Annotated in this window: 100 protein-coding genes and 5 pseudogenes (1 of these 105 only partly in view); 52 read left to right on the top strand and 53 right to left on the bottom strand. The window is 62.7% G+C overall.

The window, feature by feature from the left end:
* Window positions 1-37 precede the first annotated feature (37 nt).
* The 4 genes from NKI24_RS00825 to denD all read left to right on the top strand — a co-directional run bounded on the left by NKI24_RS00825 (window position 38) and on the right by denD (window position 3,069).
* Entirely contained in the window at window positions 38-724 is a 687-nt protein-coding gene (locus tag NKI24_RS00825) for a GNAT family N-acetyltransferase (protein WP_352742826.1), read from the top strand.
* Between the two features lie 113 nt (window positions 725-837).
* Window positions 838-1,821: a cation diffusion facilitator family transporter gene (locus tag NKI24_RS00820; RefSeq protein ID WP_352742824.1), complete on the top strand. Its 984-nt coding sequence runs from the start codon at window positions 838-840 to the stop codon at window positions 1,819-1,821.
* Window positions 1,822-1,883: 62 nt separating this feature from the next.
* Entirely contained in the window at window positions 1,884-2,090 is a 207-nt protein-coding gene (locus tag NKI24_RS00815; RefSeq protein WP_352448198.1) for a hypothetical protein, read from the top strand.
* 1 nt (window position 2,091) lies between these two features.
* A complete protein-coding gene (gene denD, locus NKI24_RS00810) occupies window positions 2,092-3,069 on the top strand; it encodes a D-erythronate dehydrogenase (RefSeq protein WP_352448197.1) in 978 nt (325 codons plus the stop codon).
* Between the two features lie 25 nt (window positions 3,070-3,094).
* Here the strand turns inward: denD and NKI24_RS00805 are convergent, their stop codons facing one another.
* The 4 genes from NKI24_RS00805 to NKI24_RS00790 form a co-directional block, all read right to left on the bottom strand.
* Window positions 3,095-4,249 carry a nickel/cobalt transporter gene (locus NKI24_RS00805; RefSeq protein ID WP_352743086.1) on the bottom strand — a complete coding sequence of 385 codons (1,155 nt, stop codon included), beginning with the start codon at window positions 4,247-4,249 and terminating at the stop codon, window positions 3,095-3,097.
* Window positions 4,246-4,914 (bottom strand): DUF1007 family protein, encoded by a 669-nt coding sequence (locus NKI24_RS00800; protein ID WP_352742033.1) that lies wholly within the window; start codon window positions 4,912-4,914, stop codon window positions 4,246-4,248. Before NKI24_RS00800 ends, NKI24_RS00805 begins: the two co-directional genes overlap by 4 nt.
* An 86-nt stretch (window positions 4,915-5,000) precedes the next feature.
* Entirely contained in the window at window positions 5,001-5,900 is a 900-nt protein-coding gene (locus NKI24_RS00795) for a LysR family transcriptional regulator (protein WP_023675422.1), read from the bottom strand.
* A 1-nt stretch (window position 5,901) separates the two neighbouring features.
* A complete protein-coding gene (locus NKI24_RS00790; protein ID WP_352742821.1) occupies window positions 5,902-7,101 on the bottom strand; it encodes an amidase in 1,200 nt (399 codons plus the stop codon).
* A 562-nt stretch (window positions 7,102-7,663) separates the two neighbouring features.
* On the opposite strand from NKI24_RS00790, the gene odc2 reads away from it, so the two are divergent.
* Both odc2 and NKI24_RS00780 read left to right on the top strand, forming a co-directional pair.
* Complete coding sequence (gene odc2, locus NKI24_RS00785) at window positions 7,664-8,797, top strand: ornithine/lysine decarboxylase (RefSeq protein WP_352448194.1); 1,134 nt, start codon at window positions 7,664-7,666, stop codon at window positions 8,795-8,797.
* A gap of 208 nt (window positions 8,798-9,005) precedes the next feature.
* Window positions 9,006-9,608, top strand: coding sequence for a GNAT family N-acetyltransferase (locus NKI24_RS00780; protein WP_352742240.1), 603 nt, complete (start codon window positions 9,006-9,008; stop codon window positions 9,606-9,608).
* A gap of 54 nt (window positions 9,609-9,662) precedes the next feature.
* On the opposite strand, the gene NKI24_RS00775 is transcribed toward NKI24_RS00780, so the two are convergent.
* Window positions 9,663-9,947 (bottom strand): SCP2 sterol-binding domain-containing protein, encoded by a 285-nt coding sequence (locus NKI24_RS00775; protein ID WP_352742818.1) that lies wholly within the window; start codon window positions 9,945-9,947, stop codon window positions 9,663-9,665.
* A gap of 201 nt (window positions 9,948-10,148) precedes the next feature.
* Between NKI24_RS00775 and NKI24_RS00770 the strand changes: the two are divergent.
* Window positions 10,149-10,349 (top strand): annotated as a pseudogene (locus NKI24_RS00770) (chloride channel protein); the annotation flags it as partial.
* 57 nt (window positions 10,350-10,406) lie between these two features.
* On the opposite strand, the gene NKI24_RS00765 reads toward NKI24_RS00770, so the two are convergent.
* The gene (locus NKI24_RS00765; RefSeq protein ID WP_352743084.1) at window positions 10,407-11,417 is read right to left on the bottom strand and encodes a nucleoside recognition domain-containing protein; all 1,011 of its coding nucleotides are present in this window, start codon (window positions 11,415-11,417) and stop codon (window positions 10,407-10,409) included.
* Between the two features lie 118 nt (window positions 11,418-11,535).
* On the opposite strand from NKI24_RS00765, the gene NKI24_RS00760 reads away from it, so the two are divergent.
* Together NKI24_RS00760 and NKI24_RS00755 are read left to right on the top strand one after the other, a co-directional pair.
* On the top strand, window positions 11,536-11,988 hold the full coding sequence (locus NKI24_RS00760; protein ID WP_023675430.1) for an Lrp/AsnC family transcriptional regulator: 453 nt from the start codon (window positions 11,536-11,538) through the stop codon (window positions 11,986-11,988).
* 236 nt (window positions 11,989-12,224) lie between these two features.
* Window positions 12,225-12,623 carry a GFA family protein gene (locus tag NKI24_RS00755; protein WP_352448190.1) on the top strand — a complete coding sequence of 133 codons (399 nt, stop codon included), beginning with the start codon at window positions 12,225-12,227 and terminating at the stop codon, window positions 12,621-12,623.
* Between the two features lie 83 nt (window positions 12,624-12,706).
* On the opposite strand, the gene NKI24_RS00750 is transcribed toward NKI24_RS00755, so the two are convergent.
* The 8 genes and pseudogenes from NKI24_RS00750 to NKI24_RS00715 all read right to left on the bottom strand — a co-directional run bounded on the left by NKI24_RS00750 (window position 12,707) and on the right by NKI24_RS00715 (window position 18,674).
* A complete protein-coding gene (locus NKI24_RS00750; protein WP_352742816.1) occupies window positions 12,707-13,126 on the bottom strand; it encodes a GNAT family N-acetyltransferase in 420 nt (139 codons plus the stop codon).
* 345 nt (window positions 13,127-13,471) lie between these two features.
* On the bottom strand, window positions 13,472-13,750 hold the full coding sequence (locus tag NKI24_RS00745; RefSeq protein ID WP_352742814.1) for a GNAT family N-acetyltransferase: 279 nt from the start codon (window positions 13,748-13,750) through the stop codon (window positions 13,472-13,474).
* An 87-nt stretch (window positions 13,751-13,837) separates the two neighbouring features.
* A complete protein-coding gene (locus tag NKI24_RS00740; RefSeq protein ID WP_352742812.1) occupies window positions 13,838-15,019 on the bottom strand; it encodes an arabinose transporter in 1,182 nt (393 codons plus the stop codon).
* A gap of 40 nt (window positions 15,020-15,059) precedes the next feature.
* Window positions 15,060-15,494, bottom strand: a complete 435-nt coding sequence (locus NKI24_RS00735; RefSeq protein ID WP_352742810.1) for a lipocalin-like domain-containing protein — start codon at window positions 15,492-15,494, stop codon at window positions 15,060-15,062.
* 58 nt (window positions 15,495-15,552) lie between these two features.
* Entirely contained in the window at window positions 15,553-16,569 is a 1,017-nt protein-coding gene (locus tag NKI24_RS00730; protein WP_352448186.1) for a zinc-dependent alcohol dehydrogenase family protein, read from the bottom strand.
* 26 nt (window positions 16,570-16,595) lie between these two features.
* Window positions 16,596-16,991 carry a (R)-mandelonitrile lyase gene (locus tag NKI24_RS00725; RefSeq protein ID WP_352448185.1) on the bottom strand — a complete coding sequence of 132 codons (396 nt, stop codon included), beginning with the start codon at window positions 16,989-16,991 and terminating at the stop codon, window positions 16,596-16,598.
* 12 nt (window positions 16,992-17,003) lie between these two features.
* The gene (locus NKI24_RS00720) at window positions 17,004-17,336 is read right to left on the bottom strand and encodes a cyclophilin-like fold protein (protein ID WP_352743082.1); all 333 of its coding nucleotides are present in this window, start codon (window positions 17,334-17,336) and stop codon (window positions 17,004-17,006) included.
* Window positions 17,337-17,482: 146 nt separating this feature from the next.
* Window positions 17,483-18,674: pseudogene (locus tag NKI24_RS00715) on the bottom strand (MFS transporter).
* Window positions 18,675-18,824: 150 nt separating this feature from the next.
* Between NKI24_RS00715 and NKI24_RS00710 the strand changes: the two are divergent.
* A complete protein-coding gene (locus NKI24_RS00710) occupies window positions 18,825-19,718 on the top strand; it encodes a LysR family transcriptional regulator (protein WP_352742015.1) in 894 nt (297 codons plus the stop codon).
* 278 nt (window positions 19,719-19,996) lie between these two features.
* Here the strand turns inward: NKI24_RS00710 and NKI24_RS00705 are convergent, their stop codons facing one another.
* The 6 genes from NKI24_RS00705 to NKI24_RS00680 form a co-directional block, all read right to left on the bottom strand.
* Complete coding sequence (locus tag NKI24_RS00705; protein WP_023675441.1) at window positions 19,997-20,242, bottom strand: MoaD/ThiS family protein; 246 nt, start codon at window positions 20,240-20,242, stop codon at window positions 19,997-19,999.
* A complete protein-coding gene (locus tag NKI24_RS00700) occupies window positions 20,242-22,506 on the bottom strand; it encodes a xanthine dehydrogenase family protein molybdopterin-binding subunit (RefSeq protein ID WP_352743081.1) in 2,265 nt (754 codons plus the stop codon). The genes NKI24_RS00705 and NKI24_RS00700 overlap by 1 nt, the downstream gene beginning before the upstream one ends.
* A gap of 2 nt (window positions 22,507-22,508) precedes the next feature.
* A complete protein-coding gene (locus NKI24_RS00695) occupies window positions 22,509-22,985 on the bottom strand; it encodes a (2Fe-2S)-binding protein (RefSeq protein WP_352539334.1) in 477 nt (158 codons plus the stop codon).
* Window positions 22,985-23,845, bottom strand: coding sequence for an FAD binding domain-containing protein (locus NKI24_RS00690; RefSeq protein ID WP_352742808.1), 861 nt, complete (start codon window positions 23,843-23,845; stop codon window positions 22,985-22,987). Before NKI24_RS00690 ends, NKI24_RS00695 begins: the two co-directional genes overlap by 1 nt.
* A 136-nt stretch (window positions 23,846-23,981) precedes the next feature.
* Entirely contained in the window at window positions 23,982-25,625 is a 1,644-nt protein-coding gene (locus tag NKI24_RS00685; RefSeq protein ID WP_352742807.1) for an MFS transporter, read from the bottom strand.
* A gap of 206 nt (window positions 25,626-25,831) precedes the next feature.
* The gene (locus NKI24_RS00680; protein WP_352742806.1) at window positions 25,832-26,863 is read right to left on the bottom strand and encodes a histone deacetylase family protein; all 1,032 of its coding nucleotides are present in this window, start codon (window positions 26,861-26,863) and stop codon (window positions 25,832-25,834) included.
* Window positions 26,864-27,004: 141 nt separating this feature from the next.
* Here NKI24_RS00680 and NKI24_RS00675 point away from each other — a divergent pair, with 141 nt between their 5' ends.
* From NKI24_RS00675 to amaB, 16 genes and pseudogenes are all read left to right on the top strand, one after another.
* Window positions 27,005-28,672 (top strand): amidohydrolase, encoded by a 1,668-nt coding sequence (locus NKI24_RS00675; protein WP_352742804.1) that lies wholly within the window; start codon window positions 27,005-27,007, stop codon window positions 28,670-28,672.
* A 139-nt stretch (window positions 28,673-28,811) separates the two neighbouring features.
* Window positions 28,812-29,906 (top strand): ABC transporter ATP-binding protein, encoded by a 1,095-nt coding sequence (locus tag NKI24_RS00670; RefSeq protein ID WP_352742802.1) that lies wholly within the window; start codon window positions 28,812-28,814, stop codon window positions 29,904-29,906.
* Window positions 29,906-30,826, top strand: coding sequence for an ABC transporter permease (locus NKI24_RS00665; RefSeq protein ID WP_352742800.1), 921 nt, complete (start codon window positions 29,906-29,908; stop codon window positions 30,824-30,826). Before NKI24_RS00670 ends, NKI24_RS00665 begins: the two co-directional genes overlap by 1 nt.
* Window positions 30,819-31,619 carry an ABC transporter permease gene (locus tag NKI24_RS00660; protein ID WP_352469567.1) on the top strand — a complete coding sequence of 267 codons (801 nt, stop codon included), beginning with the start codon at window positions 30,819-30,821 and terminating at the stop codon, window positions 31,617-31,619. Before NKI24_RS00665 ends, NKI24_RS00660 begins: the two co-directional genes overlap by 8 nt.
* A 23-nt stretch (window positions 31,620-31,642) precedes the next feature.
* A complete protein-coding gene (locus tag NKI24_RS00655) occupies window positions 31,643-32,677 on the top strand; it encodes an ABC transporter substrate-binding protein (RefSeq protein WP_352539328.1) in 1,035 nt (344 codons plus the stop codon).
* A gap of 64 nt (window positions 32,678-32,741) precedes the next feature.
* Window positions 32,742-33,937 (top strand): annotated as a pseudogene (locus NKI24_RS00650) (serine hydrolase domain-containing protein).
* A gap of 28 nt (window positions 33,938-33,965) precedes the next feature.
* Window positions 33,966-35,147, top strand: coding sequence for a serine hydrolase domain-containing protein (locus NKI24_RS00645; protein WP_352742797.1), 1,182 nt, complete (start codon window positions 33,966-33,968; stop codon window positions 35,145-35,147).
* Between the two features lie 119 nt (window positions 35,148-35,266).
* A complete protein-coding gene (locus NKI24_RS00640; RefSeq protein ID WP_352742795.1) occupies window positions 35,267-37,579 on the top strand; it encodes a Tex family protein in 2,313 nt (770 codons plus the stop codon).
* A 242-nt stretch (window positions 37,580-37,821) separates the two neighbouring features.
* Window positions 37,822-39,027: an acyl-CoA dehydrogenase gene (locus tag NKI24_RS00635; RefSeq protein WP_352448169.1), complete on the top strand. Its 1,206-nt coding sequence runs from the start codon at window positions 37,822-37,824 to the stop codon at window positions 39,025-39,027.
* Window positions 39,028-39,473: 446 nt separating this feature from the next.
* The gene (locus tag NKI24_RS00630) at window positions 39,474-42,845 is read left to right on the top strand and encodes a transglutaminase family protein (RefSeq protein ID WP_352742793.1); all 3,372 of its coding nucleotides are present in this window, start codon (window positions 39,474-39,476) and stop codon (window positions 42,843-42,845) included.
* A gap of 6 nt (window positions 42,846-42,851) precedes the next feature.
* Window positions 42,852-45,263, top strand: coding sequence for a circularly permuted type 2 ATP-grasp protein (locus NKI24_RS00625; protein ID WP_352742791.1), 2,412 nt, complete (start codon window positions 42,852-42,854; stop codon window positions 45,261-45,263).
* A 7-nt stretch (window positions 45,264-45,270) separates the two neighbouring features.
* Window positions 45,271-46,155 (top strand): transglutaminase family protein, encoded by an 885-nt coding sequence (locus tag NKI24_RS00620; protein WP_352448166.1) that lies wholly within the window; start codon window positions 45,271-45,273, stop codon window positions 46,153-46,155.
* 109 nt (window positions 46,156-46,264) lie between these two features.
* Window positions 46,265-47,383: a DNA topoisomerase IB gene (locus tag NKI24_RS00615; protein ID WP_352742789.1), complete on the top strand. Its 1,119-nt coding sequence runs from the start codon at window positions 46,265-46,267 to the stop codon at window positions 47,381-47,383.
* An 87-nt stretch (window positions 47,384-47,470) separates the two neighbouring features.
* The gene (locus NKI24_RS00610; RefSeq protein ID WP_292663532.1) at window positions 47,471-47,845 is read left to right on the top strand and encodes a YciI family protein; all 375 of its coding nucleotides are present in this window, start codon (window positions 47,471-47,473) and stop codon (window positions 47,843-47,845) included.
* Window positions 47,842-49,116 (top strand): RNA polymerase sigma factor, encoded by a 1,275-nt coding sequence (locus NKI24_RS00605; protein ID WP_352742787.1) that lies wholly within the window; start codon window positions 47,842-47,844, stop codon window positions 49,114-49,116. The genes NKI24_RS00610 and NKI24_RS00605 overlap by 4 nt, the downstream gene beginning before the upstream one ends.
* 186 nt (window positions 49,117-49,302) lie before the next feature.
* The gene (gene amaB, locus NKI24_RS00600) at window positions 49,303-50,817 is read left to right on the top strand and encodes an L-piperidine-6-carboxylate dehydrogenase (RefSeq protein ID WP_352702798.1); all 1,515 of its coding nucleotides are present in this window, start codon (window positions 49,303-49,305) and stop codon (window positions 50,815-50,817) included.
* 59 nt (window positions 50,818-50,876) lie between these two features.
* Here the strand turns inward: amaB and NKI24_RS00595 are convergent, their stop codons facing one another.
* Window positions 50,877-51,740, bottom strand: coding sequence for a hypothetical protein (locus tag NKI24_RS00595; RefSeq protein ID WP_352448417.1), 864 nt, complete (start codon window positions 51,738-51,740; stop codon window positions 50,877-50,879).
* A 708-nt stretch (window positions 51,741-52,448) separates the two neighbouring features.
* Between NKI24_RS00595 and NKI24_RS00590 the strand changes: the two genes are divergently transcribed.
* On the top strand, window positions 52,449-53,261 hold the full coding sequence (locus NKI24_RS00590) for a nucleotidyltransferase family protein (RefSeq protein ID WP_352448162.1): 813 nt from the start codon (window positions 52,449-52,451) through the stop codon (window positions 53,259-53,261).
* Complete coding sequence (locus tag NKI24_RS00585; RefSeq protein ID WP_352448161.1) at window positions 53,254-54,006, top strand: metallophosphoesterase family protein; 753 nt, start codon at window positions 53,254-53,256, stop codon at window positions 54,004-54,006. Before NKI24_RS00590 ends, NKI24_RS00585 begins: the two co-directional genes overlap by 8 nt.
* A 4-nt stretch (window positions 54,007-54,010) precedes the next feature.
* Here NKI24_RS00585 and NKI24_RS00580 read toward each other — a convergent pair whose 3' ends face one another.
* Genes NKI24_RS00580 through NKI24_RS00570 form a run of 3 tightly spaced genes read right to left on the bottom strand, consistent with a single transcriptional unit; the run spans window position 54,011 to window position 56,817 of the window.
* Window positions 54,011-54,178, bottom strand: a complete 168-nt coding sequence (locus NKI24_RS00580; protein ID WP_352448160.1) for a hypothetical protein — start codon at window positions 54,176-54,178, stop codon at window positions 54,011-54,013.
* Between the two features lie 60 nt (window positions 54,179-54,238).
* Entirely contained in the window at window positions 54,239-55,852 is a 1,614-nt protein-coding gene (locus NKI24_RS00575) for a DHA2 family efflux MFS transporter permease subunit (RefSeq protein WP_352448159.1), read from the bottom strand.
* Window positions 55,849-56,817 carry an HlyD family secretion protein gene (locus tag NKI24_RS00570; protein ID WP_352742783.1) on the bottom strand — a complete coding sequence of 323 codons (969 nt, stop codon included), beginning with the start codon at window positions 56,815-56,817 and terminating at the stop codon, window positions 55,849-55,851. The genes NKI24_RS00575 and NKI24_RS00570 overlap by 4 nt, the downstream gene beginning before the upstream one ends.
* A gap of 476 nt (window positions 56,818-57,293) precedes the next feature.
* On the opposite strand from NKI24_RS00570, the gene NKI24_RS00565 reads away from it, so the two are divergent.
* Window positions 57,294-57,725 (top strand): hypothetical protein, encoded by a 432-nt coding sequence (locus NKI24_RS00565; protein WP_023675469.1) that lies wholly within the window; start codon window positions 57,294-57,296, stop codon window positions 57,723-57,725.
* Between the two features lie 288 nt (window positions 57,726-58,013).
* On the opposite strand, the gene NKI24_RS00560 is transcribed toward NKI24_RS00565, so the two are convergent.
* From NKI24_RS00560 to NKI24_RS00550, 3 genes are all read right to left on the bottom strand, one after another.
* A complete protein-coding gene (locus NKI24_RS00560; protein ID WP_352448157.1) occupies window positions 58,014-59,204 on the bottom strand; it encodes an NADH-quinone oxidoreductase subunit D in 1,191 nt (396 codons plus the stop codon).
* A gap of 66 nt (window positions 59,205-59,270) precedes the next feature.
* Complete coding sequence (locus tag NKI24_RS00555) at window positions 59,271-59,696, bottom strand: hypothetical protein (protein WP_352448156.1); 426 nt, start codon at window positions 59,694-59,696, stop codon at window positions 59,271-59,273.
* Between the two features lie 147 nt (window positions 59,697-59,843).
* A complete protein-coding gene (locus NKI24_RS00550) occupies window positions 59,844-60,518 on the bottom strand; it encodes a DUF2161 domain-containing phosphodiesterase (protein WP_352448155.1) in 675 nt (224 codons plus the stop codon).
* Window positions 60,519-60,859: 341 nt separating this feature from the next.
* On the opposite strand from NKI24_RS00550, the gene NKI24_RS00545 reads away from it, so the two are divergent.
* The 7 genes and pseudogenes from NKI24_RS00545 to apnL all read left to right on the top strand — a co-directional run bounded on the left by NKI24_RS00545 (window position 60,860) and on the right by apnL (window position 69,198).
* Window positions 60,860-61,687 carry a phosphogluconate dehydrogenase C-terminal domain-containing protein gene (locus tag NKI24_RS00545; protein ID WP_352448154.1) on the top strand — a complete coding sequence of 276 codons (828 nt, stop codon included), beginning with the start codon at window positions 60,860-60,862 and terminating at the stop codon, window positions 61,685-61,687.
* A 260-nt stretch (window positions 61,688-61,947) separates the two neighbouring features.
* Window positions 61,948-62,889: a D-ribose ABC transporter substrate-binding protein gene (locus NKI24_RS00540; RefSeq protein ID WP_023675475.1), complete on the top strand. Its 942-nt coding sequence runs from the start codon at window positions 61,948-61,950 to the stop codon at window positions 62,887-62,889.
* Between the two features lie 112 nt (window positions 62,890-63,001).
* Window positions 63,002-63,655, top strand: coding sequence for a DUF2291 family protein (locus tag NKI24_RS00535; RefSeq protein ID WP_352448153.1), 654 nt, complete (start codon window positions 63,002-63,004; stop codon window positions 63,653-63,655).
* Window positions 63,652-65,196, top strand: a complete 1,545-nt coding sequence (locus NKI24_RS00530; RefSeq protein ID WP_352741977.1) for a sugar ABC transporter ATP-binding protein — start codon at window positions 63,652-63,654, stop codon at window positions 65,194-65,196. The genes NKI24_RS00535 and NKI24_RS00530 overlap by 4 nt, the downstream gene beginning before the upstream one ends.
* The gene (locus NKI24_RS00525; RefSeq protein WP_352448151.1) at window positions 65,193-66,257 is read left to right on the top strand and encodes an ABC transporter permease; all 1,065 of its coding nucleotides are present in this window, start codon (window positions 65,193-65,195) and stop codon (window positions 66,255-66,257) included. Before NKI24_RS00530 ends, NKI24_RS00525 begins: the two co-directional genes overlap by 4 nt.
* A gap of 1 nt (window position 66,258) precedes the next feature.
* Window positions 66,259-67,292 (top strand): annotated as a pseudogene (locus NKI24_RS00520) (Gfo/Idh/MocA family protein).
* Window positions 67,289-69,198: pseudogene (gene apnL / locus NKI24_RS00515) on the top strand (D-apionate lactonase). Before NKI24_RS00520 ends, apnL begins: the two co-directional pseudogenes overlap by 4 nt.
* 76 nt (window positions 69,199-69,274) lie before the next feature.
* Here apnL and NKI24_RS00510 read toward each other — a convergent pair.
* Window positions 69,275-70,243, bottom strand: a complete 969-nt coding sequence (locus NKI24_RS00510) for a GlxA family transcriptional regulator (RefSeq protein WP_352448148.1) — start codon at window positions 70,241-70,243, stop codon at window positions 69,275-69,277.
* A 312-nt stretch (window positions 70,244-70,555) separates the two neighbouring features.
* A complete protein-coding gene (locus tag NKI24_RS00505) occupies window positions 70,556-71,269 on the bottom strand; it encodes a transcriptional regulator NanR (protein WP_352448147.1) in 714 nt (237 codons plus the stop codon).
* 183 nt (window positions 71,270-71,452) lie between these two features.
* Between NKI24_RS00505 and oiaX the strand changes: the two genes are divergently transcribed.
* Both oiaX and NKI24_RS00495 read left to right on the top strand, forming a co-directional pair.
* Window positions 71,453-72,727 (top strand): 3-oxo-isoapionate-4-phosphate decarboxylase OiaX, encoded by a 1,275-nt coding sequence (gene oiaX / locus NKI24_RS00500; RefSeq protein ID WP_352742776.1) that lies wholly within the window; start codon window positions 71,453-71,455, stop codon window positions 72,725-72,727.
* 4 nt (window positions 72,728-72,731) lie between these two features.
* On the top strand, window positions 72,732-74,066 hold the full coding sequence (locus tag NKI24_RS00495; RefSeq protein ID WP_352742774.1) for a four-carbon acid sugar kinase family protein: 1,335 nt from the start codon (window positions 72,732-72,734) through the stop codon (window positions 74,064-74,066).
* Between the two features lie 113 nt (window positions 74,067-74,179).
* Here the strand turns inward: NKI24_RS00495 and NKI24_RS00490 are convergent, their stop codons facing one another.
* Complete coding sequence (locus NKI24_RS00490) at window positions 74,180-74,677, bottom strand: hypothetical protein (RefSeq protein ID WP_352448144.1); 498 nt, start codon at window positions 74,675-74,677, stop codon at window positions 74,180-74,182.
* 283 nt (window positions 74,678-74,960) lie between these two features.
* On the opposite strand from NKI24_RS00490, the gene NKI24_RS00485 reads away from it, so the two are divergent.
* The 3 genes from NKI24_RS00485 to NKI24_RS00475 all read left to right on the top strand — a co-directional run bounded on the left by NKI24_RS00485 (window position 74,961) and on the right by NKI24_RS00475 (window position 78,740).
* Window positions 74,961-76,478 carry a S10 family peptidase gene (locus NKI24_RS00485; protein ID WP_352448143.1) on the top strand — a complete coding sequence of 506 codons (1,518 nt, stop codon included), beginning with the start codon at window positions 74,961-74,963 and terminating at the stop codon, window positions 76,476-76,478.
* Window positions 76,479-76,626: 148 nt separating this feature from the next.
* Window positions 76,627-78,069, top strand: a complete 1,443-nt coding sequence (locus NKI24_RS00480; RefSeq protein ID WP_352742771.1) for a sensor histidine kinase — start codon at window positions 76,627-76,629, stop codon at window positions 78,067-78,069.
* On the top strand, window positions 78,066-78,740 hold the full coding sequence (locus tag NKI24_RS00475; RefSeq protein WP_352448141.1) for a LuxR C-terminal-related transcriptional regulator: 675 nt from the start codon (window positions 78,066-78,068) through the stop codon (window positions 78,738-78,740). The genes NKI24_RS00480 and NKI24_RS00475 overlap by 4 nt, the downstream gene beginning before the upstream one ends.
* A gap of 39 nt (window positions 78,741-78,779) precedes the next feature.
* Here NKI24_RS00475 and NKI24_RS00470 read toward each other — a convergent pair whose 3' ends face one another.
* Window positions 78,780-79,391 (bottom strand): hypothetical protein, encoded by a 612-nt coding sequence (locus NKI24_RS00470; RefSeq protein WP_352742769.1) that lies wholly within the window; start codon window positions 79,389-79,391, stop codon window positions 78,780-78,782.
* Window positions 79,392-80,128: 737 nt separating this feature from the next.
* Here NKI24_RS00470 and NKI24_RS00465 point away from each other — a divergent pair.
* The 5 genes from NKI24_RS00465 to NKI24_RS00445 all read left to right on the top strand — a co-directional run bounded on the left by NKI24_RS00465 (window position 80,129) and on the right by NKI24_RS00445 (window position 85,566).
* Window positions 80,129-81,133: a LacI family DNA-binding transcriptional regulator gene (locus tag NKI24_RS00465; RefSeq protein WP_352448139.1), complete on the top strand. Its 1,005-nt coding sequence runs from the start codon at window positions 80,129-80,131 to the stop codon at window positions 81,131-81,133.
* Window positions 81,134-81,206: 73 nt separating this feature from the next.
* Window positions 81,207-82,562: an ABC transporter substrate-binding protein gene (locus NKI24_RS00460; protein ID WP_352448138.1), complete on the top strand. Its 1,356-nt coding sequence runs from the start codon at window positions 81,207-81,209 to the stop codon at window positions 82,560-82,562.
* Between the two features lie 21 nt (window positions 82,563-82,583).
* Window positions 82,584-83,510, top strand: a complete 927-nt coding sequence (locus NKI24_RS00455; protein WP_352448137.1) for a carbohydrate ABC transporter permease — start codon at window positions 82,584-82,586, stop codon at window positions 83,508-83,510.
* Window positions 83,503-84,345, top strand: a complete 843-nt coding sequence (locus tag NKI24_RS00450) for a carbohydrate ABC transporter permease (protein ID WP_352448136.1) — start codon at window positions 83,503-83,505, stop codon at window positions 84,343-84,345. The genes NKI24_RS00455 and NKI24_RS00450 overlap by 8 nt, the downstream gene beginning before the upstream one ends.
* Window positions 84,346-84,369: 24 nt before the next feature.
* On the top strand, window positions 84,370-85,566 hold the full coding sequence (locus NKI24_RS00445) for a glycoside hydrolase family 172 protein (protein WP_352448135.1): 1,197 nt from the start codon (window positions 84,370-84,372) through the stop codon (window positions 85,564-85,566).
* 76 nt (window positions 85,567-85,642) lie between these two features.
* Here NKI24_RS00445 and NKI24_RS00440 read toward each other — a convergent pair whose 3' ends face one another.
* A complete protein-coding gene (locus NKI24_RS00440; RefSeq protein WP_352448416.1) occupies window positions 85,643-85,861 on the bottom strand; it encodes a VOC family protein in 219 nt (72 codons plus the stop codon).
* An 898-nt stretch (window positions 85,862-86,759) separates the two neighbouring features.
* Here NKI24_RS00440 and NKI24_RS00435 point away from each other — a divergent pair.
* Entirely contained in the window at window positions 86,760-87,200 is a 441-nt protein-coding gene (locus tag NKI24_RS00435; RefSeq protein WP_352448133.1) for a DUF2267 domain-containing protein, read from the top strand.
* Between the two features lie 12 nt (window positions 87,201-87,212).
* On the opposite strand, the gene NKI24_RS00430 is transcribed toward NKI24_RS00435, so the two are convergent.
* From NKI24_RS00430 to NKI24_RS00375, 12 genes are all read right to left on the bottom strand, one after another.
* The gene (locus NKI24_RS00430; RefSeq protein WP_352742764.1) at window positions 87,213-88,208 is read right to left on the bottom strand and encodes a LacI family DNA-binding transcriptional regulator; all 996 of its coding nucleotides are present in this window, start codon (window positions 88,206-88,208) and stop codon (window positions 87,213-87,215) included.
* Window positions 88,209-88,276: 68 nt separating this feature from the next.
* Window positions 88,277-89,611, bottom strand: a complete 1,335-nt coding sequence (locus NKI24_RS00425) for a sulfatase family protein (RefSeq protein ID WP_352448131.1) — start codon at window positions 89,609-89,611, stop codon at window positions 88,277-88,279.
* Window positions 89,612-89,633: 22 nt separating this feature from the next.
* Window positions 89,634-90,449, bottom strand: a complete 816-nt coding sequence (locus NKI24_RS00420; protein ID WP_023675500.1) for a carbohydrate ABC transporter permease — start codon at window positions 90,447-90,449, stop codon at window positions 89,634-89,636.
* A gap of 7 nt (window positions 90,450-90,456) precedes the next feature.
* Window positions 90,457-91,410, bottom strand: a complete 954-nt coding sequence (locus tag NKI24_RS00415; RefSeq protein ID WP_352448130.1) for a carbohydrate ABC transporter permease — start codon at window positions 91,408-91,410, stop codon at window positions 90,457-90,459.
* A 4-nt stretch (window positions 91,411-91,414) separates the two neighbouring features.
* Entirely contained in the window at window positions 91,415-92,662 is a 1,248-nt protein-coding gene (locus tag NKI24_RS00410) for an ABC transporter substrate-binding protein (protein WP_352454143.1), read from the bottom strand.
* A 200-nt stretch (window positions 92,663-92,862) separates the two neighbouring features.
* Complete coding sequence (locus NKI24_RS00405; RefSeq protein WP_352742761.1) at window positions 92,863-93,675, bottom strand: SDR family NAD(P)-dependent oxidoreductase; 813 nt, start codon at window positions 93,673-93,675, stop codon at window positions 92,863-92,865.
* Entirely contained in the window at window positions 93,672-94,673 is a 1,002-nt protein-coding gene (locus NKI24_RS00400) for a sugar phosphate isomerase/epimerase family protein (protein WP_352742759.1), read from the bottom strand. Before NKI24_RS00400 ends, NKI24_RS00405 begins: the two co-directional genes overlap by 4 nt.
* A gap of 37 nt (window positions 94,674-94,710) precedes the next feature.
* The gene (locus NKI24_RS00395) at window positions 94,711-95,484 is read right to left on the bottom strand and encodes an SDR family NAD(P)-dependent oxidoreductase (protein WP_352454144.1); all 774 of its coding nucleotides are present in this window, start codon (window positions 95,482-95,484) and stop codon (window positions 94,711-94,713) included.
* 4 nt (window positions 95,485-95,488) lie between these two features.
* Window positions 95,489-96,586 carry an ABC transporter ATP-binding protein gene (locus NKI24_RS00390; RefSeq protein ID WP_352741944.1) on the bottom strand — a complete coding sequence of 366 codons (1,098 nt, stop codon included), beginning with the start codon at window positions 96,584-96,586 and terminating at the stop codon, window positions 95,489-95,491.
* 10 nt (window positions 96,587-96,596) lie between these two features.
* On the bottom strand, window positions 96,597-97,499 hold the full coding sequence (locus NKI24_RS00385) for a carbohydrate ABC transporter permease (protein WP_352741943.1): 903 nt from the start codon (window positions 97,497-97,499) through the stop codon (window positions 96,597-96,599).
* Complete coding sequence (locus NKI24_RS00380) at window positions 97,492-98,430, bottom strand: carbohydrate ABC transporter permease (protein ID WP_352742756.1); 939 nt, start codon at window positions 98,428-98,430, stop codon at window positions 97,492-97,494. Before NKI24_RS00380 ends, NKI24_RS00385 begins: the two co-directional genes overlap by 8 nt.
* A gap of 57 nt (window positions 98,431-98,487) precedes the next feature.
* The gene (locus NKI24_RS00375) at window positions 98,488-99,753 is read right to left on the bottom strand and encodes an ABC transporter substrate-binding protein (RefSeq protein ID WP_352742754.1); all 1,266 of its coding nucleotides are present in this window, start codon (window positions 99,751-99,753) and stop codon (window positions 98,488-98,490) included.
* 143 nt (window positions 99,754-99,896) lie between these two features.
* Between NKI24_RS00375 and NKI24_RS00370 the strand changes: the two genes are divergently transcribed.
* A complete protein-coding gene (locus NKI24_RS00370) occupies window positions 99,897-101,093 on the top strand; it encodes an ROK family transcriptional regulator (protein ID WP_352448122.1) in 1,197 nt (398 codons plus the stop codon).
* A 68-nt stretch (window positions 101,094-101,161) separates the two neighbouring features.
* Here the strand turns inward: NKI24_RS00370 and NKI24_RS00365 are convergent, their stop codons facing one another.
* A complete protein-coding gene (locus NKI24_RS00365) occupies window positions 101,162-102,121 on the bottom strand; it encodes a DMT family transporter (RefSeq protein WP_031211408.1) in 960 nt (319 codons plus the stop codon).
* A gap of 398 nt (window positions 102,122-102,519) precedes the next feature.
* Between NKI24_RS00365 and NKI24_RS00360 the strand changes: the two genes are divergently transcribed.
* Entirely contained in the window at window positions 102,520-103,851 is a 1,332-nt protein-coding gene (locus NKI24_RS00360; protein WP_352742752.1) for a PQQ-dependent sugar dehydrogenase, read from the top strand.
* A gap of 127 nt (window positions 103,852-103,978) precedes the next feature.
* On the opposite strand, the gene NKI24_RS00355 is transcribed toward NKI24_RS00360, so the two are convergent.
* The 8 genes from NKI24_RS00355 to NKI24_RS00320 form a co-directional block, all read right to left on the bottom strand.
* The gene (locus NKI24_RS00355; protein ID WP_352741937.1) at window positions 103,979-105,487 is read right to left on the bottom strand and encodes an aldehyde dehydrogenase family protein; all 1,509 of its coding nucleotides are present in this window, start codon (window positions 105,485-105,487) and stop codon (window positions 103,979-103,981) included.
* Between the two features lie 161 nt (window positions 105,488-105,648).
* Window positions 105,649-105,993, bottom strand: a complete 345-nt coding sequence (locus NKI24_RS00350) for a cupin domain-containing protein (protein WP_352452935.1) — start codon at window positions 105,991-105,993, stop codon at window positions 105,649-105,651.
* A gap of 23 nt (window positions 105,994-106,016) precedes the next feature.
* Window positions 106,017-106,364: a cupin domain-containing protein gene (locus tag NKI24_RS00345; protein ID WP_352539293.1), complete on the bottom strand. Its 348-nt coding sequence runs from the start codon at window positions 106,362-106,364 to the stop codon at window positions 106,017-106,019.
* A complete protein-coding gene (locus NKI24_RS00340) occupies window positions 106,361-107,635 on the bottom strand; it encodes a glycosyltransferase (protein ID WP_352539292.1) in 1,275 nt (424 codons plus the stop codon). Before NKI24_RS00340 ends, NKI24_RS00345 begins: the two co-directional genes overlap by 4 nt.
* A 17-nt stretch (window positions 107,636-107,652) precedes the next feature.
* Entirely contained in the window at window positions 107,653-108,726 is a 1,074-nt protein-coding gene (locus NKI24_RS00335; RefSeq protein WP_352742748.1) for an ABC transporter ATP-binding protein, read from the bottom strand.
* Window positions 108,723-109,517 (bottom strand): ABC transporter permease, encoded by a 795-nt coding sequence (locus tag NKI24_RS00330; protein WP_352454154.1) that lies wholly within the window; start codon window positions 109,515-109,517, stop codon window positions 108,723-108,725. The genes NKI24_RS00335 and NKI24_RS00330 overlap by 4 nt, the downstream gene beginning before the upstream one ends.
* The gene (locus tag NKI24_RS00325; RefSeq protein ID WP_352452940.1) at window positions 109,510-110,352 is read right to left on the bottom strand and encodes an ABC transporter permease; all 843 of its coding nucleotides are present in this window, start codon (window positions 110,350-110,352) and stop codon (window positions 109,510-109,512) included. Before NKI24_RS00325 ends, NKI24_RS00330 begins: the two co-directional genes overlap by 8 nt.
* 106 nt (window positions 110,353-110,458) lie before the next feature.
* Window positions 110,459-111,523, bottom strand: coding sequence for a polyamine ABC transporter substrate-binding protein (locus NKI24_RS00320; RefSeq protein WP_352742745.1), 1,065 nt, complete (start codon window positions 111,521-111,523; stop codon window positions 110,459-110,461).
* 230 nt (window positions 111,524-111,753) lie between these two features.
* Here NKI24_RS00320 and NKI24_RS00315 point away from each other — a divergent pair, with 230 nt between their 5' ends.
* The 3 genes in view from NKI24_RS00315 to NKI24_RS00305 are tightly spaced (at most 5 nt apart) and all read left to right on the top strand, a layout consistent with a single transcriptional unit that may run on beyond the window.
* Window positions 111,754-112,692 carry a GntR family transcriptional regulator gene (locus NKI24_RS00315; RefSeq protein ID WP_352742742.1) on the top strand — a complete coding sequence of 313 codons (939 nt, stop codon included), beginning with the start codon at window positions 111,754-111,756 and terminating at the stop codon, window positions 112,690-112,692.
* 5 nt (window positions 112,693-112,697) lie between these two features.
* Entirely contained in the window at window positions 112,698-113,993 is a 1,296-nt protein-coding gene (locus tag NKI24_RS00310) for a glycosyltransferase (RefSeq protein WP_352743077.1), read from the top strand.
* On the top strand, window positions 113,986-115,343 hold the 5' portion of the coding sequence (locus NKI24_RS00305) for a glutamine synthetase family protein (RefSeq protein WP_502901419.1). It continues 28 nt past the right edge of the window; only the first 1,358 of its 1,386 coding nucleotides appear in the window; its start codon is at window positions 113,986-113,988; its stop codon lies off the right edge, out of view. Before NKI24_RS00310 ends, NKI24_RS00305 begins: the two co-directional genes overlap by 8 nt.

Genomic DNA, 115,343 nt, shown 5'->3' with positions numbered 1-115,343 from the left:
CGTCCTCTCGCAAAAGTCAAACGGATTGGAGCGTTCAGTGTCGGAAAATCTCAAGAATTGGCAAGCGCGCCCACGGCCCGAACGCAAGGTGCTGGAGGGCCGCACTGTCCGGCTTGAACCGCTGAGTGCGAAAAAGCACGGGGACGGCCTGTATGAGGCTTCGTCCGTTCCTGACATCGGTGGCCGCTTCGCCTGGCTGCCCGACTATCCGCCGGAGACCCGCGCCGCCTTCCAGCCGTGGCTGGACAAGGTCGAAGCCAGCGAGGATCCCCTGTTCTTCACCGTCATCGACAAGGCCAGCGGCAAGGTCGCCGGGCGGCAGACGCTGATGCGCATCGACGCCGCCTACGGCGTCATTGAGATCGGCAACATCTATTGGGGCCCGCCGATCTCGCGAAAGCCGGCGGCGACGGAAGCGCAGTTCCTGTTCATGAAGTACGTCTTCGACGAGCTTGGCTACCGCCGCTACGAATGGAAATGCAATAACCGCAACGAGCCGTCGAAGCGCGCGGCGGAACGTTTCGGCTTCAAGTTCGAAGGCATTTTCCGTCAGCATCTTGTGGTCAAGGGCGAAAACCGCGATACCGCGTGGTATTCGATCATCGACAAGGAATGGCCTGATCTGCGCAGAGCCTATGAGGCGTGGCTAGATCCGGCTAATTTCGACAGCGATGGCCAGCAGAGGCGGCGGCTCGAGGATTTTCGCGCTGAGTTCGGCGCCTGACCATGATCCCGAAAAGTGGACGCCGGTTTTCGGATAAGATCATGGTCGAACAAGAAGACAGAGCCTCCATCCCGAGTCTGCCGGGATGGATCAGGCTCTAGCAGGGGCTATAGATGGCGCATACCCACGACCACGCTTCGCAGGGCCACGACCACAGCCATGGCGCAGGTCATGTGCACGGCTCGACCGACAAGAAGCGCGTGCTGATCGCGGCATGCCTGACCGCCGGCTTCATGGTCGTCGAAGCACTTGGCGGTCTCTTGACGGGATCGCTTGCGCTGCTGGCGGATGCCGGCCACATGCTTGCCGATTGCGTTGCGCTCGGGCTTGCCTGGTATGCCTTCCATCTTGCGGGCCGGCCGGCAACCGTGCGCCTCACCTATGGTTTCGGCCGGGTCAAGACACTGGTCGCCTACACCAACGGCATCGCCATCTTCGCCATCGCGCTGTGGATCGTCTATGAGGCCTGGGGGCGTTTGCTGACGCCTGAGCCCGTGCTCGGCGGGCCGATGCTGGTCGTTGCCATCGCCGGCCTTGCGGTCAATATCGGCTCGTTCTACGTGCTGCACGGCGGCGACCGCGGCAGCCTGAACATGCGTGGCGCCATCCTGCACGTTCTCGGGGACCTGCTAGGCTCGGCCGCGGCGATCGTGGCGGCGCTGGTGATCCTGGCGACGGGCTGGACGCCCATCGATCCGATCCTGTCGGTGCTTGTCGCGCTGCTGATCCTGTCCACGGCCTGGTCGCTGATGCGCGAAGCCGCCCACGTCCTGCTCGAAGGCGTGCCGGCAAGCCTCGACCGCGACCTGATCGCCAGGGACATCGAGGCGACAGTCAAGGGCGTGCGCGAGGTGCATCACATGCATGTCTGGTCGCTCGACGGCTCCAGCAACATGGCGACATTGCATGCCTGCCTTAATGACGGCGTCGATGCGCATATGGCGGTCAGCGCGATCAAGAAGCGGCTTGCGCAGGAACATGGCATAGCCCATGCCACGGTCGAACCGGAATTCGGCCGATGTGCCGACAGCCATGAGCATGATGACGAGCACGAGCATGCGCATGACACGGCATCGCACCGCGGCCATTATCACTGACTTCGGGAGTTCCTGGCATTGGCAACGATCGACATGAACTCTCGCCACCCTGGCGCCGCGTGATGGACCGCGACACCCGCAATGCGGCGATCGGCGCCGCCTGGGTTTTGCTGCTGTTCGGCATCGCAGCCTATTATCTTCCAACAGTGATGCTGGCGGTCGGCAAGGTCTCGACGGTTCTTGCCGGCGTCGTCGCGGCGATCTTCATGGTGGCAATCTTCGTCGTGTTCTGGCTGCGTAGCCGCAGCCAGCGCAAAAAGGGAAAGTGACATGCGCATTCTGATTACCGGCGCGGCAGGCATGGTCGGCCGCAAACTCATCGCCAGGTTGGCCAAGGACGGGACGCTCGGCGGCCGCAAGATCGCCGCGCTCGACCTTCACGACATCGTGCCGCCGCAAGCGCCGGTGCTCGAAGGTGTCAGCATTACCCTCCACACCGGCGACCTTGCCGCACCGGGAGCGACGGCAAATCTGGTCGCGCCGCGCCCCGACGTGATCTTCCATCTCGCCGGCGTGGTGTCGGGTGAGGCGGAGGCCAATTTCGATCTCGGCTATCGCGTCAATCTCGACGGCACAAGGGCGCTGTTCGATGCCATCCGCTTGGCCGCCTATACGCCACGCGTCGTCTTCACCTCGTCGATCGCCGTGTTCGGCGCACCGTTTCCCGACATCATTCCGGACGAGTTCCACCCGACGCCGCTGACCTCCTACGGCACGCAGAAGCTGATCGGCGAGGCGCTGCTTGCCGACTATACGCGCCGCGGTTTCTTCGACGGCATCGGCATCAGGCTGCCGACCATCTGCGTCAGGCCGGGAAAGCCGAACAAGGCGGCCTCAGGGTTCTTCTCCGGTATCATCCGCGAGCCGCTGAGCGGCCATGAAGCGATCCTGCCGGTGCCGCGCTCGGTTGTCCACACACACGCCAGCCCGCGTTCGGCGGTGAATTTCCTGATCCATGCGGCTCAGATCGACGGCAGTGCGGTCGGCCCGCGCCGCAACCTGACGATGCCGGGCGTCGCCGTCAGCGTCGGCGAACAGATCGAAGCGCTGGAACGTGTCGCCGGCGCCAAGGCGGCCAAACTGATCCGCGAGGAGCCCGACGAGACGATCTGGGCGATCGTCAAGGGCTGGCCGACGCGCTTCGAGGCGCGGCGCTCGAGGGAGCTTGGCTTTGCCGCCGAAACGAGCTTCGACGAGATCATCCGCGTCCATATCGAAGACGAGTTGGGGGGCAATATCCCTAGTTAAAGCGCCCCGATCGGACGCAACGAGGTCAGGCGCCAGTCAGGCTGGCCGAGAGCAGCAGCAGGCCGAAAAGGAAGACGAAGGCGGCGCCGCCGATCTCGACGAAGGAATGGATGCGGTTGCCCATGCGGCCGTCGCCGGCGAAATACACCGCCCAGTTCTTCGCGGTCACCGCAAGAGTCGCCAGAGCCGAGACGGTGATTGCGGTGCCGAGCGCCATGGCCAGCACCGAAAGGATGCCGCCGAACCACAGCCCATTCAGCAAGGCGAAGCTCAGCACGATCAGCGCGCCTGAACAGGGGCGGATACCGACGGCAGCCACCGCCGACCAGGCCGTGCGCCAATCGAAGCGATCGCCGGAAAGCAGCACCGGGTCGGGCGCATGCGAGTGTCCGCAGGTGTCGCAGACCTCGCCCGCCGCGTGGCTGTGGTGATCGTGCGCAGCATGGGCGTGGTCGTGGGCGCTGTGATCGTGATGGTCATGCGCATGGTCGTGATCGTCATGCGCATCAAGCGCGTGGGAATGTGCCGCATGGGCATGCGCGGAATGCGCATGGCCGGCATGTGAATGGCCGGCATGGGCAGCCGAGAGGCTGTAGCCCGGATTTGCGCCGAACAGGCGAAGGATGGCCGGGCCTGCCTTGCGCCACAGCAGCCAGGCGCCGAACAGAGTGACGAAGACATAGCTCATGATTTCGAGGAACCATGCGGCGTCTGTCATCGAGACAGCAGTGCCGCGCAGCAAGAAATAGGCGACCAGCATCACCACGATCGCGGTCAGCGCCTGCAGCAGGGCCGAGACGAAGGACAGCATGATGCCGCGCCGGAGCGCCACTTCATTGGCCACCATGTAGGACGAGATCACCGCCTTGCCGTGACCGGGGCCGGCGGCGTGGAAAATGCCATAGGCAAAGGACAGGCCGATGAGCAGCCACAACTTGCTACCGTCCTGGCGCATCGCCTTCATTGCGCCGGCAAGCGCATGATAGAATTCCTGCTGGCGCAGATTGATCCACATCAGGATGTGGGCGAACGGGCCGGTGGCGGTTGGAGCCATGCCGTCATTGGTGCCGATGCCGAGCGAGCTCTGGGCGTGGGCGGAGCCGAGGAAGTGCGTCATCACAAAGGCGACGGCCAGAAGGCCGATGGCCAAACGCAGGGACGGTTTCGTCACTGGATCTATCCTTCCGGCTGACAGGTCAGTTCGAGCTTGGTGGCGAAGATCTTGCTCATGTCGGTGCCCGTCGGATCATTGAAGAAGGCATCGGTCAGGGTCTTCTGGTTCTCGGCGATCGCCTCGTCCGGGTTTGGGCGGACAACCTTGCTGGTGCAGGTCGGCGGCAACCCATCGACCTGCAGATTAGCATCCTCGGTGAAATCGATCGCGGTGTAGAAGGTCGGGTCGTAGACGCCGATATCTATCTTGCCGCTCAGTTTGATCGGCACCTTCGGTTCAGATTCAAACAGGATGATCAACTGGTCATTGTCGAAATTGGCCATCAAATGCGGCGGCGGAGTCATTGCCACGTCCTTGCCGTCGACGGTGACGAGCTGGAAATAGTTGAATTCGGCAAGCGAGGCATGGACGGTATCGGCGACATCCTTCAGCTCCTTGTCGTCGAGTTTCAGGTCGGAATTCTTGTCGAACTCCATCATCACCGTGCTCGAAAACAAATCATCGAAGCGCCAGACATGGCGCAATGCCTTCACAGTTTGGTGATCCGGGCCGAGGACCACTTCGAGGCGGGCTTCAGCGAAGACGTGGGGATGCACCTCAGCCGGTCCGACGGCGGCAAACGTCGCGGTCAAGGCCGAAGCCAGCATCATTGCTTGCCGTTTCAGGTGCATTCTCGGTCGCGATTCAATCGGCTTCGGTGAATTGCCGACAGTTACCAGAAAGCGGGCGAAAATGGGACCGCAACGCGGCTGAAAGCTCATGCGTTGTCCAGCGCCTTGAACCACTGCACCAGGAAGTCGACGAAAACGCGAACTTTTGCAGGCAGATAGCGCCGGTGCGGATAGACGGCAAAAATGCCGCCGCCGGGCAGAATGCGGTCATCCAGCGCAGTCACCAGCTTGCCGCTTTCGATGTCGGGCGCGGCGATGAAATCCGGCAGGATGGAAAATCCCAATCCAGCCACGGCGGCCGCCCTCGCCGCCATCGGGCTGTTGACCTCGATCGGGCCAGAGACCGAAACACTCACCGTATCGGCACCGTCGCCCTTGAACGGCCAATTGGTCAGCCAGCGGCCGTTGGTGTCGATGATGCAGGGCACGCGGGCAAGGTCTTGCGCCCTGACCGGCATGCCGTGCTTGGCGATCAGTTCGGGAGACGCGCAAAGCCGTACCGAAAATGGCGCCAGGCGCCTGGCGATCAGCGAGGAATTTTCCAGCCGCGAAATTCGCACCGCCAGATCGAAGCCCTCCTCGACCAGATCGACGAAACGGTCGTCGAGATGGATGTCGAGGACGATGTCGGGATGCTGCTTGGCGAAATCGATCAGCGACTGGCCGATCGGCGCGTCGGCAAACGTGCGCGGCGCCGACAGCTTGATCCTGCCGCGCACGTCGCCGGAGGATTCGCGCACCGCATCGGCAAGGCTGTCGACCTCGCGCACGATCTCCGAGGCGCGCCGGTAGTAGGTGTGGCCGGCCTCGGTCAGGGAGAACTGCCTGGTGGTCCGATTGAGCAGCAGCGCGCCGAGTTCGTCCTCCAGCTCGCGCACATATTTCGACAATAGCGCCTTGGAGCGGCCGATCTTGCGCGCCGCCGCCGAAAAGCCTTCGGCCTCGACGACATCGATGAAGGCACGCATGCGGGTCAGCGTATCCATGTCATGCGCCTCCTTGGTGGGCTGAAAGGATGCGGGCGGCGAGCGCAATCAACTGCCGGTCGCTGTTCTTCGGGCCGAGCAGCGAAAGACCGAACGGCGCCCCGCCGGTCTTGCCGAGCGGCAGCGTGATCTGCGGAAATCCCGACAGGCCGGAAAGGCAGAGCAGTCTCAGCGCCCGCTCGCGATAGGTCTGCAAATCGTCGAATGACGCGGCCTTGAGCGGCGCGGCGCCCGGAGCGGTCGGAAGCACAAGAACGCCGTCGTCGCCAAGCAGGCCGGCAAGCTCGAGGCGAAACGAAACGCGACGTTCCGTTTCGTGTTGCGCCGTTGCCGCGTCGACGGTCGCGCCGTGCTCGAAACGCTCCTTGACACCGGGCCCCAGCATGCGGTCGCCGCCGGCGATCCAGGCGCCGTGACTTTGCCAGGCTTCATAGCCTTGCAGCTTGCGGAAGCACCAATAGAGATCGTCGGTCGAATGCGACAGCGGGCCGACGCTGCGCGGTGCGCCCAGCACCGAAGCGACACTGCGGAGCATGGCGCGATATTCGTCGGCCTCGTGCGGGCCGAGCACGAGGCCGTCCAGCGCAGCGAGAGTGACGGGGCGTCTCAGTTCGTGGGAATGCGGATCGTCGCCGAGCAGCACCGTGCCGACCTTTTCGTAGATGACGATGTCCTTGGCGAACCAGCCGAACGTGTCCAGCGAAGGCGCCAGCGGCATGGTGCCGTCGAGCGGGATGCCGCCATGCGTCGTCCTGAGGCCGACCAGGCCGCAGAAGCTTGCCGGCGCACGGATCGAGCCGCCGGTGTCGGAGCCGGTGGCGATATCGGCGAGCCCGCCGGCAACTGCCGCGGCAGAACCGGAGGACGAGCCGCCGGTGACGCGATCGGGTGCCACCGGATTGACCGGCGACGGGAAATGCGCGTTCAGCCCCAGCAGGGAAAATGCGAGTTCGTCGGTCTGCGTCTTGCCGATGAAGCGGGCGCCCGAATCAAGCAGCGCCTGGACGGCCGGCGCGGTCGCCATGGCCGGTGAAGCGTCCCGGTATTTCTGCGGATTGCCGCAGCCGGTGCGGTAGCCGGCGACGTCGAAGATGTCCTTTACGGCAAGCCGCAAGCCGGCAAGCGGGCCGGATTTCGCATTGGCTACAGGGGTTTGATCAAGGTCGAGAAAAGCGTTCAGCGGGCCGCGAGTGCCTGTCATGCGTTCGATATCCGGATGTGCTTGCCGCAGCATTGTTCTTCTGGTTGCCGCAGCATTGTTCGATGCCACAAATTTTACAACCTGCCATACGATTTTTATTGATTGTGAAATCTTTCGATCTTATATCGCGCTTGCCCAAAGTCGCACGTGCCTGTGGGTGTCCGCCGATCCTCGAATGGTGAGGGTAATCGGTAAGGTAACTGGAGCCAACCCCTCCAGTCGGTTTAGCGGCCAACCGCCAACCGAGGACACCTTGAAGCAACGACGGTGCGGGCCTTTCTGGTGTTCTGCCGGTCGTCCAAAGACCGGGGTTACTGAAGAGGCACACCTTCATTGCCGGCAGTGCGGACGGGTCTCCCATCCAAGCCAAGGCAGACAAAGCGAACCGAGGCCGGGCAAGGCCAAGGTTCACCGCCGCGAGACGGCGCTTCATGGTTCCGGGGTCTCCACCGGCTGGTTCCATGGATTTCCGTCCCGCCTTTGTCCACCGCGTGTTCGCGAGGCCGAGAGCCCGCGTCCGCAAGCCTTTGTGCGCGCCGCAAGGCGCTGATGGAGAGACCCGATGGCTACCCAGCGCATCCTTGACTTTCTCGCCACCCGACGTCCGAACGGTCCGTGCCTCGTCGTCGACCTCGATGTCGTGCGCGACAATTTCCGCGCCTTCGAGAAGGCGCTTCCCGATTCCAAGATCTACTATGCGGTGAAAGCAAATCCGGCGCCGGAAATCCTGCGCCTGCTTGCTGCGATGGGCTCGTCCTTCGACACCGCTTCCGTTGCCGAAGTCGAGATGGCGATGGACGCCGGTGCGCCGGCGGACCGCATCTCCTTCGGCAACACCATCAAGAAGGAGCGCGACATCCAGCGCGCCTACCAGCTCGGCATCAAGCTGTTTGCGGTGGACTGCGTCGAGGAAGTCGAGAAGATCGCCCGCGTCGCTCCCGGCGCCCGCGTGTTCTGCCGCGTCCTGACCGACGGCGAGGGCGCCGAATGGCCGCTGTCGCGCAAGTTCGGCTGTGTGCCGGCGATGGCGGTCGACGTGCTGCGCCATGCCAGGGCGCTCGGCCTCGACGCCCATGGCGTGTCGTTCCATGTCGGCTCGCAGCAGACCGACCTGACCGCCTGGGATCGCGCGCTGGCCGACGCCAAGAAGGTATTCGCGACGCTGGCCGACGAAGGCATCGTGCTGAAGATGGTCAATATGGGCGGCGGCTTCCCGACCCGCTATCTCAGGGATGTGCCGGTGGCGCAGGCCTACGGCCAGGCGATCTTCTCGGCGCTCAGGAAGCATTTCGGCAACGCCATCCCCGAGACGATCATCGAGCCGGGCCGCGGCATGGTCGGCAATGCCGGCGTCATCAAGTCGGAGGTCGTGCTGATCTCGAAGAAGGCCGACAACGACAATGTGCGCTGGGTGTTCCTCGACATCGGCAAGTTCGGCGGTCTCGCCGAGACCATGGACGAGGCGATCCGCTATCCGATCGTCACCGCGCATGACGGCAGCGAGACCGCGCCTTGCGTGCTCGCCGGCCCGACCTGCGATTCGGCCGACGTGATGTATGAAAAGACGCCGTACCCGCTGCCCCTGTCGCTGACCATCGGCGACGAGGTGCTGATCGAGGGCACCGGTGCCTACACGACGACCTACGCCTCGGTCGCCTTCAACGGCTTCGAGCCTCTCCGATCCTACGTGATCTGAGGGCTCGCAAGAGTTGCTCAGATCATCCCCGGTGGGCGCCTGTCGCCCGCCCGGGCTCGCCTGTGGAACAATCCGCTTGTGAAGGATCGCGGAAATGAACATTGCAGATCTCATCGTTGAAGGCGTGGGAATCTCCCCCCTCGAGGGGGAGATGGCCGCGAAGCGGCCAGAGGGGGTCGGTTCGACTGGACTCGGCCTCCTGCCGCAGATGGAGGCCGGCGCTTCACGCGCGACAACCCCCTCTGTCGCCTTCGGCGACATCTCCCCCTCGAGGGGGGAGATTGCGGTCGTCGCCGAAACCGCCGCCGACGTCCCGGCGCGCGAGGCTTTGCTCGATCGCGCCATGGGGCCGAAGCGCCGGAAGAAGTCGTCGGAAAAGCTGCGGCGCGGCCGCCGGCCTTCGGAGGGCCTGGCCTTTGTCGCGCGCGACGCGTCGGGCACTGTTGCCGGCACGGTGCGGCTGTGGGACGTGGTGCTGGGCGAGGGCGGCAAGGCAGCGCTGCTGCTCGGCCCGCTTGCGGTCGACCCGGCGCTGAAAAATGCCGGCATCGGCTCGGCGCTGATGCGCCATGCGGTCACTGAGGCCGAGCGGCTTGGCCATGCGGCGATCCTGCTGGTCGGCGACGCGCCCTATTACGAGCGCTTCGGGTTTTCGGCCGCAAAGACCGGCTCGCTGGCCATGCCGGGGCCTTACGAGCGGCACCGCCTGCTGGCGCGGGAACTGGTTGTCGGCGCGCTCGACGGCGCGCAAGGCACGCTGAAGGCGGCCGGGCGCAAGCTGAAGGCGCAGCGGCTGCCGCTCGCTGCCTGATGGTTCGAAGCAAGCCGCCCGCCATCGTGCGGCGGCTTGTTTCACCTCAAGCGATCAGCCGATCAGCTGGCTGAGCGCCATGGCGACGCTCATGTCGCCTTCGACCTTTATCTTGCCGGACATGAAGGCCATGGTCGGGTTGAGATCGCCTGATATCAGCGAATCCAGATCGTCGAGCGACAGCTTTATGGTGCAGTCGGCCGGCCCGTCGATGGTCGAGACATCAGCGCCGTCGATGACGATGACACCGTCGCCGCCGGTATCGAATTTCACCGAGCGATCGAACCCGGCACTCGCCACGCGCGACCTGATCTTGTCGGCAATCTCCTGAACGCTCATGGCGGTTCTCCTCGTCTGCTTGCGTTTGTCGCGCGCCGGCGCTTCGACCTGGCCGAAGCCGCTTGCCTGGTTTTACAGCCACGGCCGCCGGCGCATATAGCTTCGTGTTGACGTTTACGTCAACGCAGTTCCCGAGATGAAGATGGGCTTTATCGCCGCAGCATCACGCGGGCATGGTTGCCGGTGCTGTCCTTCGCCAAATTCAGGGATGCGGTGCTGGTGCCGAGCATGAACGTGCAATCGGCGGCCGAGACCTTCCAGCGCGCCGGCGCCGAGGAATTGGCGGTGGTCGAGGATTTCACCGATCGCAAGGTGGTCGGTCTGCTGACCGAAGGCCACCTGATGCGGCGCTATGCCGAAGAACTCGACAAGGCGCGGCGCGATCTGTCGAGCGAGGGGTAGCCGCGTCCTGTCCCGATAGCGATGCGACACACATGTCGGCTGCTGAGTAAGGAGGGCTCACGTCAACGGCCCGCTAATCGCCGGCTCCGAAATCCGATTGCGCGGACTGTCTTCTTCCTTGTGGAGGAGTGTCTTGAAGAAGAGAGCGTCGGGAACCGCCTTGATTACTTTTGCGATCACGGCGGTCGCGAGCACGGCAAACGCTAGGCGACCGAGAAGCACGCTCGTAACATCAGCGCCAAGTGTGACAACGACCAACGTATCCTCAATGAGGCTATGGGCAAAACCCATGAACACGCAGGCAAGGAATATCTGACGCGGCTCGGCGCTAGGCGTGCGCGCCTCGCGGATCAGCAGTCCTGCGCCATAGGAAATCCCGAGAAACAGGCCAACAGCGGCGAAAGGTACCGTCTGCTTTTCAATGCCGGCGAGCCGAAAGAGCGGTGCAAGCCCTCTGTTCATCCACTCCAAAATGCCCGACATCTTGAGAAGCTCGATCACCCAGCTCAGCGCAAGCAGAACAACGAGCATGATGCCCAGGGTTTTGAGCGTACCCAGGAGAAAGCCGCCCCAGTCGGTGCTTTCATTCGTCGGCATCCACGCCGGCTTCACCGGTCCTGACAGCCATCCGGTCACGGTGAATATCTGATGCAGAAGGACAGCAAAGACCAAACCCCCGCCAATACGAAGCGCCGCGGTGACCAGGAAGCTCGGCCCGGCCCTCTGAATGATCCGTTGCTCGATCGGAATGGCATGTGCAAACAGCAAGAGAGCCGAAAGAACCGTCATGTCGGCAGTGCTGAGCGCCGAAACCGGAACCAAGGTGAATACGATCACAAGCGCGCCCCAGATCCCGACCAGCAATCCCGTCAGCCAGGCAAAGGCGAGTTCAGGTGGCAACCCCACCTGCAACATGAGCGGGGAGAAGAACGGAGAAATCGCCTGGATGACGCCAAGGTCCTGCAGCAGCCGCGTGGCAATCGCAACCGGAACGATCACGCGAACCAGTTCCCAATAGATTTCAAGCGTCTCCAATGTCTTGCGATAGAAGGCGGCGCAAATTGCCATCATGCTGCTCCATCATTCCTGGAGCCGTCTGAGTAGCGTGAGACGCTTCGCATTTGTGGTCAAAGTTTGCGATTCCGTGCAATAAAATTGCAACGCACCGACGATGAGCGCGACCGACATGGACAAGATCGACAGAAGGCTTCTCAACCTGCTCCAGGATGATGCCTCACGAACTAACGCCAAACTGGCGGGGTTAGTCGGGCTTTCCCCGTCGAGCTGCCTGCGCCGCATACGACGACTTAAGAAGAGCGGTGTCATCAGCCGCGTTGTCGCGCTTCTCGCACCGGCAAAGGCTGGCCGGGGCTTGAAGGCGATCGTCGCCGTCGAACTGGAGCGTCATGGTGAGCAGTATATGAGGGACTTTCTCGAGTTGGCCGCTCAGGAACCGGCAGTCACTCAGGCCTACAGTGTAAGCGGCGAAACCGACGCCGTCCTCATGCTCCGCCTGACGGATATGGAAGAGTTCGATGCGCTGTGCGAGCGACTGTTCCGAGACCGAAGCAACGTCGCGCGATACCACACGATGTTCGTGATCCGAACGGCCAAGGAAGTGACCGCAATTCCACTGTAGTGTTCGGGTTGCGATTGACCTGCCAGGCCGTGAATTCAGCGGCCCGGCGGAGAAACTCTACGAACATTTCTATATGCCGAAGGGGGTAGTGAAGGCAGCTTGGAGGCAACGCCTCGCGCACGCGAGGACAATCGCCAGCGCCGAATGTCGGAATTGGGCGCCAGCTCGACGCATTTCATGGCGCCTCCCTCACGCCCAGGCATGAAGCTGTCCTTGTTGGCTCAAGGAGAATTTGCATGCGTGGTCATTGCTTATGTGGCGCTATTGCCTTTGAAGTCGATGGCCCGGCACAGGCCTGCGTGGTCTGTCATTGTGAAAGTTGTCGGCGGCAATGTTCTGCGCCGATGACCTCCTATATTGGCGTCTTGAACGGCCAATGGCGATGGCTGGGCAAGCTACCGAAGGTATTCAACTCTTCTCCCGGTGTGGAAAGAACATTTTGCGATCACTGTGGCACGCCGCTGTCCTTCCGCTCAAAGAACATGTCTGATGTCATGCATTTTTTTGCGGCAGCGATGGAGGAGCCAGAAAAATTTGCACCTACGCTGCATGTCGCTTTTGAGGAGAAGCTCCCTTGGTTGAAACTCGCCGACAACCTGCCGACTCGTTTTGGGCCTGACTATACGAAAGACTAGGATCTGCTCGCATCGAGGTGGAAGCTGCGGACAGCATCCGGAAGCGAGATGATGCCTCCGTCCGTTCAAACGGCGGTCGAACATTATCGATCGCGGCTGCTCTCGACCTGCTTGAGCGGCAGCAGGTAGGCGATGATCTGCTGATCGCCGAGTGCTGGATCAAAGCCAATAATGTCGGAGGCGAAAAGGTCGTGGGCGGGGCGTCTCTCGAAGCCAAGGCTTTCATACAGCTTGTATGCAGACATCATGGACGAGGCAGTGTGAAGCGCAAGGCCGCCTGAGCCCTGCAGACGCGCTTGCATGACGCACCATTCGCAAAGCGCGCGGCCATATCCGCGGCCCTGTGACGAGGGAACAACCGCGAGAGTCCTGAGGCCTGCCAGCCCGGGCGGCCAGCCCATGCCGTCAAAGGCGGCATCGGCGTAGTAGGTGACCGTCCCGACGAGGCGTCCCTCGACTTCGAGCACCGCGACGCTGGCTTTCGCCCAACTGCTCCGCGACATCCCGCGCATCCTTGACGTAGGGCTCGAAGATGTGCGGTGCCAGAACGGGCCGTAACGATGCGAAAGCCTCTGAGACGAGCAACCCAATTCCATCCAGTTCCTGACGGCTTGCCAGGCGGACGCGTGGCTTGGATGCGATCTGCATGCATGTCCTCACTGCTCCAGTAATTCGACCGTAGGTAGGGCTCCCTCCGGCTGGCTGGACTTCGCCCGGCTTCGGCCGTCGGCCGTATCCCGCAGCGCGATTCACCCGGAGAGGTTCGCCTGCCACAATAATGACCGGCAGCAAGATTCCAATGGACCTGAGCCGTCGAGCCGCGACGACGAGTTAATCGGCGGAGCACCTCAAACTTTCGGTAACAGTTTGCTCATGCTTATGCGCTCCTCGACCTCGTATCCGCACTTTCGGTAGAACCCAAGAACCGTCGAATTGGAAGCGACAATTTGGAGGTTGATCTTTATGCAACCAAGGCCGGCGATGCGCCTTTCGGCCTCATGGATGAGGGCCTCGCCGATCCCTTTTTGGCGATGGGACTGCAAGGTAGCGATGCGCGATATCCACCCTCGATGGCCGTCATACCCGGCCATGATCGATCCGACGACCTGATCGGCCTCTATCGCCACCAAAAGTAGGTTCGGCTGATGCCTCAGCTTCTCGCGAAGCGGGAGCGATCGTAGTTGCGCGACATCTCGAGCCCAGACTATCCGGCTCTATAGTGGAGCGTTACGGCGACCCAGCAGCAGAGCGATGCCCAACGCCGGAAGCGTCGCCGTCGCGACGACGAGGAAGACGAATTGCAGGCCGGCCGACGCGGCGACCAAGCCGAGCGCCGGGCTGCCGAAGCCGAGCGCCACGTCGAGGAAGACGGTGTAGAGTCCCATGGCCAGGCCGCGGCTGCGTTGCGGAAGACGGCCTACGGCCTCGGCACCGAATCCGGGATACACCAGCGAGTAGCCAAGGCCAGTCAGGCCCGCTCCGATGGCGGCGAGAACAGGCCCGGGCGCAAGCCAGATCAGCGTCAGCCCTGCCGCCTCGACCGCCACGAAGATCACAGCGACGCGCGCGCCCCCCAACCTGTCAGGCAGGTGGCCGAAGCACAGCCTTGCCGCGATCAGCGACGCGGCATAAGTGGTGAAGGGAAGCCAGACCGGCTGCCAGCCGCGTTCGGCAAAGAGCAGCGCGCCAAAGGACAGGATCGCGCCGTAGCCAAGGCTGCTGAAAGCAGCTCCGACGCCGGGAAGCCAGACCGCTTGCGCCACGCTCGTCCATGACTGTCGCGCGGCGCTCGCGGCGAGGCTGGTGCCACGCATAGGCAGGATGGCAAGCAGCGTCGCAAGCGGCAGGCCGACCGTCGTGAGTGCGATCGCGGCGAAGCCGCTCGCCGCGTAAAGCGCAGATCCGATCGGCGCGCCTAGCGCGAGCGCCGCGAACATCGCCGTGCCCATCCAGGCTATGACCTTTCCGGAGTTCTGTCCGCCCGCAAGGGAGAGGCCCCAGGCGACGCCGCCTGTGATGATGAAGCTCTCAGACGCGCCCAGTACCGCCCGGCCGGCGAAGAGCGCCGATGCGGACGCTACCGGCCGGTCGAGCAATGCCAGCGAGCCGAGGTAAATGAACCCCGCCAGGACAGCGGCAATGAGGCCGACGACGACGGCCCGCTTGCCGCCGCGCCCATCGGCATAATTTCCGGCTCCAATGCGCGACAGCATCGAGGCGACGAACTGGCTACCCGTCACCAGCCCGACTGCGAAGGGGCCGAAGCCGAGCTGCTGGTGAAGATGCAGCGGCAGGACGGGTAGCGCCAAGCCGATCAGGAGGAAGCCGGCGAAGACAGCCGCCATGATTGGCACCAGTTCCGCCATCGCGCCATTTCGGTCAGAAGTCCGCGCCATTGTGGCCACCGATAACACTTTGACAGCCGGGCTGTTCCGATCAGTAACGTTCGTAGGTCACGCGCCAGCCTTCGGCCGGATTGTCCGGCGTCAGGACCAGTTTGTTGTCCGAGATTTCGAATTTGCGTTTCATGCTCTTCCCGACAAGGTTGCGGACCAAGGAGGACTCGATCGTGATGACGAAGGTCTTGTCCTGGTCGTTGATGGCGACCGGCCCGTAATAGGCTTCGTAGCCATTCGCCGTGTAAGGCGTGTCCGGCGCCTTAGCGTCGGGGTTCTGGGCCTGCACCGAGAGTGTGCCGGCCTCGGTGAAGATGACCTGGCCGGAATATGGCACGGGCTTGAGGTTTCCCTCGGCACCGGCCTCGAGCGACCTCATGCGCCATGCGCCGATGATCGGGGACTCTTGAGAGAAAGCCGGCGTGGCGACCGAAAGCGCAAGCGCAAGGGCAGCGATCTTCAATCTTATCGTCATATGTCGTTGTCCTTTTTCTGATTTGTGGGTGCGGACAGGCCGTCCGCCCAATCTTCGCTTATACCGAAAGCATGACCTTGATGGCGCGCCGCTCGTCCATGGCGCGGTAGCCTTCAGCGACCTCGGCCAACGGCAGCTTGAGGTCGAAGACCTTGCCGGGCTTGATCCTGCCCTTGAGCACACGGTCCATGAGGTCGGGCAGGAAGCGGCGCACCGGCGCGGGGCCGCCCAGCATGCGCTTCTGGCCGAAGAAGAGATTCTGGCCATCGAAGCTCACGCCATGCGGCACGCCGACATAGCCGATGGTGCCGCCGGGGCGAGAGCAGGCCAGCGCCTGGTCGAAGGATTCCGCCGTGCCAACGCATTCCAGCACCGAGTCCGCGCCGACGTCCTTAGTGAGCCCTTTGATCCGGGCCACACCTTCCTCGCCGCGCTCAGCGACGATGTCGGTCGCGCCGAATTCGCGGGCGAGTTTTTGGCGGCTGGCGTGCCGGCTCATGGCGATGATGCGCTCGGCGCCCATCTCCTTGGCCGCGAGGACGCCCATCAGGCCGACCGCACCGTCGCCGACCACCACCACCGTCGATCCTTCTCGGACCTCGGCTGCGTCGGCCGCATACCAGCCGGTGCCGAGCACATCGGACACAGCCAGCAGGTCAGGGATGAGTTCGGCCGGCGGCACCTCGGCGGTGGCGACCAGTGTGCCATCGGCCAACGGCACGCGGGCGTAAGGCGCCTGCGCGCCCGACATGAACTCGCGCTGCACACAAGACGACTGGAAGCCGAAGCGGCAATGCGGGCAGGTATTGTCGGAGAGGCAGAACGAGCCGACGACGAACTGGCCGGGACGGACCGTGCGCACCTCTGCGCCGACCTCGACGACGATGCCACAATATTCGTGGCCCATATGCATCAGGCCGTTGACCGGCTGCAGCCCGCGATAGGGCCACAGGTCCGAGCCGCAGATGCAGCTCGCCGAGAGCTTGATGATAGCATCCGTCGGGCGAAGGATCCTTGGGTCTTCGACTTCCTCGCAGCGGATGTCGCCGGGCTTATGAAGAACGGTTGCGAGCATTTTGCTTTCCTTTCGTTCAATCGATGTCAGGCGCCGTAGTCGGCGTCGCTGACGTGTTCCAGCCAGTCCACCACCTTGCCGTCTTTGACCTCCTGGAGGGCAATGTGGATCATGGCCGTCTCGGGTGAGGCACCGTGCCAATGCTTCTCGCCGGGTGCGAACCAGACAACGTCACCGAGACGGATCTCCTCGACCGGCCCGCCCTCGCTCTGAACGAGGCCGAGGCCGGAGACGACGATCAACGTCTGTCCAAGCGGATGCGTGTGCCAGGCGGTGCGGGCGCCCGGCTCGAACGTCACCTGCGCGCCCTGCACGCGCGCGGCGTCGAACGGGTTGAACAGCGGATCGATCCGGACCGTGCCGGTGAACCAGTCGGAAGGCCCCTTGCCAGACGGCCTGGTGCCTGCGCGAAGAATATCCATGGTGATCTCCTGTCAGATGCGTTCGATGCGAAGCGGGAACTTGCCGCTTACGTGTAGGGCCTCTTCGCCCGCGTCGAAGCGGCCGAGCCTGATCAGCCCGGGATGGCGGTAGTCGGCGTAGAACATGGCCAGATTGCCCCAAGGCATGAAGTAGCAAAGGTCGTATGGCCGCTCGTTGCCGAACGGGCCGCTGCCCTCCTCGGTCAGCTTGCGCGGCAGATAGGCAATCTTCTCGTTATGCGCGTAGTCGTCGATGGTGAGATCGAGCGGCAGCATGGTGAAGAAGTCGCGCGCCGACGGATTGTCGTAGAGCGTGGCGGTCATGGTCCGGCCATTGAAAATCATCTTGATCTTCATGTCGGTGGGCTCCTGGCTGCCTGGGTCGCTGCCCTGCTGGCTGCGGGCGGCCCGCGGCAGGACCGTTGCCGCGAGCGCGCCGCCGAGCAACGCGCGGCGGCTGAGGTCCGGACGGTCGATCGTCATGGCTGCCGTCATGGCTGCGACCTCCGGGCCAAATGCGATGCTGCAAAGGCGGCGAGCGCCGATCCACAGAGCAGCACCGCGCCGAAAGTGAACGCTCCCCACCAGCCGACCGTATCGAAGAGCGTGCCGCCGATCGCGGCGCCGCCTGTAATGGCGAGCTGGATAACTGCCACCTGCAGCCCGCCGCCGGCCTCCGCGTCGTCCGGCAACGTCCGGCTGAGCCACGTGCCCCAGCCAAACGGGCGCGGCCGTGCCGAAAAAGCCCCAGGCAACGAGCAGCGGCGCTGTAGGAATTGGCATCGTACCGAAGGCGATGAGCGCTACGGCCAGCGCGGCCATGACCAGCGGGATGACGACGAGGATGCTGAACAGGCGCGTGCGCAAAAGCGGGCCTATGCAGAGGGTGCCGAGCACCCCGGCCAGCCCCATCGCCAGCAGGATCGCCGAGAGAGCAGCGATGTCGAGCTGAGTGACGCTCTCGAGGAAGGGCCGCAGATAGGTGAAGAGCGCGAACTGGCCCATGAACAGCATCATGATCGACGCCATGCCGGTGGCGACAGGAAGACGGCCGAGGAGCGCCAGCGGATTGCCTGGACGCTTCCTCCGGCGCGGGGGCAGCGCCGGCAGGCTTGTCCACTGCCAGACCAGCGCCAGGAGCCCAAGCGGCACGACGAGGAAGAAAGCGCCGCGCCAGCCGACATAGGCGCCAAGAAAACTGCCCAGCGGCGCGGCGATGGTGGCCGCAATGGCATTGCCAGCGTTTAGCATGGCGAGACCCTTCGGAACCATGTCTTGCGGCACGAGGCGCATGACGATCGCGGTCGACATCGACCAGAACCCGCCGATCGCGATGCCGAGCAGCGCTCGGCCGACCATGAGGAACGCGTAGTTCGGCGCGAAGGTGACAGTGAGCCCGGACACGATGAGGAGAAGGGTGAAGCCGGTCACGACCAGTCGGCGGTCGATCCGGCGCGTGAGGCCGGCGACCAGCAGGCTGGTCACGACGGCGAAAGCGCCCGAAATCGAGATCGCCTGTCCCGTGCGGCCCGCGGTGATGCCGAGATCGGCCGCGAGCGGCGACAGCAAGCTGACCGGCATGAATTCCGACGCGATGAGCACGGAAACACACAGAGCCATCGACAGCACCGCGCCCCATGCGGCGCGGTCTTCGACAAGCCTTGTGTCGTAGGTCGTTTCCATAATTGGCATCCTTGCTAGGCGACCGGGCGGATCAGCCGCCAATCCCCGTCGCGATGCCAGAAGATATTGCAGAGGAACCCATTCTATTAGACTGAGTAATTCGCATGGACTTATCTGCTTATGATATAAATGTCAGACGGGAGGTGCCCTATGCAGCGCGATGGGATGAAGGATCTGCTCTGGTTCGTGGCGGTCGCCCGGGAGCGCAGCTTCACCAAGGCGGCGGCCAAGCTCGGAACCTCGCAGTCGACCCTGAGCTCGACAATCAAGGAGCTTGAAGGTCGTCTTGGCGTCCGCCTGCTGACACGTACGACGCGGAGCGTCGCTCCGACCGAGGCCGGCGAGCGACTTTTCCAATCTCTTGTTCCCCGCTTCGAGGAAATCGAAGCCGACCTTGCAAGCCTGGTGGCCTTTCGCGACAAGCCCTCTGGAACGGTCCGCATCACGCTGTCCGACCATGCGCTCCAGACGACCGTCTGGCCGAAGCTGCAGCCCTTGCTCAGCGACTATCCTGACGTGTGCGTCGAACTCTACAGCGACAACGGCATGAAGAACATTGTGGAGGAGCGCTTCGACGCAGGCGTGCGGCTTGGTGAGAGCATCGACAGGGATATGATCGCAGTGCGCATCGGGCCGGATTGGAGGCTCGTGGCCGTGGCTTCGCCGGAGTACTTTTCCCGCCATCCGGTTCCGACCGCACCGCAGGATCTGGTCGATCATGACTGCATTAATATGCGGCAGGCGACGTTCGGCGGATTATATGCCTGGGAATTCGCCAGGGATGGCCGCGACCTTCGTGTGCGGGTGGAAGGCCAACTCACCTTCAATTCGTCCATTCCCATGATCGAGGCTGCGATAAGCGGTTTCGGGATCGCCTATGTCCCGGAAAACCTCGTCAGCCACCACATCGCCAAGGGATGCCTTAGGCTCGTGCTTGACGACTGGAGTCCGCCATTTGCGGGCTATCACCTCTACTACCCGAGCAGGCGACAGCTCTCGCCTGCGATGGCGGTGATCGTTGAGGCGCTCCGCCATCGCATCTGACCCCAAGACTGCGCCTATGGATCATGAAGCTGACATTGGGAAATGGTAGGTTCTGACCCAAGCCATTTGACTTCTACGGGCGGCTGCTTTCGCCTCAAAGCAGACGTGTAGCTCGCTCGCCTCTATGTCTGTGATTGACACAGAAGCAGTCATCGAAAAGGAGCCAAACTCGCAGGCTGAACTGGCCAAGAATTCTCGTGGATAGCCGAGGTTTTTCTCGAGCCCAGGCCATGTCTTGGTCGTCAATGGGTAGGACAGGGCAGGACAGGGTTGTCCAGTTATCCCCCGGCAAGACGCGGCAGCAGGAAAATCTCCGCCCCTTCCGGCAGTTCCTTCGACCAGGTGTCGCGATAGATCGTCCCGTCGATGGCGACGGCGATGCCGCGATCGATGTAGGGCTCGAGGCCGGGATACTGCTCAGCCAGTTTCCTGAACAGCTCCCGAATATCCTTCGCCTCGATCTCGACCTTGCTCTTGCCTCCGGCGATCGCGCCGAGCGACCCCCAGAGCGTTACTTCGACCATCAGCCTCCCCGTTCCGCCTCGATCGCCGCCAGGATGCGCGGCGGCGACATCGGGATATGGGTCATGCGCACGCCCGCGGCGTTCGACACCGCATTGGCGATCGCCGCCAGCGGCGGCACGATCGAGGTCTCGCCGACGCCGCGCACCCCGTAGGGATGGTTTGGGTTGGGGATCTCGAGGATCTGCGTGTCGATCATCGGCAGGTCCGAGCAGACCGGGATGCGATAATCGAGGAAGCCAGGGTTCTGCAGCCGCCCGTCCTTGCCGTAGATATACTCCTCGTTCAGCGCCCAGCCGATGCCTTGCGCGGCACCGCCCTGGTATTGCCCCTCGACATAGGTCGGATGCACCGCCTTGCCGGCGTCCTGAACGACGGTGTAGCGCAGCACCCTGGTGGAGCCGGTCTCGGGATCGACCTCGATATCGCAGATATGGGTAGCGAAGGAGACGCCGGCGCCGTCGGCGACGAGCTCACTGTGGCCTGCGATCGGTCCCCCCGTCTTCCCTGACGCGGCTGCGATCTCCTTCAGCGACAATGCTGCAAGGTTGCCGTATTTCTCGCCCTTGGCAATCGCGTGACCTTTTTCCCAGACCACGTCGTCGACGGGTATGTCCCACATCTGCGCGGCGCGTTCCCGCAACACCTTGATGGCGTTGCGGGCGGCCGAGATCGTCGCCATGGAGGAGGAGAAGGTGCCGCGGCTGCCGTCCGTCATGTCGTTGTAGCCGAGGCTGGAGGTATCGGCGACCACCGCCTTGACCTGCTCATAGGGGATGCCGAGCTCCTCCGCCGCGACCAGCGAAAGCGACGCGCGGGAACCACCCACATCGACCGTGCCGACGGCAAGCGAGACCGAGCCGTCCATGCCGATGTTGAGGTCGGTGCAGGTCTGGCCACCGAAATTGAACCAGAAGCCGCAGGCCATGCCGCGGCCCTGGTTCTTGCCGAGCGGCGCCTTCATGTGCGGATGGTTCTTCACCGCCTCCAGCGTCGGCCCGATGCCGATCGGGCCATATACCGGTCCATAGGACGATCTGGTGCCTTCCTGCGCCGCGTTCCTGATCCGGAACTCGACCGGGTCCATGCCGATCTCCTTGGCCAGCTCGTCGACCGCACTTTCCACTGCAAACGCCGCCATCGGAGCCGACGGCGCGCGATAGGCCGCGGTCTTGGGCCGGTTGACCAGCACTTCGTAGCCGACCGTCCTGACGTTCTCGAGCTTGTAGCAGGCAAAGGCCGTCATGGCGCCGATCTCGGCCCACGTGCCGGCATAGGGGCCGCAGCTATAGCGCAGCGTCGCCTCGGCCGCCGTGATCGTGCCGTCCTTGCGGGCGCCGATCCGAACGTCGATCGAGGTGGCGCTGGTCGGGCCGGAGGCGCGGAACACCTCGTCGCGCGTCATGACCAGCTTGACCGGCCGCCCGGCCTTGCGTGACAGCGCCAGTGCCACCGGCTCGGCCCAGACATGGGTCTTGCCGCCGAAACCGCCGCCGATCTCCGAGGAGGTGACGCGCAGCTTCGAGGCTTCCATGCCAAGCAGTTGGGCGCAGTGTTGGCGGTAGACAAAATGGCCTTGCGTACAGACCCACAGGTCGGCGGTTCCGTCGGAGCTGACATTGGCCACGCAGGCATGCGGCTCGATATAACCCTGGTGCGTCTGCTCGGTCTTGAAGGAGCGTTCGACAACGAAGTCGGCCTGGCCGAAACCTACGTGGATGTCGCCATGGCCGTACTGGGTGCGTTTGGTGACATTGGAAGGCTTGCGGGGCTTTTGCTCGAGGCCCTCGGTGAAGATGGCGTCGTTGATCAGGGGTGCGGAGTGCTTCATCGCCTCGTCGACGTCGGTGACATGCGGCAGCACCTCGTACTCGACCTCGATCAGCTTCAGTGCCTGCCTCGCCGTGCGGGCATCGACCGCAGCCACCGCGGCCACGGCATGGCCGTCATAGAGCGCTTTCTTGCGCGCCATGCAGTTGTCGAGGATGTCGTACATGGCGGCATCGCCGTCGGTGAGGTCGGGCAGGTCGGCCGCGGTGATCACGGCCTTGACGCCGGCGAGCTTCTCAGCCTTCGACGTGTCGATCTTCCTGATCGTGGCATGCGCATGGGGGCTTCTGAGAACGCGCCCGACCAGTTGCCCGGCCATGTTGAAGTCGGCGCCATAGCATGCGCGGCCCGTCACCTTGTCGACGCCGTCGGGACGGATGGGACGCGTGCCGACAGAGGTGAAATTGCGTCCGGAGTAACGCGGATCGAAATTCATCGTCATGCTCCCTTCATCACGCTGGCGGCGTCCTGAACGGCACGCACGATCTTGTCATAGCCGGTGCAGCGGCAGAGGTTCCCGGCGAGGCCGAAGCGGATCTCCTCCTCGGTCGGATCGGGGTTCTTGGCCAAAAGGTCCTTCGCCGCTATCAAAAAGCCCGGCGTGCAGACGCCGCATTGAAGTGCGGCGTGCTCCAGGAATTTCTGCTGCAGCGGATGCAGCCTGTCGCCGTGCGCCATGCCCTCGATGGTCTCGACGTGCCGGCCCTCGGCCTCCGCGCCGAGCACCAGGCACGAGCACACCAGCCGATCGTCGAGGATGATGCTGCAGGCCCCGCAGTCGCCGGTGCCGCAGCCTTCCTTGGCGCCCGTCAGCCCCAGGCGATCGCGCAGGACATCAAGCAGCGTCTCGTCCGGCTGGCAAAGGAACTCGACATTGTCGCCGTTGATTGTCGTTGATACTGCCACACCAGCCATCATTTGCCTCCTGCGCGTGCATAGGCGGTCGTGGCGGCCCGCTTGGCCAGCACACCCGCGACTTTCCGTCTGAATTCGATGGTGCCGCGCTTGTCGTCGATCGGCCGGCAGGCGCCCGAGCAGACCTTGGCGAGCCTCTCCAGCGTGGCTTCGTCCAGCTTGGAGCCGATGAGAACCTCGGCGGCCTCCTCGACCAGAATCACCGTCGGCGCCACGGCGCCCAACGCCAGACGGGCGGATTTGACGCGACCCTGCTCATCGAGCGTCAAGTTCACGCCGGCGCTTACCACCGCTATGTCCATCTCCGTGCGCGGAATGAAACGCAGATAGGCATCGCCCGAACGCGGCAGACGGCTGTCGAGCAGGATTGCCTCGATGATCTCGCCCTTGGCCAGCGACGTCTTGCCCGGCCCAGTCGGCACCGCTTGCACGGCAATCGTGCGCCTGGTTCCCGGGCCGACGACCACAGCCTTGGCGCCAGCGGCAACCAGCGCCGGCACGCTGTCGGCGGCCGGCGAGGCGTTGCACAGATTGCCGACGATGGTGCAGCGTCCCTGCACCTGCTTCGAGCCGATCAGCTTGGCCGCTTCGACGACGCCAGGCCATGCCTTCTGCAGGGCCGTGTTCTCGCCCAGCAATGCGCAGGAGACCGCCGCGCCGATGCTGAAGCCCTCGGCTGTTTCCCTGATCTCGCCAAGCCCGTCGATCGCCTTGATATCGACGATCAGGTCGGGTTCGATAAACCCGCCTTTCATTCGCACCAAGAGGTCGCTGCCTCCGGCGAGGATGGCGGCCGTGCCGGCTGATCCGGCCAACTGGCCAACGGCATCTTCCATTGAAAGCGGACGTATGTAGCGCATCGTCTCCCCTTAGTGGTCATAGTCACATCAACTGATATAACCGTCTCTTCACAATGGCCATCCTGTTCGTGCATTCGCGGATTAGGCCAGGCGCCGCAATTTCATTTTGCTCGTCCACTGGACGCACCGCCAGCCACTAATGCTCGATCGGTCCCTTCGGCATGACCAGCGCCGTGCCGGCAGTCGTCGGGCGCTCGATCATGCGGCGGACGCGCGGTGGCTCGTTGCCGCTGTGCAGCGCCCTTATGCGCTCGCCGATGACGGCGTCGGCGTAGGTGGCGCGCCGATTGTGGCGGATATATTCGACCCAGGTCGGCGTGTGGTAGTGCTCGATCCATATCGACGGATTTTCGAGATCGCGCGCCAAGGTCCAGTTGCGGGCGCCATCACGGCGGCGGATGCGGCCGCGCTCGGCCATGGTGGCGAGGAATTCCGGTACGTCCTCGTTGCGGATGACATATTCGATCATGATGGCGATGGGACCGCTGCGCGGCTTGAGATCAAGCGCCAGATGCGGCTCCTGAAAACGGTTGAGCGGATCGAGGTTGAGCACGGCCTGCTGCGGCAGCGGCAGCAGCAGGCCGATGGCGCCTCCCGCCAGCATGGCGACGCTGGCCGCCATCAGGGCGACTTCGGCGCCATGCGCGTCGGCAACGACACCCCAGACCCAGCTGCCGAGCGCGATGCCGCCGAAGGTCGCGGTCTGGTAGACCGAAAGCACGCGGCCGACCACCCAGCGCGGCGTCGACATCTGCACGGTGACGTTGAAATGCGACAGCGCCGTCACCCAGCAGGCGCCGCCGAGCAGCAGGCCGAGCGACGTCTGCCAGGCATGATCGCTGACGGCGGCGTTGAAGGCGCAGACGGCGAAGCCGGCGAATGCCATGCGCACCATGGTTTCGCTGGACAGCAGCTGCCGCAGCCTGACGCTGGTCAGCGCGCCGCCGACGGCGCCGATGCCGAAGGCGCCGAGCATGATGCCGTAGCTCAAGGCATCGCCCTTGACGACGTCGCGCGCGACCAGCGGCAGCAGCGCCAGGACCGCGCCGGCGCTGAAGCCGAAAGCCGAGCTCCTGACCAGCACCTTGCCGATATTGGGCGACATGGCGACATAGCGCAGGCCGGCACCCATGGCGGCGCCCAGCGTCTCGCGGGGCAAGGTCGATGCCGGCAGTTCCGGCTTCCAGCGGGCCAGCACGACGATGAGGCCGACATAGCTCAGCGTGTTGACGGCGAAGGCCGCGGCAGCGCCTGCCGCGGCGACGATGATGCCGCCGATCGCCGGGCCGACGCTGCGCGTCAGGTTGAAGCCCATCGAGTTGAGCGCAATCGCCGCCGGCACCTTGGCGCGCGGCACCATATCGCCGACCGAAGCCTGCCAGGACGGGCTGTTGAGCGCGGTGCCGCTGTCGATCAGGAAGGTGAAGGCGAGCAGCGTCCACGGCGTCATCAGGTCGAGATAGGTGAACACGGTCAGAAGAGCCGAGACGACGAGCATGAAGATCTGGGCGATCAGCATGATTTTGCGCCGGTTGAAGCTGTCGGCGATGGCGCCGGCCAGCAGCGCAAACAGCATGATCGGCAAGGTGGTCGAGGCCTGGACCAATGCCACCTGGTAGGACGAGGTGGCGATCGTCGTCATCATCCAGGCGGCGCCAACGCCCTGGATGAGGCCACCGAAATTGGAGACGAGGCTGGCGGACCACACCGCCCGGAAGATGCCGTGCCGGAACGGCGCCAGCGCCGAGGCGCTTTCGCTTTCCGGTGTGTCGTCGTTCATAAATGCTTTCCCGGGCTCAAACGCGTTTTGTTCTTCCGATGAATCGGCCCCTCAAGCCATGGATTCAAAAAATAGAACATCATGTCGCAAAGGGCGAACGCATTCTCGACAAAGATCATGGTCCAACAACGAGATAGCGCGCCTGCCCGCCATAGCGCTTGCCGCGCCGAGCGCTGCCATATGATTTGTGGGCACCGGCGGCACTTCTAGCGGTCCTCGAAGCCGGTCAGCACGCCGACGGCGTTGATGCCGATCTCCTCTACGGCGTAGCCGCCTTCCATGACGAACAGCGTCGGCAGGCCGAGCCTGGCGATGCGGCGGCCGATCCTGGGATAGTCGCCCGTTTTCAGCTTGAACTGGCTGATCGGATCCTTCTCGAACGTGTCGACGCCGAGTGAAACCACGACGACGTCAGGAGCATAAGCCGAAAGCCTCGTGCAAGCGTCCTCGAGCGAGGCGTTCCACACGTCCCAGCCGGTGCCGAAGGGCATCGGATAATTGTCGTTGAAGCCTTCGCCGTCGCCCTCGCCGCGCTCGTCGGCATGGCCGAGGAAGAAGGGATATTCGGTCATCGGATCGCCATGCAGGTTCAGCACCTGAACGTCACCGCGGCGATAGAATATCTCCTGGGTGCCGTTGCCGTGGTGATAATCGACGTCGAGGATCGAAACGCGCCCGGCGCCATGGTCGCGGAACCATTGCGCGGCGACGGCGGCGTTGTTGATGAAGCAATAGCCGCCCATGAAGGCCGCCCCCGCATGGTGCCCTGGCGGGCGGCACAGCGCGAAGGCGGAAGGCTCACCGGCCTTGACCAGCGCGGCGGCGGTCAACGCGACGTCATAGGACGACTTGATCGCATCCCATGTGCCTTTGACGAACGTTGCCCCACCGTCGAAGGAGTAGAAGCCGAGCAGCGCATCGATGCCTTTCGGGCGCACGTCGCCGCGCAGGCCGCGCGTCGGCCAGGTGAAGGGAATGGCCGAACCGCTGCGGCCCGACGCTTCCCAGAGCGGCCACACGGTCGGCAGGAAATCGATGTAGTTGCTGGCATGCACCTTCCTGGCGGCGGCGAGGTCGTGGCTTTCCGGCGGCAGGATCGGACCGAGCTTCTCGCTCTCCACCCGCGCCCTGATGAACTCGGCGCGCGACGGCTTTTCAAAGGCCGGCACGATGGCGCCGGCGATCAATTCGACATTGCCGGAATGGCCGGCATGGAAAGGCGAAAAAACAGTCTTCATGAAATTGTTCCGTGGTGAGACGCGGCGACCCTAACCGTCCTGCACTGCCTTTCACAAGGCGCTGGGCCAACCAGCCATGGCTTGCTGGCCCGGCAGCCGGTCGTCTAGCCTGCCGGCAGCGCAACCGACCTGCGGGTAATCATGAGTTCAAATGCCGACCTGATCGTCACCAATGCCCGTGTGCTGACCATGGACGAAGGCAATCCGACAGCCGAAGCGGTGGCGATAAAGGACGGCAACATCCTGGCGGTTGGCGATCGCCGGACGATCGAGGCGCTGAAAGGGCCGGCCACGAAGATCATCGATGCGCAAGGCGGTTCGGTGGTGCCGGGCTTCATCGAAGCGCATATGCACCTTTTCGGCGGCGCCGCCGAACTGGACAATCTACACCTTCAGGGCGTGCATGGCTTCGATGCGCTGAGCGACGCGATCCGCGCCTACGCTGCGGCACGGCCGAACGCCAAATTGCTGCTTGGGGCCGGCGTCGACTATACCATCCTTTCCAAGGAAGAGCCGGTCACCCGCCATCATCTCGATCGCATCATCGCCGACCGGCCGTTCGCGATGTCGGCTTCCGATCACCACACGATGTGGGCCAACACAAAGGCGCTGGAACTGGCTGGCATCCTGCACGGCAAGCAACTCGGTCCCGGCAACGAGATCGTCATGGGAGCGGATGGCCTGGCGGCGGGCGAATTGCGCGAGGGCGAGGCGTTTGGGCCGATCCTCGAGCTTTCCGGGCAGAACCGCGTGCGGCTCGGCCTTGCGACAGGCGGCGAGCCCGAGCCGTACCCTTCCGCCGCCGAAGTCGCGGCCGATCGCGACCTGATGCATCGCGGTCTGGAATGGTGCGCCCGCCACGGCATCACCTCGATCCAGAACATGGACGGCAATCTCTACCAGCTCGAACTGCTTGCCGGTTTGGAGCAGGAAGGGCGGCTGCTCTGCCGCACCAAGATACCTTTTCATTTCAAGAACTTCATGACGCTCGACAAGCTGGAAAAGGCATCGAGCATGGCCAACTCCTATCGATCGGAATGGCTATCGTCCGGCATGGTCAAGATGTTTTACGACGGCGTGCTGGAAGGCTGGACCGCGGTCATGGTCGACGACTATGCCGACCGGCCGGGCTGGCGCGGTGAGCCGCTGTTTACGCCCGAGCATTTCGCCGAGGTGGCAGTGGAGGCCGACCGGCGCGGCCTGCAGATCGCCGTGCATTCGATCGGCGACGGCGCGGTGCGCGCGGTTCTCGACGGTTACGAGGCGGCGCAGCGGAAGAACGGCAGGCGCGACAGCCGGCACCGGGTCGAGCACATCGAGGTCACCACTGCCGCCGACGTGCCGCGCTTCGCCGAACTCGGCGTCATCGCCTCGATGCAGCCGCCGCACCCGCCCGGCGCCATGGACTTCCCGCTGGAGCCGACGCTTTCGCGCATCGGCCGCGAAAGATGGCCGCTGAGCTATGCCTGGCGGACACTGAAACAGGCGGGCGCGCATGTCGTCTTCGCTTCCGACTGGCCGGTGTCGCGGGTCGACCCGATCCTGGGCATTCAGGCGGCGGTGCTGCGCAAGCCTTGGGCAGAGGGCGATCCAGACCAGAGCTTCTCGCTGATCGAGGCGCTTGCCGGTTATACGGTCGAAGGTGCCTATGCCGAATTCATGGAACACCGTAAGGGCCGGCTGAAACCAGGCTATCTGGCCGATCTGGTGGTGCTGTCGGCCGATATCGAGGCAACTGAACCGGCTTCCTTGCACAAGGTGCGTCCGGTCAGCACCATCTGCGGCGGCAAGATCACTTACCGGGGTTGATGATGGCGCTGACTATGGCATGGGGCTTGCGTTCTGAACCGAGATCCAGATGCATGGTTGCCAAGCCGACCGGCATATGCTGACAATCGAATGGGAACTGGATCCGCCATCAAGAGCGGACATGAAAATGGGGTAATGCGTGCCGGATCAACCGGGTAAGAGTGCAATCGAGGTCCGCGGCGTCCGCAAGGTGTTCGGTACCGGGGACGCACAAGTCGCCGCTCTCGACACGGTTTCGGTGTCGATCCGCGAGAACGAGTTCTTCACGCTGCTGGGGCCGTCGGGCTGCGGAAAGACGACGCTGCTCAGGCTGATCGCCGGCTTCGATTTTCCCAGCGAAGGCGAAATCCTGCTGCACGGCCACGACATCGCGCCGCTGCCGCCGTTCAAGCGGCCGGTCAACACCGTCTTCCAGTCCTATGCGCTGTTCCCGCACATGACAGTGGCCGAGAATATCGGCTTCGGCCTGGAGATGCTGGGCAAGCCGAAGACCGAAATCAAGGCACGCGTCGCCGAGATGCTGAAGCTGGTCAAGATGGAGGCGCTGAGCGGCCGCCGCACCAGCCAGATCTCCGGCGGCCAGCAGCAGCGCGTGGCACTGGCCCGCGCGCTGGCGCCGCAGCCGAAAGTGCTGTTGCTCGACGAGCCGCTGTCGGCACTCGACTACAAGCTGCGCAAGGAAATGCAGATCGAATTGAAACGGCTGCAGCACCAGACCGGCATCACCTTCATTTTCGTTACCCACGACCAGGAGGAGGCGCTGACCATGTCCGACCGCATCGCGGTGATGTCGGCCGGCAAGATCCTGCAGGTCGGCACGCCCTGGGACATCTATGACAAGCCGGCCGAGCGCTTCGTCGCCGACTTCATCGGCGAAACCAATTTCCTGACCGCGGCCATCACCGGCATCGGCAACGGCAAGGCGCGCGCGACACTAAAATCCGGCGCGACGATCGACGCGACGGTGGCTGAGGGCTTCCAGCCGAAGGAGAATGCGACGCTGGTGGTCAGGCCGGAACACGCCAAGCTGACCGGCGGCAAGGGCGATCTTTCCGGAACCGTCGAAAACATCGTCTATTTCGGCACCGACACGCATATTCATGTCCAACTGGACAGCGGCGAAGCCTTCACCGTGCGCCAGCAGAACACGCGCAGCGCAGGCTGCGGTTTCGAGCGGGGCGACAAGGTCGGCGTCTCGATCGGCAACGACGCCGCGCAAGTGCTGAGGGATTGATGACGAGCGCGGAAGAAGTCGCCAAGGCGGCCGAACGGCGCGACATCCGCGACCGCTGGCTGCTGTCGGCGCCGGCCCTGCTGATCATCTTCCTGGCAGCGACCGGCCCATTGCTGATCGTGCTGGTCTATTCGCTCCTGACGCCGGGTCCTTATGGCGACGTGAAGTGGCAATTTTCGCCGGAGGCCTGGATTTCGGTGTTCATGGAACGCGACATCTTTGACGACACGCTGTCGGTTGCCGCCGCCCACGTCACCATTTTCTGGCGCTCGATCAAGCTTGCCATCGTGACCACGCTCGCCACCTTGGCGCTTGGTTTTCCCACCGCCTATTTCATGGCGACGCGCAGCGAGAAGACGCGCGATCTCTGGCTGTTCCTGATCACCATACCGTTCTGGACCAACTTGCTGATCCGCACCTTCGCGGTGCTGCAGATCATCCGCAACGAAGGTCTGATCAATACAGTGCTGCTCAAGCTCGGCATCATTTCCGCGCCGATCCAGATACTCTTCACCGACACAGCGATCCTTATCGGGATGGCCTATGTCTATCTGCCGCTGATGGTGCTGCCGATCTACGCCAGCATGGAAAAACTCGATTTCCGGCTGGTCGAAGCCGGCTACGATCTTTATGCGACACGCTTCCAGGTGCTCAGGCGTATCATTTTCCCGCTGGTCAAGCCGGGCGTCATCGCCGGCTCCATCCTGGTGTTCATTCCGGCGCTCGGCGCCTATGTCACACCGGTCCTATTGGGCGGCGGTAAGACCATGATGCTTTCCAACCTGATCGAGCTGCAGTTCGGGCAAGGCCGCAACTGGCCGCTCGGCTCGGCGCTGTCGATCGCCGTCATGGTCATCGTCATGGTGGCGCTGCTCGCCTATGTGCGTAACACCGGCCGGTCGGAGATGCGTCATGGCTAGCAGCTTCGCAATCAAGCATCAGCCGGGATTCACCGCGATCGCCGCGACCTGCTTCGTCGTCCTCTATCTGCCCATCGTCGTGCTGGTCGTCTATGCCTTCAACGCCGCGACCTCGACGTCGGAATGGGGCGGCTTCTCGCTCAAATGGTTCCAGTCGGCGTGGCAGAACACGCAAGTCATCGACGCCACCGTGCGCTCCTTCCAGATCGGCGCCATCGCGGCGATCCTGGCCACGATCTTCGCCACCATGGCGGCGCTCGCCACCACGCGCACGCCGCCCTATCCCGGCCTGACCTTCAAATATGCCGCCATCAACCAACCTCTGATGGTGCCGGAGATCGTCACCGGCGTGGCGCTGCTGATCTTTTTCTCGCGCATCAAGATATTCACCGGCTATTCCGGACTCGGCTACCTGATCGCGGCGCATACGGCCTTTTGCATTCCGTTCGCCTACCTGCCGATCCGGGCGCGGCTGGAGAACATGGACCTGACGCTGGAACGGGCCGCCGCCGATCTCTATGCGACGCCGTGGAAGACGTTCCGCCGCATCACCCTGCCGCTGCTTTGGCCCGGCATCCTGGCCGGATTGATGCTGGCCTTCGTAATCTCGCTCGACGATGTCGTCATCACCGAGTTCGTGAAATCGGGCGGCCAGGACACGCTGCCGACCTACATGCTTGGCCAGATACGTCGAGGGATAACGCCGGAGATCAACGCGATATCGACCGTGTTCCTGCTCTTGTCGGTCGCCATCGTGACGTTGTTTTTCTTCATCAGCAGGAAACGGGACTGAAAATCGAAAATGGGAGCTAAAACATGAACTGGAAGACATCAGCGACCGCCGTCGGGTTGGCGCTGCTCGCCTCGACAAGCGGCGCTTTCGCGGACGGCGTTTTGAACATCTACAATTGGGGCAACTACACCAGCCCCGACGTGATCAAGAAGTTCGAGCAGAAATACAACATCAAGGTGACCATCACCGATTACGATTCGAACGATACGGCGCTGGCCAAGGTTCGCCAGGGCGGCACCGGCTTCGACATCGCGGTGCCTTCGCAAACCTTCGTGCCGATCTGGATCAAGGAAGGCCTCGTTCAGGAGACCGATCCCGGCAAGATGGAGAACTTCAAGAACGTGGCGCCGGAATGGGCCAATCCCGATTTCGATCCGGGCCGCAAATATTCCGTGCCATGGGCCTGGGGCACGGTGGGCATCGTGGTGAACACCGATGTCTACAAGGGGCCGTCGGACAGTTGGGGCATCATCTTCAACACGCCCGACGAACTGAAGGGCAAGGTCAACGTCGTGCCGGAAATGAACGACGTCATGTTCGCGGCGACCAAATATGTCGGCGCCGCGCAATGCGCCAGCGATAAGGAAACGCTGAAGAAGGTGCGTGACACGCTGGTTGCTGCCAAGCCGAACTGGATCGCGATGGAATACAATACCATCGAGAAAATGGGCGCCGGCGATTTCAAGGCGACCAGCGACTGGAACGGCTCAGCCCTGCGCCAGCGGCTGGCGAACCCCAAGATCCACTATTTCTATCCCAAGGAAGGTTTTGGCCTCTGGAGCGACAATGTCATGGTCCTGAAGGAAGCCAAGAATGTCGAGAACGCCAAGCTGTTCCAGAACTTCATCATGGATCCGGAAAACGCCGCCGGCCTATCCGCCTTCCACCGCTACGCCAACGGCATTGCCGGTTCCGACAAGTACATGCCGGCCGATATGAAGGATGCGCCGGAAGTCATCATCCCGGAAGACGTCAAGGCGCATGGCGAGCTGCAAAAATTGTGTTCCGAGGACGTGCAGGCAATCTACAGCAAGATCTGGACCGAACTGCAGAAGTAATCCACATCCGGACGAAACCCGGCGGCAATTGCCGCCGGGCCTTTTCCCGGCGATCGGACTGCCTATGATTTCCTATCGCAACAGCGAACCGGCGCCGCCGATCATGCAGGGTTCGCCGCCGCGGATGGTGCCGCCGAAGCTCGACTGGGACAGGCCGCCATGGAATCGTTGGGCGTTCCAGCACATCCGCGAATTTCTGCCGACCGTCGAAGTCTGGCGCGGCAATGGCCATCGGCATCGCTTCGAGCGCGCCGAGGTCGATCTCGACGCGCTGCCGGTGAGCGACAGCATGGGGCAGCCGACGACGCTCGCCGGGCTGCTCGACGAGACCTATACCGACGGGTTCCTCGTGCTCAAGGACGGCAAGGTCGCCTATGAGCGCTACTTCAACGGCATGACCGAGCGCACGCTGCATTTGTCGCAGTCAATGGCGAAGTCGGTCACGGGCTCGGTGTTCGGCATATTGGTCGGGCGCGGACTGATCGATCCGGCCTTGCCGGCGACGGTCTATCTGCCGGAGCTGGAAGCGACCGGCTGGGCAGGCGCCAGCGTGCAGCATGTGCTCGACATGACGAGCGGCGTGCGCTTTTCCGAGGAATACGCCGATCCCTATTCCGACATCGGCCAGGTCGATGTCGCCACCGGCTGGAAGCCGGTGCCGCCGGGCAGCGATCCGGTCTTCCGCTGGCCATCGCATATGTTCGAACTGATCCTGGGGCTCAAGGAAAAGAGCCGGCCGCACGGCGCTGCCTTCGAATACCGCTCGATCGAGACCGACGTGCTTGCCTTCATCATGGAGCGGGTGAGCGGCAAAAGGCTGGCGCAGCTGATTTCGGAAGAGCTCTGGCAAAAGCTCGGCGCCGATGAAAGCGCCTGCTTCACCGTCGACGGCGCCGGCTACGCCGTCGCCGACGGTGGCTTCAACGCCACGCTGCGCGACTATGGCCGCTTCGGCCAGCTGATCCTCGACAATGGCGGCGGCATCGTGCCGGCCGACTGGATCGAGGCGACGCGCAATGGCAGGCATGGACCGGATTTCAGTCCCAGCCTGCCGGAAGGCAGCTACCGCAAAAGTTCTGGATCGAGGACCCGCGCTCGCGGGCGCTGATGTGCCGGGGCGTGTTCGGGCAGCTGATCCATATCGACTGGGATACGAAAATGGTCGTGGTCAAGCTTTCGAGCTATCCGGATTTTACCAACGTCGCCTATTCTGTGGCGACCTTGAAAGCCGTGCATGCCATTGCCGCCGCGCTTGGCTGAACCTCAAGGAAAATCCGCAAGGACCACCATGACCGGCAAGACCGCGTTCGAAACCAGATACGGCTTTGCCCGCAAGGAGGTGCTGCTCGGCAATTGGCGCGAAAGCCCGTTCAGCCGGTGGTCGTTCCAGAATGTCGGCGAGCTGGTGCCGAGCGCTGCCGTGGCGGCACAGCCGGGCAGCAGCGAGGCGCCGGCGCAGGATTTCGGCGGGCTACTTGGTGAAAAGGTCGCTCTTGCAGGCGGCGCGGAGACTGTCGCGGCTTTTCTCAGGCGCTCCGATACCGACGCGCTGACGATCATGAAACGCGGCAAATTCGTCGGCGACTGGTTCGCGCCGCATATGGAGTTTGGGGCGCGCCACATCGTCTTTTCGATCAGCAAGTCGCTGACCGCCATTGTTGCCGCCATATTGGAAGGCGAGGGGATTTTCGATCCGCAGGCTCCGGTAAGCCGCTATCTGCCCGAAGCCGCCGGCTCGGCCTATGGCGATGCGCGTGTGCGGCACGTGCTCGACATGAGTGTCAGCCTCGATTTCGAAGAGGCCTATCTCGATCCGGAAAGTGCCTTCGCCCGCTATCGCCGCGCCATGCTGTGGAATCCGGGCGGGGGCACCGAGAGCCTGGCCACTTTCCTCATGACGCTGCAGGGCCTGGCCGAGCCGCATGGCCGGACGTTCCGCTACCGTTCGCCCAATTCCGACCTGCTCGGCATCCTGCTCGAACGTGCGTCGGGCCGGCGCTTCGACGATCTGATGCGCGAAAAATTATGGGAGCCGCTCGGCGCCGTCGGCGACGCCTCGGTGACAGTCGACGTGGAAGGCACGGCGCGCACTGCCGGCGGCATTTCGGTGACGCCGCGCGACCTTGCACGCGTCGGCGAGATGATGCGGCAAGGCGGCGTGGCCAATGGCGGCCGCGTCGTGCCGGAAGCCTGGATGCGCGACACGACCGAAACTGGCGGTGACGTCGAGGCCTGGCGGCGCGGCACGATGGCGTTCCTGTTTCCGCGTGGCCGCTATCGCAACAAATGGTACCAGACGGGCGCGGCAAGCGGCGCCTTCTGCGGCATCGGCATCCACGGCCAGTGGCTTTACGTCAATCCGAAGGCCGAAATGGTAATCGCAAAGATGTCGTCGCAGCCGGTACCGGTCGACGATCCGCTCGATCTGGATATGATTTCTTTCTTCGAGGCGCTGAGCCGGATGGTCTGATCCATCCAGACAGCCCGACCTTTCCTGTGGACCTCTCGCCGGGTTGAAAATGGCGCAGTTGGCGCGGCAGTGCTCTGCGCCTATGGTCGCCGCTCGTTTCGACTAGCGACAGGTACGACATGGCATCCGACATCAAGCGCATCGCAACTATCATAGCCGCCGAGATCGCCGCCCGGCCCGAGCAGGCCGCGGCAGCGATCGGCTTGCTCGATGACGGTGCGACCGTGCCGTTCGTGGCGCGCTACCGCAAGGAGGTCACCGGCGGCCTCGACGACACGCAGCTGCGCGACCTCGCCGAGCGGCTGGCCTATCTGCGCGAACTCGACGCGCGCCGCGACACCATCCTTGGTTCGATCCGCGAGCAGGGCAAGCTGACCGAGGAGCTCGAAGCAAAGATCGCTGCGGCCGGCACCAAGGCCGAACTCGAAGACATCTACCTGCCTTACAAGCCGAAGCGCCGGACCAAGGCCGAGATCGCACGCGAGCGCGGGCTCGGGCCTCTGGCGGAAGCTATTCTCGCCGACCGTACGGCTGTACCCGCCGAGCTGGCGCTGGCCTACATCAGCGAAGACGTGGCCGACGCCAAGGCGGCGCTCGAGGGTGCGCGCGACATCCTGTCCGAACAGTTCGCCGAGAATGCCGATCTGGTCGGCAGATTGCGGACCTACATGAAGGAACGCGCCTTTCTGCGCTCGCGCGTCGTCGACGGCAAGCAGGAGGCCGGCGCGAAATTTTCCGACTATTTCGACCATGTCGAGCGCTGGGCCAACGTACCGAGCCATCGCGCGCTGGCCATGTTGCGCGGCCGCAACGAGGAGGTTCTGTCGCTCGACATCGAAGTCGATGCCGATGACGCCTCGCCGGTGAAGCCGGTCGAACGGATGATCGCCGACGCCTACGCCATCGGCCGCCAGTTGCCGGGAGACCGCTGGCTGATGGAGGTCGCCGGCTGGACTTGGCGCATAAAGCTGTCGCTGCACCTGACGCTCGATCTGATGCGCGATCTGCGCGAGCGGGCCGAAGAAGAAGCCATCCATGTCTTCGCCCGCAATCTCAAGGATTTGCTGCTTGCCGCGCCTGCCGGCTCGCGGCCGACGATGGGGCTCGATCCGGGCATTCGCACCGGCGTCAAGGTGGCGGTGGTGGACGGCACCGGCAAGCTGCTGGCGACGACAACGGTCTATCCGTTCCCGCCGAAGAACGATGTGCGCGGCGCGCAGGCCGAACTGGCCAAGCTCATCCGGCTGCACAAGGTCGAGCTGATTTCGATCGGCAACGGCACTGGCAGCCGCGAGACCGAAAGGCTGGTGGCCGACATGCTGGCTGACATGCCTGCCGGGTCCGGGCCGAAGCCGCTCAAGGTGATCGTCAGCGAAGCCGGCGCCTCGGTCTATTCTGCCTCGGCAACGGCGGCGGCGGAATTTCCCGGCCTCGATGTGTCGCTGCGCGGGGCAGTGTCGATCGCGCGGCGCCTGCAGGATCCGCTCGCCGAACTGGTCAAGATCGAGCCCAAGTCGATCGGCGTCGGCCAGTACCAGCACGACGTCGATCAGTACCGCCTCGGCCGCTCGCTGGAAGCGGTGGTCGAGGATGCGGTCAACGCCGTCGGCGTCGATCTCAACACGGCCTCAGCGCCGCTTCTGGGGCGGGTTTCGGGTCTCGGCGCATCGCTGGCCGAGGCGATCGTTGCGCACCGGGACGCGACCGGCCCGTTCGCCAGCCGTCGCGAACTGTTGAAGGTCTCCCGCCTTGGACCCCGCGCGTTCGAGCAATGCGCCGGCTTCCTGCGCATTCCCGACGGCAGCGAGCCGCTCGATGCCTCCGCCGTGCATCCGGAAGCCTATGGCGTGGCCAAGAAGATCGTCGCGGCCTGCGGGCGCGACGTTCGCTCGCTGATGGGCGACAGCGCCGCACTCAAGGCGCTCGATCCGCGCGTCTTCGTCGATGAGCGCTTCGGCCTCCCGACGGTGCGCGATATCCTGGCGGAGCTGGAAAAGCCCGGCCGCGATCCGCGCCCCGGCTTCAAGACCGCGACTTTTGCCGATGGCATCGACGACATCAAGGATCTGAAGCCCGGCATGCAGCTTGAAGGCACTGTCACCAATGTCGCCGCCTTCGGCGCCTTCGTCGATATCGGCGTGCACCAGGACGGACTGGTGCACGTCTCGCAACTGGCCGATCGGTTCATCAAGGACGCGCATGAGGTGGTCAAGGCCGGCGACGTGGTCAAGGTGCGTGTCGTCGACGTCGATATCAAGCGCAAGCGCATCGGTCTGTCGATGCGCAAGGATGGCGACGGTGGCGCACCGAAGCCGCGCGACAATGGTAGCAGGCCGGTGCCGCGCGCGCCCGCGCCCCAACGCCAGCCGGAGCGGCCGGTGCAGCAGGGCGCGTTCGGCGCCGCTTTGGCCGATGCGTTGAAGCGGAAGTAATTTCGCGAGCCGGGCTGCGCCGCCAGGTCAGACGGCGGCGCTCGACATTGATGATCCATCACCAATGCTCATGGATCGGCGAAGCTATTTCGTTTGATTTTTTCAGGACGGGAGCCGATAAGCCGCGCGTTTCAAGATTTCTGTTTCGATGCATGTCGTTATCTCCAAGCTGCCGAACACCCTCGGGTCAGGCCCGCGGGCAAGCTTTGGGCGACATGCATGAGTTTGGGAGACCGAGAGCCATGGCCGCCGACAAGAACGCATTCGTCTGGGATGATCCTTTCCTGATCGAGGACCAGCTTTCGGAGGACGAGCGCATGGTGCGCGATGGCGCCGCCGCGTTTGCCGCCGACAAGCTCGCTCCGAAGATCGAGGAAGCCTATCTCGAGGAGAAGACCGACGCCGGGATCTTTCGCGAAATGGGCGAGGCCGGTCTGCTCGGCATCACCATCCCGGAAGAATATGGCGGGCTCGGCGCCAACTACATCACCTACGGGCTGGTCGCGCGGGAAGTGGAGCGGATCGACTCGGGCTATCGCTCGATGATGAGCGTGCAGTCGTCGCTGGTAATGTATCCGATCCATGCCTATGGCTCGGAAGAACAGCGCAAGAAATACCTGCCGAAGCTGGCGTCGGGCGAATGGATCGGCTGCTTTGGCCTGACCGAGCCTGACGCCGGTTCCGACCCGGGCGGCATGAAGACGCGGGCCGAGAAGACCGCGAGCGGCTACAGGATCTCCGGCTCGAAAATGTGGATTTCCAACGCGCCGATCGCAGACGTGTTCGTCGTCTGGGCAAAGTTGTCCGACGAAAGTGGGGGCGCGCATGACAACCAGATTCGCGGCTTTGTCCTGGAAAAGGGTATGAACGGGCTATCGGCGCCGAAGATCGGCGGCAAGCTGTCGCTGCGAGCCTCGATTACCGGCGAAGTGGTGATGGAAGGCGTCGAGGTCGGCGAGGACGCGTTGCTGCCCAATGTCTCGGGTCTCAAAGGGCCGTTTGGCTGCCTCAACCGGGCGCGCTACGGAATTTCCTGGGGCGCCATGGGCGCGGCTGAGGATTGCTGGCACCGCGCCCGCCAGTATGGCCTCGACCGTAAGCAGTTCGGCAAGCCGCTGGCCGGCACGCAGCTTTTCCAGAAGAAGCTCGCCGACATGCAGACCGAGATCGCGCTCGGCCTGCAGGGCAGCCTGCGCGTCGGGCGGCTGATGGATGAAGGCAAGATGGCGCCGGAGATGATCTCGCTCGTCAAGCGCAACAATTGCGGCAAGGCGCTCGACATCGCCCGCCAGGCCCGCGACATGCATGGCGGCAATGGCATCCAGATCGGTTACCACGTCATGCGCCACGCCCAGAACCTGGAAACCGTCAACACCTATGAGGGCACGCATGACGTGCATGCGCTGATCCTCGGACGGGCGCAGACCGGATTGCAGGCGTTCTTTTAGGTTCAGGTGTTCTCCGCTTCCAGGATGCCCGTGCCTGGTATCTCCGCTCGCAAAGCGGGAGATCGGCAATTTTCGTCGACGATGCCACATTTTGTTCTTGCTTTGTGCCGGCAGCTATGCTACTAATTTCGGTATGGTGCTAATTGGCTCCAACGACCCGTCCGCCGAGGCGGGTTTTTCTTTTCAGCTCTTTTCGACGAAGCATCGCGTGTGCTGCCGATCATCGATATCGGCGGGAAGCGCCCGGTGCTGACCCGCCGGACTTCGGCTCTGCAGCGTTGCAACGTTTTGCCGCCACACTGCGGAATCCCGGGGTCGGCGCTCCGTTTCGTGAGCTATGCAAGCTGCTTGATTTAGGTGCAGCGTAACATCTCTGCTTGGAGAATGGTCAGCATTCGTGTCAGGGTTCAGCGAACTCCTTTTGAAACACCGACTTCAGGGGCACCATGGCAATTCTGGCAGCCGTCTATCACCTGACCCATTACAAATACGACCGGCCGGTCGTATTAGGCCCGCAAGTCATAAGGTTGCAGCCTGCGCCGCATTCCCGCACCAAGGTGCTAAGCCATTCGCTGAAGGTCGGGCCGGCAAATCACTTCGTCAATCTGCAGCAGGACCCCTACGGCAATTTTCTGGCCCGCTTCGTCTTTCCCGAGCCGGTGACGGAACTGAAGATCGAGGTCGATCTCGTTGCCGACATGACGGTCTACAATCCGTTCGATTTCTTCGTCGAACCGTCGGCCGAGACGTTTCCATTCGAATACCCCGAAGAGATCCGGGACGATCTGACCATCTACCGAACGCCGGAACCGGCGGGGCCGCTGTTGGAGGCATTCCTGAAAACCATCGCGCGCCAACCGACCAACACCGTCAATTTTGTCGTCGACCTCAATGCGCGGCTGCAGCGCGAGATCGCCTATATCGTGCGCATGGAAACCGGCGTCTTCTCGCCCGAGGAAACGCTGGCCGCCGGCAAGGGGTCGTGCCGGGATTCGAGCTGGCTCCTGGTGCAGATACTGAGGAACCTCGGCATCGCCGCGCGCTTCGTCTCCGGCTATCTGATCCAGCTGAAGCCCGACCTCGTCGCTCTTGACGGGCCGCCCGGCACGGCGACCGATTTCACTGACCTCCATGCCTGGTGCGAGGTGTATCTGCCGGGCGCCGGCTGGATCGGCTTCGACCCGACCTCCGGCCTGCTCACCGGCGAAAGCCATGTGCCGCTCGCGGCAACGCCGCATTTCCGCAATGCCGCGCCGATCTCCGGCATGGCGAGCTTCGCCAATGTCGAATTCGGCTTCGAAATGCGGGTAGACCGCATCGCCGAGCATCCGCGCATCACCAAGCCGTTCTCCGACGAGAGCTGGCAGGCGCTGGACGCGCTGGGCGCCGAGGTCGATGCAGCACTCCAGGCCGGCGACGTGCGGCTGACCATGGGCGGCGAGCCGACCTTCGTCTCGATCGACGATTTCGAGGCGGCCGAGTGGAACACGGCAGCCGTCGGGCCGACCAAGCGGGAAAAGGCCGATGCGCTGATCCGCCGGCTGCGCGAACGCTTCGCGCCGGGCGGCTTCCTGCATTACGGACAGGGCAAATGGTATCCCGGCGAAAGCCTGCCGCGCTGGACCTTCTCGCTCTACTGGCGCACCGACGGCGAGCCGGTGTGGAGCGACCCGTCGCTGATCGCACATGAAAAGAGCGAGGCGGATGTCGGACCGAAGCAGGCCGAAAGCCTGCTGACGGCGATTGCCGACGAACTCGGCATCGACAAGACGATGGTCAGCGAAGCCTATGAGGATCCCGCCGAATGGCTGCTCAAGGAAGGCAAGCTGCCGGACAACGTCGATCCTTCCAATTCGAAGCTGGAGGACCCCGAGGAGCGCAGCCGCATGGCGCGGGTGTTCGAACGCGGGCTGACCAAGCCGTCGGGCTATGTGCTGCCTGTCCAGCGCTGGAACAGCCAGGCGTCCGGACCGCGCTGGCGCTCAGAGAAGTGGAAGACGCGGCGCGGCCGGCTGTTCCTGGTGCCCGGCGATTCACCGGTTGGCTACCGCCTGCCGCTTGGTACGCTGCCGTATGTGCCGCCGGCACAGTTTCCCTACATCGTGCCCGTCGATCCATCGCTGCCGCGCGGATCGTTGCCGGCGCGTGAGGCGATCTTGCCCGGTTCTGTTTCTTCGCCCGCTCCGGCCGAACTGGAAGGCGCCGACGAAATGGCGCGACGCCAGCAGGCGGTATCCTTTACGGCCGTTACCGGCCAGCAGGACCGCGTCGAACAGGAGATCACCGAGATCGGCGGCGCCGTGCGCACGGCCCTTTCGGTCGAGCCGCGCGACGGACGGCTTTGTGTGTTCATGCCGCCGGTCGAGGCGCTGGAGGACTATCTCGAACTGGTGGCGGCGGCGGAGAACGCGGCAAGGGCGATCGGCCTGCCGGTGCATATAGAGGGCTACGGCCCGCCGCACGATCCGCGCCTCAACGTCATCCGTGTCGCACCCGATCCCGGCGTCATCGAGGTCAATATCCACCCCGCCGCAAATTGGCAGGATTGCGTGGCGACGACCACGGCGATCTACGAAGAGGCGCGGCAGACGCGGCTTGGCGCCGACAAGTTCATGATCGACGGCCGCCACACCGGCACCGGCGGCGGCAACCACGTCGTCGTCGGCGGCGCGACACCCAACGACAGTCCGTTCCTGCGCCGCCCCGACCTGTTGAAGAGCCTGGTGCTGCAATGGCAGCGACATCCGTCGCTGTCCTACCTTTTCTCCGGCCTGTTCATCGGCCCGACCAGCCAGGCGCCGCGCTTCGACGAGGCGCGCCACGATTCGCTTTACGAACTCGAAATCGCGATGGCGCAGGTGCCACATCCGGACAAGGGCGCGGCACCCCTGCCGTGGCTGGTCGACCGGCTGTTCCGCAACCTTCTGACCGACGTGACCGGCAATACGCATCGATCGGAAATCTGCATCGACAAGCTGTTTTCGCCGGACGGGCCGACCGGCCGGCTCGGGCTGGTCGAATTCCGCGGTTTCGAGATGCCGCCCAACGCGCGCATGAGCCTGGCGCAGCAATTGCTGGTGCGCGCCATCATCGCCCGGGCCTGGAAGAACCCGCTCGACGGCCGCTTCGTGCGCTGGGGCACCTCGCTGCACGACCGTTTCATGCTGCCGCATTATGCCTGGGCGGATTTTCTCGACGTGCTGGACGACCTCAAGCTGAACGGCTTTGCGTTCCGTCCGGAATGGTTCGACGCCCAGCTCGAATTCCGCTTCCCGTTCTGCGGCGAGGTCCAGCATGCCGGCGTCAAGCTGGAGCTCAGGCAGGCGCTCGAGCCGTGGCACGTGATGGGCGAGCAAGGCGCGATCGGCGGCACCGTGCGCTTTGTCGATTCCTCCGTCGAAAGGCTGCAGGTGAAGACCGAGGGACTCAACCCGGAGCGTCACGCCGTCGTCTGCAACGGCCGCGTCGTGCCGATGAAGGTGACCGACAACCGCGAGATCGCGGTGGCCGGCGTGCGCTTCAAGGCCTGGCAGCCGGCGTCGGGCCTGCATCCGGCGCTACCGGTCAACACCCCGCTGGTCTTCGACATCTATGACCGCTGGTCGGGCCGCGCGGTTGGCGGCTGCGTCTATCATGTGGCACATCCCGGCGGGCGCAGCTACGACACCTTCCCGGTCAACGGCAACGAAGCGGAGGCGCGGCGGCTCGCCCGCTTCGAGCCACGTGGCCATACGCCGTCCAGCTATGTGCTGCGCAACGAAGAAGCCTCTGAAGATTTCCCGATGACCCTTGACCTTCGGCGGCCGCAAAGACTCTGATCAGCCATGGCGAAGGGGAATCACAAAAGGCTGCGCAGCAAGCCGCAGACCCACAGTCTGCTGGAGCACTATCAGCCGATCGACGGCGTCGTCGATGAGATGGTCGATGCGTCGGGCAATCCGCGGCCGGCGTGGCGGCACTTCATCGAGGCGCTGGAGGACCTGGGTCCGGAAAAGCTTGCCCAGCGCTTCGCCCGCGCCGACCAGTACCTGCGCGATGCCGGCGTCTATTACCGCGTCTACGACAAGGCCGGCGCCAATGAGCGGGAATGGCCGCTAGCGCATGTGCCGCTGCTGATCGAGGAGCAGGAATGGGCTGACATCAGCGCCGGCCTGGTCCAGCGCGCCGATCTGTTCGAGGAGACCATCGGCGACATTTACGGGCCGAACCGGCTGGTCGAGAAAGGCATTCTGCCGGCCGGATTGATCGCGGCCAGCCCGGAATATTTGCGGCCGGTCGTCGGCACCAGGCCGGCCAGCGGCCATTTCCTGCATTTCTGCGCCTTCGAGCTCGGTCGTGGCCCGGACGGCCGCTGGTGGGTGCTTGGCGACCGCACACAGGCGCCGTCAGGCGCCGGCTTTGCGCTGGAAAACCGCGTCGCCACCACAAGGGCGCTGTCCGACATCTACGGCGAAATGCATGTGCACCGCCTGGCCGGCTTCTTCCGTCGCTTCCGCGACGCGCTGATCGGCATGGCCAAGCAAGCCGGCGGCCGTGTCGCCATCCTGACGCCGGGACCGCTGAACGAAACCTATTACGAACATGCCTATATCGCCCGCTATCTCGGCATCATGCTGCTCGAGGGCGAGGACCTGACCGTCTCGGGCGGCAGGCTGATGGTGCGCACGGTTTCGGGGCTGATGCCGGTGAGCGTCTTGTGGCGGCGGCTCGACGCCGCCTTCGCCGATCCGCTTGAATTGCGGCCGGACTCGCAGATCGGCACGCCGGGGCTGGTCGAGGCGGTTCGGCAAGGAGCGGTTTCGGCCGTCAATGCACTGGGCTCCGGCCTGATGGAGACGCGCGCGCTGCTCGCCTTCCTGCCGAAGATTTCGCGCGCCCTGCGCAACGAGGAACTGCTGCTGCCGACGGTCGCGACATGGTGGTGCGGGCAGGAGGCGGAGCGCGAGCATGTGCTCGCCAATATCGATAGCATGGTGATCGGCCCGGCGCTGTCGACGCGGCTTGCCTTCGAGGACGACGGCTCGACCAAGCTCGGGTCAGCGCTGTCGGTCGAGGAACGGGCCGAACTCGTCGCCAGGATCGAACGGGACGGCGGCGACTTCGTCGGCCAGGAAGCGGTGACGCTGTCGACCACGCCTGTCTATGTCGGCGGTTGGCTGGAGCCGCGGCCGGCAAGCCTGCGCGTCTATCTGGCGCGGACGCCGGAAGGCTGGACGGTGATGCCGGGCGGTTTTGCCCGTGTCGGCTTTTCGCTCGACCCGACGGCCATCGCCATGCAGCGCGGCGGCCAGGCGGCGGATGTCTGGGTGGTCAGCGACAGGCCGGTCGAGCGCGAGACGCTGCTGCCGCAGGAGCACGACAGCTTCACCCGAACCTTGCCGGGCAGCCTGCCGAGCCGCGCGGCTGAGAACCTGACATGGCTCGGCCGCTATATCGAGCGATCGGAAGACACGGTGCGCATCCTGCGCGCCTACCATGTGCGGCTGGCCGAGACATCCGATCCCGAGATGCCGCTGCTCGCCGATATCAGCGACTATCTCGCGCCGTTCGGCATCGACGTCGAGACGGCAATCCCATTGGGGCTCATCGGCACGCTGGACAGCGCCGTTTACAGCGCCGGGCAGATCCGCGACCGCTTCTCGCCCGATGGCTGGCTGGCATTGAAGGATCTATCGAAGACCATCCACCAATTTGCCGCGACAGTGGCGCCGGGCGACGACGCGACAAGGGCAATGACGGTCATCCTGCGCAAGCTGGCCGGGTTTTCCGGCCTGCTGCACGAGAATATGTACCGCTTTGCCGGCTGGCGTTTCCTGGAAATCGGCCGCAGGCTCGAACGCGGCATCCAGATAGCCCGCACGCTCGCCCGGCTGACCAGAGCCCAGGCGCCGGAAGGTGCGCTCGACATGATGCTGGAGATCGGCGACAGCGTCATGACCCACCGTCGGCAATATCCGGTGCAGGCGGGACGGCGCACGGTGGTCGACCTTCTGGCGCTCGATCCGCTCAACCCGCGCTCAATCCTTTTCCAGCTCGAACGGCTGAAGGCCGAAATCGCGCTGCTGCCCGCTGTCGGCGCTGAAGGCCATATGTCGCCGGCGGCCAAGGAAATCCTGCAGCTCAACACGTCGATCGCCATCAAGGAGCCCTCGGACATGACGGCCAACGCCCTCGGCGATCTCGCCAATGAAATCGGCGGGCTCTACAACAGCCTCGCCAAAGCCTATTTCGGGTAGAGACAGCATGCTCTACGACATCAGGCTTCACCTGCGTTACGACTATGATGCGGCGGCCGGCGGTGGCCGCCATCAGGTGCGCGTGCTGCCGCCGACCATCCCTGGCGTGCAGCGCGTCATCGCCGCTTCACTGTCTTTTGTGCCGGCGCCCAGCGAACGTTCCGACTTTTCCGACTTTTTCGGCAACAGTGTCACCTCGATCGCCTTTCGTGACGCGCATGATGCGCTCGACATCAGGATGAGCGCGCGTGTTTCAGTGTCGCGGCCCGAACCCGGGCTCGACGTATCGCCGGACATACGCCGGCTGAGGGAAGAACTCGGCGCAGTGCACTCGCTGGCGCCGGCTTCGCCGCATCACTTTCTGGCCGCCAGCGATCATGCCGGCATCGACGCGGCAATCACTGCCTATGCGAAAGGCAGTGCCGGCAGTTCGACAGTCGGCACGGCCATGGCTCTGTGCAACCGCATTCACCGCGATTTCACCTATGACGGCGAGGCGACCACCGTGCAGACGCGGGCCAGCGACGCCTTTGGCCTGAAGCGCGGCGTCTGCCAGGATTTTTCCCACATCATGATCGCCGGCCTGCGCGGCCTCGGTATTCCCGCGGGCTATGTCAGCGGGTTCCTGCGCACCATCCCGCCGCGCGGGAAGCCGCGGCTCGAAGGCGCCGACGCCATGCACGCCTGGGTCAAGGTGTGGTGCGGGCGCGATGCCGGCTGGCAGGAATTCGATCCGACCAATGGCATGCGGGCAAGCAACGACCATATCACGGTCGGCTACGGCCGCGATTACTCCGATGTGGCGCCGATCGTCGGCGTGCTGAAAACCACTGGTGGACAGGTCGGCGAGCAGGCAGTCGACGTCATACCGGTCGTGCTCGAAAAGGCGTGACTGCACCTCCTCGTTGCACGGCGTCGTCGTTAATCTGTCTTGGCAATCAAGAGACGTTGGAACCCGCAGCCGGCAAGCGGCTTATCTACGGAAATTCCGTGGAGAGGACATGCTGGACAAATCCGGGTCGTCGTCTGGCCGATCGGCTGTGAGGAAAGCTGCACCAAAAAACGGGGTGCCGCAGAACGGAGCGCTGGAGAACGGCGCGCAAGCCTCCGCCGTTCGGGCCTCGCTCAACTATGTCACCGACACTGAACCCGGTATTCGCCGGCTGCCTTCGGGCAAGGGGTTCTCGTACAAAGGACCCGACGGGCGGACTGTCGACGGGGAGGCGCTGGCACGCATCAGGGCGCTCGCCATTCCACCGGCCTGGACGGATGTGTGGATCTCGCCGGATGCCGACGGTCACATCCAGGCGACCGGTCGGGACCAGCGCGGCCGCAAACAATACCGCTATCACCCGCACTGGGCGGAGGAGCGTGACGGCGTCAAATATTCGAGCCTGATCGCCTTCGCCGAAAGCCTGCCCGAACTGCGGCGGCAGATCGACGTCGATTTGCGCCGTCACGGCCTGCCGCTGGAACGCGTCGTTGCGGCTATCGTCTGGCTGCTCGACAACACGATGATCCGTGTCGGCAATGCCGCCTATGCCCGCGACAACAAGAGTTTTGGGCTGACCACGCTGCGCGACCGCCATGTCGACATCAAGGGCTCGAGCCTGCGTTTTGCCTTCATCGGTAAATCCGGCAAGGAATGGAGATTGAAGCTTGTCGATCGCCGGATTGCCAAGGTCGTGCGTGGAGCGCAGGACCTGCCGGGCCAAAAACTGTTCCAGTATCTCGACGAGGACGGAAACAGGCATCCGGTGCGCTCAGACGACGTCAACCGCTATATCAGGGAAAATGCCGGAGCGGAGTTCAGCTCCAAGCACTTCAGAACCTGGGGTGGCACCATCCATGCAGCGTCGCTGTTTGCGCAAACCGAACGTCCGGAAAGCCAGGCGCAGCAAAAGAGGGTGATGAACAGTGTCATCGACAAGGTTGCCGATCGGCTTGGCAACACACGCGCGGTTTGTCGCCAATGCTACATCCATCCGGAAGTGTTTCGCGCCTGGTCCGAAGGACGGCTGCTGGACGAAATGGCGGATGCCAACAAAGGCAAGCGCTCGATCGCCGGGCTCGACGACGAGGAGGCCTTGGTCTTGAGATGGCTGAAGGCGAGGGAATGACGCCAGACCGGGGGCGTATTTTTTTTGTCGACGCCATGTCGGCATCGGTCCTAGTGTTTCGTCCTTTGACAGAGAAAAGGACGACCCATGCTCTACGCGATCCTCTGCTATGCCTCTGAAGACGTCGTCTGCTCCTGGAGCAAGGAGCAGGACGACGCAGTCATGGAAAAGCTTATCGGTGTGCAGGAAAAATATGCCCAGGCGGGCCGGCTTGGTCCGGTGGCGCGGCTCTTGCCGACGACCGCGGCGACGACGCTGAGGAAGGTCAAGGGCGAATCGATCGTCATCGACGGCCCGTTTGCCGAAACCAAGGAACAGTTCCTCGGCTTCTACACGCTCGAATGCGCCGATCTCGATGAGGCCGTCGACTTCGCGCGCGAGCTTTCCGAGGTCAATCCGAGCGGCGGCTCCTATGAAATCCGGCCGGTCTCGCTCTTCAATCCCGCCAAGGTTTCCGCATGACCGAACTCGCCTGGATCAGCACGGCAATCAGCACCGCTCGCCCGCAGGCGATGGGGGCATTGCTGCGCTACTTCCGCGACCTCGACGCGGCGGAGGAAGCATTCCAGGACGCCTGCCTGAGGGCACTGAACAACTGGCCGAAAAACGGTCCTCCGCGCGATCCGGCAGCCTGGCTGATTTTCGTCGGCCGCAACAGCGGCATCGATGCGGTGCGCAAGCGCGCCAAGCAGGCGCCGCTGCCGGAGGAGGACCAGATCTCCGATCTGGAGGATGCCGAGAGCGACGTCGCCGAGCGGCTGGACGGCGCGCATTACCGCGACGACATTTTGCGGCTGCTGTTTATCTGCTGCCATCCCGACCTGCCGGCCACACAGCAGATCGCGGTGGCGTTACGCATCGTCTCCGGCCTGACGGTCAAGCAGATCGCCCGCGCCTTCCTCGTCGGTGAAAGCGCCATGGAGCAGCGTATCACGCGCGCCAAGGCGCGTATCGCCGACGCCGGGGTGCCGTTCGAGACGCCGGGAGCGGTCGAGCGCTCCGAACGGCTCGCCGCCGTCGCCGCCATGGTCTACTTGATCTTCAACGAAGGCTATTCCAGCAACAGCGGCGAGGCTTCGGCGCGAGCGCCGCTTTGCGAAGAGGCGATCCGGCTGGCCCGGCTGCTGCTCAGGCTGTTCCAGACCGAGCCGGAGATCATGGGGCTGATGGCGCTGTTGCTGCTGCAGCATGCACGCTCGCCGGCTCGCTTCGACGAGAACGGCGAGATCGTGCTGCTCGAAGACCAGGACCGCAGTCTGTGGAGCCGCAAGATGATCGATGAAGGCCTGGCGCTGGTCGATAAGGCGTTGCGCCATCGCAAGCCCGGTCCCTACCAGGTGCAAGCGGCGATCGCCGCACTGCATGCGCGGGCGGAAAAACCCGAGGATACGGACTGGAACGAGATCGACCTGCTCTACGGGCTGCTCGAGCAGATGCAGCCGTCGCCGGTGGTGACGCTCAACCGCGCCGTCGCGGTCTCCAAGGTGCGTGGACCGGAAGCCGCACTCGCCATGATCGAGCCGCTGGAGGGAAGGCTTTCCGGCTATTTCCATTTCTTCGGCCTCAAGGGCGGACTGCTGATGCAGCTTGGCCGCGGCGAGGAGGCGCGTGTCGCTTTCGACCGCGCCATCGCGCTCGCCAATACGGCCGCCGAGGCAGCGCATATCCGCATGCATATCGACCGGCTGATGAAAGAAAGCGCCGTGCGGGAAACCGCCAAGACGGCACACTGATTCGCTCTATCTGGCTGGTTCAACAGTCGGACGCCGGCTTGGACCATGCCGGGGTGGCGATTTCTCCCTGAAACGCGTAATGCCACGCCATGACAGCGCCTGGTATGCCGACCGGCAGGGAACCGGTATGGCGAAAAGCTTGGACCGACGCCATATGAGCGACGGGATCTGAAAGGGACGAACGAAATGACGATTGCGAAGGAAACGGCCGGGCTTCTGGCGAAACTGGGCGTTGCCGAGGGCGCGCTTACGGGCGGCGACCTCATCGTGCGCAGCCCGGTAACCGGCGAGCAGATCGCCGCGCTGAAGACCATCTCGCCGGCCGATGCGGCAACGACCATCGACAATGCCCACAAAGCTTTCCTGGCGTGGCGGCAGGTGCCAGCTCCCAAGCGTGGCGAACTGGTGCGGCTGCTCGGCGAGGAATTGCGCACACACAAGGCCGAGCTTGGCCGGTTGGTATCGATCGAAGTCGGCAAGATCCCATCCGAAGGTCTTGGCGAAGTGCAGGAGATGATCGACATCTGCGATTTCGCCGTCGGTCTTTCCCGGCAATTGTACGGCCTGACCATCGCCACCGAGCGTCCCGGCCATCGCATGATGGAGACCTGGCATCCGCTGGGCGTCGTCGGCGTCATCTCGGCCTTCAACTTTCCGGTGGCGGTATGGTCGTGGAACGCGGCACTTGCGCTGGTCTGCGGCGACGCGGTGGTGTGGAAACCGTCCGAGAAGACCCCGCTGACGGCGCTCGCCTGCGAAGCGATTTTTGCACGCGCGGTAAAGCGTTTTGGCACGGACGCGCCGCAGGGCCTGGCGCCGGTGCTGATCGGCGACCGTGCCGTCGGCGAGATCCTGGTTGACCATCCGAAGGTGCCGCTGGTCTCGGCCACCGGCTCGACGCGCATGGGCAGGGATGTCGGCCCACGGCTGGCGAAGCGCTTTGCCCGTGCGGTGCTGGAGCTCGGCGGCAACAATGCCGGCATCGTCTGCCCGACGGCCGATCTGGACATGGCGCTCCGCGCTATCGCCTTCGGCGCCATGGGCACGGCCGGCCAGCGCTGCACGACGCTCAGGCGCCTGTTCGTGCATGAGAGCGTCTATGACCAGCTCGTTCCGCGCCTGAAGAAGGCTTATGAGAGCGTCTCGGTCGGTAATCCGCTGGAGACAAGCGCTCTGGTTGGCCCGCTGATCGACAAGGCTGCCTACGAGAATATGCAGAAGGCGCTGGAGGAGGCGGCTTCGCATGGCGGTAAGATAACCGGCGGAATGCGGGTCGAGAACGGTCACCCCGAGGCCCACTATGTGCGTCCGGCGCTGGTCGAAATGCCGCGGCAGGTTTCGCCGGTGACGGAGGAAACCTTCGCGCCCATCCTCTATGTGATGAAATATTCGGACTTCGACATCGTGCTAGAAGAACACAATGCGGTGGGAGCGGGGCTGTCATCCTCGATCTTTACCCGCGACCTGCAGGAATCCGAGCGCTTTCTTAGCGTCGACGGATCGGACTGCGGCATCGCCAACGTCAATATAGGCACGTCAGGGGCCGAGATCGGCGGTGCCTTCGGTGGCGAGAAGGAGACCGGCGGCGGCCGCGAGTCGGGGTCCGATGCCTGGAAGGCCTATATGCGGCGCGCCACCAATACGGTGAATTATTCCAAGGCGCTGCCGCTTGCGCAGGGCGTGTCGTTCGACATCGATTGAAAAGCCAGATCTCCGTCGCGGCGGCGCGAAAGCCGCCACGACGGCGGTCGGCTCGCGGTTCAGCTGGCTTCGGAAGTTACAACACAATTGTCGAAGGCTGCATCGATGATGGCGAGCTTGACCGCCTGGGCGGTCATGTATTCCTGATAGAACTCGCTCGACACCCACATGACCGAGTGACCGCGCTGGCCCAGCCAGCCGATGCTGCCGAGTTCCTCGGCATCGCGCAATTTGCGTGACAGGTGAGTGCGGGAAAGCTTGAGCCAGTTCGCGAAATCCCCGATTGAGACGACACCGGTCGGGATTCGGTCCAGGTCGGCATGATCGGGGTCGACGCCGGACATCAGCCAATCCATGACGATGCCGCCATTGTCGAGCCAGGTGAACAAGGAAAAAGTCTGTCTTGGCTCGCGCACGGCATGCGACGAAAGCAGTCCGTCGGCCACCAGTGGCTGCAGTTTGGCGAGCACATCCGGTTGTGCGACGAATGCAGGCAGTCGAAATCCACCGTCCAGGCTGTCCAGCGTTTTCAGATGAGCCATGACCCAGCCGGCAACCGTCTCCAGAGTGCCCGCGGCCGGCTCAAACGGGCGGACGCGCCCATATTTAATCGGCAGATGCCGGATGAAACCGTAATGCAGCATCTCCTTCAGGAAGGCGTCGGCGGTGTTGCGGCTGGCCACCGAATGCCGGCAGATGTCGTCCATGAACCGTGCGGACGTAAGGCCCTTGCGATGATCGTCCGGCTCTCGATTGAAATACAAGCCAAGGCCGATATGGGCCATCAGCCAACGCTGTTGCGTGGCGAATACGGAAGCCAGCCGCGGGTTCGCTTCATAGGTCTGGAGAAGCGTCCGCGACTGAGCCTGGACATGGCGACGCAGTGCCGGATGGCTGGCAATGTCTTCAGAAACCAGCGCCATCCCCGCCGAGCCCAACCAAATTTGCAACTGGAAAATGCCGATCACAATTTCAGCCTTCGCGGGTCGTGTCCAGAGCCGGCGCATTACGATACGAGCTGAATCCCGCCGGCTAGTGGGCTGAATTCCGCGACTTGATCGCCGAGGCCACTGATTTCGCTGCAGAGGGCTAGCCCGCTCGAACCCACCAACGATGACTTCGCCTGTCCAGCCCGTGCTCCCGCCGATGGCGACGCGGAACCAACACAAGCTTTGCTCGTTGAAGAACGCTGATTGGACTGAGACAGTGAGGGACTACAAAATGGAGAATGGCCTTTTCGCCACGCCGCCTGCAGCTTTCCGGCAAACAGAGTCGGTCTGGCCACGGGCGCTCAAGTGGCTGTTGCGCCGAGTGCGCAGCGCCTCCGACAGTTCGGGAACCATGTTGAAGCCAATCCTCTCCGGACCCGAGGATGATAGCGGGCCCACTCCGCCTCGACGTGCTTGAGGCTGACCGCGCTGCGATCTTGACGTCAAAAATGACCGCTCACATATCATTTTAGGGCCGCGCCGCAGCCGACAACCATGACCGCTTCGAAGGCCTCCCACGGCGGCGTGTCCGCCTGATGCAGCAGGCGAGAGCGGCAGTGCCGCGTAACGGCGGGAACCATCGGGCATGCTTGGCTATTAGATACAGGCGGCTGCTGGTCTGCCGGGCCAGGAGCCATTGCTATGATCATTAATCCCCCACCGGAAAGCGCGATCCCGGCATCCGTTCCGTCGGTCGATCCAAAAGCCGCCCCGACGCTTCGCAATGCCGAAGCGGAGGTCTTTTATATCGAAGCGATCCGCGAACTTGTCGCGACCGGCATCCCCTTTCTCGTCGCCGGCACCTATGCCGTAAGCGCCTATACCGGGATCATCCGCCAGACCAAGGATCTCGACATTTTCTGCAAGGCCGGCGACTGCCCGCGCATCCTCGCCCATTTCAAGCAGATCGGCTACGCCGTCGTGGTCGAGGACGACCGGTGGCTCGGTAAAGTGTTCAAGGGCACCCATTTTTTCGACGTCATTTTCGCCTCGATGAACGGCACCATGCCTGTCGACGACCAGTGGCTGGAGCACGCCCGTCAGGGCGAATTGCTGGGCAGCCAGGTGCGGATCATCGGGCCCACCGAGCTTATCTGGTCCAAAAGTTTCATCCAGGACCGCGGTCGCCACGATGGTGCCGACATCTCGCACACCATCCTCAAGGCCCACGACCAGATCGACTGGCAAAGGCTGCTTTCCTACATGGAAGTTCATTGGGAAGTTCTGCTGATGCATCTCTTGAACTTCCGATGGATCTATCCGACGGAGCGGGGCCGCGTGCCCGCCTGGCTGCTCGACGAGCTGCTTGACCGGCTGGCCAAGCAGCGCGAATTGCCACCTTCCCGGATGAAAATCTGCCGTGGGCGCATGCTTTCACGAACTGACTATGAGATCGACGTCAACGACTGGGGTTTTGCCGACGTCGGCGGTGAAGGAGAACATAGCAATGGCTGACGAGCTCGAAACTGCTTCGCCGAAGGCGGAAAACGGCAGCGCACTCAAAGTCGCCGCCATTGGCGATCTGCATGTCGGCAAGGAGGACCAGGCCTCGTACCGCGATCTTTTCGGCGAGATGTCGCGTGCAGCCCAGGTTCTCGTGCTGACGGGCGACCTTACCAATCTCGGCAAGCCTCGGGAGGCCGAAATCCTTGCCGAGGAACTGCGTGCCTGCACGATCCCGGTCGTCGCCGTACTTGGCAATCACGACTATGAGTCAGGCGCCGTCGAGCAGGTCACCGACATTCTGCGTCAGGCGGGCGTTCACCTGCTCGACGGCGAGGCGACGGAGATTCACGAGGTCGGGTTCGTTGGGGTCAAGGGTTTCGTTGGCGGTTTTGGATCGCGCATGCTCGGCTCCTTCGGCGAACCGGCGATCAAGTCAATGGTGGCGGAAAGCGTGAACGAAGCGATGCGGCTTGAAAACGCAATGCGGCAGGTCCGCGCCAAACGCACGCTTGTCGTTCTGCACTACGCGCCTGTCGTCGAGACGGTCGAAGGCGAGCCGCTGGAGATCTTCCCGTTTCTCGGTTCGTCACGCCTGGCCGAGACAATAGACCGGTTCCAGGTCAGCGCGGTGGTGCATGGCCATGCGCATCGCGGCGCCTACGAGGGCCGCACACCGGGCGGGGCGACGGTCTATAACGTTGCCATGCATGTCGCCAAGCCGACCGGCCGCCCCTACGCTGTGCTCGAAATCTAATAGGCTAGATGTTGAACGCCCGCTTCGGCGGAATGTCGTTTTCATCCGGATTGGGAATGGGGTCCTCGTCGGGGAGCCTGTCGGGGTCCGGCTCACGCACGGGCTTGGGATCGGGGATGGGAGGCGGCGGCACCGGGGTCGGCATTGGCTCGGGTGTGGGAATAGTGGCCATCGTGATCATCTCCTCTTGGCGCAGAACAACGCAATGGGTCAGCTGGTTCCCGCCTTCTGGTCAGCCCATCTCCGGATTCGCCTGTCTGCTGCCCGACTTGCTTGATCGCAGCAGCAGAGCAAGCGGAACGAGCAGGGCGGTTGCCACCGCGCAGTAGCGGAAGACATCGACATAGGCGAGCAGCGTGGCCTGGCGGGCGATCAACTGGCCAAGCCAGCCGATCGCCTGCTGCTTCGCCTCGACCATCGGCGAACCCTGGGCGACGAAATGCTCGGTCGCCTGCCGAAGTGCCTGCTGATAGGCGGGCGACGACTGCACGGTGTGGCCGACCAGATACGATTGATGGATCTGGGAGCTTTGCGCAATGACGGTGTTGGACAGCGAGACGCCGATGCTGCCGCCGATATTGCGTGCAACGTTGATCAGCGCCGATGCCTGGTTGGTCTTCTGCGGGGGCAGGCCGACATAGGCCGCGGTCGAGATGGGAATGAACAGGAACGGCAGCCCGACCATCAGGAAAACACGGGCAAAGGCAAAGAAGCGGAAGCTGGCGTCCGGAGTAAGCGAGGTCATATGCCAGAGGGCCACTGCGACCACCGACATGCCCATCATGATCAGGTATTTGGGCTGCACGATGCTGCCTACAAATCCGGACACCGGCATCAAGATCAGCATGGCGATGCCGCCCGGCATCATCGAAAGGCCCGAGAGCGTCGCGGTGTAGGCAAATGTCGTCTGCTGCAGCTGCGGCACGATCTGGGTGGTGCTGAACAGGATAGCACCGACCGCCATCATGACCAGGAAGGCCGTGCCGAACTGGCGCGTGAACAACAGACGCATGTCGACGACCGGATCGCTGCGACTGAGCTCCCATGGGATAAGCAGCAGGAACGCGATCGCGGAAATCACTGCGAAAGTGGTGATGAAATCCGAGGCGAACCAATCGTAGCGCTGGCCCCGGTCGAGAAAAATCTCCAGGCACCCCAAGGCCGTCGCCACCAGGACGAACCCGATCCCGTCGATCTTCAGGCCGCCCTTCAGCCGTTCCTTGCGTTCGCGTTCGAGTACGTCCGGTTCGACCAACAGCCATTGCACCAGGGCCAGCGACAGGATGCCGAACGGCACGTTGATGAAGAAGATCCAGTGCCAGGAGAAATGGTCGGTCAGCCAGCCGCCGATCGTCGGCCCGACCGTCGGTGCGACGATGACGGCAATGCCGTAAAGCGCGAAGGCCTGCGAGCGCTTTTCAGGCGGAAAGGTGTCGGCAAGGATCGATTGCTCGCTTGGCGCCATGCCGCCGCCGCCGAGGCCCTGAAGGACCCTGAACAGGATGAGCAGTTCCAGGTTGGGTGCCAGTCCGCACAGCAGCGACGCGACGGTGAAGGTCGCAACGCAGAGCATGTAGTAGCGCTTGCGGCCGATGACGCTTGCCAGCCAGCCGCTGACCGGAATGATCACCGAGTTGGCAACGAGATAGGTGGTAATCACCCAGGTGCTTTCGTCCATTCCGGCCGCCAGGCTGCCAGCGATGTTGCGCAGGGCGACATTGGCGATCGAGGTGTCCAGCACCAGCATGAAAGTGGCTATGGAGACGACGACGGCGATGAGCCACGGATTGTGTGTCCCGGCGGCGGATCGGCTTTCGCCCTGATTTCTGGCGGTTTCGCCGTTCATCGCACCTTGACCGTCGGCACCACCGACAGGCCTGGCCCGAGAAGCACATCCGGCGGCTTGTCGAAGACGATCTTGACCGGCACGCGCTGCACCACCTTGACATAATTGCCGGTGGCATTTTCGGCCGGCAGGAGGCTGAAGGCGGTGCCGCTGCCGGCCTGAATACTGTCGACGCGGCCGTGAAAGGACTTGTCCGGGTAGGCGTCGATGTCGATGTCGACCGGCTGTCCCTGCCGCATCAGATCGAGCTGCGTCTCCTTGAAATTGGCCTTCACCCAGACCTCGTCGGGAACGAACATCATCAATACCTGGCCGGGTTGGGCGTAGGTGCCGTTCGCGGCGGAAATGCTCGTTGCCCGCCCGGCTGCGGGTGCTGTGATAGTCGTGCGCGACAGCGTCGTGCGGGCTTGCTCCTGGCTGGCCTTTGCCTGCTCGAGCTGCGCCTCGACGCTCCTGGCCTGTGCCTGCAAGACCGAAACCTGGCTTTTTGCGGAGGCTACATTGGCCTCGGCGCTGTCCAGCGCGGCCTGATCCTGACGCAACGTCGATGCCGCCTGCTGCGCCTGCTGCCGCGTTGCTGTGCCCCTGGCCAGGAGTTCGCGATTGCGTTGATCCTCGGCCTTGGCGAAGTCCAGCGCTGCCTTGGCCTGTGCAACCTGCCTCTGGGCAGCGTTTACCTTTGCGTTTTGAGCCTCGATCTGGGCGGCGACATTGACGATTTCGGCCTCGGCCGCGGCGACGCCGGCATCGGCCTGCTTCAGGTTTGCCTGATAGTCGCTGTCGTCGATACGCAGGAGGACATCGCCCGCCTGTATATGCTGATTGTCGGTAACCGCCAGCTCGGTAATGCGGCCGGCTATTTGCGCACCGATCGTCACTGTGCGCGCATCTATGAAGGCGTCGTCGGTCGATTCGTACTGGCGAGCGTTCAGCCACCAGATCGCGATGCCTGCCGCGACGAGCAACAGCGCAAGCGCGATGGCTGCGGCCGCATAGGGATGGCGCCTGGGAAAGCCGAGCAGACCGGCCTTTCGTTGCGAGGCATTCCCGTCGGGTTTTTCCTGCCGGGGCTCTGCCGATCGCTCATGAGATTCTCGAACCGGGGCCGGTTGCTCCCGGGTTTCATTTACAGGCTCGACGTCTTGCTCGACGCGTTGAGGCTTCGTGTCCAACGGAATTGCTTTCAAGATTGATATTGCAGCCGCCGAAGCGGACGCAAAGCCAAACGGCAAGCTTCCGCAAAAGTTCCTGTCCGGAAACGGGTTCGGTTAACGGGTCGACATCGAACACAGGCGGGGGCGCGTCGGAATTCGAGCGCCGCTTCGACGGGGCAGGTGATCCGTACGCCTCATGTTGCGGCGGTCCGGCCTTGTCAGCGCTCCATGGCGCGATAATTGCTCATGTAGGCGTGGGCGAATTCACCTGTCGACAGGAGCCGACCATGAAACATCAAACACTCGACCAACTGCAGGCCGTCGCGGAAGTTGAGTCCTTCGCGGCGTATCCGGCGATGACTCGAACCCAGCGGATTGAACGTTGGGCGGAACTTCTCGAACAAAACCCGACGCGATGCCTTGGGGCGCTTCCAGGCACCGAATATATGAACAGGGAAGCGCGCGACAGATCGCGTGGCGCTGGCACGCCGCTCACTGTCGCCTTCGAGGATCCGGTTCTGCGTGCCATGGGCCTCAGCGATGATACCTATGGTGAGGCAAAGCGCTTCTTCGAACTTAGCGACCGGCAGTTGCACCAAATCGTCTGCCATTGCCATGTCGGCGCTACGATGCAAGCGAGATGGGCCGCTGCCAGGGTGCGCGGGATAGTTCGCGGCAACAGATTTGTTGCCTGGATGAAGGGCTTGATCGTGCATTGAGGCGGTACGAGGAACGGCGGAACACGCGTTCTTTCCGCGCCGTGGAGAGCGCTTCCGAACTTGGAAGGGCTCGTGCGCCGTCGGGCCGCGCAGATTGTGAAACTCCTCGACGCTTGGCTGCGCCTTGTCGCGGCCATGCGTCCGTCTTTGATGTGAGAATTTGAGCTGGCCCGCCGCAGGTGAGGGCCTTCGTCTGGCCGGCGGCCGAGCGCCGTCCAGGCCTGCCTGCGCGGCTACTAACGACACAAATGATCCTGCGATCGGGGAAGATCCTGCGACCTGGCTAAACTAGCGATCGATTTCTCCGAACACGATGTCGAGCGAGCCGATGATCGCGGCAACATCGGCGATCATATGGCCTCGGGACAGGAAATCCATCGCCTGCAGGTGGGCGAAGGAAGGTGCGCGGATCTTGCATCGGTAGGGAACGTTGCCCCCGTCCGACACGAGGTAGACGCCGAATTCACCCTTCGGCGCCTCGACGGCGGCATAGACTTCACCGCTCGGCACGCGAATGCCTTCGGTATAAAGTTTGAAGTGGTGGATCGTCGCTTCCATCGAGCGCTTCATCGTGGCACGCGGCGGCGGCGTGATCTTGTGGTTCGGAATCGCGACCGGTCCCTGGCCTTCGGGTGAGCGCAACTTTTCCAGGCATTGCCGCATGATCCGGACCGACTGGCGCATTTCCTCCATGCGTACGAGATAGCGGTCGTAGCAGTCGCCATGCTTGCCGACCGGAATATCGAAATCCATCTCCGAATAGCATTCGTATGGCTGCGCCTTGCGCAGGTCCCAGGACGCGCCCGATCCGCGTACCATCACCCCGGAAAAGCCCCAGGCCCAGGCATCATCGAGGCCGATCACCCCGACATCGACATTGCGCTGCTTGAAGATGCGGTTCTCGGTCAACAGCTCTTCGAGATTGTGGCAGACCTTGAGGAACGGATCGCAGAACTTCCAGATGTCGTCGAGGAGTTCCGGCGGCAGATCCTGATGCACGCCGCCGACCCTGAAATAATTCGCGTGCATGCGGGCGCCGGACGCGCGCTCATAAAAGACCATCAGCTTCTCGCGCTCGGCGAAACCCCAGAGCGGCGGCGTCAACGCGCCGATGTCCATGGCTTGCGTGGTGACGTTGAGGAGGTGCGATAACAGCCGGCCTATTTCGCAGAAAAGCACGCGGATGAGCTGTCCGCGTTTCGTAACCGATATTTGGAGGAGCTTCTCGGCGGCGAGACAGAATGCATGCTCCTGGTTCATCGGCGCGACGTAGTCGAGCCGGTCGAAATAGGGCAAGGCCTGCAGGTAGTTCTTGTACTCGATGAGCTTTTCGGTGCCGCGATGCAGCAGGCCGATGTGGGGATCGGCGCGTTCCACGATCTCGCCGTCGAGTTCGAGCACCAGCCGCAGGACGCCGTGAGCGGAGGGATGTTGTGGCCCGAAATTGATGGTGAAGTTGCGAACTGCAGCCTCGGCCATGACAGTCCTCCGCGATCGGGCGGCCTTCGTTTCCGTGCCGGAGCCGGCTTGTCCGCTTTCAGCCGCTCACGTCGTCGTCTGGATGATCAGCGTCAGCGTGCCGTCGCCGTCGATATTGGCCGCCACCACCTGCGTGGAATTAAGCCCGTTCGCCGCCAGCGCCGATGCCGCCTGCGGCGATGCGTCGATCGAACTTTGCAGGATGCGCAAATCCTCGGCGCTGGTCTGCGTGACGACGGCCTCCGCCTGTGCCTTGATGTCAGGAGGCAGATCCTCCATCGCCACGATTGTCACTGCGGTGAAATTCTGGGCGGAGAAGGCTTGGTCAGGTGTAGCCTGGTCGGGAGTGGTCCCTTCGGGGGTGGCTTGCTCCGGCAGGGTTTGCGGGGCCGTCGGCGGGACAGGGGCAAGCTCTGGTCCCACGGATTGCGCATAGACCGGCGAGGCAAGGGCCAGTGCCGAAAGTGTGGCAATTGTCGTCGATAGGCGCATGGCCGTTCCTTCCGTTTGCTCAGCGGACGATCAATTCGGTGACGACAAAACCATCGTGTCGAAATATGGTTCCGTGACCGAGGTGATGTCTTGCCGAAAGCCGTGATTGTCGCGGAAAGCAGGGCGCGAAATCCGGCGTTGCCTGTCTCAGGCAGCGGTGTGGCTGCGATCGGGCTGCGGCCAGCGCTGCAACGCCTCACGGCCCTGAGCGGTCAGTTCGTAGATCCCGCGATCGGTGCGTGCGAACCAGCGATACACATTGTGCAGCAGGATCTTAGGCGCGTTCGGCAGGTTGGGCTTCAAGTCACGCGGCCGCTTTGGGCCGTCGGCGAGGGCTGCGGCGCATGCCAGCGCCTGCTGGCGATAAGCGGTCATGATCGGCGCACGCGAGCCGCCGCCGGCGACAGGATCGCCCTGCCGACGCCGATGTTCGTCAATTAGCTTCGAGCGGCGCCGGGGATCGCGACGCGGAGCCAATGCCGTCGGGCTGAGCAGCACCTGAACCTCGCCGTTCGGTCGCACGCCAAGCAGGCCAAAGCCGAGCCGACGGCAGAGATTGCGGTATCTCACATCGCTCTCACGGCCCTTGCCACGGGCCGACATGCATGCCGCTAGCCAGACCTCGTCGCTCGCCGCCATACGGTCGATGCCCTGGAGGATGAGCTCGAGATTGAACTTCAGCTTCAGCTCGCAGATGACGACGATCGGTGGAGAGTCGGCACTCAGCGCCAGCAGATCGCAGCCGCCGATCTCGCCCTTGACTATAAATCCCAGGCCTTCGAGGAAGGCCTTGACCGGGCTGTAGAGTGACGTTTCGAGCATGGGCCTTTGTCGGCTGCGAATCATCCCGCCGATCGGCGGTTCAGCGCGATGATCGCTCCTTGCCGTTGAACAGGAGGTAAACGACGGCCGAGCAAGTGGTCAGAGCCGTGCCATGGCCGCTTGCCAATTTGGTATGCTGGTATAATGTGTACCTAAGGTAGCATGCTCCGCGTAGCTGCGCTGTGCTGGACATCCGGGCGCCCGAGACATCGTCCATGGCATCGTCATTTGAGCGGCGGCTCCCCTGCGTTCTCTAATCCGCCAACCGGCGGCAATGTGCATACAAGTCAATGGGATGACGATCGGCAGGGCCGTCGTTGGAATTCAGGAGTAACGGACACATGACAACGATTGCGCTGTTTGGTGCGGGCGGCAAAATGGGTTACCGTCTGTCGACCAATTTTCGCGGATCTCCCTATACGATACGCCATGTCGAGGTCAGCGACGCCGGCCGCGAGCGGCTTAAGTCGGGCCTCGGCATCGATGCCGTCAGCGCCGATGTGGCGCTTGATGGCGCCGATGTGGTGATCCTGGCGGTGCCGGACACGCACATCGGCAAGGTCGCGGCGAGTATCGAGAGCAAGCTTGCATCAGGCACGATGATCGTCGTGCTCGACGCTGCGGCACCTTTCGCCGGGCATTTGCCGAAGCGGCCGGACCTGACCTATTTCGTCACCCACCCGTGCCATCCGCCGATCTTCAACGACGAGACCGACATGGCGGCCAAGAAGGATTATTTCGGCGGCGTCAAGGCCAAGCAGCACATGGTCAGCGCCTTGATGCAGGGACCGGAGGAAGATTTCGCCAAGGGTGAGGCGATCGCAAAAATCATCTGGGCGCCGGTCATGCGCTCCCATCGCGTCACTGTCGATCAGATGGCCCTGCTCGAGCCCGGCCTTTCGGAAACGGTATGCGCTTCGCTGCTCGTCATCATGAAAGAGGCGGTCGACGAGGTGGTGGCGCGCGGGGTCGACAAGCAGGCGGCGCTCGACTTCCTGCTTGGTCATATGAACGTGCTTGGCGCCGTCATCTTCGGCGAGACCAAAGGCGTGTTCTCCGACGCCTGCAACAAGGCGATAGAGTTCGGCAAGCCGGTGCTGATGCGCGATGACTGGAAGCGGGTGTTCGAGCCGGAGGAGATTGCCGCGAGCATTCAGCGCATCACTTGAGGGCAGCGACGCGTTCTCCCCGGAACATGTCACCTGAAATTGTCATTGACTCATTATACCAGTTGGCTTAGCTGTTCGATGGATCGGACAGTCAAGCAGGATCAGGCGCTGGATGAATGGAGGATAGGGGGGAGCGATCCGTCGAGGTGAAGCCGGCCAAGGGCTTGTGAATCTGACGCGACCCGCCGCCTACGGCCGGCTAACGAAATCGAATGCATATAGCCTTGGGACAAGGCACGGATTTTCAACGGGAGGAATACATGAAACTGACACGCAGAATGACGCTTGCGGCTTTTGCCGGCATGCTGGCGCTTGGCACCGCCGCACCCGCCTATGCGGCGGATTTGATCGCCATCATCACGCCCTCGCATGACAATCCGTTCTTCAAGGCGGAAGCTGTCGGCGCGGAGGCCAAGGCCAAGGAACTCGGTTACGAGGCGTTGGTGCTCGTCCATGACGACGACGCCAACAAGCAGTCCGAATTGATCGACACGGCGATCGGCCGCGGCGCCAAGGCGATCATCCTCGACAATGCCGGCGCCGACGCCACCGTCGCCGCGGTGCAGAAGGCCAAGGACGCGGGCGTTCCTTCCTTCCTGATCGATCGCGAGATCAATGCCACCGGCGTTGCCGTCGCGCAGATCGTCTCCAACAATTATCAGGGCGCCCAGCTCGGCGCACAGGAATTCGTCAAGCTGATGGGCGAGAAGGGTAATTTCGTCGAGCTCGTCGGCAAGGAATCCGACACCAATGCCGGCATCCGCTCCAAGGGTTACCACGACGTCATCGACGACTATCCGGACCTGAAGATGGTGGCGCAGCAGTCGGCCAATTGGAGCCAGACCGAGGCCTATTCAAAGATGGAATCGATCCTCCAGGCCAATCCCGATATCAAGGGCGTGATCTCCGGCAACGACACAATGGCGATGGGCGCTTACGCGGCACTTGCCGCTGCCGGCCGCAAAGACGTCATCGTCGTCGGCTTCGACGGGTCGAACGACGTGCGCGACTCGATCACCTCCGGCGGCATCAAGGCGACAGTCCTGCAGCCGGCCTTCGCGCAGGCGCAGATGGCGGTCGAGCAGGCCAACGACTTCATCAAAAACAAGAAGTCTCCCGCCGAAGAAAAGCAGCTGATGGACTGCGTCCTGGTCAATGGCGACAATGCCGCCAAGCTGGAGACATTCGCGCTCACCAACTGAGCCGGTGTAACATCAGCAGCAAGGGACGAGCCTCCGGTTCGTCCCTTGCTTCCATTTCGCCCTTTCTTCCATTTCTTTGGGTGCTCCTGACTGCCATGCCGAACGAGCCGACATGTTCAACAAGCTGACCCGGCCGATCCTTGTCGCGTCGTTCCTTGCAGCTATAGTCAGCCTGACCGCCTGCAAGATCCTGCCGACGCCGTCAGCGGAAAACGGCGGCACTGGCTCCGCATTCAATCCCGACAAGATGGTCGAGGACATCTGGGCGGCGAAAGTCATACCCTATCTGCAGCAGAAGGCCGGGCCGTTTGCCGAGGTTCACACCTTGGCCAAGACCGATCCCGCCGCTGCCGGCGCCAAATACGGCAACCCGAAGAAGCAGGCGAATTCGCCATGGACCTTCGCGGTTCGGCTCGAGGGCAAGGTCGTTGCAGCCAATACACAGTCACGCGCGGCGACGATGGACATCGATGCTGACGGCGACGGCAAGGCGGACGCGCGGGTGCAGATCGGACCCGCCATGCGCGGAACCGCGCTGCGCGACAGCCTCGACTTCATCCAGTTCAACGATTTCACCAACCAGATCGACTTCGCCCAGTTCGGCAAGGCTTTCAACGCCTATGCCGACAAGACCGTGCTTTCCAAGCTGCCGCGCGAGGCACTCGAGGGCCGCAGCGTCGAGGTACTTGGCGCCTATACGCCGGGCAGTGGCCAGGACCTGCCGCTGGTGACGCCGGCGGAGGCAAAGATCGGGCCGAAGCCATGACCGGCGATCAAGATGTCATCCTGAAGCTGGAGGACGTCTCGAAAGTCTATTCCGGCACCGTCGCGGTCAAGCGGGCGAATTTCGAGGTGCGCAAAGGCGCGGTCAACGTGCTGGTCGGCGAAAACGGAGCCGGCAAATCGACGCTGATGAAGATCATCGCCGGCGTCGAGCAACCGACGCTCGGGCGCATCCTTCTGGACGGCGAGGAGGTTTCATTCTCGTCTTCCGGTGATGCCGTGAGCCGCGGCATCGGCATGGTTTTCCAGGAGCTGAATCTGTTCGGCAATCTGACTGTCGCCGAAAATATTTTCGCCACCCGCGAGATCACCAACCGCTTCCGCAAGATCGACCGCAAGGAGCAGGAGCGCCGCGCGGCGGAGTTCCTTGAACGCCTGGAAGCCGGCATCCGGCCCGACATGCTGGTCGAGGATCTGCGCATCGGCCAGCAGCAGCTGGTCGAGATCGCCAAGGCGGTTTCGCTCGATGCGCGCATCCTGATCATGGATGAACCGACCTCGGCGCTCAGCGCGGCGGAAGTCGAGATACTGTTCAAGGTGATTGCCGACCTCAAGGCACGCGGCGTGGCAGTCGTCTACATCTCGCACCGGCTCGAGGAGCTGATCCGCATCGGCGACACCATCACGGTGCTGCGCGACGGCCGCATCACCGGCCAGGCGGAGATGAAAGACGTCGACACCCAGTGGATCGTGCGGCAGATGATCGGCTCGGACGCCAAGGACTTCGCCAAGGCCGACGGCCATGTGCCGGGCGAGGAAATATTCCGCGCCGAGGACATCTGCCTGCCGCGCGTCACCGGCGGGCTTGCGGTCGATCACGTCTCGCTGTCGCTGCGCGCCGGCGAAATTCTCGGCATCTATGGCCTGATGGGCGCCGGACGCAGCGAGCTGTTCGACTGCATCATGGGCCGCCACGGCCATTCGACGGGCACGATATTCATTGCCGGCAAAAAAGTGCACGAGCGCGACACGACGCGGCGCATCCGGCGCGGCCTGGCGCTGATTCCCGAAGACCGCCAGCGCGAAGGGCTGGTGTCGATCCTCTCCGTCGCCAGCAATCTGACGCTGGCCAGCCTGTCGCGGTTCGTGCGCCTGTTCCACATTCGTGGTGCCGCCGAACGACAGGCGGTGACCCAGACGGTGCGCGAACTGGCCATCAAGGTCGCCGATCCGGCGCAGGAAGTCTCGTCGCTGTCAGGCGGCAACCAGCAGAAGGTGGTGATCGGCAAGGCGCTGCTCACCGGCCCGAAGGTGCTGTTGATGGACGAGCCCAGCCGCGGCATCGACGTCGGCGCCAAGGCCGACGTGTTCCGCACCATGCGCAAGCTGTCGCGCGACGGCCTGGGGATTCTGTTTGCCACCTCCGATCTCGACGAAGTGATGGCGTTGTCCGACCGTATCGCAGTGATGAGCAATGGAAAATTGACCGGCATGTTCGATCGCGCAGAGGCGACGGAGGCCGCGCTCGTCGCTGCCTCGGCCTTCGGCCACGGACCGGTCCCGCACGGAGAGCAAGGCGCATGACTGACATCCCAGCCAAGGCGGCGGTCGACTCCATGTCGGGCGGCTCGGTCCTGCTGACGCTGATGAAGGCGAGGACGTTCATCGCGCTGATCGCCGTGCTGTTATTCTTCTCGATAGCCGCCCCCAATTTCCTATCGGCCGCCAATCTTATCCTGATGTCGAAGCACGTGGCGCTGAACGCATTCCTCGCAATGGGCATGACCTTCGTCATCATCACCGGCGGCATCGACCTGTCGGTCGGCTCAATCGTCGGCCTGTGCGGCATGGTGGCCGGCTACCTCGTGCTCAACGGCATCGACCTGCAGGTCGGCTACACCATCTATTTCAACGTCTTCGAGATCGCGCTGATCACGCTTGCCGTCGGCATATTGATCGGCGCCGTCAACGGCTTGCTGATCACCAGGCTTAATGTTGCGCCTTTCATTGCCACGCTCGGCGTGCTCTATGTCGCACGCGGCCTGGCGCTGCTGTCGTCGGACGGCCGTACTTTCCCCAATCTCGTCGGCAAGCCGGAGCTCGGCACCACCGGATTCGGCTTTCTCGGCGCCGGCCGGTTGCTCGGCCTGCCGGTCGCGCTCTGGATTCTGCTCGTTGTTGCGGTAGGGGCGGCCTATCTCGCCAAATACACCCCGCTCGGCCGCCACATCTTCGCCGTCGGCGGCAATGAGCGGGCGGCGCGGATTTCAGGCGTCCGCGTCAACATGGTGAAGATGTTCGTCTACATGTTCTCCGGCTTCTGCGCGGCGATCGTCGGGCTGATCATCTCGTCCGAACTGATGGCCTCGCATCCGGCGACCGGAGAGAGCTTCGAGCTCAACGCCATTGCCGCGGCAGTGCTCGGCGGCACCTCGATGTCGGGCGGACGCGGTACCATCGGCGGTACCATTGTCGGCGCCTTCGTAATCGGCATCCTTTCCGACGGGCTGGTGATGATGGGAGTGAGCTCGTTCTGGCAGATGGTGATCAAGGGCCTCGTCATCATCGTCGCCGTCGTCGTCGATCAGGCACAGCGCCGGCTGCAGAGCCGTGTCACGCTGATGCAGATGGCAAAGGCCGGCTGACATGGCGGAGCTGCGGGGAGCGCTGATCGGCTGCGGCTTCTTCGCCGTCAACCAAATGCATGCCTGGCGCGACATAGAGGGCGCCTCGATCGCCGCCATCTGCGACCGCAATCCGGACCGGTTGAGGGTCGTCGGTGACCAGTTCGGGGTCGCGCGGCGCTATACCGATGCGGCCGCGCTGTTTGCCGGCGAAAGGCTGGATTTCGTCGACATCGCCACCACCGCACCAAGCCACAGAATGCTCGTGGAGATGGCAGCGCAGCACGGCGTTCCGGCAATCTGCCAAAAACCGTTTGCGCCGACGCTTGCCGATGCCAAGGCGATGGTAAAGGCCTGTGCTGACGCCGGCGTGCCGCTGATGGTGCATGAGAATTTTCGCTGGCAGTCGCCGATCCAGGCGGTGCGTACCATGCTCGACAGCGGCGAAATCGGCACCCCCTTTTTCGGACGGATCTCGTTCCGCTCTGCCTATGACGTGTTTTCCGGCCAGCCTTATCTGTCGACGGGAAAGCGCTTCATCATCGAGGATCTGGGTATCCACATCCTCGACACCGCCCGCTTCCTGCTGGGCGACGTCTCGACCGTCACTGCGCGAACGGCGCGCATCAATCCCGGCATTGCCGGCGAGGACGTTGCGACGATGCTGTTGGACCACACGAGCGGCGCCACTTCCGTGGTCGACTGCAGCTACGCGAGCAAGCTTGCTACCGAGCCGTTTCCGGAGACGCTGATCGAGATCGACGGCAGCGACGGCACGATCCGGCTGGCGCAGGGCTACCGGCTCACCGTCACCGGCAGGAGCGGGACAGCCGTGAGCAACGTCTCGCCACCGCTGCTGGCCTGGGCATCACGGCCGTGGCACAACATCCAGGAAAGCGTCGTCGCCATTCAAAAGCACTGGGTCGATTGCCTGACCAACGGAGCCGAGCCCGCGACCTCGGGCGCGGACAACCTCAAGACATTAGCGCTGGTCGAGGCAGCCTATGCCGGCGCCGCAAGCCGGGAGCCGTGCAACTCGACGCCTTGCTGAAATGACAGCCGACGCCTTCCTCCTCTACGGTACACGTGCAGTTGAAGCCGAACCGGTCAGGCTGCGCGCCGGCGCGCTGACGGCGGACTTCGTCAACGGCAATCTGCGCAGCATCCGCCACGGCGGCACCGAAGTTCTGCGTGCCATCGCCTACATCGTCAGGGATCGCGACTGGGGCACCTACGAGCCGACACTGGCCGACCTTACCATCGAGCAGGATGCCGAGGCTTTTTCCGTCAGCTATTCGGCAAGTTGCCAAGCACCGGACGGCAGCCGGCTCGACTTCCGTGCGACCATCAAGGGCTCGGCCGATGGCCAGCTGATCTTCGACGTGAGCGCTCTTCCCGACAACGATTTCGAGACCAATCGCTGCGGCTTCTGCATCCTGCATCCGATTGCCGGCCTGGCCGGCAGCCCGGTCACGGTCGAGCATACCGATGGCAGCGTGGTCGCGATGCGGCTTCCAGAGCTGATCGATGCCTGGCAGCCTTTCAAGGATCTGCGGGCGATCACCCATGAGGTCCGGCCGGGCGTCACCGCCGAATGCCGTATGCAAGGCGATACTTTCGAGATGGAGGACCAGCGCAACTGGTCGGATGCCTCCTACAAGACCTATGTTCGGCCGCTGGCGCTGCCGTGGCCCTATGTGCTGCCCGCCGGCAAGACCTTCCGTCAGACCATCAGCTTGCGGATAGAGGGTCGCGGGAAAGTGCCGGCGGCTGCGGCAACCGTCGAACCAATTCGCGTCACGCTCGGCAAGGCCGGACCGGGCTGCCGGATATCGGCGTGATCGTCTATCCGGATGAGGTCGAGGCGGCGCTGGGCAAGCTACCGATGCTGTGCGAGCTTGGTCCGCAGCAATTGATGTTCCACTTCGACCCGACGCGCGGCCATGGGCTCGACGCCTTGCGATCCTACGCCCGGCTGGCCGCCGCCTATCCGGTCCGGACAACGCTCGAATGTGTCATTGCCGGCGACGGCGATCTCGACGCCGAGCTTTCAGGCGTCGCCGACAGGGTGCGCCAGGCCGGGCTCAAGCTTTCGGCGATTGCCGTCTCGCCCTCGGTCGACCGGCAGTCGACGCCGCCGGGCAGCGCATGGCCGCAATGCCCGCCGCTCGAAGACGTCTACGCCGCGACGCGGCGCGCCTTTCCCGACAGCCGCCTCGGCGGCGGCATGTTCAGCTATTTCACCGAACTCAATCGCAAGCGTGTGCCGGCCGACCCGCTCGATTTCGTCACGCATTGCACCTGCCCGATCGTGCACGCCGCCGACGATCTCAGCGTCATGCAATCGCTGGAGGCATTGCCTTTCATCACGGCGTCAGTACGAACGATCTTCGGAACAATACCTTATCGGATCGGGCCGTCGACCATTGCCATGCGCCAGAACCCTTATGGCGGCGCGACCAAGGCCAATCCCGACAATCAGCGCATTGCCATGGCCGACCGCGACCCTCGCCATGCCGGGCTGTTCGGGGCCGCATGGACGATCGGCTATGCCGCGCGCGTTGCGCCGGCCGGGCTCGAAATGCTGACGCTCTGCAGCTTCACCGGACCATTCGGCGTGCTGGCCTCGTCGGGCGAACCTGTCAAAGAAGGTACACCCCGGCCGATTTTCCACGCAGTGAAAGGACTTTGCGATCTGGCCGGCCATGCGCATGTGGTGGCGGCGACAACGACCGATGAGACGCGGGTGCTGGCACTGGCCGGCCGCTCCCAGACAGGCAGGATCATCGTCTGGCTGGCGAACCTTACCCCGGCCGACCTTCCAGTCGATGTTTCCGGGCTCGGTTCCGATCAGGATTTTCTGAATATCTGGGATGGACGAACGTCACGCCAGATTCAGCGCGACGCGTCGGGCCGAGACCGTCTTGTGATGACGCCCTACGCAATCGTCCGGATTGGCTGAAGTCACGCCGGGGTTCATGAATCGCCGCAGTTCCGCAGCGGTTGCCCGTAGCCGCAGTACTTCCGCTGCCGACTTGTCACCGGACTTGCTTTCGAAACTCGCCTGGTGCCATTCCAGTTGTCTTGGAAAAAAGACGGCTGAACGAAGCGACGTCCTGATATCCCACCCGACAGCAAATTTCTGAGACGCTCAGTTTCGTTTCCTCAAGCATGGACCTTGCCAACTCCAGCCGCCTTTCCTGGATCCATTTTCCCGGCGTTGTCTGGAGCTCGTCGAAAAACCTGCGAGACAGGGTTCGCGAAGACATCGCCAATTCGGTTGCAAGAAATTTCAAATCGATTTCTGACATCTTGTCTTTCGAGAGCTCGCGCAGCTTTTTCTCGAATGGGCTGGCGTCGTTCGAAATTTTGTCGAGAGGAAATTCGTAGGGACTCTGGAATTTGCGCGGCGGAGGAAGAACCAAAAGTTTTCGAATGATCCGCTCTTCCTTCTCGAAGCCCAGATCGATCAGCAAAGCCCTGGCGAGTTCGAGTCCGGAAAACCCGCCTCCACATGTGTAAAGGCGGTCCTGGCGAATGAGCAGGCGGGAAGCGTCCCATCGCACTTGCGGAAACCGGCGGCTTGCCTCGGCTTTCAGCCACCAGGATATCGTTGCGCGTTTACCGTCCAATAATCCCGAATTGGCGAGCAGATAACACGCGCCGCAATGTGCTGCGATGATTGCGTCCTGCTGTTGCGCGAGCGCGATCAGCGGTTTTGAATGTTCACACTCCTCGTCGAGCGAGCGCAGAAGCTCCGGAATCTCGACACCCGGCATCGCAATGAGAATCAGGACATCCATTTTCCGGGATGATTGAGCCTTCGTCGGGAAGGAAATTCCTGTGCTTGATGTCGACGGCGCGCCCCTTGAAACGAACTCACAGGAGAGAACCTGTGACCGGCAGACGTCATTCACAAGCTGAAACATTTCCACGAGCGTCGAGACGACGGCCGAATAGAAATTCGACGGCAGCCAGATCACGACGTGGAGGCTCCTGTCAGCCATTGCGGTTCTCCCGGTGTCGTTCTCGCCGAGCGGCAAATCTAGCATAGTCTTTGCAAGAATTGCCAATTCAAGAAGAAGCCAGGCGCCTCCAAGACGGGCCTATGCGGGCCTGCTGACGAAAGCGGGCGGCGGAAATCCACGGCTGGGAAGATGCAAATGCTGAAATCGCTGAATGAAAACAACGCGGCACATACACCGGATTCAGACGGCAACATAAAACTGCGTCGGTCCGGGCTCAGGCTGATCTGTGGTCAGCCAGTAGGCCGAGAACAAGGTTCGACCGCGACGCCGGTCGGGACCTGCACTTGATTTTCAGTTGCCGGAATTCATCACGTAGAGCGCGCGCGAGCGTTCGAGGTGCTTGATCATCGCCTTCTCGGCGCCATCCGCATCCTTGGCTTCGATGTGTCCGACGATCTCTTCGTGCTCGGACAGCGTGAACTTTTCCTTGCCGGTCCAGATCAGCATTTCGGTGTGGTATTCCTTTAGCCAGCCTAGCATTGCCTCGCTGACGGCGACATAGATCGGGTTACCGGATATTGCCGCGATCTGTGTGTGGAATTTCATGTCGGCGGATATGAAGGCTTCCGAATTGCCACGATGGCTGCGCTGCTCGGCGACCGTTTCCCGCAGCCGCTGCACGTCCTCGGCGGTTGCCTTCTCCGCGGCTTCCCTGACCATGCCGCGCTCGAAGAAGATGCGCGCGTTCTTGAGGTGCTCGAGCGTGTCCTTCGATGACGACAGGATGATCTTGGCTGCGCCGTCGACCTGCTTGATGATCGACTTGGCGGTGAGCTGCAGCACCTTGGCACGCTCACCATGCGAGATCGCGACCAGCCCCATATTGCTCAACGCCTGCATCGCCTCGCGGATCGCCGGCCTGCCGACCTCGAAACGCTCCATCAATTCGCGCTCCGACGGCATGTCGTCACCCGGCAGCAATTCGCCGCTGGTGATCAGGCGCTTCAGTCTCAAGAATACTTCGTCGGAAAGCTTGCGCCGGACGATCGGCTCCGAACGGTTCATCGTCGCGAATCACTCCTTTAACCGGCCTATACCTAGCATTTCCGCCGTGAATTCCGGAACGCCAGTTGCGGGCTCGCCCTTACCGCCAAGCCGGATAGGGCTTGCAATGCTTATGTACTCATTATACCAGATTTCGAGGGCCAAGGAACCTTTTTCGAAACCTCCCCGGCAGGCCGCGCGAATATGATTGTTCTTACCTATCGCATCGAAACGCCCGGCAATATCGAGGCGCTGGCGGCCAAGATTGCAAGCGACCAGTCGACCGGAACCTTCGTCGCGCTGGCCGGCGAGACCGAAGAGCTCAAGGCCAGGGTCGCAGCGCGAGTCCTGGCGATACGGCATCTGCCGGACGCGGACCGGCCGTCCCTTCCCGAAACCGGTTCCGGAGCAAGCCCCGAAGCACGCAACGGCCCGGTCAAGCGCGCCGACATCGATATCGCCTTTCCGCTGGACGCCATCGGCACCGACCTGTCGGCGCTGATGACCATCGCCATCGGCGGCACCTTTTCGATCAAGGGCCTGTCCGGCATCCGTGTCGTCGACATGAAGCTACCCGAGGAGTACCGGGGCGCGCATCCGGGCCCGCAATTCGGCGTCACAGGCAGCCGCAGGCTGACCGGTCTCGCGGATCGTCCGATCATCGGGACCATCGTCAAGCCGGCGCTGGGACTCCGCCCGTACGAGACGGCCGCAATGGTGCAAGAGCTGATTGCCGCCGGCGTCGACTTCATCAAGGACGACGAGAAGCTGATGAGCCCGGCCTATTCACCGCTGTCGGAGCGGGTGAGGGCAATCATGCCGCTGATCCTCGACCACGAGCAGAAGACCGGCAAGAAGGTCATGTATGCCTTCGGCATTTCACATGCCGATCCCGACGAGATGATGCGAAACCACGATCTGGTGGCAAAGGCCGGCGGCAATTGCGCGGTGGTCAACATCAATTCGATCGGCTTTGGTGGCATGGCTTACCTCCGAAAGCGCTCCAGCCTGGTGCTCCATGCCCACCGCAATGGCTGGGACATTCTCACCCGCCATCCCGGCCTCGGCATGGATTTCAAGGTCTGGCAGCAGTTCTGGCGGTTGCTCGGCGTCGACCAGTTCCAGATCAACGGCATCGCCTCAAAATACTGGGAACCCGACTGGTCCTTCGTCGAATCCTTCAAGGCGGTGACCACGCCGATCTTTTCGCCGGCCGATTGCGCATTGCCGGTCGCCGGCTCCGGCCAGTGGGGCGGGCAGGCGCCTGAAACCTTCCAGCGAACCGGCCGGACGGTCGATCTTCTCTATCTCTGCGGCGGTGGCATCGTCAGCCACCCGGACGGGCCGGGCGCCGGCGTGCGCGCCGTGCAGCAGGCCTGGCAGGCGGCGGTCCAAGACATTCCGTTGGCGGATTATGCCTTGAGCCATGTCGAGCTGGCGCGGTCGATCGAGAAGTTCGGCGGCGGCGAGGCGGCCTGACGCCATGCAAAACCTGCTTCTGAGTTACTATGGCGACGATCTGACCGGCTCGACCGACGTTATGGAGGCGCTCGAGCTCGGCGGCGTGCCGACCGTCCTGTTCATGCGCCAGCCGGACGAGGCGCTGCTTTCGCAATTTGCGCATTGCCGCGCTCTCGGGCTGGCCGGCACCAGCCGCAGCGAGACGCCGCAGTGGATGGACACGCATCTGCGAGATGCCTTCGCCTGGCTGAAGACCCTCAACGCCGAGATCTGCCACTACAAGGTCTGCTCGACCTTCGATTCCAGCCCGGCAATCGGCAGCATCGGCCGGGCGATCGAAATCGGCCGCTCGGTTTTCCGGCAAGACGGCGTGCCGGTGGTGGTCGGCGCGCCGCAGCTGAAGCGCTACACCGCCTTCGGTCATCTGTTCGCGGCCTATCGCGAAAAATATTTCCGCATCGACCGCCATCCCGTGATGAGCCGCCATCCGACCACGCCGATGGACGAATCCGACCTGCTGATCCATCTGTCGCGCCAGACCAGCCTCGCCTCGGGCCTGGTCGACCTGGCGACGCTGCAGTCCGCGTCGCGGTCGAAAGCATTCGACCGGCTTGTGGAGAATGGCTCAGGTATCGTGCTTGTCGATGTCGATAGCCTGGAAACCCAGGCACTTGCCGGCAAGGAGATTTGGCGCGCTCGCAAGCCGGGCGGTTATTGCGTCGTCGGCTCTTCAGGCATCGAATATGCCTTGCTGGTCGAATGGGCATCGAACCGGATCGTGGATGCCAAATCCGCCTTTTCGCCGCCGGGCGCTGCCGACAGGATCGCCGTGGTCTCGGGGAGCTGCTCGCCGACGACGGAACGACAGATCCGTCATGCTCTGGCCGACGGCTTCGACGGGATCGAGCTCGATCCGGTCGAACTGGTTTCTGAGGCTTCGAACGACGCGATTGCGCGCGCGGTGGCAACCGGCCGCTCCAGGCTACGGGCCGGGCGCAGCGTCATCCTCTACACCGCGCTCGGACCTGCGGCCGACCGCGGTGCAGAAATCGATCTCCGGGAAGGCGCCCGCCATAAGCTCGGCCGCGGCCTTGGCGAGGTTCTCCGCGAACTGACGCTTCAAGAGAAGCTACTGCGCGTGGTCATCGCCGGCGGCGACACGTCGAGCCATGCACTTGGCCAGATGGGCGTCGACGCGCTGACTGTGCGAATGCCGCTGCCGGCATCGCCGGGCTCGCCACTTTGTGTGGCGCATTCAAGCATTAAGGCGATCGATGGGCTGGAAATTGCCCTCAAGGGCGGGCAGGTCGGAACCGACCGCTATTTCTCCACTATTCGCGATGGGGTCGGCGGTTGAGAGCGGGGAATGTCAGGTCAAATCGGTGATGCTCGATCGGGATCGAGGATAGTCACTAGCCGGCAAACCAGAAATCTCAGGCGTTCAGATCAGCGGCAATGCCACTCATCCCGCTATCTGCCCATTGTCCTGCCTGGATGATACTGACGGGCGTAGGCGACACAGGCGTCTACCGTGCTGACACAGAGCGCATCGCGGTTGTTCGGCAGGTTGTTGTCGCCGGCGTAGGCAACCTCGGCAACATGACCGTCAACCATTCGAATTTGCGTGTTGCAATAGCCGCCGGGGGCGACGTTGACGGAACCTCCCAGCGCCGGGACGGGGCCAATGGCCACGGTCGGAACGACAATGTTGAGATTGCCGCGTTGAACGACGCGCTGATAGGTCCAGATCTGGCCGGATTTGCCGACATCGGCAGTGGCGGTCGGAAAGCCGGCGCACATTCGAACGTCCGCCTCGCTAAGGCCGACCATCTCCCTGCGGGCTGCCGCCGCCGTGGCGTCTTCCTTCGCAGTGCTCGACGTGTCGTCGGGCATGACGCAGGAAGACAGGATAGGGGCGCTTGCCGATAGAAGGAGAAAGGCAAGCTTTCGGGTGTGGAAAGATGTCATACCAACTTCGGATTGCACGGGAGCCCCGAATGCCAACCTAGGAAGTGGGCCAATCGAGTCAACCGGCAGAAAATTCACGAAGTCGTTTGGTCCGCCATTCCGCCGCACGCATCTGCTGGAAGAGGTTAAGGCTGCCGCCGTGACCCTCGCGCCCTATCTTCCGCCCTGGGCATCGGATTTCCAAATCCGACCCCTCTTCTTGTCAGATGTACTGGCGCACGGTGCTGTGACTTTGGTTCGGCCGACGGTGTGCTAGTTTCCAGCCAATTGCTCCGGAGACGTCATGCCTATCAAGCTGCAAGAAATCGCCCTCGCTCTTCTGCTGTTGGTTGCCGGAGTTGGGGTGGGTCACGCGGAGACGGCCCAGCGGCCGCCGCCCACAGGCGGGGTTCTCTCGCTCCTGCCACCGCCGCAGACTTCCGATCATTCGATTCTCATAGCCGGACGCACGCTCGATTACGAGGCCAAGGCCGGCACGCTGTCATTGCCGTCCGGCAAAGGCGATATCACCGCCGAGATTTTCTACGTCGCCTATGCACTGCATTCCGGGAAAGAAACGGGACCGGATCCGCGGCGCCCGATCACCTTCGTGTTCAATGGCGGTCCGGGAGCAGCTTCCGCTTATCTTCATCTCGGCGCGCTCGGTCCGCGGGTCCTGGCGACGGCGGCCGATGGAAGTTTCCTGCCGCCGCCGCAGAGGCTGTTCGACAACCCCGACACTTGGCTCGACATGACCGACTTGGTCTTTGTGGACCCTGTCGGAACCGGTTACAGCCGTGAAGCGCCCGGCACGGAAGTACACAGCTTCTGGGGCATCAGCCAGGACGCCGCGTCGATAGGCGCGTTTATCCGACTCTATCTGGCGCAGACGAACCGTACGGCATCGCCTGTCTTCCTGGCTGGCGAAAGCTATGGCGGCTTTCGAGCAGCATTGCTCGCCAGGAAGCTTCAGGAAGACATCGGCATCAGCCCGAGTGGCGTCGTGCTGATTTCGCCGGCGCTCGAATTCACGCTGGTGCGCCCGGACGAGTTCCAGCCGCTCCACTGGGCGCTGGAACTGCCGTCGCTGGCGGCAGTGCGCCTACACAGCGAAGGCGTTTCCGGCCCAGCCCTGCAGGAGCGGCTGGCGGAAGTCGAACGCTATGCGCTCGGCGATTATCTGTCCGCGCTGGCAGGTGGGCTGGAGCAGGGTGGACGCCTGGCGAGCCAGCGTGTCGCCGCAATCACCGGTCTGCCGCTCGATCTCGTCCAGCGGCACTTTGCACGCATTCCCATAGGGCTGTTCGCCAAGGAGTTTGCACGGGCAAAGGGCAATGTTCTCAGCGCCTATGACGGCAACATCGCGACAGCGGACGTGGCGCCAGAGAGCCTGGGAGTCGAGGGTCCCGATCCGGTGCTCGACCGAAGCGTGCCGGCGCTCACCTCCGCTTTCGTCGGCTATGTTCGTGATGAATTGAACTTCCGCACGGATATCAGCTATCGGCTTCTCAACCGTGAAGTCAGCGGCAATTGGGACTATGGGACGAGCGCGACGCGTCAGGGCTATGCGGGTGTCATGGACGACCTTCAACAGGCGCGCGTGCTAAACCCCAGCCTCGGCGTGCTGATCGTCAATGGCTACAGCGACCTGGTGACGCCGTATATGGGCTCGCGCTACCTGCTTGGTCAAATTCCTTCGCTTGCCGGCGCAAAGCCCATTCGCACCGAGGTGCTGGAGGGCGGGCACATGATGTATCTGAGGCCGGATGGACGGGCGGCACTGAAGCAGGCCGCGTCCGAGCTTTACCGAACGACGCAATGAGACGGTTTGCCCAAAAAAGCGCCGGATACGCTGTTCGCCCTCTCATCAGGCCCTAGTTCCATCGCGATTGATCGGTTACACACCTAGGATGGCGTCTTTCAGCGACGTTCGACAACGGATTAGCCGGCTCTCCAGAATCGCGCCACTGGTGCGGCGTGCTGCCGAGCGGGCCATTCGGAACACCAAGCCACACAGGCTGACAAGCCTTGTTGACCGTTGGAATGCGCTGTCGCTGGCAACGCAGTTCCTGCTCGCGGGCGGCCTATTTTCCCTGTCAGCCATGGTGGTGGTGGGGATTTCCGTCACGAACCATATAGAAACCGTGGTCACGCAGAATTCGGCATCCGCAACGGCTCTTTACGTGGACAGCGTTATCGCGCCGCTGCTTCCGGATATGCGCAAGAGCGAAGTGCTCGACGAGAGCGTCGCCCATGCGCTCGATGAAACGCTGGGACAAGGGGCACTCGGCACAAGGCTCGAATCCTTCAAGCTCTGGCGTCGCGACGGAACCATCCTGTATTCGACCGACAAGACATTGATCGGCAAGCGCTTCGAACCCAGCGACAATCTCCGGGCGGCATTCGCAGGCCAAATGGTCTCGGAGTTCGACAAGCTCGACGATCCGGACAGCGAGGCCGAAAGAGCCAGCGGCTTGCATCTCCTCGAGATCTACAATCCGGTGCTGCAGCCATGGTCGGGGGAAGTGGTGGCCGTTTCGGAATTCTACGAGGTCGCCACTGATTTTGAAAGAAACCTGCATCAGGCGCTCATTCGAACCTGGCTGGACGTTGCCGTCGTCACAGCGGCCTTCTTTCTCGGGCTGTCGGCAATCGTGTTCCGTGGCAGCCGCATGATCAGTTCGCAGAGCCGCTCGTTGAAGCAGCGCATTGCCGAGCTTTCCGATCTGCTTGCGCAAAACAGACTGTTGAGGCTGCGGGTGCAGCGTGCCTCGCAGCGTGCCACCGCACTTAACGAACGCTATCTCAGGCGCATCGGTGCGGACTTGCACGATGGCCCCGCGCAATTGGTTGCTCTCGCGGCGCTGGGGATCGACAGCCCCGTCATTGCCGATCCCGCTACGCCGCAATCGAAGCGTGCACAGGAATTGCTGGCCATCAAAGCACATCTGGACGATGCCATGCGCGAGATCAGGAGCATCAGCAAGGGCCTTGTCCTGCCGCATATCGAGCATGCCGAACTGGGTGAAATTCTCCAGCTAGCCGTACGGGCGCACGAAGAACGAACCGGCGTCAAAGTGAGATTATCGATGACCGGCGGCCATGCGCCGTTGTCGCCGGCGGCCAAGATCTGCATCTTCCGCTTCGTCCAGGAGGCGCTGAACAATGGATTCCGTCATGCCGGAGGTGAAGGTCAGTCGGTCGAGAAACATTTCGACGGCGAGCGCGTTTGTATCGAAGTGGCCGACGCCGGCGCTGGCTTTGACCCGCAAATCGTGCGTCCCGAGAGGCTGGGACTCATTGGGCTGCGCGACCGGGTGGAAAGCCTCGGGGGCCAGTTTACCGTGACTTCCTCACAGAGTGGCACAGTCGTAAGAATGGCCCTCAACATCGTTGAAATGGGGCAGACATGACAGTAGCCATCAAGCTCGCCATCGTCGACGACCACCCGCTGTTCAGGGAAGGCGTTGTGCGCACGCTCGATCAGATCGGCGGGTTCGAGATCGTCGGTGAAGGAAGCAGCAGAGACGATGCCCTGCGGATAATCGAAGACCAGCGGCCCGACATTCTGCTGATGGACATCTCGGTTCCTGGAGGTGGCCTTGGCGTGATCGGACCGGCCCTTGAGCGGCATCCGGCACTGAAAATTGTGATGCTGACCGTTTCGGAAGAAAACCAGCACGTGATGACCGCGTTGCAGAGCGGGGCAAGGGGCTATGTTCTGAAGGGGGTCGGGTCGAGGACGTTGGCTGCGATCCTGCGCACGGTAGCGTCGGGCGAACGATATGTCTGTCCACAATTGTCGGCGCGCCTGTTGGCCGATCTCTCGGCTCAATCAAAAGAGCCGGCGAAAGCTGACGGACTTGCCGACCTCACCAGCCGCGAAAGGGAGATCCTGACGCTGGTTGCCGCGGGACTGAGCAACAAGCGGATCGGGCTTCGGCTGAACCTGCATGAAAAGACGATAAAGCACCACATGACGCGAATCCTGGCCAAGCTCAACGTCAGCAACAGGACCGAAGCCGCCATGACCTTGCGCGATGCGACTGAGCGCCGGCATCCGCCTGTTCGCGATCATGCTTGAGCCGAAATTGCCGCACAGCGCGGCCATGTGAACTGGCCCTCAGTTGATCATTCCAAGCAACCTGTCCCGATCGGAACGCGTCGCCAGGCGCCGAATGATGGTGCGGCCCTCGGCATCCCGCATTTCATATTGGTCGCTGTCGATGCGCTCGCTGAGGCCGTTCGAATGCACCACGCCAATGCTCGGGCCGCTCACCTCGACCCGGTCTCCTGTGGATGCGTTGACAAAGAGTTTTGGCTTGCTATCGGGGTTTACCGCAGGGGCGGGATCAGGGAGATTGTCGTCCTGCGACTTTGCTTTGCCCTTGCCGGCACCAGCGTTCGAGTTCGAATTGCCGGAGTTTCCACCCGAATTGCCCGAATTGCCGTTCCCATTCCCGTTCCCGTTCCCGCCATTGCCGTTGCCGTTCCCGCCATCTTTGGCCCAGGCAGCCTGCGGGCCGAGCGGCTGCGATGATCCATCGAACACGACGCGATAGGGGCTTACGACGAGAATGAAGGTCAAGACGACTACAGAAATGCCGACACGACGTCCTCGTGAAGATCCGGTCCTTCGTTTCCGGGTCGTCATCAATGAACTTGCCAGTCGCATGTCGGAACTCCCCTTAATCATACGGCTCTGTCGTACTGCCTCCTGTTCGAATTCGTACAATGGTTTGCGTCCGGAACGTCAAGGCCCACCAGTCCCACGATGGTAACTGGTGGGTCTCGCTAGCGCAGGAAGGGACTATTTACTGCGCAAGCCTTTTGCCTTCCCGTGGTTGCGTCTCTCCGCGATAGCGCCGAGTTCCCACTGTCAGCCAACAATAAATCCAATGGCCGCGATCCCGAAACACAGGCCAAATAACGGAAAAAGCAGCCAACGTGCCTGGTGAATGCTCGGGTCCATGGCGGCCTCCTGTAACAGTCGGCATCGCAACGGGGCTCCTCGGAACTCAGTTCCTGAAACTCTCGCATTTCGGGCTTTTGCGATAGCAGCCTCGGACCAAAGTTTGGCTGTGCGGGTCCTTGGTCGATAGGCCTACAGACTGAAGTCCCTATGCCAGGAGCCACCCTGCATTCGGCGACCTTTGTGTCCAACTGGCAGCTGCGATCCACCGCCCCCTTCGAATGCTTTGCGTTTCTGGCTCTATGGCAGCAACGCCGTTGGTCTACTGCCGCATCGTTGAAACGCCACCAATACAGACCCATATGCGAATTGCGCCGGATGTCTCCTCCCATTGCGTCCGGCGCGTTCCCCTCTGGAGGTTATAGACCTTCACACTTGGCCGGGCTTAACAGTCCGGCCTTTTCTTTTGGCATTTTGCGCAATCCGCCTGACGGCCCTAATTTGCGAGACACCGGTAAAATCGATTTGCAAATGCATTCATGTGCTCATAACCTGTCACCATGAGCACGATTTCCAAAGTTGCTACGCGAGCGGGCGTGTCGCGCACGACCGTGTCGCATGTCATCAACCATGCGGACCGGGTATCGAAATCGCTGCGTGAACGCGTACAAGCGGCGATCGACGAACTCGGCTACACGCCGAACCCGCAGGCGCAAAGCCTGCGCACCGGCCGCACCAACATCATCGCGATGCTGATCCCGGACATCCGCAACCCGTTCTATCCGGAGCTGGTGAAAACGGCGCAGTCGACGCTCGAAATGGTCGGCCTCGACATGCTGATCTTCAACACCGACGTGCCGGGCGGACATTCACAGGATCACGGCCGCGAGTATTTGCGCCAGATAGGGCGCAAGCGGGTCGACGGCGTCATCGTTGCCGACTTCGCGCTGCACGGCATGCACAGCGAACTGCTCAGCCTCGATCTGCCCGCCGTCTTCATCGGCCATCTGCCGAACCATGCTGTCGACAGCGTCCAGCTGGACGATTTCGGCGGCGGCTATCTGATGGGCGAGTATCTGGCGAAGAGGGGCCATCGCCGCGTCGCCCATGTCACCGGGCCAGCCTTTTTCAAGGAGGCGATGGCGCGTGCCGCCGGCTTCGAAAAAGGGCTCGCCGACAATGGCGTGCCAATCTCCGCCGATCTGCGGTTCGAGGGAAGCTATCTTGCCCCGTCAGGGCGGGAAGCGGTCACCTGGCTCAGGGAGAAGCACGGCGGAAACCTGCCGTCGGCGATGTTCTTCGCCAATTATCTGATGGCCTCCGGTGCGCTGACCGAATTCTACGACCATGGGATCAATATCCCTCAGGATATCGCCATCGCAGTCTTCGATGACCTGCCTCAACTGGAATATGTCAGGCCGAAGCTGACCCGTGTCGGCAACAGTCCGACAATGCTTGCCAAGCGCGCCACGCAAATGCTGCTCGAGCGGCTGGGTGGCAAAGTCGAGGGCGCGCCGCGCACCGAAGTGATCCCATGCGTGTTGAGCCCATTCGACAGCGCGTGACGCCAGATGCCGGCAAAGGGAACGGAGGTCCCTTCGCCAACGTTCGACCGAACAACATCCAAGGGAGGAATTGATGACTGACAAAACGACCCGCGACCGGCCATTGGCCAGCCTGAACCGCCGTCGGCTGATCCAGGGCGGCGCCACTTTCGCTGCCGCCGGCCTCACAGGCTTCCCGTTCATCAACAGGATGGCCGTGCGCGCTCAGGAAGCGCCGCTGAAATTCTGGCAGTTCTATGCGCCTGGGGGAGACGTGAAGCCGCAGGTCCAGTGGTTCGAGAAGCTGGTGGCCGACTGGAACGACGGCCACGACCAGAAGGTCGAGCTCGAATATGTCGTCAACAGCGAATACATCTCCGGTTCCAAGCTGGCAACGGCCTTCGCGTCGGGCGAGGGCCCTGACATCTTCCTCATCAGCCCCGGCGATTTCCTGCGTTATTACAATGGCGGCGTACTTGCCGACCTGACGCCGCATATCGAGGATGCCGCCAAAGCCGATTTCCCGGAAAGCGTCATCGCCAACCGCATGGTGGACGGCAAGATCTACGGTGTGCCGATGGAAGTCGAGCCGATGGCCTTCTACTATTCGGTCAAAGCGTTCGAGGATGCAAAGCTCAACGAGAACGACGTGCCGAAGACCTGGGACGAGCTGTTGGCGGTCGCCAAAAAGCTGACGACGCCCAGTCGCTACGGCGTGCTGTTCGAAACGACTCCCGGCTATTACCAGAACTTCACCTGGTATCCGTTCCTGTGGCAGGGCGGCGGCGAATTCCAGGGCAAGGACGGCAAGAGCGCCTTCGATTCGCCGGCCACCGTCCAGGCGCTGAAACTCTGGCAGGATGCCATCAATACCGGCGTGGCGCCGCGTCAGGTGGTCGGCGGCGGCTTCGACATAGTCGCCAATCTCGGGGCAGGGCTGTGCGCCATGCAGAACTGCGGCATCTGGGGCATTTCGGCGATGGACAACAACGCCAAGGACGTGCCCTACGGCATCTTCAAATTGCCGACACCGGCCAATGGCAAATACGTCACCGTCGGCGGTGGCTGGGCCTTTGTCGCCAATGCCGGAGGCAAGAACCCGGATGCTTCCGCCCAGTTCTGCGCCTGGGCGCTGGCCTCAATGGATCCGGCATCGATCGACCGGGTCGTCAACTGGTGCACTGTCGCCAAGAGCGACATGCCGCCGCGCAACAGCGCGCTGAAGGCCGGCGCCGATGTCTTCAGCACCGGCAAGTTCGGCACCTTCGCCAAGGAGATCCATCCGGGGACGCGCGCCGAGCCGCGGGTTCCGCCGGAGGCCTACAAGATCATCTCCGACGCCATCCAGTCGGCACAGCTTGGCGGGGTTGATACCCAGCAGGCGGCGACGACGGCCAGTCAGCAACTCGATGCGTTCCTCGCTTCCTATTCCGGCGCGCCGATCCTTTAGGCCCTTTCCAGCATGGATCAGATGAAACCGCCAGCCGCGGGCGCGAATTCCGCCCGCGGCCTCACCGCCAAGCAAAGGGAGCGCTGCGCCGCATGGCTGTTCGTCCTGCCCGATGCGGTTGGCCTGCTGGTGTTCGTCGGCGTGCCGATGCTGCTGTCGCTCGCCGTCGGGTTCTTCGAGGTCAACGGCTTCGGCGGCTACAGGTTCGTCGGGTTCGGCAATTACAGGCGCATGTGGGGCGACCCGCTGTTCTGGTCGTCCGTGAAGGTGACGGTAGCTTATGCCGTCATGCTGGTGCCGGCGCTCTACGTCGCCGGACTGGGACTGGCGCTTCTGGTGCAGAAGACCAACCGCTTCAACGCGGTCATGCGCTCGATGTTCTTTGCGCCGCAGATGGTCAGCCTGGTCGTGGTGGCGCTCGTGTGGCAGCTCATGCTGGTCGAAAAGGTCGGCATCGTCAGCCGGCTGGCGCCGCTCGTCGGCCTCGGCGGAATTTCGCTGCTCGGCGATCCAAATCTGGCGCTGTTCACGCTGGTGCTGGTCAGCGTCTGGTTCCTGATGGGTTTCTACATGCTGATCTTCCTCGGCGGGCTCCAGGACATCCCGGCAGAGTACTACGAAGCCGCAAAGATCGACGGTGCCGGGCCGGTGACAAGCTTCTGGTACATTACTTTGCCCTTGCTCAAGCCGACCAGCTTCTTCGTCCTCCTGGTCTCGCTCGTCGCGGCTGTCGCCGGCGGCCAGGTCTTCGACCTGATCTATGTGATGACCAAAGGCGGGCCGGTCAATTCGACCTCGGTGCTGATCATCTACATCTACAAGCAGGCGTTCCAGTTCGGCGCCTTCGGCTATGCGTCGGCAATGGCATCGCTGCTGGTGCTGGCGCTGATGCTGGTCACGGTCTTCTTCTTCGTGCTGACGCGCGGCGGACGTTTCGAGCATGACTGACGGCCGAACTCCTTCCGGCCGTTCGCAGATACGAGCGGCGAGACTTGCCTGGATGCTGGCAACCGCCGCACTTGGCCTGATGACGGTATTCCCGCTTGTCTGGATGCTGGTCATCTCGCTCAAGCCGGCGAGCGACGTCTTCACGCCGAGCCTCATTCCGGAACGCCCGACGCTCGGCAATTTCCTCTATGTGCTGACCGAGGTGCCGTTCCTGCGCTATCTCTTCAATTCGTTCTTCGTGTCGGCGACGGTGACGGTTGCTGCGCTGTTCTTCCATTCGATGGCGGGCTATTCGCTCGCACGGCTGCGTTTTCCGGGCCGCGACATTCTGTTCCTCGCCATGTTCTCGACCTTCCTGGTGTCGCTGCCAGTCATCATCGTGCCGCTGTTCATTTTGACGCGGACGCTGCACATGCTGGACAGCTATGCCGGGCTGATCATTCCGGCGATCTTCAACGCGTTCGGCATCTTTCTGCTCAGGCAATATTACCTGTCGCTGCCCAGGGAACTGGAAGAAGCCGCGATCATGGACGGCGCCGGCTACTGGCGCATCTATTGGAGCATCATCCTGCCGCTCAGCCGGCCGATCCTGTCGGCACTGGCGATCCTGTTCTTCCTCGCCAACTGGAACGCTTTCCTGTGGCCGTTGACGATCACATCGGACCTCAACCTCTGGGTGGTGCAGGTAGCCATTGCGAACTTCAAGAGCCAGTACGCCGCCGCCTGGAATTATGTCATGGCCGCCTCGACCATCGTCGCCGTGCCGATGCTGGTCCTCTTCGTGATCTTCCAGCGCCAGATCATGGAATCCATCAAGACAAGCGGCCTGAAATAACCGCTGAAGCAAGAGGAGAAACACATGGATAATGCCGGCCTGTCGCCGCTTCGCGGGCTCGCCAAATTGCGCGACGCCAAAACCCGCCGGTTCTCAAGCTACGACCGCACCGGCGGCAATGACGACCGGCTGCACATTGAACCCGGCCAGACGGTGGTGATTGCCGAGCATGACGGTGCCGGCATCGTCACGCATATCTGGGCGACGCTCGCCTGCGAGAGCGAGGCGTTCCTGCGCAAGATCGTATTGCGCGCCTATTGGGATGGTGAGGCACATCCGAGCATCGAAACGCCGATCGGCGATTTCTTCGGCATGGGCCATGCCCGCACCCGCAATTTTGCCAGCCTGCCGGTGCAGGCAAGTCCAGAGGATGGCAAGGCCTTCAACTGCTACTTTCCGATGCCGTTTGCCAGCCACATGCGCTTCACCGTCACCAATGAGGCTGAGGACGACCTGCTTTTCTATTACTATGTCGATCTCGAACTGCATGAGGAACTCGAGGAAGGCCTGGGCCGCTTCCACGCCCAATACAGGCAGCAGCGACCTGACGGCATAGACGAGACGGGGCTGGCCAACGAGCAGGTCCTGTTTGGCGGGGAAAACACCGACGGGAACGGCAACTACACCATCCTGGAGGCGGAAGGTCACGGCCACTATGTCGGCGTGCTCTATTCCGTCTATTCGCGGCGGCGTTCCGCACTATGGGACTGGTATGGCGAGGGCGACGACATGATCTTCGTCGACGGCGAGCCGGGCATTTCCGTGCCGGATACAGTGCGCAAGCCCGATCCGCGCATCGGACCGAAGGCCGAACTGATCGACGATCGCGGCGAGACCGGCCCCGGCGTCAACGATGCCTGGCCGCCGACGCTGCACGGCACCGGCACGGAAGATTATTTCAATACGGCATGGTGCCCGACACAGGACTACAGCGCGCCCTATCACGGCATCATCGCCGCCGGCGGGCCGAACTGGACCGAGCCGGTTACGCTCTATCGCTGGCACATAGAGGACCCGGTCATCTTCCACAAACGCATCCGGGTGACCATCGAGCACGGTCACGCCAATCGCCGCTCGGACGACATTTCGTCGGTCGCCTTCTGGTATCAGGCCGAACCGCACAAACCGTTCGAAGCGCTTGTCGATGTCGAGGACCGCATCCCCACCTATCGCGCGCCTTATCACAATTGGAATGCCGCCTTCGACGAGAAGAGGCGTTAGGCCGGGATGCGTTCGAATTGAACCGTGCATCCCGCGCTATCTGTGTCGGGGCACGACCCTGCCGCAGCGTGCCGCCTCAGCTGCGAGGTGGAAGTTGCTGGACAGACCAGGTGTTGTCGTCGGGATCCTCAAAGAAGACAAATCTGCCCCAGGGAAAATCCTTGATATCGCTGACCTCGATACCTTGAGCGGCCAGGTACCGGTGAGCCTCATCGATATCGGGCACGACGAGTTGCAGGCCCTTATGGATCCCGGGGGGCTGTCGACGAGGCCCTTGCCCATGGCAATCGAACAGGCCGAACCGGGCGGCGTCAATTGCACGAAACGTATCTCGTCGCTTACGGTGTGGTCGTGATCGAGATGAAAGCCGACCTTCCCAACATAAAAGGCAATTGCTCTATCGACGTCCGATACGGGGACCGGGACCAGCTCCAGCTTCCAATCCATGACAGCCCTTTCGCAGCTTGATCGCCAAGTGGTGCCGAACACCGTGGGCGCCATCCCGCCATCTTCCCAATGCCATTGTCGGCGCGGGCCGCTCAGTCAGTCAAGAGATACCCGGGCTCGGGCAACGTGAGGACTGGTCTCATTGCTGAGACGGCGTTCGGAACCGATGAGCACAAGCTCAGTTAGGCGGAGGACAACCACCTTTCGGATCAGCAAGGCCGACTTTAATGATCGGAACGCAGGCGCCGAATACAACTGTGGGAAGGTTGAACGGGCGTCGTTGACGCGCGAAGGGATTGCTTGGAAGCGACGCTCGCCGAAGCTGGCGAGATCGTCGGACGGCGAAGCCGAAGCGCAATTATGCCGTGAATGCCTACGATTCGGCCTGCCTTCTCCTTGCCGCGATCAAAGACGCCAGCACTGTATCCAAGGGGACATCCGAGCCGGCGCGACGTTCTGGCGGCGGTGCACAATATCCGTTTCAAGGGAATCGCTTATCGCGAGCCCGTTCGGTGGGATGAAAAGGGTGACAATCTGGCCGCTGTGACTGCACTCAACGGGTGGAAAACGGCCGCTTCCGACAGATCGCCGAAATCCAGCAGATGCAGAGTGTCGAGCAGACCTGACGCCGACAGGCTCTCCGACCGAACCGGTTTCCGCCGCTTTGCCAGGACGATTTTCACAGGACCACGAAACAATAATCTCCGGTCGCCGTTTCGCCCGCAGAACCTTTCGAGGAGGCGACGATGAGCGCAACCGGCTTGGATGTTTTCGACAAAACGCTGCAAATAACAAACATCTGGCTTGACGAGATCATGGCGGATCTTGGTCCGGATCGACACGTCGCCTGGCATACATTGGGCGCCGTTCTGCGAACCCTTCGCGACAGGCTGCAGATCGGACTGGCGGCCAAATTGGGAGCGGAACTGCCGCTGCTCGTGCGCGGCGCCTACTATGATCGCTATCGGCCCGCCGACATGCCCGACAAGACACGCTCGCTCGAGAAATTCCTGCAACACATCGCCGATGAATTGAAATCGACCCGTCCTGTCGATCCCGAGGATGCGGCACGCTCTGTGCTGCGTGTGCTTGCACGGCATATCGACCTTGGCCAGTCGGCAAAGGTGCGGGATGCGCTGCCAAAGGAAATCCAGGTCCTCTGGCCTGAAAGCGTGGGCGTCAAATAGCGGCGATCCTGCTCATGCGGACGCGCGACGGACCAACTGCCACGAAACGCTGAAAAGGGTAGGTATTGCGCCCGGTGTTGCCGAGATCAATGAGATCAGATGATCGGCAAGATGGTCGTAGTGGGCAGTTTCGGGGCCGATTGTCGTCAATGCCGGATGACTGAATTCGCCCTCGTCGATATTGCCGCAGCCGATGACTGCAATGTCGCCGGGCACGGAGAGGCCGGCCTCCTCGAATGCGTGCAGGGCGGTCACGGCGGCAAGATCGGATTCGACGAAAAGGGCGGTCGGCCGATCCTTGCGGGCGGCCAGCGCCGTAGCATTGGCAAACGCAGCCTTGCGCGCCTCTGCACCGCCGATCACCAGGTCGTCTCGCAGCGGAAGGCCGCGTGCTTGCAGGAAGCTGCCATAGGCGGCGAGACGGCTCCCGTCCACAGCTTGCTCATGCACCATATAGGCGATGCAGCGATGGCCGGCTCGGTAGAGGTAGTCGAGTGCCTCGAAGACGGCCCTGCCGGTATGCTGGCGCACAACCGAGAAGCCTGCCGGCTCGATGGTCGGATGGAAGATCACCGCTGGCCGGCCCGCGGCCGCCAGGCGCGCGGCCAAGACCATCACCTCGGGCTCGGAGAGATGCTGCCAGTCGGCGATAATGCCGTCTGCCAGCCCGCTCTCGATTTCCCTCACGATCCGGTCGGTTCGCTCGAAGGTGTCTCCCGCGGTGATAATTGTCGAAAATCCCCTCAGCGCCGCTGCAGATTGGATATCCTGCGCGATCCGGTCGCTGAACGGCACGCCGAGACGAGGCAGTACAAGGCAGATTCGCTCGGCCTGCTGGCGGCGCAGCTGCCGCGCGGTGCGGTTTTGCACGTAGTTGAGCTCAGCGACGGCCTCGAGGATGCGCTGCCGCGCCTCCTTGCCGACGAACTTCAGGCGCGTGCTGTCGCCGCTGAGCAGGTACGACACGGCAGCGGTCGATACATTGGCGCGCCGGGCGACATCGGCCATGGTCGGCGCCTTTCTGCGATCGGAACTTCTCTCGTGCATTGTTGGATCCGCTGCGCGACATGACATGATCAGCTGTCGCTCAGCCGGATTTCATTCCAGCTTCCATGCCCGGCGGCAAGGATCTCGGGCCTTGCCTCGCCGGCCTCCTCCATCAGGGCAACGATGCGGCCTCGCAGCCATGCACGCGTCTCTGCGTGATCGGGCGAAGCTATGAGATTGGTTAGTTCGTTTGGATCGGCATCGAGGTCGTAGAGCCTCGCCTCGACATAGAAATCGCTGCCGGAATCCCGCCAGCCGTCTTTTCCCGGCGCCTCGACCTCATATTTCCACCGTCTGGTGCGCAACGCGCGGCCGACATGGTGCTCGCTGATTTGAATGAATATCTCGTCGCACGGCGGCCGTTCGCCCTGCAGCGCGTCGAGCAGCGAGACGCCCTGCATCGAATTGGGCACTTTCAGGCCGGCCGCGGCGAGCAGGGTCGGCGCGAGATCGACGAGGCTGACTAGGCCTTCATATGTGCCGATGCGCTGGAAGCCGGGGCCGTGGAATAGCGTCGGCACGCGGATCGACGCCTCATGACAGGAACGCTTGTATTCGTTGTTGCGGGTCTTGAAGTGACATCCGTGGTCGGAGGTGAAGAGGATGATCGTGTCGTCAAGCCGGCCAAGGCTGTAGAGCGCCTCGATCAGCCGTCCAAACGCCTCGTCGAGGCGCGCGACCATGCCCAGATAGCCGGGGAAATGTTCTGCTGTCGTGCCGCCAAGTGCGGCGAGATCGCCGGGAATGGCGAGCTTCTTGCGGATCCTGTCCTCGTATCCGAGCGGGGCAGGGTAGTTGTCCGTCTGGTTCTGGTGATGCGGCTCGAGGAAGGACAGGAATAGAAAGAACGGCTCGTCTTCCCTCGATGCGACATAGCGGATTGCAGCGTCGGTTAGGGCATCGACGCGGTATCCCGGCAGCTTCACCGCCTTGCCGTCATTGTCGTGGACGACGGTGTCGAAGGGGCCGGACGTGAACTCCAGGATGTTGGAGGCCAGCCAGTAGCGATAGCCGCCGCGTTGTTCCTGGGTGACCGGCTCGGCGGACCCCAGGTGCCACTTGCCGATGTAGGCGGTGTCATAACCTGCCGCGGTGAAATGATGCGCGAGCGTGCGCTCGCTCTTAGGCAGCGGGATGTCGTTGCGGTAGCAGCCGGTGATGGTCGGGTACCGCCCCGTCTGAAAGACGGAGCGGGCGGGGCCGCAAACGGGCTGGCAGGTAAACGAATTCGCCAAGAACGTGCCGGTCCCGGCGAGGCGGTCGAAATTTGGCGTAAGCTCGAGCGGATTGCCATGGACACCAACGGTATCCCAACGCTGCTGGTCGGTGAAGAAGACGATCACGTTCGGTCGGCGGGACGTCATAGGGTGCAATAACTCCGAATGGTCATTTCATGCCTGCCAGCATCACGCTGCGGACGAAGTAGCGCTGCGTGAAGAGGAACAGCAGCAGGCTCGGGATGAAGAGAATGATCCCGCCCGTCGCCGTCAGGTTCCACTGGGTGAAGAATTCCTGGTTGAAAAGCGTCAGTCCCGTCGTGATCGGCCGCATTTCGGTGGTGTTGACGGCGACCAGCGGCCAGAGGAATTCGTTCCACTGGAACACGAAGGTGAGGAGGGCCAGCGTCGCCAGTGCCGGACGGACCTGCGGCAGCACGATGCGCCAGTAAAGGCCGAGTTCCGAGCAGCCGTCCATCCGTGCAGCGTCAAGCAACTCGTCGGGAATCGGACGGATGAACTGCCGCATCAGGAAGATCCCGTAGGCGCTCATGGCGAATGGAAGGATAAGGCCCTGATAGGTGTTGAGCCATCCCATCCGCGCGGTGAGCACATAGAGCGGGATCATGCGGATGAAGAATGGGATCATCAGCGTCGATAGCACCGCGACAAACATGACGCGCTTACCGGCGAATTCCATCTTCGCGAAGACGTAGCCGATCAACGGATCGAAGATCAGATGGAGGAAGGTAATCCCGCCGGCGATGATGAAGCTGTTGAGCGTGAAACGCGCGAACGGCGCCTTCTGCCAGATGTCGATGTAATTCGTGAATTGCCACGTCTCGGGGATCAGAATCGGAATGCCGCTGAAGACGTCGGCATCGCTCTGCAGCGACAGCGAAAGCATGTAGAGGAACGGAAAGATCGACAGCGCCACGCAGAAGAGCAGCAGTAGGTAGGACGGGAGCGTTTTTGCGAATGTCATGCCAACCTCAATAGGTGGTTTCGCGGTTGAGCAGGCGGAACTGAACGAAGGTGATGGCCAGGATCAGCAGGAACATCAGGAAAGACAGCGCCGAGGCGTAGCCGATGTTGAGCTCGAAGAAGGCTGCCTCGAACACGTGTAGGCTGAAGAACCGCGTCGCGTCGGCCGGTCCGCCCTTGGTTATCAGGTAGGCCGGCGCCAGCTCCTGCAGCTGGCTGATCGTGCTGACGACCGCGATGAACAGCGTGGTCGGCGTCAACAACGGCCAGGTCAGATAGCGGAATTGCTGCGTCGGCGTGGCGCCGTCGATGGATGCGGCATCATAGAAGTCGGACGGGATCGACTGCAACGCGGAGAGGTAGATCAGCATGGCATAGCCGACATCCTTCCACACCGTGATGGCGATGAGGGTCGGCAGCGCGGTCGAGGTGTCGCCGAGCCAATTCTGGGTCGGCAGCCCAACCTCGGCAAGGAAGCTGTTCAAGATGCCAGTGTAGGGATCGAGAATTGCCTGCCACATCAACGCGACGATCACGAAGGAGGTGATGTAGGGAAAGAAGATGATTGCGCGGATCAGAGTGCGCCCCGGGATCGGCCGGTTGAGCACGACCGCCAGTCCGAGGCCAATGGCGATGCTGGCCGCGGTGACGCCTATCGCGAAGGCCAGCGTCACGAAGAGCGACTGCCGAACGCGCGCGTCGCCGAGGGCAGCAACGTAGTTGTCCAGTCCGGCGAATCGGCTCTCGCCGATCAGCGGCTGGCCGCTGTACAGGCTCGCCCAAAACTCCAGTCCTATCGGATAGAAGAAATAGACCGAGAAATAGAGGATTGCTGGCGACAGCAGCAGGTAAGCGAGAAGCGTTTGTCTGGTGCGCCGGCTGAGGCGGGCAGCTCGCCGGGTCGGCATCGCGCCGACGCGAATGTCCGTATCGGCCGTATCGGTGCTGCCGCTGACGATCATCGGCCTAGTTGTTGGCCAGGATGACGTTGGCCTCGGCCGCGAATTTCGGCATGATCTCGGCTGCTGGCTTCTGATTGTAGATGATATCCTCGAGCGCACTTTGCAGAAGCTTCTCGATTCGCGCGTGCTTGCCGGTGAGGCGCAGCTCGGCGGTGACGTCTTGCGCGTAAGGCAGGCATTTGCTGAAGCTGCCGATGACCGGATCGGCCTGAACCTCGGCGTTTTCGGCCCAGGATTTGCGCGGCATCGTCATGCCCGCTTCCTTGGTAGCCGCTAGTTCCGTGTCGAGCGCGACGAGCCGCTTCAACAACTCCCAGGCCTCCTTCGGGTGCTTGGCGTCCTTAGGGATCATCACGCTGACGCCGCCCGCGAACGTCGCCTGCACCTTGTGCTTGAGTGATGGCGCAACCGCCCAGTTGAGCTTCGGGTTGCCCGAGCGGATCGGCTTCACGTCCCACGGACCGGTTATGATCATTGCGACCCGGTTGGCCGTGAACAGCTTTTGCGGACCCTCATAGTCAGCACCCGCCGCCGGCTTGGTCGCTGCTTTTTCCTTGTGGATCAGGTCGGCGAGGAACTGGATCGCTTCGATCGCCTCAGGACTGTCGAGATTGACCTTGTTTGTCTTGGGATCGTAATAGCTTACGCCGTTCTGCAGCAGCCACGACGAATAATATCCGATGCTGGGGTTGGGAGCGAAGCCGAAGCGGGCGCCGGTCGTCGTCGCCTTGGCAACCTTCAGGAACTCCTCCCAGGTCGCAGGCGGCGCGTCGAAGCCCGCCTGCTTAAGCATATCGACGTTGTAGACGAGGGTGGCGCAGGTGAGGTGGATCTGGACGCCATAGTACTGGTCGCCGAGTTTGTTGCGCTCGACGGAATAGGCTTGCCAGTCGTCGGGATAGCCGATCGCTTTGCCGTCTTGTTCGATGAAGTCGTTCAGCGGCCGCAGCAGATTCCGCTGGCCGAATTCCTGCACCCAGCCGCCGGGTTCGGCGACGAGATCGGGCGGGCTCTTCGCAGCAAAATCCGCCACCAGCTTGGTGCGCATATCTGGCCACTGGAATTTCTCCCACTGCACCGACCATCCGGGATGATCGGCCTCGAACTTTGCTATTGCATCGGCATAAGCTTGATAGGCGTGGCCGGCGTTCCAATAGAGCGTCAAGGTCTCGGCATGGGCCGCAGTCGCGGTCGTCAGGGCCACGCCCAAAACCATGCCGTGCAGGAATCCGACTGACTTGTAGCGGCTCATCTTGGTCTCCTCCCTGGTTTGCCACCCGCCTTCCTCACAACGGATGGCGTCATATTATTCGATTAATATACCCGCTATACCGCAGTTTTTGTCAAGCTCCGACTGTAATGCAGTGCATAGTTCTGGCCGAACTCGGGCGGAGCTATCTACAGCGCGCGATGGCGAAGTTGCTTCCGGTACCCGGTATGGACGATCGCGGCCTAACCTGGAAAGATCGTGAAACCGCCATCGACGCGGATTACCTGCCCGTTGATGAAGCGCGCGCGCGGACCGGCGAGGAAGGCCACCGCTTCGGCGATCTCTTCAGGCTCCGCATACCGGTTCAGCGATTTCTTGCTCGAATCCATGCGCTGCGGATCGACCACGCGGCTCGCCTGGAACCGTGCCGTCTTGGTGGCGCCGGGGCTCACCGCATTGACGCGTACGCCATCGTCGATCAGTTCCTTGGCGAGGCAGCGCGTATAATGGACGACAGCCGCCTTGAGCGTCGAGTAGACCACCTCGGGCGAACATCCGATATGCGCTGCCGCCGAGGCGATGTTGATCACCGAGCCTGAGCCACGCTTGACCATCGGCGGAACGAATGCCTGGCAGACCAGCATCGTGCCGATGAGGTTGTTCTCGGTTAGAACCTTGATGTCTTCGTAGTCGATGTCCAGTGCGTTGTTGGGATTGGGCTTTACGCCCTTGGCGCCGATGTCGCCGCCGGCGCAGTTTACCAAGACGTGCACGTCGCCGAGCTCCGCCTCGATCTTCCTCTTCATTTCCGCGACAGCTTGCTTGTTTCCGATGTTGCCCGTGACCGCGGTGATGCGCGTCCCGTGCTTCTCCAAGCCCCTGGCAGAGTCGCCGAGGTCCGCGAATTCGCCATATTGGGATGGCCGGGCCCAATCGAGGTCGTGGACCGCGACGTTTGCGCCAAGTTCGGCCAAGCGGTCGGCCATCACGCGGCCGAGGCCGCGTCCCGAGCCGGTGACGAAGGCGGTCAGGCCGCTGAGTTCTCGGGCAGTCATGCTGATTTCTCCATTGCAATGAAATCGAATTTCATCATGTTGGCGGCGCTGCGCCGGATCATGTCGAGCTCGTACGAAACGAGCGCACCGTCATCATCGCGCTCCCATGGCGTGCGGTAGTCGGCGTCGTTCGCAAGGCGGTTCAGGCGCGCAGCACTCAGGCAGGCCGCGAATTCGCGGGCGGTCTTCGGCGCATATCCGTTCCACCAGTCGTCGGTGAGACAGCGAACGTGACGGGCCTCCAGCGCGCCGGGCTCAAGCACCGCCGTCAGCGTGTCGTGGTGCTCGCCAAGGATGGCTGCCAGTTCGGCGAAAGGCACGGCGCCGTCGCCGATCGCGCAGCGGACCAGGCGGTAGCCCTCATCCGTGAACTGGACGCGATAGTCCTTGAGGTGAACGTGGCGGACATGGGGCGCGATCCGGCGCGTGAAGGCAAGCGGCGCCTCGCCGACAGGAAAGGTGTTGCCGGTGTCGTAGGTGATGCCGACACCCGGCCCGCCAAGTTCGCAGAACGCAACCAGTTCGTCGCTGCCGAAGTCCTGATGGTTCTCGATGCCGAGCACGCGTCCCTCGGCCGCCGCACGCGGCCCCCATTCCGTCAAGGCAGCGCGAATCGTTGCGTTGAACTCGCTCCATTTCGGACCCCACGCATTGCGGTCGCCGCACAGGACAGGCGTCAGTGCGATACGGATCGCCGTCGCCTCGAGCAGGCGCGCAGCCCGGAAGGCGGTGTCCAGCGGACCTGCCACCAGCAGTCCGCCGCTCACCACCGGGACGATGTCCAGCGCGGCAAGACGCCTGCGCAGCGCGACGATTTCGGCGTCAGTCAAGTCGGTCAACCAGGGTTCGTAGATCTCGAGCGTGCGTGCGCCCAGTTCCTGCCCCAGCGTGATGAAGCCTTCCAGCCCCGCGCCGTCCGGATTGTGCCGCGGCGTGCCGCGGCCCTGCAGTCCGAGATAATAGGTCAGTCCGTAGGGGTTGAGGCCGAGACGAAGCATCAGCTTGGCGGTTCCAATGGAGAGCGGAGCGGCGTCACTAGCGCAGACCAGCATCGACGGTAATGGACTGTTTGGTGATCATGCGGCTGTCGTCGGCTGCCAGGAAGAGCACCGTGCGTGCAATCTCCTCGCCCAACAGGACGCGGCGGATCAATTGCCGCTGCACCGTCTGGTCGACTGCCTCCTGCGTCTTGAACCACAGCTCGCGCTGCCGCTCGGTCATGACGGCGCCGGGTTCGATCGCATTGACGCGGATGTTATCCGGTCCGAACGACCGCGCCAACGCACGCGTCAGCGCCACCACGGCCCCCTTGGCGGTGGCATAGGCCACCATCTGGTCCGCTCCGAACCGCCAGGCAATGGAGGAGAAGTTTATGATCGAGCCGAAGCCGAGTTCCTTCATATGCGGATGCACTGCCTGCGCGGCGAAGAAGTGATGCCTCAGATTGACATCGAAGCTGCGGTCCCAATAGTCGGCCGTTACCGCGTCGATGGGATGGCGCTGATCATTGGCTGCGTTATTCACCAGGACGGCGACCGGACCAAGCCGCGCGCGCACGCCTGCTACCGACGCCTTTAGCGCATCGACGTCGGTCACATCGCAATGGAGATATAACGGAGCCTGCCCGGCGGCACCAGCGAGCTCGCGCACCAACGCCTCCGCTGGTTCGTCCTGCACATCGAGAAAGGCTATCCGGGCGCCGTTCGCCACGAAGGCGCGGACCATATCGGCGCCAATGCCGGAGGCGCCGCCGGAGATCAGCACGACCCGATCGGTCAAGCTTGGATAAGTCGCGAATTGTACGGACATCAAACTACAGAAGCGCCTTGGTTGTTGGATCGAACAGACAGGCGCGCGACATGTCGATGCCGAGCGTTATCGTCTCGCCCATGACGGGAGCGTCATCCGGCTCGAAACGGCCGGTGATCTCCAGGTCACCCAGCCTGAGCACGGCAAGCGTCTCGGCCCCGGTAGGCTCGACCAATTCGACCGGCGCCTGCATGGACGCCACAGCAGGTTTGCGCGACTTCAGATCGGTCGTGAAACGGTAGATGTGTTCCGGCCGGATACCGAGCACGACGTCCTTTGGCGCACCGGCGGGCATCGGCGCGGCAAGGGCGAGGCTGGCGTCGCTGCCGTCAGCGGCGCGTACCGAGATGCTGGTCGAGCCCGTAAGCCGGGCGGGAATGAAATTCATCGCCGGCGATCCCATGAAACCGGCAACGAACATGTTGGTCGGCCGGTCGTAGATCCGCTTCGGCGTGTCGAACTGCTGTACCGAGCCCTGGTTCATCACCGCAATGCGGGATGCAAGCGTCATCGCCTCGACCTGATCGTGGGTGACATACACCGTGGTCTTGCCGACGCGATGGTGAAGCTTCTTGATTTCGGTACGCATGTCGACGCGCAGCTTGGCGTCGAGGTTGGACAAGGGCTCGTCGAACAGAAACAGCTTCGGGTCGCGCACGAGGGCACGCCCCATCGCAACGCGCTGCCGCTGGCCTCCCGAGAGCTGGCCGGGCTTGCGTTTAAGCAGCTGTTCGATCTGCAGGAGTGCGGTAACCCGCTGGACAGCTTCCGCCTGCGCCGCTTTTGGCACGCCGCGGCTCTCCATGCCGAAGGTGATGTTCTGGCGCACCGTCATGGTGGGATAGAGGGCGTATGACTGGAACACCATCGCAATATCGCGGTCCTTGGGTTGCACCGAGTTCACCAGCCGGTCGCCGATCCATATCTCGCCCGACGTGACGGTTTCCAGTCCGGCGATCATGGCGAGCAAGGTTGATTTGCCGCAACCCGACGGGCCGACAAGGGCGACGAATTCTCCGGTCTTAGCCTCGAGATTGATGCCGGCAAGAATCTCGAGCGAGCCGTAGCTCTTGTGAAGGTTGCGGATCATCAACGCGGACATGGGCGACGCCTCATTTTATGGCGCCCTGGGTGAGGCCGCGCACGAAGTATTTTCCACCAAACAGATAGATCAGCAGCGGAGGCAACGCGCCGATCAGCACGGCTGCGCTCATCACATCGTAAGCGCGTGCGGTCGTGCCGCCGGCCGTGAGCGCGACCAGTGCCGCTGTGATCGGCTGCTGCTGGCCCGATGTGAAGACGACGCCGAACAGATACTCGTTCCAGATGCCGGTGAACTGCCAGATGACGGTGACGATTAGGATGGGCGGCGACAGGGGCAGGATGATCTTGCGGAAGATCCGCCAGAAGCCGGCGCCGTCGATGCGTGCCGCCTTGATCAGGTCGTCCGGTATGCTGACGTAGAAATTGCGGCAGAACAGGGTGGTGAACGAGATGCCCTGGACGATGTGGATCAGCACCAGCCCATATGTGGAATTGGTCAGGCCGAGCTTGCCGAGCAGGAACGCCCACGGCATCAGCGAAATCTGGCCGGGCATGAATACGCCGAGCAGCATCAGATTGAAGATCAGTTCAGAGCCCCTGAAGCGCCATTTGGAGAGGATGTAGCCGTTCATGGCGCCGAGAATGGTCGAGATGATGGTGGCGGGGATCGTCATGGCCAGGGAGTTGAAGAAATTGCGCTTCATTCCCTCGCAGGTACCGCTGACGCAGTAGGATCCCCAGGCCTGCGCCCACGCATCGAACCGGAAGCTGCGCGGTACGGAGATGAGGCCGTTGCGGGCAATCTCCGACTGCTCGCGCAATGAGTTGAAGATCACCACCAGCAACGGCACGAGATAAACGACCGCGAAAAGCGTCAGCACGGCATAGACAAGGAAGCGGCTCCAGAAATGCCGGCGCGTGGCAGCGGCTTCTTCCGGATCAAAACGGGCATTAGGCGCAATTTCAGCCATTGCGGCCCTCCGCTCGCCGGCGCCAGACGATCCACAAGGAATACGGCACCAGCACCACCGCGACCGCAGCGAGCATCATCATCGCCGCGGCGGCACCTTCGCCGATTTGGCCGCGCTGGAACATCAGGTCGTAGACATAGATGGCGGGGAAGGTGGTGGACACACCTGGGCCGCCTCGCGTCAACGCCGCCACCAGGTCGAAGGTCTTGATGGCGAATTGTATCTGAATGACCGCCACCGCCAGGAATATCGGGGCGATGGTTGGCAGGATGACCCTGCGATAGGTCCGGAAAACCGACGCGCCGTCGATTTGCGCGGCCTTGACGAGATCCGGATCGACCGACCGCAGACCGGCCAGGAAAAGTGCCATTGCGAAGCCGGACGACTGCCAGATACCGGTTATGATCACCGCATAGATCGCAGTGTTGCGGTTGGCCGTCAGGGCGAAGCTGAAGTCGGTCCAGCCAAGCCCGCGAACGAAGGCCTGGATACCGTCGACAGGATTATAGAGCCAACTCCACACCGTACCGGTGACGATGAAGGACACCGTCAACGGGTAGAGAAAGATGGTGCGCCAAACCGCCTCGCCGCGGACGCGCTGGTCGATCGCGATCGCGAGCAGCAGGCCAACGGCCATCGAGCCAACGATATAGAAGCCGCTGAACAGGAAGAGATTGGTATAGGCGATGTTCCAGCGCCGGTTTGCCCAGAGCGAAGCGTAATTGTCCAGGCCGACGAACCCATAGGTCGGCAACAGCGACGAATTGGACAGCGAGATGTAGAGCGTCCAGAGCGTGAAGACGAAAACATAGATGAAACTCGCCGCTATCGACGGCGCCAGCACCAGAATGGGCACCATCGTGCCAAGGCGCTCGCGCCACGGACGGGCCGCGGCAGCTGCGGCTGGTACAATCAGATCATGGGTGGACATCGGGCTGCTCCGGCGAGGTCTGGCCGGGAGCTTCGCCCCCGGCCATCATCGGCAGCGTCACTTCTGCGCTTCGGCCGCATCCGCCATCGCATTGGCCGCGTCCTGCGCACTCATATCCGGCGTTGCTACAAACTCCGTGATGCTATCCATTATTGCGCCGCGGACCTTTTGCGGAACCGTCATGTTGTGCGCCATCGAACGGACGAGCGTGCCGGCGGCGATCGAGGCTTGCAGATCCTTTTGCGAGAGTTGCTGGCAGGGATTGAAGCCGTTCGAAAGATCGACGTCGAGGCGGGCCGGAATGGACCCTTTGGTCTGATTGAAAATGGTCTGGAATTCGGGCGACAGGATGATGCTGGCAAGCAGCTTCTGTCCCTCGATATAGTCCGGGTCCTTCTGCTTGAAGAACACGACCGAGTCTGAATTCAAGATGAAACCGGGCTTGCCCCAATCGGTCGGCGCCTGAGCGCAGACATAGTCGGTGCCCTCCTTGAAGCCGCCGGCCGTCAGCAGGCCGATCGTCCAGTCGCCCATGATGTGGAAGGCGGCCTCGCCGCGGCCGACGAGATGCGACATGGTATCCCAGTCACGCCCGTTCATGCCGGGGTCCATGTACTTCGAGGTCATGGTGCGAAACTGCTCGAAGGCCTTGACCATGCCGTCGCTGCGCATGGCATCGACGTCGCCCTCGACGAAAGCTTTCTTGTAGAGATCGAGGTCCTGACCGTACACGACCACTTCGAAGACGGTCGAGTCGGTCCAGTCGGCGGTCGAGTGCGAAATGCAGATCTTGCCGCTGGCCACGATCTTGTCGCAGGCGGCGTTGAATTCCGCCCATGTCTTCGGCATCTCGGTGACGCCCGCGTCCTTCATGACCTTCGGCGATGCCCACAGCCAGTTGATGCGGTGGATGTTCATCGGCGCGGCCACCCAATTCCCGGTTGGCTTCATCACCGGCAGCAATTCGGGAGCGACGACTTTCTCCCAATTTTCCGCCTTCGCCAGGTCGTCGAGATTGGCTGTCATGCCCGTCTCGTTCCATTCGGCGATCTCGGGGCCCTTTAGCTGCACAGCGGGAGGTGCGTTGCCGGCGATCACATCAGCACGCAGTTTGGCCAATGTATTGGCCGTATGGCCTGCGATGGAGGTCTGCTGCCAGGTGCCACCCTTGGAGGTAAACATCTCGCCGAGCTTGGCGATAGCCTGGGCGTCCGATCCGGTGGCCCATTGATGCAAGAGGTTGGTCTTCGGCTCCGCGAGGGCTGTTCCGGTAATCAAGGTGAAGGCGGTAGCGGCCGCAAAGGCCGTCCTCAGGTATTTCATCGTTTCACTCCCATATGTGATGCACGGTTCGTATCGACCGCTTGTGGCCCGCGATTTGAGGTCGTGGCCGGCGAGATGCAGTAATCTCCGTTCTTTCCAAGATGACATATTTGGGCTATCAGTCAACGTGCTTTGTGCTCATCATGAACAAACCTTCGCTTAGAAATTGGCTGATCGACAGGCCGTCGGCGTCGCCGGAGAGCCTGATCGTCCGATGCCTGCGCGAGCGCGGCGTGCTTTCTGCGTCGCAAATTACCCGCATTACCGGTTTGGCGCGGTCGACGGTTTCAACCGCGCTCAACGGCTTGAGAAAGTCAGGGATGGTGATCGAATCCTCGGCCCATCATGACGCGGCCAGGGGTATCGGCAGGCCTGCCACGACATTGACGCTCAATCCCGCTGCGGGCACCTGCGTCGGCATCCATCTGGGCCTCGACGAGATGCGGTGTGTCGTCGCTGACGTCTCGCATTCTTTCGTTGCCGAACAAACTATCCCCATGGGTCTGGACTACCAGCCGCAACAGGCGGCCCAGCTCGCCAAGTCAGTAATTGCCCGATGCTACGAAGAGAACGGTCTGCCGATGGCGGGGCTCCTGGGGGTTGGGGTCTCCGTCTCGGGCCCAGTCAGCCGCGAAGGAGTGGTGCTGCGCGCGAGTATCGTTCCGACCTGGGCCGGGGTCAACATCCGCGATGTGTTCGGGCCGGTCCTTGAACAGCCGATCTTCGCCGACAATGAGAGCAACTGCTCGGCCATTGCCGAGCTGATGTGGGGTGCGGCCGTCGGCCAGGACGATTTCGTGCTGTTCAAGGTCGATCTGGGCGTCGGCGGGGCCATTGTCCAGCACGGTCGGCTGGTGAGCGGCATCGCCGGCGGCGCCGGCGAATTCGGGCACATCAGCATCGATCCCGGCGGCGACCTTTGCCGGTGCGGCAATCGAGGATGCCTGGAGCTCTATGCCAGCTTTGCCGGACCGCTCGAGCAGATTTCGCGCATCGTGCGGCGGCCGGTCACGATGGACGACGTGATCATGATGGCCGAGGAGGGCGACGTGAGGGCGCTGCGGATGATCGAGGACACCGCCGAGTTCGCCGGCCGTGGCCTTGGCCTGATCGGTTCGGTTCTCAATCCGCCGCTCATCATCATCAGCGGCCGCATGGCCCTGGCGGGCGACATTCTCCTGGCGCCACTGATCGCATCATATGAACGCCACACGCTCATCAAGTCCCGCGATGTGGCGCCTGCGCTGCGCACGCGGATAATCGTTGGCAAGCACACGGAGAACGACGCATTGCTCGGCGCGGTCGGCCTCGTGCTGCGCCACAACAGCCGGCTTCAGTGACCCGGCTTGCTTCGGGTGGCGCTCTGATTTTGCGAGCTGCTCGCCGAAGCAGCGGAACTGATGTTTGCCTACGCGACACGCACCGTGCGCTGCCTCGGCTTGATCGCGGTGGCGAGCAGCAGGCCGGCGATGATGAAGGCGGCGCCGGCGAGATCGTAGTCGTGCAAGCTTTCGCCAAGGACCAGATAAGCGAGAACGGCGACGAAGGCGGTCTGGAGATAGAGCAGCATGCTGGCGCGCCCCGCACCAAGTGTCTCGACGCTACGGTTGTAGAGATAGTACATCAGAGCGCCGCCGGGGCCGGCAACATAGGCGAGAGCCAGAAGGCCGTTCGCATGCAGCGCCGAACGATCCCCGGAAAACAGTTCCCAGAGATAGAAGGGCAGTGCGGCCAGCGCGCCGGCTCCCAGCAGCAGGACCACCATCGGCAGAAGCTCGATAGCGAATTTGGCGCGACGCAGCAGCACGGTGTAGAGGCCCCAACAAAACGCGCTGCCGACGATCCACAACTCGCCGGGATTGAACTGCAGCTGCATCAGCGCGGCAAGGTCGCCGCGCGCCACGATCACCACCATCCCGGCCAGAGCGACCAGCGCTCCAAGCGCTTTCCAGATACCGAGGGGCTCGCCGAGCACGAAGCGGGCAAGCACCATAGTCATGATCGGCGACAGCGCCATGATGATGCCGGCGGTTGTCGCGTTGGTGTAGTTGAGGCCCGTGTAGATCATGCCCTGACACAAGGTTAGCCCGATAGTGCCGATGACCAGCACCTCGATCACCCGGGATTGGATCAGCACGAGCATCGCCCCGTGATGACGATGGACGATAGGCAGCAGGATCGCGCACGCGAGCGTCAGCCGCCAGAAGCAGAGCGCCCAAGGCGGCATCTCGGGGGCAACCCACTTGGCGGCGATATAGACGCCGGCCGACAGGAGCCAGCAGAGCGTCGCGAGGGAATAGGCGAGCGGAAGTGATGCGCCGGGTGTCGCCTTCGCTACACTTGGATGTGCTATCGGCAGCGATTGGATATCCGTCTCCTCCCACCGCAGACTTTAGCAGATTTGCGGCGTCTTGCTAAGCAGCAACAACAGCTGTTTCACCAGCTGGTGCAATCGGTGGGTCGTTGTGGGTCCCGCCGTTCACGGTCTCCTTCCATTCGAACGCATGTTGGCCCATGAGCAACTCGATACCGAAAAGCGCAAGCCGTACCGATTTCGCGCGATACAAATGTGAGATTTATATTGCGCGACAGATATTCGCGCGGTTGCCACAATCTTCTCGCGCCATATTTCTACCGAGCGCAGATCTGTCGCGAATTCCTGGCCCTCGGATTACGAGCGCCGCTGTTTCGAAGCAATTGGAAGAATAAGCCACTGACTTCCGTTTGCACAAAGAGCGCGACCCAAATCCATGCGGAGGACGTCCGATGCATGCCGGCTTCCCAGGAAGCGTACTCGTAGCGGTGTTGGGCACCGTCATGGCAAGCTGCGCTGGCATTCCGGCGCAAAAAACCGGGGCAATATCCGGCTATGGCCCCAACCCCACATTACCGAAACCAAGACCGACGCTGATCCCGACTGTTAACATCGCCGAGGCGAAAGGCTGGCAGAAAGAAGGTATGCCGACCCCGGCGAAGGGGCTGACAGTGAACGCCTTCGCCACCGGCCTCGACCATCCGCGCTGGCTACATGTGCTTCCGAACGGCGACGTGCTGGTTGCTGAAACCAATGCCCCTGCCAAGCATGACGAAGGCTTCAGTCTTAGAAAGGTCTTCATGGACCTGGCTATGAAGCGGGCTGGCGCCGCGACCAAAAGCGCCAACCGCATCACGCTCCTGCGCGACACCGATGGCGACGGCATTGCGGATGTGCGCACGACGTTCGCGGAAGGCCTCAATTCGCCCTTCGGCATGACGCTGTCCAAAGGCAAGCTCTATGTCGCGAATACCGATGCGCTCGTCGCTTTCCCCTACTCCAATGGCCAGACCCGAGTCAGCACGTCGCCGGAAAAGATCATCGACTTGCCGGCCGGGGACCTCAACCATCATTGGACCAAGGACGTGATCGCAACTCCGGATGGACGCAAGCTCTATGTCACCGTTGGTTCCAACAGCAACGTTGGAGAAAACGGCATAGCCGCGGAGAAGAACCGCGCCGCTGTCCTTGAAGTGGATCGGTCTACCCGCCGCACTCGGGTCTTCGCCTCGGGCCTGCGCAACCCGAACGGGCTCTCCTGGAATCCTGAGACTGGCCAGCTTTGGGTCGCCGTGAACGAGCGTGACGAGATCGGCGACGACCTTGTGCCGGATTACATGACCTCGGTTCGTGACGGCGCTTTCTACGGCTGGCCCTACAGCTACTACGGACAGAACGTCGACAAACGCGTCAAGCCGCAGCGCCCCGATCTCGTGGCGGCAGCGATCAAGCCCGATTACGCCCTGGGCTCTCATACCGCCTCGCTGGGACTGATCTTCTCCAAAGGCGCGCAACTCGGTCCGGCCTACGGCAACGGCGCCTTCGTCGGCCAGCACGGCTCGTGGAACAGGAGTGTGCGCAGCGGTTACAAGGTCATCTTCGTGCCGTTCCGTGGGGGCAAACCGAGCGGTCTCCCGAAGGATGTGCTCACCGGCTTCATCGGGCGGAATGGCGAGGCGATGGGCCGTCCGGTCGGCGTCGCTATCGATCAGACTGGCGCACTGCTCGTCGCCGACGACGTCGGTAATGTCATCTGGCGGGTCCGCCGGGCGAACGGCCGTTGAGCGCAGGTGGCCTTTCTGATTCCGATCTCACCAGCCTTCGGCTACAGCGCCACGCCCGATATGGCTGCATTCGGCGGAGACGGATATCCTAAACAATTAGCTAGCAGCACGCCCGAAGATAGTCGTGTCAAACATGCTTGCGCCCGCCTGCCTCGCGGAACCAGCTGTCAGGATAGGGATACCACCAGCCCTGAATCTCCGGTCTGTGGTCGATGATGACCATCTTCGAGCGGCGGAATGCATCCAGACCCTGGCGGCCGAGCTCGCGGCCGAGGCCCGAAGCCTTCCAGCCCCCGAACGGCAACGCGTCATTGTCTATCAGCGGATTGTTGACCCAGACCATGCCGGCCTCGAGCCGCTCCGCGGCCTCATGCGCTTCGGCAAGATCGGTGGTGAAGACCGAGGCGCCGAGACCGAAGGGGCTGTCGTTGGCAAGCTCTATCGCCTCGTTGAAATCCTTGACCCGGCAGATTGCGGCGACCGGCCCGAAACACTCTTCGCGCACGATTGCCATATCGGCGGTGATGCCGGTCAGGATGGTCGGCTCGTAGAACCAGCCTACATTATGTGCCGGCGGAATGCGTCCGCCGGTGATCGCTTTGGCACCGCTGCGGATCGCATCGTCGACCAGCCGGATGACCTTCGCACGCGCGGCCTCGCTGACCAGCGGTCCGATCTCGGTTTTGTCGAGGCCGTTGCCGATACGCAGCGCGCGCGTTTTCTCGGCAAACAGATCGACGAAGCGGTCGTGAACGGCATCAACCACGAAGAACCGTTCGGCCGAAGTGCAGACCTGGCCAGTGAGATGGAAGGCAGCCGTGACGCTGCCGGCAGCCGCCACGTCCAGTGGGGCGTGTTGGCTGATGATCAGGGGATCGCTGCCGCCGGCCTCGATGACGCAAGGCTTCATGCGCTCTGCACATGCGACGGCGACAGCCTTGCCGGCGGCGACCGAACCGGTGAAAGCAACCGCATGCGTGCGGTCCGAGGCGATCAGCGCCTGCGCCGTTGCTGCTCCGCCTGGCATGCAGGAAACCAGGCCCTCCGGCAGGGAGCGAAACACGGTGATATAATCCAGCGTCGACAATGTTGTCGCTTCGGCGGGCTTGATCACGCAGGCATTGCCGGCGGCAAGCGAGGCGGCGACGGTCCAGCACATCAACAGGATCGGAAAATTGTAAGGCATGATGTGCACCGACGTGCCGTAGGGCTCGTAGCGGGCATACTGGAACGAACCGGCCTGCGTCGTGCCGGCGATCTTGCCGGCGTCGTCACGCGCCATTTCGGCGTAATAGCGGAAGATCGGCGCGCAATTGGCGATCTCGCCGATCGCCTCCGGATAGGGTTTGCCCATCTCGTGCACCATCAGCTCGGCGCAGCGCGTGAAGTCGGCCGCTTCGATGGCGTTCGCGACGGCGTGCAGATGCCGGGCACGGCTCTTGGCGTCGAGCTTTTTCCAGGCCGTTTGCGCCTTGGTCGCTGCGGTGAGCACGGCGTCGATCTCGCCGTTGCTGGCTGCGGTGATCGCGCCGACGGTTTCGAGCGTCGCCGGATCGATCACCGGTTTTGCCGCACCGGTCATTGGCCGATAATCCGGATTGACGAAGAAGGTCGGCCGGTCAGGTGAAAAGTCCATTCTGTCCTCCCGTGTGCACGGAAACTTTTTGAGAATTCACCCTGCCGAGACAGGCGGCGTGGTTTTCGAGAACCGAAGCGGAGCGGACATTAAAGTCCGTGAGCATCGGAAGCGGAGAAAACGGCGTCAGGTGTCCGGTAGGGTAGAATTGTCGAGAAGGTTCAGCGGATCATGTAAACTTTCTTGATGGTCTCGTGGACGGTGCAGACGCCCTTCCAGTCCTGCGGAAAGAACGCTGCGGTGTCCGGTTCGATCTCGATCACCTCGCCGGATTCGTGGACATAGGTGCAGCGTCCCTCGAGGAAATGGCAGAACTCGTCGCGGGTGACGTGGCAGCGCCATTTGCCCGGCGTGCAGACCCACAGTCCGCATTCGGAGCGGCCCTCCGGCCCCTTGTGCAGCAGCTTGCCGGAAGTGCGGGATTCGCCCTCGATCAGGGTGGGGATGACGCCCCAGTCGACCAGGTCGGTGAGGGCGAGCGGCGATTTCATGATCGGTGTCGGCATGTCGGGAGCTCCAGTGGCCGGCTTTAGGCCAGCATGTAAACGTTGCGGATGGTCTCGTGGACGGTGCATTCGCCGGTCCAACCGGCCGGGAACATGACAACCGTGGCGGCGGATACCTCGATCACCTCGCCGTCGTCCGATCTGTAGGTCGCGCGGCCGGCAACGAAATGGCACAATTCGTCGCGCGGAATCGCCAGCCGCCAGCGACCGGGTGTGCAGACCCAGATGCCGGATTCCGGCTGGTTGTTCGGCCCCTTGTGCACCAGCCTGCCGGTGGAGTGCGAAGCGCCTTCCAGCGCGTCGGGCTGGGTGCCCCAGTCGACGAGGTCGGTGCGGGTCGAGGCTTGCTGGAGGTGTGGGGCTGAGATCACAGCAATTTCTCCAGCAAAGCAGCCGCTTTCTCCGGGCCGTTCTGCGACTGCATCTGGGCCGACGTCTTGGCCAGCTTGGCCTTGATTGCCGGGTCGGTCAGGCAGGTTTCGATCCTGGCGATGAGCTCGGCGTCGCTCCAGTCGTAGCGCGGCATGCCGAAGCCGTGGCCGGTCTCCTCGACCCGCGTCGCATTGTCGTGGCCGTCCCAGACGTAGGGCATGATGATCGCCGGCTTGCCGAAATACAGGCACTCCGTGAACGAGTTGTTGCCGCCATGATGGATCACCGCATCGACCTGCGGGATGACCGAGGGCTGCGGGAACCAGCTCTCGACGATGACGTTTTCGGGCACTTGCGCGTACTGCTCCTTGTAGCCGCCGACATTGACCAGCGCCCGGTAGCGCGTCTTGCCCAACGTTGCGACGATGCGCTTCAGCAGATCGACATCGCCGGCGCCAAGGCTGCCGAAGGAAACATAGAGCAGCGGCCCGTCATTATTCTTCGCAAAAACCGGCACGGTGTAGGGCTTCTCCTGCCGCACGCAGCCTTCCAGATATTGGAATTTTGCCGGGTCGAGCGGATAGCGGCGCATGAACTTCGCCGCCTCGGGATAAAGCAGCAGATTGAGGTACGGCGAGGCCTCGAAAAACTGGCCGATCGGATACGGCGCTTCGTTGTTCGCTTTCAAAAACGCATTGAAGTTGTCATGGATCGGCTTGATGACGGCGTTGAAATGGTCGCGGTAACGCCGATGGCAGGCGTGGTCGTTCTCGCCGCAGCCGGACAGATGTGGCGGGATGTCCTCGTCCTCGATCTCGTTTTCCGAGCAGGAGATGACGCGCACCCAGGGCTTGCCATACTGCTTGATTGCCGGGAACAGGATGACGTTGTCGACGCAGATGACATCAGGCTTGATCGTCGCAAGCACGCCAGGCAGATCCTTCTCAGCCCATTTGGCGCTGTCGACGATCGCCGTCCAGCAATCCTTCACGTAATTGTCGACCTGGTCGTAGGGCGATTTGCGGAAGTTCGGGATGTGGCCGTTGATGAAGTCTTCCCAGAACTTGGCCATCTGTTCCGGCGGCATCGGCTCGGACAGGTTCACCGGATGAGCCTCGAAGCCGTAGCCCTTGTAGACGTCGACGAAACCGGGGTCCGACAGGAACACCGCTCTGTGGCCGCGCGCCTCGATCGCCTGGGCTATGCCGACGGAATTGAGCGCGGGGCCATAGGCGGCCTCCGGAAAGAACGCGATCGTCTTCTGCGTCATGAGAGGTTCTCCTTCGATCAATCTGCGAAAATTCTGACGTCAGCCGCATCCCAGCCGAGCTCGACTGTATCGCCCGACGAGACCGGGCGGCGGTCGGCGGCGTCGGCGGTGACGCGCACCAGGAACGGCTTTGGCGACAGGGCGGTGCGGACGTGCAGCTGCAGATCGAGTCCCTGATAGGCCAGCGCCTCGACCGCGCCGAAGATACGGTTGGCCGTTTCTGCCGATGGGAACAGCCGGATGCGTTCGGGCCGCACTGAAGCTAGCGCCGCAGCGCCGGGCGAAATTGTTGCGGGAACATCGCCGGCGATCCGCACGCCGTTGCTTGCCAGCACGCCGTCGCCGGCGGCTTTGCCCGGTACGAAATTCATGACGCCGATGAAGTCGGCGACGAAACGGTCCCCCGGGTGCTCGTAGACCGCATGGGGTGTATCGCATTGCAGCAGCTTGCCGTCCCTGAGCACTGCCATACGGTCGGCCATGACGAGCGATTCCTCCTGATCATGGGTGACGATGACGAAGGTGATGCCGACCTCGTGCTGCAGCCGCTTCAGCTCCAGTTGCATGGCCCCGCGCAATTTCTTGTCGAGTGCACCAAGCGGTTCGTCGAGCAGAAGCAGCCGTGGTCGCTTGACCAGCGCTCGGGCAAGCGCGACGCGCTGCTTCTGCCCGCCAGACAATTGCTCCGGCTTGCGGTCGGCGAAGGCAACGAGTTCGGTCGTCGCCAAAATGGCGTCGACACGGGAGCGGATTTCCTTTGCAGGCAAGCGTTCCATTTCGAGGCCGTAGGAAACATTCGCCCTGACGCTCATATGCGGAAACAGCGCATAGGACTGGAACATCAGATTGACCGGCCGCTTATTGGGCGGGGTCCTGGCGATGTCACGGCCGTCGAGCAGGATGCGCCCGTCATTGGGCGTCTCAAAGCCGGCCAACATGCGCAGCAGCGTTGTCTTGCCGGAGCCCGAAGGTCCAAGCAAGGCGAAGAACTCGTTCTCGCGGATATCCAGCGAAATGCCGTCGACCGCCGTCACCCGGCCGAACTTCTTCGACACGTTGTCGATCGCCAGCAGCGTGCGGGGCTCGTTCATTGGCCGATCACTCCACGGTTGAGCCGCTGCGACAGGGTCAGCGCGGTGATTGAGACCGCCATGACGATAGTCGCCAAGGCATTGATCTCCGGCGTGATGCCGAAACGAATCATCGAATAGATCTGCATCGGCAGCGTGGTCGAGGCGCGGCCGGCGCCGGCGGTGAAGAAGGCGATGATGAATTCGTCGACCGAAAGGGTGAAGGCGAGCAGCGCGCCGGCGACGACGGCAGGCAGGATCACCGGCAACGTCACCCGCCGAAATGTCGTGAGCGCGGAAGCACCGAGATCGGCAGAGGCCTCGACGATCGACCAGTCGAAGCTTTTCAGCCGAGCGCGCACCACGGAGCAGACGAAGGCGAGATTGAAGACGACATGGGCGAGGATGATGGTGTGCAGGCCCAAGGTGAGATCAAGCATCGAGAAGAAGCTGAGCAGCGCGATCGCCAGCACGATGTCGGGAATGATCATCGGCGCAAAGATCAGCGCCTCGAGACCTTTGCCGTATTGCCGGCGTATTTCGACGCCGATCGCCAGCAGGGTGCCGAGCAGCGTGGCGATGGCGGTCGAGACAAGTGCCACGATCAGTGTGTTGAGCGCGGCAGAAAGGATTGCGGCGTTTCCGATTAGCGAGACATACCATTTCAGCGAAAAGCCCGACCAGACGGTCGGCAGCCCGCCTTGGTTGAACGACAGCGCCACCAGCACGGCGATCGGGATGTAGAGGAAGGCCAGGACCAGTGAAAGCACGAGCCAGAGCGCGCGCCTCGTGGCGAGGGAGCGCTCAGCCATCGGCGCCTCCTCTCGCTTCGGCGGTACGGCCCGAGGCGCGATCAGCAGCCAGGGCCTGCGCCGTCAGCACCAGCAGCATGATGGCGATCAGCACCATTGCCAGTGCCGCACCGAAGGGCCAGTCATTGGCGGTCAGGAACTGCTCGTAGACGACATTGCCGATCATCTGGAAGCGCCCACCGCCGAGCAGAGCAGGGGTCACGAAATTGCCGATCGACAGCACGAAGACGAAAACAGCACCGGCGGCGATACCCGGCACGGTCAGTGGCAGGATGACCCGGCGAAATGTGGTCGCGGCCGACGCGCCGAGATCACGCGAGGCCTCTGCGAGCTCCGGATTGAGCCGCGACAGCGGCGCGTAGCAGGCCAGGATGACGAAGGGCAGATAGTTGTAGACCAGACCGGCGATGACGGCGCCTTCGGTATAAAGCATCGACGGCGGCTCGCCGGTGTAGCCGAACCAGCGCAGCAGTTTTGTGATCAGCCCTTCGCGGTTGAGCAGCACGATCCAGGCATAGGTACGGATCAGGTAGTTGGACCAGAAGGGCAAGACGGCAAAGAACAGAAACGCCGGCTGCAGTTGCCGGGGTGCTGCCGCGATCGCATAGGCGGCGGCATAACCGATCACCACCGCGACCAGGGTTGCCGTGCCGGCAATGCGCGCCGAATTGAGGAAGATGCCGGCATAGAGCGGGTCGAACACCAGCCCGAAATTCTCCAGCGTGAAAGTGTAATCGATGCCGCCATAGATGCCGCGCCGGAAGAAGGCGAGCGCCAGCACCAGCGCGCATGGCACGACCATCAAGGCGGTGAGCGAGGCCAGCGCCGGCGTCATCAGCAAGAATGAGCGAAGTCTTGTTTGGGACAAGATTGCGGTACCGCATTCAACGGTCGGCGGCGAAAACCCCGCCGTCGACCGGGATCTCTGATTTTGATGTCGGTTATTGCGCGGCCTTGATTTCGCTGACGATCTTCGAGTAGTCGCGTTGGGCATCGCCGACATCGCGCAACTGCTCGAACTTGACCAACTCTGCCACCGGCATGCTCATATTGGGAAATTTGGCGAGAAAATCCGCCGGCAGGCTTTCCATAGCCGGCTTGTTCGGTACCTTGTAGTCGATGTTCTGGGCCGCCCAGGCGTGGTTCTTGGCGTCCAGCATGAAGTTGATGAACTGGAAGGCGGCGTCCTTGTTGGCCGATGCCTTCATCACGACCATCGTATCGACCCAGAGATCCGAGCCTTCTTTCGGTATGGTGTATTTAATTTGTGGATTCTCGGCGATCCCGTAATTGCACCAGCCATCCCAGGCCTGAACCATCAGCGCCTCGCCTGAGACCAGCTTTGAATAAAAGGTCGTGTCGTCATAGGCCAGCAAGGTCTTCTTGGCCGAGATTAGCAGGTCCTTGACTTCGCCGAGCTTTGCCGGATCGGTCTCGTTCACCGAATAGCCCTTGGCGAGTTGGCCGGCGGCAAGCAGCCAGCGGTCGGTCGCCAGCATCGTCGTCTTGCCCTTGAGCGCATCGGACGGGGCGAGAAGGTCGTTCCAGCTCACCGGCTCCGCCTTCACCAGATCCGAACGGTAGCAAAGGCCGGTGGTGCCCCAAGTGTAGGGCACGGAAAAATTGTTGCCGGCGTCGTGCGGCAGCTTCGCCGCCTCGGAGTAGAGATTGGCGAGGTTAGGGATCTTGGCATGGTCGATCGCCTCGATCAGGCCGAGCTTGTTCAGCAGTTCGGCGAAGGGCGAGGAGACGAAGACCACGTCATAGCCCTTGCCGCCGGACGCGACGAGCTTGCCCATGATCTCCTCGTTAGTGGCGTGAACCACGACTTCACCGGAGACACCGGTCGCCGCCTTGAAAGCTTTCATGGCATCCGGCGCCATGTAGCCGTCCCAGTTGGAGATAACGAGGTCGGAGGCAGCCGCCGGCGCTGACAGCGCCAGGCCAAGGCCAAGTGCGATCAAGGATTTCCTTAACGGACGGTGCCGCAGGGTGGTGGTGGTCATGACAGACTCCCATTCTGGTTGATCGTCGAACTTAGTCGTCGGACCAGCGCTTGCAGCCGTAGCCGCTTTGATCCTGTTCCCCGGTCTTTTTATTGCCGATTGACCTCACAGTACTATTGCAGAAAAAAGTACGTCAATCCATAATTTGTCAAACTAGGTGAATCCCGGCCGATCGCATCCGCAAGGGCAATCGGCCAAACCTGCGCCGCCCGTCGTTCATGAGAATTGCCATGCAAGTTGCAGCCCGACGTCCCCGCACCAACCATCTCGACCTTGCACAGCGCATTCTCGATGTGGCCCGGAAACGCGGCTTTGAACCCGGCGCTCATCTCCCGGAGCAGCAGATCGCTTCGCTCTGCAATGTATCCCGAACTCCGGTGCGGGCCGCGCTGCGTCTGCTCACTGAAAAAGGCGTAGTTCAATGGGAGGCTGAGTCCGGCTATCGCTTGGCCGTAGACCTCACAAGCCAGACGACCGTCGCCGCCGACCTGCCGAGCGCCGAGGAGGATGAACTTGCCGACATGATCCTGCGAGACCGCTCGGCGCGCCGGCTGGACCAGACGGTCACCGTCGGCGCGCTGATGCGACGGTATAATGCCGAGCGCAGGACGGTACTAAAATCGCTGAAGAAACTGGCCGAGGAAAATCTTCTGGACCGCGCGCCGGGGCAGTCCTGGCTTTTCAGGAGAGTGCCGGACGATCCTGGCGCACAAGGGGAGAGCTATGAATTCCGGCTGTTGCTGGAACCCGCCGCCCTTCTGGCGCCTGGGTTCCGGCTGGATGGGACGCGCGCGGCAGCCTTGCGACAGGGCATGGAAATGCTGCTGGCTCTGCCCGACGCGGCATTCGATTCCAGAGAGTTCCAACGGCTGGACATCGATTTTCACGGGATGATCGCCGGTGGCTCCGCCAACCGCTTCGTCGCCGAGGCGTTGGCCGATCATCTCAGGCTGCGCCGGCTGCCGGGAACGTATGCCGGCGTCAATGTCTTCCGGCTGAAGCAATCATTGCGCGAGCATCTGACCATACTCGACCATCTGGAGAGCCAGCAGTACGAGGTTGCAGCCGATCTGCTTCGGGTCCATCTGCGGCTTTCCCGCAGCCAGCGACCGCAGGCGGCCAGTCGCGGGGCGCCCGCGCTGTTCGGCATGATCAGCCGGCCGGAATAACGAGGATCATGCGCAAAGGCAGCCCGACCATCGCACTGTTTCCGGAAGCGAGCTTCGGTGCTGCGCTGAATTGCGTTGGCATAGCGCAGGCCCTGCGCGCTCGTGGCGCCCGTCCGGTGTTCATCTGCCATGCCGGCTTTTCTGGCGTGTTCGCCGACTATGGGTTTCAGGAATACCAGTTGCCGACTGACGATCCGTTGACCGACAGCGAACGCCAGAGCTACTGGCAGGCCTTCGTGCGCCGTCATCTGCCGCATTTCAGGCTGAGCCCCATCGATCAGCTCGAAACCTACGTTGCCCCGACCTGGCAAGCAATCGTAGACACTGCGGTCAACGCCGAGGCGCCGCTGCGCCAATTGCTGGCGCGGCTGAAGCCGGACGCCGTGGTGCTCGACAACGTCGTCATGTTCCCGGCATTGGCGACAGCCGGTTGCCCGTGGGTGCGCGTCGTCTCCTGCGCCGAAACCGAGCTTCCCGATGCCAATGTGCCACCCTATCTGTCCGGTCTCGCCGCCGACGACCCGAGCCGCGCGGTGTTCGAGGCGCGCTACCTGGCAGCGGTCGCTCCGGCCCATGACCGCTTCAATCGGCTTCGGACCGACGCCGGTCTTGCGCCCTTGCCAACGGGTCTTTTTCTGGAACCTTCGCCCGCCCTCAATCTGCTGCTGACCCCAACGATTGTGCGAAGGCAGCGCGCCGAGCCGCTCGACCCTGCCAGCTTCGTCTATCTCGAAGGCTGCGTCCGCTCGGAAGGGCCGTTCGACGTACCGGTCTTTCCGCGCAATGGCGGACCGCTGGTTTATGTCAGTTTCGGTAGTCTTGGCGCCATGGATGTCGGCCTGATCCAGCGCATGCTCGCCGTTTTCGACAGGCTGCCGGCCCGCTTCATTGTCAATGCCGGAGGTCTGCGCGACAGCTATCGCGCCGTTCCGGACAATGTCTATCTCGACGCCTGGTTTCCACAGCCTTCCGTCGTGGCGAAATGCGACCTCTTCATTCATCACGGCGGCAACAACAGCTTTTGCGAAGCACTGCGTTTCGGTGTGCCGTCGCTGGTCATGTCCTATTGCTGGGACGGGCATGACAATGCGCAACGTGCCGAGGAAACCGGCGTCGGGCGCCACATCAGCCGCGATGGCTGGACGGAAGACGAATTGGAGCGAAGCATTCTTGGCCTGATGGCCGATGCTGCAATGCGCGCACGCCTCCGGGAGAATGCAGTGCATATGGCGCTGACACCCGGAACGGACGTGGCTGCCGAAGCCATTCTCGCTCTCGCAAGGACCCGACCTGATGCTTGACACCACAACAACGGATGCCTCGACCATGAACGGCACCAACGACTCGAGAGACTGGTTGGCCGCTCACGGTGTCAGCGAGGTCGAGTGCCTGGTGCCCGACATGAACGGCGTGCTGCGCGGCAAGGCCCTGCCAGCGGCCAAGTTCCTCAAGGCGATCGAGGACCGAGCACTCTATCTGCCGAGCAGCGCGTTCCTGGTCAGCATCGACGGCCGCTATTCCGGTTCCGTCGACGAGGGGTTCGCCTACCAGGACCCCGACATGCGGATGGTGCCGGATGTCGCAACACTCTGTCTGGCGCCCGGTGGCGGGCCAGGCAAGGCCTATGTCTTCGCCGATGCGTTCCACATGGACGACCGGCCGTGGATGGCTTCGCCGCGGCACGTGTTGCGGGCCGTGCTCGATCTATATCGCCAGCGCGGCTGGCGGGCGGTGGTGGCGCCGGAGCTTGAATTTTATCTCACCGCGCCCAATCCCGATCCCGACAGGCCGGTGACGGCGCCGGTCGGGCGCAATGGCCGCTCCGAAAGCGTGCAGCATCCCTATGACATGGCGGCACTGGAGCAATTCGAGCCGGTGATCCGGCGCCTCTATGACTATGCTGCGGCAGCCGGACTGCCGCTCGACACGCTCATCCATGAATCGGGCACGGCCCAACTCGAGATCAATTTCCTGCATGGCGACGCGCTGCCGCTGGCAGACAAGGTGTTGCTGTTCAAGCGAATGACGCGCCAGGCCGCGCAGGAAGGTGGCATGCAGGCGACCTTCATGGCCAAACCGATAGCCGCACAAGCCGGCAGCTCAATGCATCTCCACATGTCTGTCGTCGACGAGGCGGGCAACGCGCTGTTTGCCGGGCGTGACGGCGCCGACACCGAGATGTTCGGGCATTTCATCGGCGGCCTGCAGAAATACATTCCCGAGGTGATGCCGCTGTTTGCGCCGAACGTGAATTCGTTCCGACGCATCCGGCCGAACCACAGTGCACCCGCCAACATCGAGTGGTCGCACGACAACCGCTCCTGCGGCCTGCGTGTGCCGGCCGGCGGGCCCACTGCGCGGCGCGTGGAAAATCGGCTGCCCGGCGCCGATGCCAATCCCTATCTGGCGATAGCCGGCTCGCTGCTTTGCGGTTATCTCGGCGTCGAGGAGAAGATCGCTCGTTCGACGGAAGCGTCGGGCAATGCCTATCGCAGCAGGAGCACGCTGCCCAAAACCATGGAAGAGGCGCTCGATCGCTTCGCTGCGTGCGATCCGGTTCGGGCGGTGCTCGGCGAGGATTTCTTCCAGACCTATTTGCGCGTCAAGAGTGTTGAGCTCGACCTGTTCCAGAGCATCGTCACCTCTTGGGA

It is taken from the genome of Mesorhizobium sp. M0701 (assembly GCF_040320365.1).
Classification (GTDB): domain Bacteria; phylum Pseudomonadota; class Alphaproteobacteria; order Rhizobiales; family Rhizobiaceae; genus Mesorhizobium.
Note: the sequence above shows the minus strand (reverse complement) of the source record. Positions and strands in the feature narration are given on the sequence as shown.

Bases quoted from the DNA above. Each gene is read 5' to 3' on its own strand.
- NKI24_RS00820 (WP_352742824.1), top strand. From the start codon at position 838: ATGGCGCATACCCACGACCACGCTTCGCAGGGCCACGACCACAGCCAT.
- NKI24_RS00815 (WP_352448198.1), top strand. From the start codon at position 1,884: ATGGACCGCGACACCCGCAATGCGGCGATCGGCGCCGCCTGGGTTTTG.
- denD (WP_352448197.1), top strand. From the start codon at position 2,092: ATGCGCATTCTGATTACCGGCGCGGCAGGCATGGTCGGCCGCAAACTC.
- NKI24_RS00800 (WP_352742033.1), bottom strand. From the start codon at position 4,914: ATGCACCTGAAACGGCAAGCAATGATGCTGGCTTCGGCCTTGACCGCG.
- NKI24_RS00795 (WP_023675422.1), bottom strand. From the start codon at position 5,900: ATGGATACGCTGACCCGCATGCGTGCCTTCATCGATGTCGTCGAGGCC.
- NKI24_RS00790 (WP_352742821.1), bottom strand. From the start codon at position 7,101: ATGACAGGCACTCGCGGCCCGCTGAACGCTTTTCTCGACCTTGATCAA.
- odc2 (WP_352448194.1), top strand. From the start codon at position 7,664: ATGGCTACCCAGCGCATCCTTGACTTTCTCGCCACCCGACGTCCGAAC.
- NKI24_RS00780 (WP_352742240.1), top strand. From the start codon at position 9,006: ATGGAGGCCGGCGCTTCACGCGCGACAACCCCCTCTGTCGCCTTCGGC.
- NKI24_RS00775 (WP_352742818.1), bottom strand. From the start codon at position 9,947: ATGAGCGTTCAGGAGATTGCCGACAAGATCAGGTCGCGCGTGGCGAGT.
- NKI24_RS00765 (WP_352743084.1), bottom strand. From the start codon at position 11,417: ATGGCAATTTGCGCCGCCTTCTATCGCAAGACATTGGAGACGCTTGAA.
- NKI24_RS00760 (WP_023675430.1), top strand. From the start codon at position 11,536: ATGGACAAGATCGACAGAAGGCTTCTCAACCTGCTCCAGGATGATGCC.
- NKI24_RS00755 (WP_352448190.1), top strand. From the start codon at position 12,225: ATGCGTGGTCATTGCTTATGTGGCGCTATTGCCTTTGAAGTCGATGGC.
- NKI24_RS00750 (WP_352742816.1), bottom strand. From the start codon at position 13,126: ATGTCGCGGAGCAGTTGGGCGAAAGCCAGCGTCGCGGTGCTCGAAGTC.
- NKI24_RS00740 (WP_352742812.1), bottom strand. From the start codon at position 15,019: ATGGCGCGGACTTCTGACCGAAATGGCGCGATGGCGGAACTGGTGCCA.
- NKI24_RS00735 (WP_352742810.1), bottom strand. From the start codon at position 15,494: ATGACGATAAGATTGAAGATCGCTGCCCTTGCGCTTGCGCTTTCGGTC.
- NKI24_RS00730 (WP_352448186.1), bottom strand. From the start codon at position 16,569: ATGCTCGCAACCGTTCTTCATAAGCCCGGCGACATCCGCTGCGAGGAA.
- NKI24_RS00725 (WP_352448185.1), bottom strand. From the start codon at position 16,991: ATGGATATTCTTCGCGCAGGCACCAGGCCGTCTGGCAAGGGGCCTTCC.
- NKI24_RS00720 (WP_352743082.1), bottom strand. From the start codon at position 17,336: ATGATTTTCAATGGCCGGACCATGACCGCCACGCTCTACGACAATCCG.
- NKI24_RS00710 (WP_352742015.1), top strand. From the start codon at position 18,825: ATGCAGCGCGATGGGATGAAGGATCTGCTCTGGTTCGTGGCGGTCGCC.
- NKI24_RS00705 (WP_023675441.1), bottom strand. From the start codon at position 20,242: ATGGTCGAAGTAACGCTCTGGGGGTCGCTCGGCGCGATCGCCGGAGGC.
- NKI24_RS00700 (WP_352743081.1), bottom strand. From the start codon at position 22,506: ATGAATTTCGATCCGCGTTACTCCGGACGCAATTTCACCTCTGTCGGC.
- NKI24_RS00695 (WP_352539334.1), bottom strand. From the start codon at position 22,985: ATGGCTGGTGTGGCAGTATCAACGACAATCAACGGCGACAATGTCGAG.
- NKI24_RS00690 (WP_352742808.1), bottom strand. From the start codon at position 23,845: ATGCGCTACATACGTCCGCTTTCAATGGAAGATGCCGTTGGCCAGTTG.
- NKI24_RS00685 (WP_352742807.1), bottom strand. From the start codon at position 25,625: ATGAACGACGACACACCGGAAAGCGAAAGCGCCTCGGCGCTGGCGCCG.
- NKI24_RS00680 (WP_352742806.1), bottom strand. From the start codon at position 26,863: ATGAAGACTGTTTTTTCGCCTTTCCATGCCGGCCATTCCGGCAATGTC.
- NKI24_RS00675 (WP_352742804.1), top strand. From the start codon at position 27,005: ATGAGTTCAAATGCCGACCTGATCGTCACCAATGCCCGTGTGCTGACC.
- NKI24_RS00665 (WP_352742800.1), top strand. From the start codon at position 29,906: ATGACGAGCGCGGAAGAAGTCGCCAAGGCGGCCGAACGGCGCGACATC.
- NKI24_RS00660 (WP_352469567.1), top strand. From the start codon at position 30,819: ATGGCTAGCAGCTTCGCAATCAAGCATCAGCCGGGATTCACCGCGATC.
- NKI24_RS00655 (WP_352539328.1), top strand. From the start codon at position 31,643: ATGAACTGGAAGACATCAGCGACCGCCGTCGGGTTGGCGCTGCTCGCC.
- NKI24_RS00645 (WP_352742797.1), top strand. From the start codon at position 33,966: ATGACCGGCAAGACCGCGTTCGAAACCAGATACGGCTTTGCCCGCAAG.
- NKI24_RS00640 (WP_352742795.1), top strand. From the start codon at position 35,267: ATGGCATCCGACATCAAGCGCATCGCAACTATCATAGCCGCCGAGATC.
- NKI24_RS00635 (WP_352448169.1), top strand. From the start codon at position 37,822: ATGGCCGCCGACAAGAACGCATTCGTCTGGGATGATCCTTTCCTGATC.
- NKI24_RS00630 (WP_352742793.1), top strand. From the start codon at position 39,474: ATGGCAATTCTGGCAGCCGTCTATCACCTGACCCATTACAAATACGAC.
- NKI24_RS00625 (WP_352742791.1), top strand. From the start codon at position 42,852: ATGGCGAAGGGGAATCACAAAAGGCTGCGCAGCAAGCCGCAGACCCAC.
- NKI24_RS00620 (WP_352448166.1), top strand. From the start codon at position 45,271: ATGCTCTACGACATCAGGCTTCACCTGCGTTACGACTATGATGCGGCG.
- NKI24_RS00615 (WP_352742789.1), top strand. From the start codon at position 46,265: ATGCTGGACAAATCCGGGTCGTCGTCTGGCCGATCGGCTGTGAGGAAA.
- NKI24_RS00610 (WP_292663532.1), top strand. From the start codon at position 47,471: ATGCTCTACGCGATCCTCTGCTATGCCTCTGAAGACGTCGTCTGCTCC.
- NKI24_RS00605 (WP_352742787.1), top strand. From the start codon at position 47,842: ATGACCGAACTCGCCTGGATCAGCACGGCAATCAGCACCGCTCGCCCG.
- amaB (WP_352702798.1), top strand. From the start codon at position 49,303: ATGACGATTGCGAAGGAAACGGCCGGGCTTCTGGCGAAACTGGGCGTT.
- NKI24_RS00595 (WP_352448417.1), bottom strand. From the start codon at position 51,740: ATGGCGCTGGTTTCTGAAGACATTGCCAGCCATCCGGCACTGCGTCGC.
- NKI24_RS00590 (WP_352448162.1), top strand. From the start codon at position 52,449: ATGATCATTAATCCCCCACCGGAAAGCGCGATCCCGGCATCCGTTCCG.
- NKI24_RS00585 (WP_352448161.1), top strand. From the start codon at position 53,254: ATGGCTGACGAGCTCGAAACTGCTTCGCCGAAGGCGGAAAACGGCAGC.
- NKI24_RS00580 (WP_352448160.1), bottom strand. From the start codon at position 54,178: ATGGCCACTATTCCCACACCCGAGCCAATGCCGACCCCGGTGCCGCCG.
- NKI24_RS00575 (WP_352448159.1), bottom strand. From the start codon at position 55,852: ATGAACGGCGAAACCGCCAGAAATCAGGGCGAAAGCCGATCCGCCGCC.
- NKI24_RS00565 (WP_023675469.1), top strand. From the start codon at position 57,294: ATGAAACATCAAACACTCGACCAACTGCAGGCCGTCGCGGAAGTTGAG.
- NKI24_RS00560 (WP_352448157.1), bottom strand. From the start codon at position 59,204: ATGGCCGAGGCTGCAGTTCGCAACTTCACCATCAATTTCGGGCCACAA.
- NKI24_RS00555 (WP_352448156.1), bottom strand. From the start codon at position 59,696: ATGCGCCTATCGACGACAATTGCCACACTTTCGGCACTGGCCCTTGCC.
- NKI24_RS00550 (WP_352448155.1), bottom strand. From the start codon at position 60,518: ATGCTCGAAACGTCACTCTACAGCCCGGTCAAGGCCTTCCTCGAAGGC.
- NKI24_RS00545 (WP_352448154.1), top strand. From the start codon at position 60,860: ATGACAACGATTGCGCTGTTTGGTGCGGGCGGCAAAATGGGTTACCGT.
- NKI24_RS00540 (WP_023675475.1), top strand. From the start codon at position 61,948: ATGAAACTGACACGCAGAATGACGCTTGCGGCTTTTGCCGGCATGCTG.
- NKI24_RS00535 (WP_352448153.1), top strand. From the start codon at position 63,002: ATGTTCAACAAGCTGACCCGGCCGATCCTTGTCGCGTCGTTCCTTGCA.
- NKI24_RS00530 (WP_352741977.1), top strand. From the start codon at position 63,652: ATGACCGGCGATCAAGATGTCATCCTGAAGCTGGAGGACGTCTCGAAA.
- NKI24_RS00525 (WP_352448151.1), top strand. From the start codon at position 65,193: ATGACTGACATCCCAGCCAAGGCGGCGGTCGACTCCATGTCGGGCGGC.
- NKI24_RS00510 (WP_352448148.1), bottom strand. From the start codon at position 70,243: ATGGCTGACAGGAGCCTCCACGTCGTGATCTGGCTGCCGTCGAATTTC.
- NKI24_RS00505 (WP_352448147.1), bottom strand. From the start codon at position 71,269: ATGAACCGTTCGGAGCCGATCGTCCGGCGCAAGCTTTCCGACGAAGTA.
- oiaX (WP_352742776.1), top strand. From the start codon at position 71,453: ATGATTGTTCTTACCTATCGCATCGAAACGCCCGGCAATATCGAGGCG.
- NKI24_RS00495 (WP_352742774.1), top strand. From the start codon at position 72,732: ATGCAAAACCTGCTTCTGAGTTACTATGGCGACGATCTGACCGGCTCG.
- NKI24_RS00490 (WP_352448144.1), bottom strand. From the start codon at position 74,677: ATGACATCTTTCCACACCCGAAAGCTTGCCTTTCTCCTTCTATCGGCA.
- NKI24_RS00485 (WP_352448143.1), top strand. From the start codon at position 74,961: ATGCCTATCAAGCTGCAAGAAATCGCCCTCGCTCTTCTGCTGTTGGTT.
- NKI24_RS00475 (WP_352448141.1), top strand. From the start codon at position 78,066: ATGACAGTAGCCATCAAGCTCGCCATCGTCGACGACCACCCGCTGTTC.
- NKI24_RS00465 (WP_352448139.1), top strand. From the start codon at position 80,129: ATGAGCACGATTTCCAAAGTTGCTACGCGAGCGGGCGTGTCGCGCACG.
- NKI24_RS00460 (WP_352448138.1), top strand. From the start codon at position 81,207: ATGACTGACAAAACGACCCGCGACCGGCCATTGGCCAGCCTGAACCGC.
- NKI24_RS00455 (WP_352448137.1), top strand. From the start codon at position 82,584: ATGAAACCGCCAGCCGCGGGCGCGAATTCCGCCCGCGGCCTCACCGCC.
- NKI24_RS00450 (WP_352448136.1), top strand. From the start codon at position 83,503: ATGACTGACGGCCGAACTCCTTCCGGCCGTTCGCAGATACGAGCGGCG.
- NKI24_RS00445 (WP_352448135.1), top strand. From the start codon at position 84,370: ATGGATAATGCCGGCCTGTCGCCGCTTCGCGGGCTCGCCAAATTGCGC.
- NKI24_RS00435 (WP_352448133.1), top strand. From the start codon at position 86,760: ATGAGCGCAACCGGCTTGGATGTTTTCGACAAAACGCTGCAAATAACA.
- NKI24_RS00430 (WP_352742764.1), bottom strand. From the start codon at position 88,208: ATGGCCGATGTCGCCCGGCGCGCCAATGTATCGACCGCTGCCGTGTCG.
- NKI24_RS00425 (WP_352448131.1), bottom strand. From the start codon at position 89,611: ATGACGTCCCGCCGACCGAACGTGATCGTCTTCTTCACCGACCAGCAG.
- NKI24_RS00420 (WP_023675500.1), bottom strand. From the start codon at position 90,449: ATGACATTCGCAAAAACGCTCCCGTCCTACCTACTGCTGCTCTTCTGC.
- NKI24_RS00415 (WP_352448130.1), bottom strand. From the start codon at position 91,410: ATGATCGTCAGCGGCAGCACCGATACGGCCGATACGGACATTCGCGTC.
- NKI24_RS00410 (WP_352454143.1), bottom strand. From the start codon at position 92,662: ATGAGCCGCTACAAGTCAGTCGGATTCCTGCACGGCATGGTTTTGGGC.
- NKI24_RS00405 (WP_352742761.1), bottom strand. From the start codon at position 93,675: ATGACTGCCCGAGAACTCAGCGGCCTGACCGCCTTCGTCACCGGCTCG.
- NKI24_RS00400 (WP_352742759.1), bottom strand. From the start codon at position 94,673: ATGCTTCGTCTCGGCCTCAACCCCTACGGACTGACCTATTATCTCGGA.
- NKI24_RS00395 (WP_352454144.1), bottom strand. From the start codon at position 95,484: ATGTCCGTACAATTCGCGACTTATCCAAGCTTGACCGATCGGGTCGTG.
- NKI24_RS00390 (WP_352741944.1), bottom strand. From the start codon at position 96,586: ATGTCCGCGTTGATGATCCGCAACCTTCACAAGAGCTACGGCTCGCTC.
- NKI24_RS00385 (WP_352741943.1), bottom strand. From the start codon at position 97,499: ATGGCTGAAATTGCGCCTAATGCCCGTTTTGATCCGGAAGAAGCCGCT.
- NKI24_RS00380 (WP_352742756.1), bottom strand. From the start codon at position 98,430: ATGTCCACCCATGATCTGATTGTACCAGCCGCAGCTGCCGCGGCCCGT.
- NKI24_RS00375 (WP_352742754.1), bottom strand. From the start codon at position 99,753: ATGAAATACCTGAGGACGGCCTTTGCGGCCGCTACCGCCTTCACCTTG.
- NKI24_RS00370 (WP_352448122.1), top strand. From the start codon at position 99,897: ATGAACAAACCTTCGCTTAGAAATTGGCTGATCGACAGGCCGTCGGCG.
- NKI24_RS00360 (WP_352742752.1), top strand. From the start codon at position 102,520: ATGCATGCCGGCTTCCCAGGAAGCGTACTCGTAGCGGTGTTGGGCACC.
- NKI24_RS00355 (WP_352741937.1), bottom strand. From the start codon at position 105,487: ATGGACTTTTCACCTGACCGGCCGACCTTCTTCGTCAATCCGGATTAT.
- NKI24_RS00350 (WP_352452935.1), bottom strand. From the start codon at position 105,993: ATGCCGACACCGATCATGAAATCGCCGCTCGCCCTCACCGACCTGGTC.
- NKI24_RS00340 (WP_352539292.1), bottom strand. From the start codon at position 107,635: ATGACGCAGAAGACGATCGCGTTCTTTCCGGAGGCCGCCTATGGCCCC.
- NKI24_RS00335 (WP_352742748.1), bottom strand. From the start codon at position 108,726: ATGAACGAGCCCCGCACGCTGCTGGCGATCGACAACGTGTCGAAGAAG.
- NKI24_RS00330 (WP_352454154.1), bottom strand. From the start codon at position 109,517: ATGGCTGAGCGCTCCCTCGCCACGAGGCGCGCGCTCTGGCTCGTGCTT.
- NKI24_RS00325 (WP_352452940.1), bottom strand. From the start codon at position 110,352: ATGACGCCGGCGCTGGCCTCGCTCACCGCCTTGATGGTCGTGCCATGC.
- NKI24_RS00320 (WP_352742745.1), bottom strand. From the start codon at position 111,523: ATGACCACCACCACCCTGCGGCACCGTCCGTTAAGGAAATCCTTGATC.
- NKI24_RS00315 (WP_352742742.1), top strand. From the start codon at position 111,754: ATGCAAGTTGCAGCCCGACGTCCCCGCACCAACCATCTCGACCTTGCA.